The 114,774-nt window shown below is 66.1% G+C and carries 108 protein-coding genes and 7 tRNA genes (2 of these 115 only partly in view); 77 read left to right on the top strand and 38 right to left on the bottom strand.

All coding sequences use genetic code 11. From position 1 onward, the window contains the following. From CKJ82_RS01120 to CKJ82_RS01100, 5 genes are all read right to left on the bottom strand, one after another. A protein-coding gene (locus tag CKJ82_RS01120; protein WP_095536686.1) for a metal-dependent transcriptional regulator crosses the window boundary here: on the bottom strand, window positions 1-201 show its 5' end (the start). 492 nt of this gene lie to the left of the window's left edge; the window shows 201 of its 693 coding nt (coding positions 1-201); it begins with the start codon at window positions 199-201; its stop codon lies beyond the left edge, outside the window. 94 nt (window positions 202-295) lie between these two features. After that, window positions 296-1,288 (bottom strand): sigma-70 family RNA polymerase sigma factor, encoded by a 993-nt coding sequence (locus tag CKJ82_RS01115; protein ID WP_095278973.1) that lies wholly within the window; start codon window positions 1,286-1,288, stop codon window positions 296-298. A 187-nt stretch (window positions 1,289-1,475) separates the two neighbouring features. After that, window positions 1,476-1,910, bottom strand: a complete 435-nt coding sequence (gene dtd / locus CKJ82_RS01110) for a D-aminoacyl-tRNA deacylase (RefSeq protein ID WP_095536685.1) — start codon at window positions 1,908-1,910, stop codon at window positions 1,476-1,478. Then, window positions 1,910-3,457: a DUF7782 domain-containing protein gene (locus CKJ82_RS01105; RefSeq protein ID WP_095536684.1), complete on the bottom strand. Its 1,548-nt coding sequence runs from the start codon at window positions 3,455-3,457 to the stop codon at window positions 1,910-1,912. Before CKJ82_RS01105 ends, dtd begins: the two co-directional genes overlap by 1 nt. Window positions 3,458-3,460: 3 nt before the next feature. Next, a complete protein-coding gene (locus CKJ82_RS01100) occupies window positions 3,461-3,967 on the bottom strand; it encodes a DUF3099 domain-containing protein (RefSeq protein WP_095534729.1) in 507 nt (168 codons plus the stop codon). Window positions 3,968-4,017: 50 nt separating this feature from the next. Here CKJ82_RS01100 and CKJ82_RS01095 point away from each other — a divergent pair, with 50 nt between their 5' ends. From CKJ82_RS01095 to CKJ82_RS01085, 3 genes are read left to right on the top strand one after another with little or no spacing between them, the layout of a single operon-like run. Then, window positions 4,018-4,272, top strand: a complete 255-nt coding sequence (locus CKJ82_RS01095; RefSeq protein WP_095278982.1) for a DUF3039 domain-containing protein — start codon at window positions 4,018-4,020, stop codon at window positions 4,270-4,272. Beyond that, a complete protein-coding gene (locus CKJ82_RS01090; protein ID WP_095534728.1) occupies window positions 4,269-6,044 on the top strand; it encodes a DEAD/DEAH box helicase in 1,776 nt (591 codons plus the stop codon). The genes CKJ82_RS01095 and CKJ82_RS01090 overlap by 4 nt, the downstream gene beginning before the upstream one ends. Window positions 6,045-6,098: 54 nt before the next feature. Continuing rightward, window positions 6,099-6,623: a DUF4190 domain-containing protein gene (locus tag CKJ82_RS01085; RefSeq protein ID WP_095534727.1), complete on the top strand. Its 525-nt coding sequence runs from the start codon at window positions 6,099-6,101 to the stop codon at window positions 6,621-6,623. A 67-nt stretch (window positions 6,624-6,690) separates the two neighbouring features. Here the strand turns inward: CKJ82_RS01085 and CKJ82_RS01080 are convergent, their stop codons facing one another. Beyond that, a complete protein-coding gene (locus CKJ82_RS01080) occupies window positions 6,691-8,277 on the bottom strand; it encodes an RNA polymerase sigma factor (protein WP_095536683.1) in 1,587 nt (528 codons plus the stop codon). Between the two features lie 214 nt (window positions 8,278-8,491). Then, the gene (ppgK, locus tag CKJ82_RS01075; protein WP_095536682.1) at window positions 8,492-9,259 is read right to left on the bottom strand and encodes a polyphosphate--glucose phosphotransferase; all 768 of its coding nucleotides are present in this window, start codon (window positions 9,257-9,259) and stop codon (window positions 8,492-8,494) included. Between the two features lie 80 nt (window positions 9,260-9,339). Between ppgK and CKJ82_RS01070 the strand changes: the two genes are divergently transcribed. Both CKJ82_RS01070 and CKJ82_RS01065 read left to right on the top strand, forming a co-directional pair. Further along, window positions 9,340-10,221: an inositol monophosphatase family protein gene (locus CKJ82_RS01070; protein WP_095536681.1), complete on the top strand. Its 882-nt coding sequence runs from the start codon at window positions 9,340-9,342 to the stop codon at window positions 10,219-10,221. 151 nt (window positions 10,222-10,372) lie between these two features. Further along, complete coding sequence (locus CKJ82_RS01065) at window positions 10,373-10,669, top strand: DUF4193 domain-containing protein (protein WP_095278964.1); 297 nt, start codon at window positions 10,373-10,375, stop codon at window positions 10,667-10,669. 3 nt (window positions 10,670-10,672) lie between these two features. Here CKJ82_RS01065 and CKJ82_RS01060 read toward each other — a convergent pair whose 3' ends face one another. Further along, window positions 10,673-11,212: a DUF3093 domain-containing protein gene (locus CKJ82_RS01060; RefSeq protein WP_095278963.1), complete on the bottom strand. Its 540-nt coding sequence runs from the start codon at window positions 11,210-11,212 to the stop codon at window positions 10,673-10,675. Window positions 11,213-11,295: 83 nt separating this feature from the next. Between CKJ82_RS01060 and dut the strand changes: the two genes are divergently transcribed. The 4 genes from dut to dxs all read left to right on the top strand — a co-directional run bounded on the left by dut (window position 11,296) and on the right by dxs (window position 16,106). Beyond that, window positions 11,296-11,778: a dUTP diphosphatase gene (gene dut / locus CKJ82_RS01055; RefSeq protein ID WP_095536680.1), complete on the top strand. Its 483-nt coding sequence runs from the start codon at window positions 11,296-11,298 to the stop codon at window positions 11,776-11,778. Between the two features lie 137 nt (window positions 11,779-11,915). Beyond that, on the top strand, window positions 11,916-12,836 hold the full coding sequence (locus CKJ82_RS01050; RefSeq protein ID WP_095536679.1) for a DUF3710 domain-containing protein: 921 nt from the start codon (window positions 11,916-11,918) through the stop codon (window positions 12,834-12,836). Between the two features lie 9 nt (window positions 12,837-12,845). Next, window positions 12,846-14,102 (top strand): class I SAM-dependent RNA methyltransferase, encoded by a 1,257-nt coding sequence (locus CKJ82_RS01045; protein WP_095536678.1) that lies wholly within the window; start codon window positions 12,846-12,848, stop codon window positions 14,100-14,102. Window positions 14,103-14,183: 81 nt separating this feature from the next. Further along, window positions 14,184-16,106, top strand: a complete 1,923-nt coding sequence (dxs, locus tag CKJ82_RS01040; protein WP_095536677.1) for a 1-deoxy-D-xylulose-5-phosphate synthase — start codon at window positions 14,184-14,186, stop codon at window positions 16,104-16,106. A gap of 6 nt (window positions 16,107-16,112) precedes the next feature. On the opposite strand, the gene CKJ82_RS01035 is transcribed toward dxs, so the two are convergent. Next, window positions 16,113-17,315 carry an HRDC domain-containing protein gene (locus CKJ82_RS01035; RefSeq protein ID WP_240510634.1) on the bottom strand — a complete coding sequence of 401 codons (1,203 nt, stop codon included), beginning with the start codon at window positions 17,313-17,315 and terminating at the stop codon, window positions 16,113-16,115. A gap of 8 nt (window positions 17,316-17,323) precedes the next feature. Then, entirely contained in the window at window positions 17,324-17,959 is a 636-nt protein-coding gene (locus CKJ82_RS01030) for a DUF3000 domain-containing protein (protein WP_095536676.1), read from the bottom strand. Between the two features lie 141 nt (window positions 17,960-18,100). On the opposite strand from CKJ82_RS01030, the gene hemQ reads away from it, so the two are divergent. Continuing rightward, window positions 18,101-18,802, top strand: a complete 702-nt coding sequence (hemQ, locus tag CKJ82_RS01025; RefSeq protein WP_095278957.1) for a hydrogen peroxide-dependent heme synthase — start codon at window positions 18,101-18,103, stop codon at window positions 18,800-18,802. A 63-nt stretch (window positions 18,803-18,865) separates the two neighbouring features. On the opposite strand, the gene msrB is transcribed toward hemQ, so the two are convergent. The 9 genes from msrB to CKJ82_RS00980 form a co-directional block, all read right to left on the bottom strand. Continuing rightward, a complete protein-coding gene (gene msrB, locus CKJ82_RS01020; RefSeq protein ID WP_095536675.1) occupies window positions 18,866-19,282 on the bottom strand; it encodes a peptide-methionine (R)-S-oxide reductase MsrB in 417 nt (138 codons plus the stop codon). Continuing rightward, entirely contained in the window at window positions 19,275-20,609 is a 1,335-nt protein-coding gene (locus tag CKJ82_RS01015; protein ID WP_240510633.1) for a glycosyltransferase family 87 protein, read from the bottom strand. Before CKJ82_RS01015 ends, msrB begins: the two co-directional genes overlap by 8 nt. Window positions 20,610-20,659: 50 nt before the next feature. Continuing rightward, on the bottom strand, window positions 20,660-21,391 hold the full coding sequence (locus CKJ82_RS01010; protein ID WP_095536674.1) for a pyrimidine reductase family protein: 732 nt from the start codon (window positions 21,389-21,391) through the stop codon (window positions 20,660-20,662). A gap of 68 nt (window positions 21,392-21,459) precedes the next feature. After that, window positions 21,460-21,535 (bottom strand) — tRNA-Gly (locus tag CKJ82_RS01005). Window positions 21,536-21,579: 44 nt separating this feature from the next. After that, window positions 21,580-21,651, bottom strand: a tRNA-Val gene (locus CKJ82_RS01000). A 15-nt stretch (window positions 21,652-21,666) separates the two neighbouring features. After that, window positions 21,667-21,740: transfer RNA gene (locus CKJ82_RS00995), tRNA-Cys, on the bottom strand. Window positions 21,741-21,772: 32 nt separating this feature from the next. Then, window positions 21,773-21,848, bottom strand: a tRNA-Gly gene (locus CKJ82_RS00990). Window positions 21,849-21,892: 44 nt separating this feature from the next. Continuing rightward, a tRNA-Val gene (locus CKJ82_RS00985) sits at window positions 21,893-21,964 on the bottom strand. A 16-nt stretch (window positions 21,965-21,980) separates the two neighbouring features. Next, window positions 21,981-22,056: transfer RNA gene (locus CKJ82_RS00980), tRNA-Gly, on the bottom strand. A 284-nt stretch (window positions 22,057-22,340) separates the two neighbouring features. Between CKJ82_RS00980 and CKJ82_RS00975 the strand changes: the two genes are divergently transcribed. From CKJ82_RS00975 to CKJ82_RS00870, 22 genes are all read left to right on the top strand, one after another. Beyond that, window positions 22,341-22,412 (top strand) — tRNA-Val (locus CKJ82_RS00975). Between the two features lie 262 nt (window positions 22,413-22,674). Then, window positions 22,675-23,250 carry a copper resistance CopC family protein gene (locus CKJ82_RS00970; protein WP_095536673.1) on the top strand — a complete coding sequence of 192 codons (576 nt, stop codon included), beginning with the start codon at window positions 22,675-22,677 and terminating at the stop codon, window positions 23,248-23,250. Window positions 23,251-23,260: 10 nt separating this feature from the next. Beyond that, the gene (locus CKJ82_RS00965; protein ID WP_095536672.1) at window positions 23,261-23,887 is read left to right on the top strand and encodes a copper chaperone PCu(A)C; all 627 of its coding nucleotides are present in this window, start codon (window positions 23,261-23,263) and stop codon (window positions 23,885-23,887) included. A gap of 22 nt (window positions 23,888-23,909) precedes the next feature. Then, window positions 23,910-25,094: a Dyp-type peroxidase gene (locus CKJ82_RS00960; RefSeq protein WP_095536671.1), complete on the top strand. Its 1,185-nt coding sequence runs from the start codon at window positions 23,910-23,912 to the stop codon at window positions 25,092-25,094. A 166-nt stretch (window positions 25,095-25,260) separates the two neighbouring features. After that, window positions 25,261-27,351, top strand: a complete 2,091-nt coding sequence (thrS, locus tag CKJ82_RS00955) for a threonine--tRNA ligase (RefSeq protein ID WP_095536670.1) — start codon at window positions 25,261-25,263, stop codon at window positions 27,349-27,351. Next, the gene (locus CKJ82_RS00950; RefSeq protein ID WP_240510632.1) at window positions 27,332-27,967 is read left to right on the top strand and encodes an ATP adenylyltransferase; all 636 of its coding nucleotides are present in this window, start codon (window positions 27,332-27,334) and stop codon (window positions 27,965-27,967) included. The genes thrS and CKJ82_RS00950 overlap by 20 nt, the downstream gene beginning before the upstream one ends. Then, window positions 27,945-28,580, top strand: a complete 636-nt coding sequence (gene pgsA / locus CKJ82_RS00945) for a phosphatidylinositol phosphate synthase (protein WP_095276271.1) — start codon at window positions 27,945-27,947, stop codon at window positions 28,578-28,580. Before CKJ82_RS00950 ends, pgsA begins: the two co-directional genes overlap by 23 nt. Next, entirely contained in the window at window positions 28,581-29,537 is a 957-nt protein-coding gene (locus CKJ82_RS11890) for a phosphatidylinositol mannoside acyltransferase (RefSeq protein WP_095276274.1), read from the top strand. A 12-nt stretch (window positions 29,538-29,549) separates the two neighbouring features. Beyond that, window positions 29,550-30,662, top strand: coding sequence for a glycosyltransferase family 4 protein (locus CKJ82_RS11885; RefSeq protein ID WP_276291360.1), 1,113 nt, complete (start codon window positions 29,550-29,552; stop codon window positions 30,660-30,662). Further along, a complete protein-coding gene (locus CKJ82_RS00930) occupies window positions 30,659-31,162 on the top strand; it encodes a hypothetical protein (RefSeq protein WP_095536668.1) in 504 nt (167 codons plus the stop codon). Before CKJ82_RS11885 ends, CKJ82_RS00930 begins: the two co-directional genes overlap by 4 nt. 11 nt (window positions 31,163-31,173) lie before the next feature. Further along, window positions 31,174-32,079 carry an acyl-CoA thioesterase gene (locus CKJ82_RS00925; protein ID WP_095536667.1) on the top strand — a complete coding sequence of 302 codons (906 nt, stop codon included), beginning with the start codon at window positions 31,174-31,176 and terminating at the stop codon, window positions 32,077-32,079. Between the two features lie 88 nt (window positions 32,080-32,167). Beyond that, window positions 32,168-32,920: a YebC/PmpR family DNA-binding transcriptional regulator gene (locus tag CKJ82_RS00920; RefSeq protein ID WP_095276283.1), complete on the top strand. Its 753-nt coding sequence runs from the start codon at window positions 32,168-32,170 to the stop codon at window positions 32,918-32,920. A gap of 123 nt (window positions 32,921-33,043) precedes the next feature. Continuing rightward, window positions 33,044-33,601 carry a crossover junction endodeoxyribonuclease RuvC gene (gene ruvC, locus CKJ82_RS00915; RefSeq protein WP_095536666.1) on the top strand — a complete coding sequence of 186 codons (558 nt, stop codon included), beginning with the start codon at window positions 33,044-33,046 and terminating at the stop codon, window positions 33,599-33,601. Beyond that, window positions 33,598-34,197 (top strand): Holliday junction branch migration protein RuvA, encoded by a 600-nt coding sequence (ruvA, locus tag CKJ82_RS00910; protein WP_095536665.1) that lies wholly within the window; start codon window positions 33,598-33,600, stop codon window positions 34,195-34,197. The genes ruvC and ruvA overlap by 4 nt, the downstream gene beginning before the upstream one ends. Before the next feature lie 7 nt (window positions 34,198-34,204). Then, on the top strand, window positions 34,205-35,281 hold the full coding sequence (gene ruvB, locus CKJ82_RS00905; protein ID WP_095536664.1) for a Holliday junction branch migration DNA helicase RuvB: 1,077 nt from the start codon (window positions 34,205-34,207) through the stop codon (window positions 35,279-35,281). 31 nt (window positions 35,282-35,312) lie between these two features. Then, window positions 35,313-35,609, top strand: a complete 297-nt coding sequence (yajC, locus tag CKJ82_RS00900) for a preprotein translocase subunit YajC (protein WP_095536663.1) — start codon at window positions 35,313-35,315, stop codon at window positions 35,607-35,609. A 165-nt stretch (window positions 35,610-35,774) separates the two neighbouring features. Further along, window positions 35,775-37,667 (top strand): protein translocase subunit SecD, encoded by a 1,893-nt coding sequence (secD, locus tag CKJ82_RS00895; RefSeq protein WP_233125451.1) that lies wholly within the window; start codon window positions 35,775-35,777, stop codon window positions 37,665-37,667. A 2-nt stretch (window positions 37,668-37,669) separates the two neighbouring features. Continuing rightward, window positions 37,670-38,887, top strand: coding sequence for a protein translocase subunit SecF (gene secF, locus CKJ82_RS00890; protein WP_095536661.1), 1,218 nt, complete (start codon window positions 37,670-37,672; stop codon window positions 38,885-38,887). 76 nt (window positions 38,888-38,963) lie between these two features. Further along, entirely contained in the window at window positions 38,964-40,598 is a 1,635-nt protein-coding gene (locus CKJ82_RS00885) for an ABC transporter substrate-binding protein (RefSeq protein ID WP_240510631.1), read from the top strand. Window positions 40,599-40,656: 58 nt separating this feature from the next. Further along, on the top strand, window positions 40,657-41,214 hold the full coding sequence (locus CKJ82_RS00880; protein ID WP_240510630.1) for an adenine phosphoribosyltransferase: 558 nt from the start codon (window positions 40,657-40,659) through the stop codon (window positions 41,212-41,214). A gap of 76 nt (window positions 41,215-41,290) precedes the next feature. Continuing rightward, window positions 41,291-43,570: a RelA/SpoT family protein gene (locus CKJ82_RS00875; RefSeq protein ID WP_095536658.1), complete on the top strand. Its 2,280-nt coding sequence runs from the start codon at window positions 41,291-41,293 to the stop codon at window positions 43,568-43,570. Between the two features lie 162 nt (window positions 43,571-43,732). Beyond that, window positions 43,733-45,874: a 5'-nucleotidase C-terminal domain-containing protein gene (locus CKJ82_RS00870; RefSeq protein ID WP_095536657.1), complete on the top strand. Its 2,142-nt coding sequence runs from the start codon at window positions 43,733-43,735 to the stop codon at window positions 45,872-45,874. A gap of 377 nt (window positions 45,875-46,251) precedes the next feature. Here the strand turns inward: CKJ82_RS00870 and CKJ82_RS00865 are convergent, their stop codons facing one another. Then, a complete protein-coding gene (locus CKJ82_RS00865) occupies window positions 46,252-46,620 on the bottom strand; it encodes a hypothetical protein (RefSeq protein ID WP_095536656.1) in 369 nt (122 codons plus the stop codon). A 212-nt stretch (window positions 46,621-46,832) separates the two neighbouring features. Next, window positions 46,833-47,801, bottom strand: a complete 969-nt coding sequence (locus CKJ82_RS00860) for a peptidylprolyl isomerase (RefSeq protein ID WP_095536655.1) — start codon at window positions 47,799-47,801, stop codon at window positions 46,833-46,835. A 146-nt stretch (window positions 47,802-47,947) separates the two neighbouring features. On the opposite strand from CKJ82_RS00860, the gene tpx reads away from it, so the two are divergent. From tpx to hisS, 3 genes are all read left to right on the top strand, one after another. Then, on the top strand, window positions 47,948-48,445 hold the full coding sequence (gene tpx / locus CKJ82_RS00855; protein ID WP_095536654.1) for a thiol peroxidase: 498 nt from the start codon (window positions 47,948-47,950) through the stop codon (window positions 48,443-48,445). Between the two features lie 67 nt (window positions 48,446-48,512). Then, window positions 48,513-49,193 (top strand): MBL fold metallo-hydrolase, encoded by a 681-nt coding sequence (locus tag CKJ82_RS00850; RefSeq protein WP_095536653.1) that lies wholly within the window; start codon window positions 48,513-48,515, stop codon window positions 49,191-49,193. Window positions 49,194-49,204: 11 nt separating this feature from the next. Further along, complete coding sequence (gene hisS, locus CKJ82_RS00845) at window positions 49,205-50,488, top strand: histidine--tRNA ligase (RefSeq protein WP_095536652.1); 1,284 nt, start codon at window positions 49,205-49,207, stop codon at window positions 50,486-50,488. Here the strand turns inward: hisS and CKJ82_RS00840 are convergent. Genes CKJ82_RS00840 through ypfJ form a run of 5 tightly spaced genes read right to left on the bottom strand, consistent with a single transcriptional unit; the run spans window position 50,485 to window position 55,480 of the window. Continuing rightward, window positions 50,485-51,882 carry an L-serine ammonia-lyase gene (locus tag CKJ82_RS00840; protein WP_095536651.1) on the bottom strand — a complete coding sequence of 466 codons (1,398 nt, stop codon included), beginning with the start codon at window positions 51,880-51,882 and terminating at the stop codon, window positions 50,485-50,487. The genes hisS and CKJ82_RS00840 overlap by 4 nt on opposite strands. Window positions 51,883-51,908: 26 nt before the next feature. Beyond that, complete coding sequence (locus CKJ82_RS00835; protein WP_095536650.1) at window positions 51,909-52,571, bottom strand: FMN reductase; 663 nt, start codon at window positions 52,569-52,571, stop codon at window positions 51,909-51,911. Window positions 52,572-52,605: 34 nt separating this feature from the next. Continuing rightward, window positions 52,606-53,748 (bottom strand): LLM class flavin-dependent oxidoreductase, encoded by a 1,143-nt coding sequence (locus CKJ82_RS00830; RefSeq protein ID WP_095536649.1) that lies wholly within the window; start codon window positions 53,746-53,748, stop codon window positions 52,606-52,608. Between the two features lie 31 nt (window positions 53,749-53,779). After that, complete coding sequence (locus tag CKJ82_RS00825; RefSeq protein ID WP_095536648.1) at window positions 53,780-54,508, bottom strand: CBS domain-containing protein; 729 nt, start codon at window positions 54,506-54,508, stop codon at window positions 53,780-53,782. Between the two features lie 51 nt (window positions 54,509-54,559). Next, window positions 54,560-55,480: a KPN_02809 family neutral zinc metallopeptidase gene (gene ypfJ, locus CKJ82_RS00820; RefSeq protein WP_095536838.1), complete on the bottom strand. Its 921-nt coding sequence runs from the start codon at window positions 55,478-55,480 to the stop codon at window positions 54,560-54,562. Between the two features lie 160 nt (window positions 55,481-55,640). On the opposite strand from ypfJ, the gene aspS reads away from it, so the two are divergent. The 16 genes from aspS (at window position 55,641) to CKJ82_RS00740 (ending at window position 73,033) form a co-directional block, all read left to right on the top strand. Further along, entirely contained in the window at window positions 55,641-57,431 is a 1,791-nt protein-coding gene (gene aspS, locus CKJ82_RS00815) for an aspartate--tRNA ligase (RefSeq protein ID WP_095276754.1), read from the top strand. Window positions 57,432-57,534: 103 nt separating this feature from the next. Then, window positions 57,535-58,794: a protein kinase family protein gene (locus CKJ82_RS00810; protein ID WP_095536647.1), complete on the top strand. Its 1,260-nt coding sequence runs from the start codon at window positions 57,535-57,537 to the stop codon at window positions 58,792-58,794. Between the two features lie 11 nt (window positions 58,795-58,805). Further along, a complete protein-coding gene (locus CKJ82_RS00805; RefSeq protein ID WP_095536646.1) occupies window positions 58,806-60,209 on the top strand; it encodes a replication-associated recombination protein A in 1,404 nt (467 codons plus the stop codon). A 97-nt stretch (window positions 60,210-60,306) separates the two neighbouring features. Then, window positions 60,307-62,976 carry an alanine--tRNA ligase gene (alaS, locus tag CKJ82_RS00800; RefSeq protein ID WP_095536645.1) on the top strand — a complete coding sequence of 890 codons (2,670 nt, stop codon included), beginning with the start codon at window positions 60,307-60,309 and terminating at the stop codon, window positions 62,974-62,976. A gap of 162 nt (window positions 62,977-63,138) precedes the next feature. Further along, the gene (gene ruvX, locus CKJ82_RS00795; protein WP_095536644.1) at window positions 63,139-63,636 is read left to right on the top strand and encodes a Holliday junction resolvase RuvX; all 498 of its coding nucleotides are present in this window, start codon (window positions 63,139-63,141) and stop codon (window positions 63,634-63,636) included. Continuing rightward, window positions 63,633-64,784 (top strand): endolytic transglycosylase MltG, encoded by a 1,152-nt coding sequence (mltG, locus tag CKJ82_RS00790; protein WP_095276351.1) that lies wholly within the window; start codon window positions 63,633-63,635, stop codon window positions 64,782-64,784. The genes ruvX and mltG overlap by 4 nt, the downstream gene beginning before the upstream one ends. Window positions 64,785-64,796: 12 nt before the next feature. Then, window positions 64,797-65,651: a shikimate dehydrogenase gene (locus tag CKJ82_RS00785; protein WP_095536643.1), complete on the top strand. Its 855-nt coding sequence runs from the start codon at window positions 64,797-64,799 to the stop codon at window positions 65,649-65,651. 61 nt (window positions 65,652-65,712) lie between these two features. Next, the gene (locus tag CKJ82_RS00780) at window positions 65,713-66,186 is read left to right on the top strand and encodes a prepilin peptidase (protein ID WP_095536837.1); all 474 of its coding nucleotides are present in this window, start codon (window positions 65,713-65,715) and stop codon (window positions 66,184-66,186) included. Window positions 66,187-66,198: 12 nt separating this feature from the next. After that, a complete protein-coding gene (gene aroC, locus CKJ82_RS00775) occupies window positions 66,199-67,464 on the top strand; it encodes a chorismate synthase (RefSeq protein ID WP_095536642.1) in 1,266 nt (421 codons plus the stop codon). Beyond that, entirely contained in the window at window positions 67,451-68,065 is a 615-nt protein-coding gene (locus CKJ82_RS00770) for a shikimate kinase (RefSeq protein ID WP_095536641.1), read from the top strand. The genes aroC and CKJ82_RS00770 overlap by 14 nt, the downstream gene beginning before the upstream one ends. Before the next feature lie 90 nt (window positions 68,066-68,155). Then, entirely contained in the window at window positions 68,156-69,232 is a 1,077-nt protein-coding gene (gene aroB, locus CKJ82_RS00765; protein ID WP_095536640.1) for a 3-dehydroquinate synthase, read from the top strand. A 2-nt stretch (window positions 69,233-69,234) separates the two neighbouring features. Further along, window positions 69,235-69,672 carry a type II 3-dehydroquinate dehydratase gene (gene aroQ / locus CKJ82_RS00760; RefSeq protein ID WP_095536639.1) on the top strand — a complete coding sequence of 146 codons (438 nt, stop codon included), beginning with the start codon at window positions 69,235-69,237 and terminating at the stop codon, window positions 69,670-69,672. Between the two features lie 34 nt (window positions 69,673-69,706). Continuing rightward, window positions 69,707-70,798 (top strand): aminopeptidase P family protein, encoded by a 1,092-nt coding sequence (locus CKJ82_RS00755; protein WP_095536638.1) that lies wholly within the window; start codon window positions 69,707-69,709, stop codon window positions 70,796-70,798. Between the two features lie 84 nt (window positions 70,799-70,882). Beyond that, on the top strand, window positions 70,883-71,446 hold the full coding sequence (efp, locus tag CKJ82_RS00750) for an elongation factor P (RefSeq protein WP_095276375.1): 564 nt from the start codon (window positions 70,883-70,885) through the stop codon (window positions 71,444-71,446). Continuing rightward, window positions 71,446-72,075: a transcription antitermination factor NusB gene (gene nusB / locus CKJ82_RS00745; protein ID WP_095536637.1), complete on the top strand. Its 630-nt coding sequence runs from the start codon at window positions 71,446-71,448 to the stop codon at window positions 72,073-72,075. The genes efp and nusB overlap by 1 nt, the downstream gene beginning before the upstream one ends. Window positions 72,076-72,190: 115 nt before the next feature. Further along, window positions 72,191-73,033 carry a PPK2 family polyphosphate kinase gene (locus CKJ82_RS00740; protein WP_095536636.1) on the top strand — a complete coding sequence of 281 codons (843 nt, stop codon included), beginning with the start codon at window positions 72,191-72,193 and terminating at the stop codon, window positions 73,031-73,033. Here the strand turns inward: CKJ82_RS00740 and CKJ82_RS00735 are convergent. From CKJ82_RS00735 to CKJ82_RS00725, 3 genes are read right to left on the bottom strand one after another with little or no spacing between them, the layout of a single operon-like run. Next, window positions 73,030-73,488 carry a YbjN domain-containing protein gene (locus CKJ82_RS00735; RefSeq protein WP_095536635.1) on the bottom strand — a complete coding sequence of 153 codons (459 nt, stop codon included), beginning with the start codon at window positions 73,486-73,488 and terminating at the stop codon, window positions 73,030-73,032. The two genes, CKJ82_RS00740 and CKJ82_RS00735, sit on opposite strands and share 4 nt — an antisense overlap. Then, window positions 73,478-74,029: a type III secretion system chaperone family protein gene (locus CKJ82_RS00730; protein ID WP_233125449.1), complete on the bottom strand. Its 552-nt coding sequence runs from the start codon at window positions 74,027-74,029 to the stop codon at window positions 73,478-73,480. The genes CKJ82_RS00735 and CKJ82_RS00730 overlap by 11 nt, the downstream gene beginning before the upstream one ends. A 24-nt stretch (window positions 74,030-74,053) precedes the next feature. Beyond that, entirely contained in the window at window positions 74,054-75,388 is a 1,335-nt protein-coding gene (locus CKJ82_RS00725) for a TIGR01777 family oxidoreductase (RefSeq protein WP_095536634.1), read from the bottom strand. 171 nt (window positions 75,389-75,559) lie between these two features. On the opposite strand from CKJ82_RS00725, the gene pyrR reads away from it, so the two are divergent. From pyrR to secG, 25 genes are all read left to right on the top strand, one after another. After that, window positions 75,560-76,168 (top strand): bifunctional pyr operon transcriptional regulator/uracil phosphoribosyltransferase PyrR, encoded by a 609-nt coding sequence (pyrR, locus tag CKJ82_RS00720; protein WP_095536633.1) that lies wholly within the window; start codon window positions 75,560-75,562, stop codon window positions 76,166-76,168. 1 nt (window position 76,169) lies between these two features. Continuing rightward, a complete protein-coding gene (locus CKJ82_RS00715; protein WP_095536632.1) occupies window positions 76,170-77,090 on the top strand; it encodes an aspartate carbamoyltransferase catalytic subunit in 921 nt (306 codons plus the stop codon). Next, window positions 77,091-78,407, top strand: a complete 1,317-nt coding sequence (locus CKJ82_RS00710; protein ID WP_095536631.1) for a dihydroorotase — start codon at window positions 77,091-77,093, stop codon at window positions 78,405-78,407. A gap of 9 nt (window positions 78,408-78,416) precedes the next feature. Then, a complete protein-coding gene (carA, locus tag CKJ82_RS00705; protein ID WP_095536630.1) occupies window positions 78,417-79,610 on the top strand; it encodes a glutamine-hydrolyzing carbamoyl-phosphate synthase small subunit in 1,194 nt (397 codons plus the stop codon). 33 nt (window positions 79,611-79,643) lie between these two features. Further along, entirely contained in the window at window positions 79,644-83,000 is a 3,357-nt protein-coding gene (gene carB, locus CKJ82_RS00700) for a carbamoyl-phosphate synthase large subunit (protein ID WP_095536629.1), read from the top strand. Then, entirely contained in the window at window positions 82,990-83,823 is an 834-nt protein-coding gene (gene pyrF / locus CKJ82_RS00695) for an orotidine-5'-phosphate decarboxylase (RefSeq protein ID WP_095536628.1), read from the top strand. Before carB ends, pyrF begins: the two co-directional genes overlap by 11 nt. A gap of 302 nt (window positions 83,824-84,125) precedes the next feature. Continuing rightward, the gene (mihF, locus tag CKJ82_RS00690; protein WP_095276401.1) at window positions 84,126-84,449 is read left to right on the top strand and encodes an integration host factor, actinobacterial type; all 324 of its coding nucleotides are present in this window, start codon (window positions 84,126-84,128) and stop codon (window positions 84,447-84,449) included. A gap of 2 nt (window positions 84,450-84,451) precedes the next feature. After that, complete coding sequence (gene gmk / locus CKJ82_RS00685) at window positions 84,452-85,045, top strand: guanylate kinase (protein WP_095276404.1); 594 nt, start codon at window positions 84,452-84,454, stop codon at window positions 85,043-85,045. Window positions 85,046-85,061: 16 nt separating this feature from the next. After that, complete coding sequence (gene rpoZ, locus CKJ82_RS00680) at window positions 85,062-85,361, top strand: DNA-directed RNA polymerase subunit omega (RefSeq protein WP_144717015.1); 300 nt, start codon at window positions 85,062-85,064, stop codon at window positions 85,359-85,361. Window positions 85,362-85,461: 100 nt separating this feature from the next. Continuing rightward, complete coding sequence (gene coaBC, locus CKJ82_RS00675; protein ID WP_095536626.1) at window positions 85,462-86,688, top strand: bifunctional phosphopantothenoylcysteine decarboxylase/phosphopantothenate--cysteine ligase CoaBC; 1,227 nt, start codon at window positions 85,462-85,464, stop codon at window positions 86,686-86,688. A 141-nt stretch (window positions 86,689-86,829) separates the two neighbouring features. Next, on the top strand, window positions 86,830-88,044 hold the full coding sequence (metK, locus tag CKJ82_RS00670; RefSeq protein WP_415528340.1) for a methionine adenosyltransferase: 1,215 nt from the start codon (window positions 86,830-86,832) through the stop codon (window positions 88,042-88,044). Window positions 88,045-88,063: 19 nt separating this feature from the next. After that, complete coding sequence (locus CKJ82_RS00665) at window positions 88,064-90,073, top strand: primosomal protein N' (RefSeq protein ID WP_095536624.1); 2,010 nt, start codon at window positions 88,064-88,066, stop codon at window positions 90,071-90,073. A 107-nt stretch (window positions 90,074-90,180) separates the two neighbouring features. Further along, the gene (fmt, locus tag CKJ82_RS00660; RefSeq protein WP_095536623.1) at window positions 90,181-91,113 is read left to right on the top strand and encodes a methionyl-tRNA formyltransferase; all 933 of its coding nucleotides are present in this window, start codon (window positions 90,181-90,183) and stop codon (window positions 91,111-91,113) included. Further along, window positions 91,110-92,615 carry an RsmB/NOP family class I SAM-dependent RNA methyltransferase gene (locus CKJ82_RS00655; protein WP_095536622.1) on the top strand — a complete coding sequence of 502 codons (1,506 nt, stop codon included), beginning with the start codon at window positions 91,110-91,112 and terminating at the stop codon, window positions 92,613-92,615. The genes fmt and CKJ82_RS00655 overlap by 4 nt, the downstream gene beginning before the upstream one ends. A gap of 10 nt (window positions 92,616-92,625) precedes the next feature. Next, window positions 92,626-93,303: a ribulose-phosphate 3-epimerase gene (gene rpe / locus CKJ82_RS00650; RefSeq protein ID WP_095536621.1), complete on the top strand. Its 678-nt coding sequence runs from the start codon at window positions 92,626-92,628 to the stop codon at window positions 93,301-93,303. A gap of 125 nt (window positions 93,304-93,428) precedes the next feature. Then, the gene (gene ribH / locus CKJ82_RS00645; RefSeq protein WP_095536620.1) at window positions 93,429-93,914 is read left to right on the top strand and encodes a 6,7-dimethyl-8-ribityllumazine synthase; all 486 of its coding nucleotides are present in this window, start codon (window positions 93,429-93,431) and stop codon (window positions 93,912-93,914) included. Between the two features lie 78 nt (window positions 93,915-93,992). After that, window positions 93,993-94,526, top strand: a complete 534-nt coding sequence (locus CKJ82_RS00640) for a PH domain-containing protein (RefSeq protein ID WP_095536619.1) — start codon at window positions 93,993-93,995, stop codon at window positions 94,524-94,526. 36 nt (window positions 94,527-94,562) lie between these two features. Then, window positions 94,563-96,635, top strand: a complete 2,073-nt coding sequence (gene uvrC / locus CKJ82_RS00635) for an excinuclease ABC subunit UvrC (protein WP_095536618.1) — start codon at window positions 94,563-94,565, stop codon at window positions 96,633-96,635. A gap of 65 nt (window positions 96,636-96,700) precedes the next feature. Beyond that, on the top strand, window positions 96,701-97,582 hold the full coding sequence (gene rapZ, locus CKJ82_RS00630) for an RNase adapter RapZ (RefSeq protein WP_095276437.1): 882 nt from the start codon (window positions 96,701-96,703) through the stop codon (window positions 97,580-97,582). Window positions 97,583-97,676: 94 nt separating this feature from the next. Next, entirely contained in the window at window positions 97,677-98,651 is a 975-nt protein-coding gene (locus CKJ82_RS00625; protein WP_095536617.1) for a gluconeogenesis factor YvcK family protein, read from the top strand. Window positions 98,652-98,729: 78 nt separating this feature from the next. Next, window positions 98,730-99,740 carry a DNA-binding protein WhiA gene (gene whiA, locus CKJ82_RS00620; RefSeq protein WP_095536616.1) on the top strand — a complete coding sequence of 337 codons (1,011 nt, stop codon included), beginning with the start codon at window positions 98,730-98,732 and terminating at the stop codon, window positions 99,738-99,740. Between the two features lie 446 nt (window positions 99,741-100,186). Beyond that, window positions 100,187-101,197 (top strand): type I glyceraldehyde-3-phosphate dehydrogenase, encoded by a 1,011-nt coding sequence (gene gap, locus CKJ82_RS00615; RefSeq protein ID WP_095276446.1) that lies wholly within the window; start codon window positions 100,187-100,189, stop codon window positions 101,195-101,197. A 106-nt stretch (window positions 101,198-101,303) separates the two neighbouring features. Next, entirely contained in the window at window positions 101,304-102,521 is a 1,218-nt protein-coding gene (locus CKJ82_RS00610; RefSeq protein ID WP_095536615.1) for a phosphoglycerate kinase, read from the top strand. A gap of 26 nt (window positions 102,522-102,547) precedes the next feature. Next, window positions 102,548-103,330: a triose-phosphate isomerase gene (gene tpiA / locus CKJ82_RS00605; protein WP_095276452.1), complete on the top strand. Its 783-nt coding sequence runs from the start codon at window positions 102,548-102,550 to the stop codon at window positions 103,328-103,330. A gap of 105 nt (window positions 103,331-103,435) precedes the next feature. After that, a complete protein-coding gene (secG, locus tag CKJ82_RS00600) occupies window positions 103,436-103,672 on the top strand; it encodes a preprotein translocase subunit SecG (protein WP_095276455.1) in 237 nt (78 codons plus the stop codon). A 92-nt stretch (window positions 103,673-103,764) separates the two neighbouring features. Here the strand turns inward: secG and pgl are convergent, their stop codons facing one another. The 5 genes from pgl to tkt form a co-directional block, all read right to left on the bottom strand. Further along, on the bottom strand, window positions 103,765-104,499 hold the full coding sequence (gene pgl, locus CKJ82_RS00595; protein WP_233125448.1) for a 6-phosphogluconolactonase: 735 nt from the start codon (window positions 104,497-104,499) through the stop codon (window positions 103,765-103,767). Between the two features lie 22 nt (window positions 104,500-104,521). Then, a complete protein-coding gene (locus tag CKJ82_RS00590) occupies window positions 104,522-105,478 on the bottom strand; it encodes a glucose-6-phosphate dehydrogenase assembly protein OpcA (RefSeq protein WP_095276461.1) in 957 nt (318 codons plus the stop codon). Between the two features lie 16 nt (window positions 105,479-105,494). Beyond that, on the bottom strand, window positions 105,495-107,042 hold the full coding sequence (gene zwf / locus CKJ82_RS00585) for a glucose-6-phosphate dehydrogenase (RefSeq protein ID WP_095545763.1): 1,548 nt from the start codon (window positions 107,040-107,042) through the stop codon (window positions 105,495-105,497). 53 nt (window positions 107,043-107,095) lie between these two features. After that, window positions 107,096-108,187, bottom strand: coding sequence for a transaldolase (tal, locus tag CKJ82_RS00580; protein ID WP_095536836.1), 1,092 nt, complete (start codon window positions 108,185-108,187; stop codon window positions 107,096-107,098). 108 nt (window positions 108,188-108,295) lie between these two features. Beyond that, window positions 108,296-110,377: a transketolase gene (gene tkt / locus CKJ82_RS00575; RefSeq protein ID WP_095536613.1), complete on the bottom strand. Its 2,082-nt coding sequence runs from the start codon at window positions 110,375-110,377 to the stop codon at window positions 108,296-108,298. Between the two features lie 236 nt (window positions 110,378-110,613). On the opposite strand from tkt, the gene CKJ82_RS00570 reads away from it, so the two are divergent. Further along, window positions 110,614-111,645 carry a heme o synthase gene (locus tag CKJ82_RS00570; RefSeq protein WP_369801164.1) on the top strand — a complete coding sequence of 344 codons (1,032 nt, stop codon included), beginning with the start codon at window positions 110,614-110,616 and terminating at the stop codon, window positions 111,643-111,645. Here CKJ82_RS00570 and CKJ82_RS00565 read toward each other — a convergent pair. The 4 genes from CKJ82_RS00565 to CKJ82_RS00550 all read right to left on the bottom strand — a co-directional run. Then, window positions 111,642-112,601 (bottom strand): zinc-binding dehydrogenase, encoded by a 960-nt coding sequence (locus CKJ82_RS00565; protein WP_095536611.1) that lies wholly within the window; start codon window positions 112,599-112,601, stop codon window positions 111,642-111,644. The genes CKJ82_RS00570 and CKJ82_RS00565 overlap by 4 nt on opposite strands. 40 nt (window positions 112,602-112,641) lie before the next feature. Beyond that, window positions 112,642-113,505, bottom strand: coding sequence for a COX15/CtaA family protein (locus tag CKJ82_RS00560; RefSeq protein ID WP_095536835.1), 864 nt, complete (start codon window positions 113,503-113,505; stop codon window positions 112,642-112,644). Between the two features lie 281 nt (window positions 113,506-113,786). Beyond that, complete coding sequence (locus tag CKJ82_RS00555) at window positions 113,787-114,488, bottom strand: ABC transporter permease (RefSeq protein ID WP_233126977.1); 702 nt, start codon at window positions 114,486-114,488, stop codon at window positions 113,787-113,789. Between the two features lie 151 nt (window positions 114,489-114,639). After that, window positions 114,640-114,774 carry the 3' end of an ABC transporter ATP-binding protein gene (locus tag CKJ82_RS00550; protein ID WP_240510571.1) on the bottom strand. It continues 810 nt past the right edge of the window, so 135 of the gene's 945 nt are visible here — the last part of the coding sequence; its start codon lies off the right edge, out of view; the stop codon is at window positions 114,640-114,642.

Raw genomic sequence — 114,774 nt, 5'->3', positions numbered from 1 at the left:
CGCCGGGGTAAGCGCGAGGGAGCGGTCCGGCTGGACCACGAGCAGGCCGTCGCGCTCCATGCGCGAGACCGTTTGCGAGACGGTCGGGCCGGATTGCTCAAGGCGCTCCGCGATGCGCGCGCGCAGGGGCGTGATGCCTTCTTCCTCTAGCTCGTACACAGTTCTCAAGTACATCTCGGTCGTGTCGACGAGATCACGCATGCTGCCTCTCCCTCTGAGTCACTCTGTGCAGACGGTCTGCGCGAGTCATTTCGCGCACAGACCATCCAAGCCCTGCAAGTGTACGCGCGGTGCCCTAGGCGTAGTCGCGCAGCCGGTCGGCGCGGTCGCCGACGCGCAACTTGGCCATAACCTCGCGCTCAATTTGGCGCACGCGCTCGCGCGACAGGCCGAACTGGCGGCCAATCTGGTCCAAGGTGCGCGGCACGCCGTCGGTCAGGCCGTAGCGCAGGCGAATCACGTCCTGTTCGCGTTCCTCCAGGCCTGCGATGATGTCCTCGATGTCGTCGTGGCGCAGGGTCGAGACCACAGCGTCTTCGGCGTCCGTCGCCTCAGCGTCCTCGATGAAGTCACCGAGCGGCGCCTCCTCGTCCGCGCCGACAGGCATATCCAGGCTCACCGGGTCGCGCGACTGGCGCAGCAGCATCTCAATCTTGGACTCCTCGATGCCGGACTCCTCGGAGAGCTCCTCATTCGTAGGTTCGCGGCCCAGGGACTGGTACATCTCGCGGCGGATGCGCGAGAGCTTATTCACCTGCTCCACCAAGTGGACTGGTAGGCGAATCGTGCGCGACTGGTCCGCCATCCCGCGTGTGATGGCCTGGCGGATCCACCAGGTGGCGTAGGTGGAGAACTTGAACCCCTTGGCGTAGTCGAACTTTTCCATGGCACGGATCAGCCCGAGGTTGCCTTCCTGGATCAGGTCCAGCAGCGGCATTCCGCGCCCCGTATACCGTTTTGCCAGCGAGACCACGAGGCGCAGGTTGGCTTCCAGCAGGTGTGAGCGCGCTTTGCGCCCTTCCTTGGCCAGGATCTTCATGTCACGCTTCTTGGCGCGGGTGAGCGTGACCTCCGGGTCGTCCAGCAGGTGCTGGGCGTAAAGGCCTACCTCGATCTGCTGGGCCAGCTCGACCTCTTCCTCAGCGTTCAACAGGGCCGTTTTGCCGATACCGTTGAGGTACACGCGCACGAGGTCCGCCGACGGATTGTCATTGGTCTGATTTCGGCGGCTACCGCGGTCAACGTTTTCTTCGTTGCCCGCATCACGAGCGTGGTCCGGCTGAGTCATGAAGAGCTGCCTCCTTGAAAGGGGTTCGAACCGTAAGTTCAGTCTTATAGATCAAACGGAGCAACGCTCCCGATTGTTCCGGCTGAGCGTAAATATTATGCAACGCGCGTCTGCCTCGCTCGACTCTCAGCATCACTCCAGGAACTTCTTCCCTAGAACGTGGGTAGCGGCCAGGTTTCGCCCCGTGTCACGCCTCGACGAGGACCGTGAACGGCCCGCTGTTGACGCTCGCCACGTCCATCATCGCGCCGAACCGGCCCTCTTCGACCGTGATGCCGCGGCCGCGGAGCTCCTCTGCGATCTTGGCAATTACCGGTGCAGCTACCTCGCCCGGCGCCGCATCCGCCCACGACGGCCTGCGTCCCTTCGCTGTACGCCCCATGAGGGTGAACTGGCTGACCAGGAGGACGGGCGCGCCGGCGTCCTGGGCGGAGCGCTCGCCGTCGAGAATGCGCAGCTCCGCGATCTTGCGGGCCATCTTCTCCCACGCGTCCTCCGCGTCGTCGCGGCCCACGCCGACGAGGGCGAGGATGCCGCCGGTTTCGGGGCAGTCGATCGCCCCGACGACCTCCCCGTCGACGGTGACAGAAGCACTCTCCACTCGCGTCAGTACAGCTTTCATCAGGACTCCTTCGCAATAATCTCAGCGGGCAGGACGAGGCCGTGGCGCACACAATCCACCACAATCGCCGCTGCGTTGTTCTCAAGGCGTGTGTGTTCCGCCGGGTCATCGACGCCTTGCGACGCCACCAGCAACCCCACCACCTCGCGCAGGGGCAACCCCTGTGGGTGGAGGCCAGAGAGAATCGAGACGACACCGTCGTCGACCTCGTGGGTAAAGCGCGGTCCGTCAGTACGCGAAACCCTCGTGACTCGCTGCGCAAAGCCCATCCCGGCCTCGGCGTCGGCGACGCTCACCCTCTCCAGCGCCACGCCTGGGCGCACCATGTACGCGGCATCCAGGATGTCGTCGGTGCCCCTGCCGCGCAGCCATTCGGCCCTGGTGAAATACTCGTCCACCTCCGGCCCGAGGGGATCCGTGAACGGGTGCGAGAGGTCTTCGGCGGTAATCTCGGTGGGGTTATCGCCGATCTCGCGGAGGAAGATCCACCCGAACCCGATGGCCTCGACGTCGTTGTCGCGGAAGTGCGCAAGCCATCGCTCGGTGCGCTCGACGGCCTCTGGGGAGCGGACGTCGACCGATTCATCAGCAAGCCAGGTAGACACGTACTGGCCCGGGTCGACAACATCGCGTTCCAGGACCCAGGCGCTCACACCGCGGGAGGGCAGCCACGAAGCAACGCGCGAGCGCCAGCTCTCGCCGGTGCGGTGGACCCACGCACCGAGGATGCACGCGGTCGCGCCCTCCGCCAGGTGTGCGGGGGCCTGGCCGACAACGAGCTCGGTTGCCCCGTCGAGCGACAACCCCGAATCGCGGTACACGTGGCCCACCTCGGGCAGTCCCACCACGAACGGCGGGTTCGCTACGATCCGGTCGAAGTGCTCGTCGGCAACCGGCTCGAACCACGGGCCCTGGCGCAGCTCGACGTTGTCTATCCGGTTCGCAGCGAGCGTCGCGCGAGCAAGCTCCAGGGCGCGCGGGTGCACATCCGTCGCCACCACGCGCTGCGCAACCCCTGCCTGCGCCACCGCCTGCACCCCCGAGCCGCAACCGAGGTCCAGTACCGTGCCAACCGGCGTCTCCGGCGAGGCGCTGAGCAGCGAGAGCGACGCCGACCCAACGCCCAGGACGTGGTCGGGCCCCGGTACGTGCGCGGTCATCGACGCATCCAGGTCCGACACGATCAGTCGGTCCTGCCCCGCGAGGACGTGGGGGCGCAGGTCGAGGGCCACGGCGAACCGGTCGTTGGCGGCGGGGCGGATCACGGTGGCGTCGAGAAGCATGCGCACGAGGTCAGGTGTAAGGAGCTCGTCGAGCTGGGCTTGCGACGCCGGCTCGCGCACCAAGAAGAAACGGATCAGGCGCGACAGCGGCGAAGCATCACAGGCGGCGAGCACGACGCCTGGCTCGCCACGGTAGAGCGCCGCAGTCGCGTGGGGACCGAGGTGCTCGGCGATGCCGTCGGCGGTAAAACCGGACGACGCGAGGGCGTCGGCAAGCGCGCGCACGGCGCTGGGAAGAGACTCGGGGAGCGGTTCGAGAGGCATTGGCTACTCCTTGCTGGCGTCGGGATCGGACTCGATGATAGCGGGGGAGCGGTCGGCGCCAGAGCGCGATTGGCCCGCCTCCAACTGCGCTCGGGCCTGCGCAGCGAGCCGGGCCTCCTCGCGGGCGAGCGCAGGCTTGTACACGTTTTTGTCCCGCTTATCGCGCGCCTCGCCCTGGCCGTTGGCAATCATGACGGAGATCCAGGGCACCGGGATCGAAATGGAGAAGAAAAGGGCGGCGAACCACCAATGGCCCAGCACCGCGCACAGGACGGAGATGGCGATCAGTGGCACGCGCGCACCCTGCCACAACAGATACTGCTTTTCGCGGCTCTGCAGATCCTGCTCGTGGGTCCGCGTTGCGTCGGTGATGAGCGCGCGCCGGGAGCGCCTCGGGCGGAGCCGGCGGCGGCGGGGCTGCTCCTCGTCCGGCTGGGCGTCGATCGTGTGCGGGTGCGGACCGGGCACGCCCGACTCGGGTTGGTGGAAGGTGTGGTCAGATCCGCTCATAACGCAAAGGGTAGCGGGGCATTGCAAATTCCGACCCACTTTGGGGCATGATGGAAGGCGTGAATACGACGACGAAGACTCTTGAGCGCCCCGACCTCCGGGAGGACACCTCGTCAACCACGGAGGACGGCAAGGAAAAGTTTTTCCACTACGTGCGGAAGGACCAAATCGTGGATTCCGCGATCTCTGGGAAGCAGGTTGTCGCGCTCTGCGGAAAGAAGTTCTCTGTAAAGAAGCAGGCCAAGCCGGGGTCCCCGGTCTGTGCCGATTGCCAGCGGATTTATGAGGGGCTGCGCCGCAAGTGACAGCGTCGACACCAGGGCCTCAGCTCCGTAAATGGCAGCAAGAGGCCCTTGATTCGTTTCTGCGTACAAAACCGCGCGACTTCATGGCCGTGGCAACGCCGGGCGCGGGAAAGACGACGTTCGCGCTGACGCTGGCGAGCACCCTTCTGGCCGACCGCACGGTGCAGCGGCTCATTGTGGTTGTGCCGACGGAGCACCTGAAGCACCAGTGGTCGGAGTCGGCCAAACGCTTCGGGTTGTCGCTGGACCCCAACTTCACCAACTCGTCCGCGGTGAACCCCTCCTACGACGGCATCGTGGTCACCTACGCGCAGGTCGGCATGCACCCGTTCAAGCACCACGCAGTCGCGTCGGCGCGGCGCAGCTTGGTCATCCTGGACGAGATCCACCACGCCGGCGACTCGAAGAGCTGGGGCGACGGCGTCTATGAGGCGTACAACGACGTAGAGCACCGACTCGCGCTCACCGGTACGCCGTTCCGCTCCGACGACTCGCAGATCCCGTTCGTGCGCTACAACGAGGACGGCGAGGGACACCTCGTCTCCGAGGCCGATTACACCTACGGCTACTCGCACGCGCTCAAGGACGGTGTGGTGCGCCCCGTTGTGTTCCTCGCCTACAGCGGGGAGACAGAATGGCGGGATTCCGCGGGCGAGGAATACTCAGCCCGCCTCGGTGAACCGCTCAACGCGGAGCAAACGGCACGCGCGTGGAAGACAGCACTGGACCCGAAGGGGGATTGGATCCGGCTCGTGTTGCAGGCCGCGCACACGCGCCTGACCAAGATCCGCGCCAACATGCCGGACGCGGGCGGGCTGGTCATCGCCACGAACAAAACCACGGCGCGCGCCTACGCCAAGATGCTCGAGGGGATCTCCAGCACGCCGGTCACGGTGGTGCTTTCCGACGAGCCCGGGTCCTCCGACCGCATCGAGGAGTTTTCGGCGTCCCGCGACGAGTGGATGGTGGCGGTGCGAATGGTTTCCGAGGGCGTCGACGTCCCGCGCCTCTCCGTCGGCGTGTATGCCACCTCCGCATCGACGCCACTGTTCTTTGCCCAGGCAATCGGCCGTTTCGTGCGCTCTCGCATGCCCGGCGAGTCCGCGTCCGTGTTCCTGCCGTCCGTGCCCGTGCTGTTGGGGCTGGCGGAGAACATGGAGGAGGAGCGTGACCACGTCCTGGGCAAGCCGCACCGCGAGCAGGGCTGGTCCGACGAGCTCATTGAGCAAGCCAACCGCCAGGAGAACGAGCCCGACGAGGGCCCGAGCTACGAGTCCATCGGTGCGTCCGCCGAGCTGGATTCGCTGATTTTCGACGGCTCCACCTACGGCACCGCGACCGCAGCTGGTTCCGCCGAGGAACAGGACTTCCTTGGGCTCCCGGGACTGCTGGACGCCGAACAGGTCAAGACCCTGCTGCGCAAGCGGCAGAGCGACCAGCTGGACGCCCGCGAGGCGGAGGAGAAGGCGCGGAAGGCCGCGGAGCGCGAAGCCGCAGAACGGGCGAAAACGCTGGGCGAGCCGGTCGCTGCTGGGCCCGGCGCCGCACCGTCCAAGTCTGGCTCCACCGGCGGCGGGGGCGAGACCGCTGCAGATGAGATCCCCAGGCTGCGCAAGGAGTTGAACACGCGCGTCTCCATCGTCGCGGGGAAGACGGGACGACCGCACGGCGCGATCCACACGGAAGCGAGAAAAGCGTGCGGCGGGCCGCCGACCGCACTGTGCAACGCCGAGCAGCTGCAGCAACGCATTGATTACTTGCGTGGCTGGTAGCGCAAAAGACCGGTAGTGTGGGCGAGTGCACGGCGATGAGTGAAGGAGACGACCATGACAGATCGTTATAACCCGAACCAGCACCCGAACCAGGAAGGTCCGTACAACCACCCCGAGGGGTTCTCGGACTACGGGCAGCACCCGCAGCCAGGTCAGCCACAGCCGGGCCAGCAATGGCAGTACGGCGGCGGTGCCGCCTACGGTGGCGCGTACCCGCAGGGCGAGCCGTATAGGGTACAGAAAAATAACGGCATGGCGATTGCTGCCTTGATCGTGGGTATCCTCGCCATGCTTGCAATCATTACGATCGTCGGCGGGGTGTTCCTCGGTGTTATCGCGATCATCCTCGGCATTTTGGGGATCCGGAGCGCGAAGAAGATCGCCGGTCCGGGCGCGCGGAAGGGGATGGCCATCGCCGGCATCGTCCTCGGCACGATCGCCTCGCTGCTCAGCGTGGTGTTTTTGCTCGTCGGTGTCGGACTCGTTTCCACCTTCGTCGGGGAGTGCGACCACTTGGTGGATGATACGGCCGCTTACGAAAAGTGCGTGGAAGGTGTCGCGGAGCGCGAGTTTGGCTAATTCAGCCGTACATAAAGCGGTGCCCGCCCGGAATTTTCCGGGCGGGCACCGCTTTATCCGCGAAAGGCTAGTCCAGGTAGTCGCGCAGCACCTGGGAACGCGACGGGTGGCGCAGCTTGGACATTGTCTTCGATTCGATCTGGCGGATGCGCTCGCGGGTCACGCCGTAGACCTGGCCGATTTCGTCTAAAGTCCGCGGCATGCCGTCGGTAAGCCCGAAGCGCAGGCGTACCACGCCAGCTTCGCGCTCGGAGAGCGTGTGCAGCACGTCCTGGAGCTGGTCCTGCAGGAGGGTGAAGGACACGGCGTCGACGGCGACGACCGCCTCGGAATCCTCGATGAAGTCACCGAGCTGGCTATCGCCCTCGTCGCCAATCGTCTGGTCCAGGGAGATCGGCTCGCGCGCGTACTGCTGGATCTCCATCACCTTTTCCTCGGTGATGTCCATCTCCTTCGCCAGCTCGAGCGGGGTGGGCTCGCGGCCCAGGTCCTGCAGCAGCTCGCGCTGGATACGCCCGAGCTTGTTGATGACCTCCACCATGTGCACCGGGATACGAATGGTGCGGGCCTGGTCCGCCATCGCGCGGGTGATCGCCTGGCGGATCCACCACGTAGCGTACGTGGAGAACTTGTAGCCCTTGGAGTAGTCGAACTTCTCCACTGCACGGATCAAGCCGAGGTTGCCTTCCTGGATGAGGTCCAGGAACGCCATGCCGCGGCCGGTGTAGCGCTTGGCCAGCGAGACCACGAGGCGGAGGTTTGCCTCCAACAGGTGGTTCTTTGCCTTGCGGCCGTCGCGGGCCACCGCGCGAAGGTCGCGCTTGACCGCAGGCGTGAGCTTGGCATCCTTGTCGCCCTCAGCGGCGGCGCGCGCCATCTCGTCCAGGCGGTACTGGGCGTACAGGCCGGCCTCGATGCGCTTGGCCAAGGAGACCTCTTGCTCCGCGTCCAGCAGCGCGACCTTGCCGATCTGCTTGAGGTACGCGCGGACGGAGTCGGCGGACGCGGTCAGCTGCGCGTCCTTGCGCGCCTGACGCAGCGCCGCAGACTCCTCGATGTCCCAGACGGACGAAGAGTCTTCTTCCTCGTCGTCCGAGTCGTCGTCTTCGTCATCTTCGATGTCGTCGCCGTCCAGGTCGTCCTCGTCGATGTCCTCGGCGAGCTCGTCATCAAAGTCGGCGTCCTCGTCCGCGAGGTCGGGATCGTAATCTTCGTCGTCGCGGTCATCGACGGTATCGGCATCGTCGACAAGCGCATCGGTGCGCAGCTCGTCCTCGTCCACGCCCTCGGCGCCTGCGTGCGCAGCGGTCGCCTTCTTGGCCGCTGACTTCTTGGTGGTCTTCTTCGCAGTCTTGCGGGCCGTCTTCTTGGCCGTCTTCTTGGTGGCCTTCTTCCGAGCGGATTTCTTCGCCGTCTTCTTCGTGGCCTTCTTCCGAGCGGTCTTCTTTGCAGCCTTCTTGGCCGTCTTCTTCGCCGCCGGAGTTGCCGCGGCGTCGTTTGCACCGTTGCCTGCGCCACCGTCGGAGGATGCCTGTGCTGCATTCTCCACGGTGTTATTGCCTGATGCTTCGCTGGCTACCACGTACGCCCTTTCGCCGATTCGGTTTCTTCCACTGCGCGCAACCCTGCTTCCTGCGAGAATATCCGTATGCATATCCTGCCGGATTGCGCAATGGTTCCAATTCTAGAACGCCAATCCTAACAGGCCGCGCGCTGAATCTATTCCAGCACTCGCCATCGTGCCGCATCTTTCGCGCGCCTTGCGTGTCACGGAGCCGGAAAGGTGCGTCCCACGAGGGCAGGAGTGGTTGCTGTCCGGTGCCCACCGTACATGAGTCATGGATCTGTGGTTGGGCCGGACCAATCAATTACGGCGCAACGTGCTCGTTCGCCGCCATCGCCGCGCCGACAATGCCTGCTCGGTTGCGCAGACGCGCGGCGACCACCGGCACGTCCACCGTCAGGTTCGGGACCCACTTGTCCGCCTTACGGGAGATGCCGCCGCCGACCACAAACGCGGACGGGCTGAACAAGCGCTGGTACTCGTGCAGGACGGCGTCGACCCGCTTGGACCACTTCTTGTAGCTCAGTTCCTCGCGGTCCTTGGCGGCGGAGGAGGCGACATGCTCTGCTTCCTCTCCAGAGATGACCAGGTGGCCGAGCTCCGTGTTGGGGAAAAGGGTGCCGTCCATGAAGAAGGCGGACCCGATCCCGGTGCCGAAAGTCAGGAAGATGACGGCGCCCTCGCGGGCCTCGGGCTCCCCGAATGCGACTTCGGCGAGACCGGCGGCGTCGGCGTCGTTAAGCACCGCGATGTCCTCCGTGCCCAGGGCTGCGGAGAAGAGCTCGTGGACGTTAGTGCCAATCCAAGCTTCGTCGATATTGGCGGCGCTGCACGCGACCTGGTTACGGATAACGGACGGCAGGGTGATGCCGATCGGCCCATGCCAGTCGTGCGCGCGCACGATTTCCGCGACGGTGTCGGCCACGGCCTGGGGCGTCGCGGGCTTGGGCGTGGCAATCTTGACACGCTCGCCGACAAACTCGCCGGTATCCATGTCAACGATGGCACCTTTGATGCCCGAGCCGCCGACGTCCACGCCGAATCCGAGATGAGTTGCAGTCGTATCGCTCATACGGCACAGCTTACAAACGCGCGGCATAAATGGGGCGGTGCGAGTCGCGCTTCCGGGAAAGTCGGTGCACGATGGGGACTATGAGCACACAGACTTCTCCCGATGGCACCGCCAACACTCCCACCCCAGCTGAGATGCGAGACCTGTGCGTTGAGCTCGTGCAGGACGCGGCAGGGTTCGTGGCCAAGCAGCGCGACTTTCTGACCAGGCACGGCTCCGTGGAAATGGTTGCGCAGACTAAGACGTCCGAGGTTGACCCGGTCACGGCCGTGGATAAGGGGTGCGAGGAGCGCGTCGTGGGCAAGCTCTCGGAGTTGCGTCACGGCGACGGCGTCATCGGCGAGGAAGGCGCGTCGAAGCCGAGCGAGACTGGCGTCGAGTGGGTGATCGACCCCATCGACGGCACCGTGAATTTTATTTACGGGCTGCCCGCCTACGCGGTCTCCGTCGGCGTCGCTGTGCACGGCGAGCTCGTCGCTGGCGCGGTCGCTGATGTCGCCCGCGGCATTACCTACTTCGCCGCCCGCGGGCACGGGGCCTTCGTGCTTAGCGACGCCACCGCCCATCCCCTGCACGCATCCCGGGCCTCCCGTCCCGCCACCGCTCTGGTGGAGACCGGCTTCTCCTACGACTCCGGATGGCGCGGCCAGCAGGCGCAGATCCTGACCACGCTCCTGCCGCAGGTGCGCGACATCCGCCGCATGGGCTCGGCGGCGTTGGACCTCTGCCGCGTTGCTGAGGGGAGCGCGGACGCCTACTACGAGCACGGCACGCACCCCTGGGATTACGCTGCCGGCGCGGTGATTGCCGCCGAGGCGGGAGCGGTGGTGCACCACCCGGGCTTGCGCGATCGCGGCGGTGACGGCGCATTGATGTACGCCTGCGCTCCGGGGCTCGCGGAATCGTTCCCGCGGCTGTTGGAGAAGGCGGGGGCGATGCGCGTCTTGGGAGCCGGAGCTTAGCAGCATCGCCCCTGGTCGGGGGCGAAAGTGACAGATCGAGCCATTTGCTTTAGTATTCCGCTCAAACGCGTCCTGGCAGGACCTGGCAGGACGCTCAAAACAGAGCACCGCACCTTTTTACTTTTTACGTTGAGCTGGAGGGAAGAACGCCATGGCTACGGATTATGATGCGCCGCGTCGCCGACTCGAGGACGACGAGATTGAGACCGACTCGCTCGAAGGCCTGAAGGCCGCAGAAGTAGCCGGCAGCAGCATGGACGACGACGGCGAGATCGTCGAGCCAGTGGAAATCCCCGCGCAGGACCTGTCCGGTGAGGAGCTTAACGTAGAGGTCAAGCCCCGCCAGGACGACGAGTTCACCTGCGCCTCCTGCTTCCTGGTGCAAAAGAAGAAGCGCCTGGCGTACACGGCCGATGACGGCTCGAAGTACTGCCTGGACTGCGAGTAAGCCTTACGCAGCCCCGTCGGCAGGGGCTTTCTCGGGGACGAAGGCGGCGAGCAACGCCTCGGGGTGCTTCGAGGAGATGAGCCAGTAGGGGGTTGGGTCCTCTGGGTCGTTCAACACGATGAGCGCGTGCTCGGGGACCCACGCGTGGGAGACGAGGTACGCCGCCGGGTCGAGCTGGCGGCCGAGCGCGTTCTGCCGCGCGGAGCGGGGGACAACCATTGCACGATCAACTGCGTCCGCGGGCAGGTTCGCCTCGCCGACGCGGAGCCAGCGCGAGCCGTCCGGGTCGCGCTCGACGGACACCGTGGTGTTGGACAGCCACGTGAGGAACCACGCGACGAGCGCGCCGATGACTACCAGCGGCACGATGAACCACCAGACGTTGCGGTTCAGCGCAAACTGGGCGGCAAGGAGTAACGTCAGGCCGATTCCGGCCGCCCACCAGTACCACGGCACCCACTGTCGTTCGCGGTAGAGCACCTCGGGCGCTGCGGCGCCGGTGGCGTGGGCAGTTGCATCGTTGGAGCGCGAGGTTTCAGACACGAATGCAACTTTAGTTCAGGGGATGGGTGACCTGTCCAATTCGCCGCATTGGCGTGTGCAGGCCGTACCGTAAGGTGGGCACCATGAGCGAGAACAACGAAAACACACAACTGGCTGGCGCGGTCCAGCTGCCCCCGATCCCGCTGAAACGGCTGGATAAGGAGCTGCCGCTTCCCAAACGCGCGCATACTGGGGATGCCGGCGCGGACCTGTACTCCGCCGAGACAATCACCCTGGAACCGGGACAGCGCGCACTCGTGGGCACGGGCGTGGCCCTCGCCCTGCCGCTCGGCACGGTGGGGCTCATCCACCCGCGCTCCGGGCTCGCTGCGAAGCACGGCTTAAGCATTGTGAATACGCCGGGGACTGTCGACGCCCAATACCGCGGTGAGCTCAAAGTGTGTCTGGTGAACACGGACCGCTCGGAGCCATTTACCGTCGAGCGTGGGATGCGCATTGCCCAACTCGTCGTCCAGCGCGTGGAGCTGGTTGACTTCGTTGAGGTCGATGCGCTCGACGAAACGGTACGCGGCGAGGGCGGTTACGGCTCGACCGGGACGAAATAGCACCACCCGTTGAAGGCCCCACCACCGCGCGCGCTTGAGGCGCGGCGCGCTATGGTCAAAGGGCACGACGTTACGACGCGAAACCAACGCGAAAATTTCGCAGCAACGCCCAACCGGGCGCGAGGAGGACAGAAACTATGGCACTGTGGCCGTTTGGCAAGAAGAAGAACCGCAACAAGGCCGACAACGACGCGGCTGCCCAGCAGGTCCCCGAGCACACCGAGTCTGCCGAGCCCACCGATACTCCGGACGCCGCAGCAGCACAGGCAGAAGCAGCTGCGCCCGAAGCATCGGAGTCTGCGGTGGCGGCGGCACCCGCGGTGCAGGACGGCGGCCAGGCGGCTGGCACCGCACCGCTGACGGACTACGACCCGATCAACGGCAGCACCGGCCCCTTCGACGGCGACTCCGTCAACATCGAGGACTTTGATTTCTCTGACTTCTCCAGCGCCACGCTGAACCTGCACTCCATGCGCATCCCATTCCCGAAGGAGGCGCAGGTGCAGGTGGAGATGGGTGAGCAGGGGCCGAAGATGGTCCACATTGTCACCCGTTACGGTCGCGTCACTCCGGTTGCCTTCGCGGCTCCGCGCAGCGGTGGTCTCTGGGATGACTCCGCCGAGGAGATTGCCGAGGGCATGCGCAACGAGGGCATGCCGGTCACCTTCGAGCAGGGGCCGTGGGGCAAAGAGATCGTTGGTCAGGGCACGAATGGTGTGATCCGCATCATCGGTGTGGAGGGTCCGCGTTGGCTCTACCGCGTCACCCTCGCCGCGCCGCAGGGCCGTGAGGACGACTTGGCAAAGCTGGGTCGCGAGATCGTAGCGCGATCCTTTGTGTACCGCGGCAACGACCCGGTCCTGGCCGGGAGCTCCCTCGATGTGATCCTGCCGAAGAAGATCGCAGAGCAGGTGCAGCAGGCGGTGCAGCAGCGTGCTCAGCAGGGCCAGAGCGCCGCTGCGGGCCAGAGTGCTCCGCAGAGTGGCAACCCGAACCTGCTCAGCGACGCGCTCAAGCAGATCATCGACCAGAACAACCAGTTCAACAAGGATAAGTAGTTTCCACGCATGGCAGACTCGGGAACCGGGGCACTTGAGGTAGGCGAGACCCTCGAGGTCTCCGTCCGCGCAATGGCGCACGGAGGGGAGGGAATCGCCGACGCGCCCGACGGACGTGTGGTGTTCGTCCGCGGCGCAATCCCCGGTGACCGCGTCGAAGCCCGGCCCACCAAGGTGAAAAAGCGGTGGGCGCGCGCAGACCTCGTCGAGGTCCTCGAGCCATCCCCGCAGCGCACCCGCCAGGTGTGCCAGGCTGCGGCGCACGGGGCCGGATGTTGCGACTTCGGTTTCGTGACAGCTCCCGCGCAGCGCGAGCTGAAGCGTGAGGTGCTCGTCGGCCAGCTGCGTACCCTGGCGAAGCGATCCGGGGTGCTCGACGGGTTCCAAGCCGACAGTGATCTTCAGGAAACCGCGCTCGCGCCCGACCACGGCTGGCGCACCCGCGCCCGGCTGGGCGTGGATAGCGAGGGCCGCGCCGGCCTGCGCAAGCTGCGTTCCACCGAGCTGGTAACCGAGTTCCCCTGTGCCCAGATGGTGCCCGGCCTGCTCGACGGCCTCGTCGGCCCCGGCGGTCGCCGCTTCACTCCGGGAGCCGAGGTCATCGCGGTGATCGATTCCACTGGAGCCCGGCACGTCGTGGAGACGGCAAAGGTGCAGCGCGGGCGCCGCGCGGAGACAATCGACACTGTCATCGAAGGCACCGGGATGGTCACCGAGCGTGTCGACGACCGCGAGTTCACCTTCCCAGCCACCGCCTTTTGGCAGGCGCACACCGCGGTACCGCAGGCGTACGCCGACATCGTTGCGCAGTGGGGCGAGGCTGCCAACGCTCCCGGTGCTGTTGGCTGGGATCTCTATGGCGGCGTCGGCATGTTCGCGCCCGCGATCAGTCGCGCGCTGGGTGGGGGCCGCGTCGAGACCGTGGACTACTCGCCGGCGGCGACCGGGACGCCGCAGCCGGGGCTTGCGGACCTGGATGTGCGGGTGCGGAATGCTCGGGTGGAGGTGAGCGTCGATAAGCTGCCCAGCCCAGCGCTCGTAGTGCTCGACCCGCCGCGATCCGGCGCGGGAGCCGAGGTCGTCGGCGCGGTGGCTCAGGCCGCGCCACCACGTGTCATCCACATCGGCTGCGATCCCGCAACACTCGCGCGCGATTTGGGCACCTGGGGCGAGCACGGGTACCGCGTCGAGCGCATGATGCTTATCGACGCCTTCCCGCTCACCCACCACTTCGAAACCGTCGTCCTCCTGACGCCCCGGGCGTGAGCGCTGTAAGGATAGGGCAGCGTGGCGGCACGGTGTAACATGGCGGGGAATACCGGCGAGACGAAGGAGAGCTTGACAACAGTGGGAATGCTCGAGGGAATCACATCGCCAACCGACGTGAAAAAGCTGTCGGTGGAGGAACTTGACGCGCTCGCGGAGGAGATCCGTGAGCTGCTGATTGCTAAGGTCTCCGCCACCGGCGGGCACCTCGGGCCGAACCTCGGTGTTGTCGAGCTCACGCTGGCGCTGCACTCTGTGTTCAACTCGCCGCAGGACCCGATCATTTTTGATACCTCGCACCAGTCCTACGTGCACAAGATTCTTACCGGCCGCGCCGACAAGTTTGACACGCTGCGTAAGCGAGGCGGGCTCTCCGGATACACCGACCGTGCTGAGTCGGAGCACGACTGGACGGAATCCTCGCACGCCAGCGCGTCGCTGTCCTACGCGGACGGGCTGTCCAAGGCCAAGGAGCTCAGCGGCCACGGCGACGACAAGGTGGTCGCCGTCGTGGGCGACGGCGCGCTCACCGGCGGCATGTGCTGGGAGGCGCTGAACAACATCGCGGCGGGCAACCGCAACGTGGTCATCGTGGTCAATGACAACGGGCGGTCCTACTCGCCAACCATCGGCGGCTTTGCAAACAACCTGTCCAAACTGCGCGACCAGCTCGTAGCGCTGCGGATGCAGCCGGGCTATGACGAAGTCATGGAGTCCGGCAAGAAGACCTTGAAGTCTATGGGCTGGGTCGGGGAGCGGACGTTCGAAGCGCTCCACGCGCTCAAGGCAGGCGTGAAGTACCAGGTGCTGCCCACGGAGATGTTCCCGGACCTGGGCATGAAGTACGTCGGCCCGGTGGAAGGACATGACCTCAAGGCGCTGCTCAGCGCGTTCCACTACGCGCAGCGCTACGATGGCCCCCTGATCGTTCACGTGGTGACGGAGAAGGGCCACGGCTTCGCCCCGGCCGTGAACAACGAGGCGGACCAGATGCACTCCACCGGCGTGATTGATCCGGTCACAGGCGAGTCGCTGGCCAAGTCCGCCCCCGGCTGGACCTCCGTGTTTACCAAGGAACTGCTGCGTGCCGGCCACGAGCGCGACGACGTCGTGGCCATCACGGCGGCGATGGCCGGGCCGACCGGCCTGCAGCCGTTCGCCGAGGAGTTCCCGGATCGCTTCTTCGACGTGGGCATCGCGGAACAGCACGCGATCACCTCCGCCGCCGGTCTCGCGCTCGGTGGGATGCACCCGGTGGTGGCCGTCTATTCCACCTTCCTCAACCGCGCCTTTGACCAGCTGTTGATGGACGCCGGCCTGCTGCACCTCCCCATCACGGTGGTCCTCGACCGCGCCGGCGTGACCGGCTCGGACGGTGCGAGCCACAACGGGGTGTGGGACTTCTCGGTGGCGTCGATAGTCCCGGGCATCCGCATCGCCGCGCCGCGCGACCCGGCACGGCTGCGCGAAGAATTCCACGAAGCGCTCGGCGTTGACGACGGCCCTACCGTCGTCCGCTTCCCGAAGGGCAAGGTCGGCGCTGACATCGAGGCGAAGGAGCGCCGCGGTACGGTCGATGTGCTGCGCACCACGCTTGACCGCGACGACGACTCCGTCCTCAACGTCCTCCTCGTCGCTGTCGGCACGTTCGCGGGCCCGGCGCTCGAGGTCGCTGACGCCCTCGCCAGTGACGGCATCAGCGTCACGGTCGTGGACCCGCGCTGGGTAGTTCCGGTCGCGCCAGAGCTCATCGATATGTCCGCCTCGGCGGACCTGGTGGTGGTGTACGAGGACGGGGTGATGCGCGGCGGCGTGGGTTCTGCCGTCGCGGAGGCGCTCCACGCCGCGGAGATTGATACGCCGCTGCGCCAGCTGGCATTCCCGTCCGTGTACCCCAAGCACGCGTCGCGTGATGAGGTACTGGCGGAGTACCGCCTGGATGCGGAGTCTGCGACCGAGCAAGTGCGCACATGGGCGCTTGACCTCGCAGACCGGGAGAACTAGCCGCTCCTACTCGTCGGCGGCGGAAAGCCCCGCGGCCGCGATGATCGGCGCGACGAGCTCGCACTGCCAGGGCCGCGCGCCGAGCTCACTGAGCTCCTGCTGAGCGCGCCGCACATCCCAAGGGTGCAGCGAGTGCGACGCCTTCCACACCGCTGCGCGCAGCAGCTTCGTGGTGGCGATCGTGCTCGCCTCCATGTTTAGCGCGTCGGCGAGGTCCGCTACCTCGTCCCGGGCCTCCTCGAGCGCCTCGCTGAGCGCAGGGTACTCGCGGCGCATGGTCGATTTGGAGGGGACGTCCGTCGGCGCTGACTTCGGGCGGGTCGGCCACGTTGAGCGGTCCTGCTCGCGCGCCTCCGCCATCACGTCCAGGCAGGCAGCGGCGAGGTCTTTGCGTCGACGGGGGAACCCCGGGACGGCCATGACGTCGCGGATGGTGGTCGGCTGGGCGAGTGCGATGTCGACAAGCACGCGGTTCTGCAGAATGTTGGACGGAGAGCGGTCGGAGCGCTTCGCCTGTGCCTCACGCGCAGTCCACAGCGCCCTGGCAAGCTGCATGCTGAGCGCGCTGCTGATCCGCGAGGCTCCTTTCAGGTCGCGCCAGGAGCCCGTGCCAGTGCGGGGCGAGGAGGAGGTGTCCAGGATGTACGCAAACTCTTGCTCCGCAAACTCGAGCTTGCCGGTTTGCGCGAGCTCCTCGGCGAGCCCGTCGGCCAAATCGGTGAGGTAGGCCACGTCGAGCGCCGCGTAGTCCTGCCACTCTCGGGGCAGCGGTACCTTGGACCAGTCTTCGCGCCCGTGGCCCTTCTCCAGCACCACGCCGCAGATGCGCTCGACCATGTTGGCCAGGTTGGGGCGCTGATAGCCGGCGATGCGTGCGGCGACCTCTGTGTCAAACAGGCTGCCGGCGCGCAGGCCCAGCTCGGACAGGCAGGGCAAGTCACTCGCAGCGGCGTGGAGGATCCACGTCTCACCGTTCAGCACCGGTGAGAGGGCGCGGGTGGCGTCGTCGCGGTGCCCCTCGGGCGCAATGAGAAACGTGCCGGCGTCTTCGCGCTGCACCTGGATAAGGAATGCTCGGTCGCCGTAGCGAAACGTCGAGGCCCGCTCGGTGTCGACGGCGAACGGCCCGCGGCCTGCCGCCAGCGCCTCGGCCGCCTCCTGGAAGCCGGTGGGCGTATCGACGAGCCTGTAATTCACCTTTTCACACACGGGGCGAACTACTTGCGTGCACCCAGCGCGGTGACACCCTCCGGCGGCAGGCCCGCGACGTGCGCGAGCACCTTGGCAAACGCCTCGACGTGGCCCGAGAGGTCGATGCCCTCGGCGGTCCAGGAGGCGCGCATCTCCAGCTGGTAGGCGCGCGGCGGGCCGCCGATCTCGCCAAAGCGGACGGAGGCCGTGGAGGTGACGGTGCCTCCGAGGTTGGTGTAGCCCGCGCCGGCTTCGGCGAGCGACTCGTTGAGCCACTGCCACGCGACGTCCGGAAGCAGCGGGTCGGACGCGACCGCGTCGTCCATGTCGGCCTGGATGTAGGCCACGAGGCGCATGGACCCCTCCCACGCCTCCTCGGCGTCCGGGGAGTGCAGCAGGATGAGGCGGCCGAACGCGTCGCCCTCGCTGTCTGTGGGGACGGTGCCGGCCTCGTCGCCGGAGCGGTCGACCTCAAGCCCGACGGCGTGGCTGTATGGCGCGGGCCGCTGGGGTGGTCGGATGGTGCCGAGGGTGACTTCCGGCCGCAGCTTCGCAGCGTGCATAGACTCCACCGCAGCAGAGAAATCTGCGGGCAGGGAGGCGGTGTCGCTGTGCGGGGCGGGTGTGCCGTCGCCCGTGTTGGAGGAGTTGTCCGAATTCATCACAGGGTTCAACGTAGCTACCGTAGCGGCCCGCGGGTGGGAGGCGCGCCGAACGCCGGGGCGCGTGCCGACGGCGCGTAGACTGTCCCTACGACTTTCGGTTGATCCGGCCCGCCCGGGCCGAAGAAAGGATACAAACCTATGGCCAAGCTTGATTTCGACGCACTGAACTCCGTTCAGCGCTACCTCCAGTTTGCGGTGTTCCGCGCCATCCCCGGTGCTCTCGGCTCCGAGCGCGAGGAGCTGACCGCGGAAGCGAAGCGCTTCTTTGCGGACCTTGAGGCGGAAGGCAAGGTTGTCGTACGCGGGATCTACGACAACACGGGCATCCGCGCCGACGCCGACTTCATGATCTGGTGGCACGCCGAGGAGTTTGAGTACCTGCAGAAGGCGCTGGCAGATTTCCGACGCACCACCGCCCTCGGCCAGCTGCTCGAGGTCTCGTGGCTGGGCAACGGCCTGCACCGCCCGGCTGAATTCAACAAATCCCACCTGCCCAGCTTCATCATGGGCGAGGAGGCAGAGGCCTGGATCACCGTGTATCCGTTCGTGCGCTCCTACGACTGGTACATCATGGACCCGCAGGAGCGCCGCCGCATCCTGGCCAACCACGGCAAAGCCGCGCGCGACTTCGCCGATGTCCGCGCGAACACGGTTGAGGCGTTCACGCTGGGTGACTACGAGTGGATGCTCGCGTTCGAGGCGCCCAGCCTGGAGCGCATCGAGGACCTCATGCACAAGATGCGCTACACCGAGGCGCGCCTTCACGTGCGCGAGGAGATCCCGTTCCAGACGGGTCGCCGCGTCGCGGACATTGGCGAGATCATCAAGATTCTGCCCTAAGCAGAGCACGCTTGTCGACGCCCCGTTGCAGACGCCGCGGTCCACGTGGCGTCGAGAAGCGTTTTACTTGCGCTCGTCGAGCGTCATCGAGATGGAGTTGATGCAGTAGCGCAGGTCGGTGGGGGTGTCAAAGCCTTCGCCGGCGAAGATGTGGCCGAGGTGGGACTCGCAGTTGGCGCAGAGCACCTCGGTGCGGACCATGCCGTGCGAGCGGTCCTCGCGCTCGATGATCGCATCACCCGCGAGCGGGCTGAAGAACGCCGGCCAGCCGCAGTGCGCGTCGAACTTCTCGGTGGAGCGGAACAGCTCCGCGCCACAGGCACGGCAACGGTAGACGCCCTCGGTGGTGGTGTTGGTGTACTCGCCGACGCCCGCGGGCTCGGTGCCGGCCTGGCGCAGGACGTAGAACTCCTCGGGGGAGAGTTTTGCCTTCCAATCGTCCTCAGTGAAAGCGCTGTAATCGTTGCTGTTTTCAGTCATGCTGTGCCTCCTGTGCCTCCTGTGCCTCCGGTGTCTTGCCCGGCTTGTGTAGCTCCTGTGCCGGTGCTGCTGGCAGACTACGCGTTAGCACTGAGATTACCCAAGCGGCGATTGCCACGATGAAGATTGCCCAACCCGCGGTGGGCAGGAATGTGTTGAGCCACCGGCCGGCCGGCCCGATGACGGTGCTGTTGAACTGGAGCGGGCTGACGCACAGAAGCAGGCCCGCCCACGGCGCGGCGATGTGGAACGGGCTGGCGCGGTGCAGCACCGTAAACGCGGCGGGGAAGAGCATCATTGAGTAGTACGCCTGGCCGAGCGAGCTGAGCAGGCACACCCCGGCGAGGAGCACGGCGGTGGAACACGTGAGCCAGAGCCATTCGTCGCTAAAACGCCAGCGCGCAAGGCCCAGAACTCCGGCCGCGACGGCCGCGCCGAGCACGACGAAGAGGAGACCGTGCGCCCAGGCGGGCATGCCGAAGTAAACGGCGAAGCCCGCGAGCGAGGAGTTTGCGTAGTCGCGCGTGATGCCTAGGTACGGCACGAGCTTGGTCAGATAGTCGCTGGCGCCTGGAGTAAGCGGCCAGGCCACCAAATTCAGGAGGGCTGGCACCGCGATTCCTGCGGCCACGGCCCCGAAACGCAGCTGCATGAGCGGCAGGACGAGAAGCGGGGCGAACATCGGCTTGATCAGGATGGCCAGGCCGAGGACAACCCCGGCGACGAGGAAGCGGCGGGCGCGGTAGCTGGCCAGGAACGCGGTGAGCGCCAACAGGAGGATGCCGTTGATGTTGGAAAAGACCAGCGTGTTGGTCACCGACTCCGTCGCAAACGCCGCCGCGAGCGCGACGGGGAACACGGGTCCGGTGAGCCGGCCACCCGCAAGACGGGTGCACCAGGCGAGCGCACCGATGATCGCGAGCGCGTTGGCCAGAATGAACCAGGGGCGCACGGTGTCTGGCGAGTCCGCCAATCCGAGCGGGGAGAGCAGGAGCGTCGCGCCAGGGTTGTACAGGTAATGCGGGTCCACGTAGTGGTAGACCTCGTTGTAGACCGGGACCCGCTGGATGAAGCGGTGCGTTGCCGCCCACACGGTGGTGAAGTCGTCGGTGGGTGAGCCCTCGCGGGCGAGCACGACAAGCCGGTGCACGATGAGCAGGATGGCCAGCGGCCACGCGGCGGCCGTTACAGCGCGGGCGGCGGGGGAGTGAAGGACCCCGGTGCTCCTGCACGGCACGGCTTCCGCGGTTGGGCGCGGCGCGGGCGAGGTCCACAGCGCGTTGATCCGCTGCTGCCAGCTGTGTGAGGGGTGAAGCTTGGTAGTCACGCGATTTACCGTACCGAACCGGGTGCGCGTTTCCGGTACCGCCGTTGCGGCTATTGGTCAGTGCGACGGTAGCGGCAAAAAATGACGGAATCGTCGCTCGCGTGCACGTCTTCCAGGGCGAGACGCACCTTGTAGTTGCCGCCGGCGCTGAAGAGCGTGGTTTCGACGTTGCCGTGGACGAGCGGGTCGATGGTGAGGTGGAGGACGTCGCCGAGGCCGGCCCCGAGGAGGGTTCCGTACAGCCCCGGTCCGCCCTCGCAGGTGATGCGGTTGAATCCGTGGGTGTGGAGGGCGTCGATGATGGCGTGTGCGGAGCCGTCGCCGGTGGAGATGAGCTGCGCGTTGGCGTCGAGAAGCTTCTGGCGCGCGCTGGCGAGGCCTGGATCGTCGAGGGAGGCCTGCGGCGCGAGGAAAACCGGCGGCACTTCGGTGTCGGTGAATAGCTGCGAGGACGGGTCAAAGTCGAAGGATTTTGTGAGCACCGCGATAGGTGGGACGGGGGCTTGGCCGCGGGCGACCCGCTTGTCTTGCTCGGACTCGCTGCACTTGGCGCCGGAGTAGGTTTCGGCGCGGGCCGTGCCGGCGCCGACGAGGACGACGTCGGACCATGCGCGGACCGTGGTGAGGAGGGCCGCATCGATGTCGTTACCGAGCGATTCGGAGGTGCCTTCGACGGCGGCGGCGCCGGACAGTGACATTACTGCGATCAGCCTCAGCTCGCGCTCGGCGGGTGGGAGCGTGGGGCCTAGCAGGTCGGCGGTGGTGAACGGTGTCTGCTTCATGCATGCCAGCATAAAGAAGCAGGGGCACATGCAAAAACACCGCCGGGGAAGAACCCGACGGTGTTGCGTGGAGCGGATGACGAGACTCGAACTCGCGACCCTCACCTTGGCAAGGTGATGCGCTACCAACTGCGCTACATCCGCGGGGCAAGCGTGAGCTTGCCACAAGCCTTCTTGCGAAGACTTTGTGCGCGATACTGGGATCGAACCAGTGACCCCTACCGTGTCGAGGTAGTGCTCTACCGCTGAGCTAATCGCGCGGGCTGTTTCCAGCTTGGAGGTGGATACGGGAATCGAACCCGTGTACACGGTTTTGCAGACCGTTGCCTAACCACTCGACCAATCCACCGTGGAGCTTCCTCCAAAGTACCCGTATGTACTTGGAGCGGATGACGAGACTCGAACTCGCGACCCTCACCTTGGCAAGGTGATGCGCTACCAACTGCGCTACATCCGCATGGCAAACATGAGCTTGCCCCGAGTCTTGCTATGAAGACTCTGTGCGCGATACTGGGATCGAACCAGTGACCCCTACCGTGTCGAGGTAGTGCTCTACCGCTGAGCTAATCGCGCTCATCCCTTACGGGATTGGAGCGGATGACGAGACTCGAACTCGCGACCCTCACCTTGGCAAGGTGATGCGCTACCAACTGCGCTACATCCGCACGCACCTTATTGCCTGTCAACATCGTGACCAGCACTGCGTGGTGCGAGATAAAACATTAACCGGTTGGCAATCATAGTCCAAATCGTGAGGTCATGCCCCGATTTCCGATGTCGCTGAGTCGATCTCTGAGTTACATCGTTGTCGTTTGACGTGCCCGCCCCTTCGCTTATCGACGCTACCGCTATCCCCACACTTCCGTGAGGGGGATAGGCGTGCTGAAGTGTGTTGTGTCCTGCGGATTCGTGGAATCGCGGGGTGGCGTTGTAAAGTATCAACTCGTTCGGTCCTATGGCTCAGTGGAAGAGCGTTCCGTTCACACCGGAAAGGTCGCTGGTTCGATCCCAGCTAGGACCACAGATTGCGCCCCGGCGAGATGTTTTCTCGCCGGGGCTTTCGCGTCGCCTCGACTTGTGGAAATCGACGAGGGCAAGTGCGCCGCATCTGCGCTCGGCTTCGGTCTGCCGCTGCTGGCGCTGTGGATCCTTAGCCCCGCATTGGGGTATATCAACCGAAAGTTGGGGTGCCGGGAACTCTAGTGCAGCACTGTGCGACTACTCTCCCAAGAATGTAAACAACCCGTTACGTTCACGTGACGTTGAAAAGGAGAGCTCAATTTATGCAACGCACCATTGCAGCCACCGCCGCTGTCATCGGAACGCTGGCGCTCGCAGCGCCAACCGCCTATGCGCATGACTCTGTGATCAGCGGCACTCCAGACAACGAGTCCACGGTCCAAGCGTTCCCCGACACCATCTCGCTGGAGTTCTCGGGGCAGCCGCAGGAGGGCTTCAACACCGTTGCGCTTTCCCGCGCGTCGGATGGCGAGGTGCTTTTTACCGGCGAGCCGGAAATCGACGGCCGCGTTGTCACCATCGACGTCCCCGACGAGGTTGAATCCAACGCCGAGCCGGGGGAGTACACGGTCGGCTACCAGATCATTTCCTCCGATGGTCACTCGACGAAGGGGATGTCCAGCTTCACTTTCGAGCCGGGCGCGTCCGACGCCGCAGACAACGCCGACAACACCGAAGCCGCCGACGAAGAGGGCGGCAATTCGGGCCTGCTGACCATTCTGGGCATCCTGCTTGGCGTGCTCGTCTGCGCTGGTGCCGCCGTCGCCGCGCTGGCGAAGTCCCGGAAGTTCCGTGCGTTGAATGATGACGGCGCGGCGTCGACAAGCGAAAAGCGATAAGGAGCAGACCATGAAGTTCACTCGCACAACGGTGACCGCGCTTGTCGCGGCGACCGCCCTCGGAGTTGCGGGCTGCAGCCCCTCAAACCAGGAGGAGACGACGCGGCCAAGCACAACTGCGGCGTCGAGCGCGGCGACGGAGCCGAGCGTGGCTGATGACGCCGAGGCGCAACTGCAGGGCGCGGGCGACATCAAGCTCGAGGACGCCACGGTGCGCGCGAAGGCGGCGGCCGATAGCGCCGAGGGCTCGGACATGACCGCGGTCTTCGGCACCATCCACAACACCTCGGACCACGACATCACCATCACCGGGTTCTCCACTTCGCTGGGGGAGGCGGACTACCAGATCCATGAGACCGTCGACGGGACGATGCAGCAGAAGGAGGGCGGCATCACCATTCCGGCCGGCGGGTCCGACGAGCTCGCGCCCGGCGGCGATCACCTCATGATCATGGGCTATGCGCCCGAGATCGCTGCAGGTGACACCGTGGACGTGTTCTTTGAAACGTCCGACGCGGAGGGCGGCGAGCAGGGCTTCGTTGTCCAAGGCGTGGCCGTGCGCTCCATGCTGCCCGGTGGTGAGGAGTACGGCGACGGCGGCGAGATGACCGCCCACGAGCACGCGGACAGTCACTAGGCAAGAAGGGGCAGGCACGACGATGGAGGTTTCGCGGCGCGGGTTGTTGGTGGCTGGTGCGGGAGGGGTCGGTGTGGCGTCGATAGGCATGCTCTCCTCCTGCGCCGAACAACCGGGCGCCGCGCCGCAGGAGCCCCCGCTGCGCAGCGCCTCCATTGCCTTCGACGGCGCGCACCAGGCAGGCGTGCAACAGCCCGCGCAGGCGAGCCTGAACCTCATCGGTTTCCGCTTGAACCAAGGCGTGGACGCAAAGGCAATCGTGCGGCTCATGCGCCTGTGGACGGAGGACGCGCGGCGGCTGACCGCGGGGCAAAACCCGCTGGGAAGCCTCGAGCCGGAGCTCACCACGTGGCCGGCGAACCTCACCATCACCTGCGGGTTTGGTCCGCGGATCTTCCAGGTCGCGGCGCCGCATGTCGCGCCCGCATGGCTTCACGGCATCCCCGCGCTGTCTCGCGATCAGCTCGACCCACAGTGGGGGCAGACTGATCTGGTGCTCCAGATCTGCTGCGACGACCCGGTGATGGGCGCGTGGGCTATGCGGCACATGACGCGCGCCGGCGTAGACTACGTGCGTACCGCCTGGGTGCAGCAAGGGTTTGTCAACGCGCACGGGGCAACGCCGGAAGGCGAGACCCCGCGCAACCTCTTCGGCCAGGTCGACGGCACCGTGAACCCGCGCACCGACGAGGATTTCGCGCAGCAGGTGTGGATCAACGAAGGCCCGCTGGCGGGTGGGACCTCGCTGGTGGTGCGCAGGATTGCGATGCACCTTGACACCTGGGAGCTGCTGGACCGCCGCTCTCGCGAAGAGGTCGTCGGCCGCACTTTAGCCACTGGTGCTCCGTTGACCGGCGGCGACGAGTTCACCGAGCCCGACCTTCAGGCCCGAGACGCCTACGGGCTGCCGGTGATCGACCCGAACTCGCACATGGCCCGCGCCCGCGCCACCGGCGCCAAGATTCTGCGCCGCCCATACAATTACTGCCTGCCGCCGGAGCCGGGTGCGACCGAGCTTTCCAACGTCGGCCTTATCTTCATGGCCTACCAGCAGGACCCGGACGCGAGCTTCACCCCGCTGCTCACTCACCTCGATGAGGCGGACCGCCTCAACGAGTGGATCACCCACATCGGCTCTGCCGTCTATTACATCCCGCGCGGCACGGCGGCGGGCGAGTACTGGGGCCAGGGCCTGCTCCAGGACTAGTTTGCTTATCGACGCCCACTCGCACCCCACCCACCCAGTCCAACCAACCCCGGCGGGGTAGTATTACCAACGATGTGCCGGGCCCGCTGTGCCCGGCGCAGGACGGAACGAACACGTGGGGTGCGTCCAGGTATGGCGGACCCCTTTGACGCGCAAAGGAGCGCCAATGGCCACCGATGTAACCGACGTAGCCGATGAGGCCGATGAGAATGTACAGGTAGAGTTCGCCCCCTTCGAGGTCCCCGCTGGGACCCCGGTCGGTGCCGCAATGCGCGAGCTAGACCTGCCCAACAAGGGCGACAACGCCATCGTTGTTGTCCAGGACGAGGCGGGGGAGCTCAAGGACCTCTCGCACGTTCCGTCCGAAACCGCCACTTTCACGCCGGTCCCTGCCAACACGGAGCTCGGCCGCTCTGTCATCCGCCACTCGTGCGCGCACGTACTCGCGCAGGCCGTGCAGGCGGAGTTTCCGGGCACCAAGCTGGGCATCGGTCCGGCGATCAACGACGGCTTCTACTACGACTTCGACCTTGCCGAGCCCTTTACGCCGGAGGACCTGAAGAAGCTGGAAAAGCGGATGAAGAAGATCATCAAGCAGGGCCAGAAGTTTGTCCGCGGGGTGTACGAGTCCACTGACGTGGCGTCGGAAAAGCTCGCGAACGAGCCCTACAAGCTCGAGCTGATCCAGGACAAGGGCAACGTTGACCCGGATTCGGACGAGGCGACCGAGGTCGGGGCGGGCGAGCTGACGCACTACGACAACGTCAACCCGCGCACGGGCGACGTCGAGTGGTTTGACCTCTGCCGCGGCCCGCACGTGCCCACCACCAAGTACATCCCGGCCTTCGCGCTCACCCGCTCGTCTGCGGCGTACTGGCGCGGCGACCAGAAGAACGCTGGCCTGCAGCGTGTCTACGGTACCGCCTGGGAGTCCAAGGAGAAGCTCGCCGAGTACATGACCATGCTGGAGGAGGCGGAGAAACGTGATCACCGCCGCCTGGGCAACGAGATGGACCTGTTCTCCTTCCCCGACGAGGTCGGCTCCGGCCTGCCGGTGTTCCACCCGGACGGCGGCATCGTCCGCATGGTGATGGAAGAGCACTCGCGCCAGCGCCACCTGAAGGCCGGTTACTCCTTTGTAAACACCCCGCACGTGACCAAGGGCGACTTGTTCAAGAAGTCGGGCCACCTGGACTGGTATGCGGACGGCATGTTCCCGCCGATGCAGCTCGACGGCGAAGTCGACGAGGATGGCAATGTGACCAAGCAGGCCGTTGACTACTACGTCAAGCCGATGAACTGCCCGATGCACAACCTGATCTTCGACTCCCGCGGCCGTTCCTACCGCGAGCTGCCGCTGCGCCTGTTCGAGTTCGGCACCGTCTACCGCTACGAGAAGTCCGGCGTGGTCCACGGCCTGACCCGTGCGCGCGGCTTCACGCAGGATGACGCCCACATCTACTGCACCGAGGACCAGCTGGAAGAGGAGCTGACCAGCGTCCTGGAGTTCATTATCTCGCTGCTCAAGGACTACGGCCTTGATGACTTCTACCTGGAGTTGTCCACCAAGGACCCGGAGAAGTACATCGGCGACGACGACATCTGGGATCGCTCCACCAACATCCTGCGCTCCGTGGCGGAGAAGTCTGGCCTGGAGCTCGTCCCGGACCCGGCGGGCGCGGCCTTCTACGGCCCGAAGATCTCCGTGCAGGCGCGCGACGCCATCGGCCGCACCTGGCAGATGTCCACCGTGCAGCTGGACTTCAACCTGCCGGAGCGCTTCAACCTGGAGTACACGGGCCCGGACGGCGCTAAGACCCGCCCGGTGATGATCCACCGCGCGCTCTTCGGCTCCATCGAGCGCTTCTTCGGCGTGCTGCTCGAGCACTACGCCGGTGCGTTCCCCGCCTGGCTCGCACCGCACCAGGTGGTGGGCATTCCCGTGGCCGACGAGTTTGCGGACCACCTCGAGGGCATCGTGAGCAAGCTGCGCGAGTCCGGGATCCGGGCTGAGGTCGACCACTCCGACGACCGCATGCAGAAGAAGATCCGCACCCACACCACCGGAAAGGTGCCCTTCATGCTGCTCGCTGGCGCACGGGACGTGGAGGCCGGCGCGGTCAGCTTCCGCTTCCTGGACGGCACCCAGGTCAACGGCGTGCCGGTGGACGAGGCCGTCGAGCTGATTACCAACTGGGTTGCTGAGAAGCTCAATGCGCAGCCGAGCGAGGAAGCCATTGCAGCGCGCCGAGGGTAGGGACGACGTGGCGTCGGCAAGCTCGAGCCCGCGCGACTACGTGGACTCGGGAGCCGGCGACGCGGACCGGCTGCAGCGACTTTGGGCCCCGTACCGGTCCAACTACATTGCAGCGATGCCGGAGCGCAGCGCGGACCCCTTCGTGGAGATCCCGAAGGGGAGCGACGAGGACGGGCTGATCATCGCACGTGGTGAAACCGTCTACGCGCTGCTCAACCTCTACCCCTATAACGCGGGCCACCTGATGGTGGTGCCGTACCGCAAGGTTGCGGCGCTTGAGGCGCTGACCGACGCGGAAACTGCGGAGCTCATGGTGTTTGCCAAGCGCGCCATCCGCACGCTCAAGTCTGTGTCCAACCCGGAGTCCATCAACGTGGGCCTGAACTTGGGCAAGGCGGCGGGCGGATCGGTGAGCGATCACCTGCACCTGCACGTGGTTCCGCGGTGGGCGGGAGACTCGAACTTTATGACTGTGATCGGCGGGACGAAGGTGCTGCCGCAGCTGCTGCGCGAGACGCGCGCAGTCCTCGCGGACGCCTGGGTGGCGCTCGAGCGCGACACCGACTCCGCCGAGGCGCCGGAAGGAGGCGACGATGCTGAGCGTCCACGGGCGTAAACCCGCTGCCGTGGTGGTCAAACCGGTTGCCAAGGCGCTGCTCAAGGTCGGGATGACCCCAAACGTCACTACTCTTGTGGGCACCGCGGCGACCGTGCTCGCCTCCGTTGTGCTCATCCCCACCGGCCACCTCGTTTGGGCTGCGTTGCTGTCTATCTTCTTCGCCGCGTTCGACATGGTCGACGGCACGATGGCGCGACTGCGCGGCGGGGGCACTGCGTTCGGGGCGACGCTGGACGCCAGCTGCGACCGCATCACGGACGGTGCGCTCTTCGCCGCCATCGCCATGTGGCTCATCTACGTGGACAACGCGCAGCCGTACAATGTGGCCGTCTGCCTTGCCGTGCTGGTGCTCTCGCAGGTGATTAGTTACGTCAAGGCGCGCGGAGAGGCCGGCGGGCTGCGCATCGTCGGTGGGCTCATCGAGCGCCCCGAACGGCTCATCATCGCCCTGGCGGGGCTTTTCCTCGAGGGCTTCGGCGTGCACCACGCCATCGAGGTGTCGCTGTGGGTCCTCCTCGTCGGCTCCGTATTCACGGTGGGCCAGCGCCTGCTGTACGCGGCGCGCGACCCCAAGTCCGACGGCAAGCTGGCACCACCCGCGGGGGCGTAGATGGCAGTACTCGACCCGGTGACGGCGGGGTACCTCGCCGGTTGGAAGCTCGTGGGACGGCTGCCCGAATCCGTCACTGGCCGGGTGTTCGCGCGGGGCGCCGATTGGGCGTCCGGCAACGGGGCGGGGCCGGAGATGCTCCGCCGCAACCTCACCCGCGTCGTCGGCCCCGAGCGCGTGACGCGCGAGCTCGTACGCGATGCGATGCGTTCCTACGCGCGCTATTGGCACGGGGCGTTCCGCTTGCCGCAGCTCGCCGGACAGCCCGGGCTGCTCGCCGAGCTCGATGCAGGCGTGCAGGGGCGGGCGCTTATCGACGCTTCTCTGGACAAGGGCCACGGCTTGATCCTCACCCTGCCCCACGCCGGGAACTGGGACATGGCCGGCATGTGGTTAGCGCAGCGCTACGGGGGATTCACGACTGTCGCTGAACGGGTCAAGCCGGAGGCCTTGTTTGATGCGTTCGTGGACTTTCGGGAGCAGCTCGGCTTTGAGGTCCTCCCGCTCACCGGCGGGCAGCGCCCTCCATTTGCACGGCTGAAAGAGGTCCTCCGCGGGAACGGGATCGTCTGCCTCATGGGCGAGCGCGACCTTACCGGGAAGGGGATCGCAGTTGACTTTTTCGGCGAGGAAACCACCATCCCTGCGGGGCCGGCGAAGCTCGCTCAGGAGACGGGGGCAGCGCTGTGTGTCGCCCACTCGTGGTTCGAGCGAGACCTGACGCTGCCGCGATGGGGGTTCAGCGTCACCGGTATTGAGGTGCCGGAGGCGACGCCGGGCGCCGGCCAGGAGGGGCTCGCGGTCACCGCGCAGCGGGTCGCGGACGTATTCGCCGCGAACATCGCTCAGCACCCACGGGATTGGCATGCGCTGCAGCCCATTTGGCCCGCGGATGCGGCGTGGCGCAAGCAGGCACACCCGCGGCGGGAGCCTATTGCACAGGGCGGGGAGGCGTAAGTGCGCATTGGCATGGTTTGCCCGTATTCCTTTGACAAGCCCGGCGGGGTGCAGTCGCACGTGCTCGATCTCGCGCGCGTCTTCCGCGCCCGCGGGCACGACGTGCGGGTGCTGGGGCCGGCGTCGGCGAGCACTCCACTGCCAACATGGGTGAGGCGCGGCGGGCTTGCGGTACCCCTGCGCTACAACGGTTCGGTGGCGCGCATCGCCTTCGGGCCGCAGGTGAGCCGAGTGACCCGAGAATTCCTGCGGAACGGCAACTTCGACGTCCTGCACGTGCACGAACCGAACTCTCCCAGCTACTCCATGGTGGCGACCCGACTGGCGCGGGGGCCAATTGTTGCGACCTACCACGCGTCCGCCCGGAGCTCCTACGCGCTCCGGTTCGCGCTGCCCATGCTGCGCGGAAATTTGGAGAAGATCCGCGGCGGGATCGCGGTGAGCGAGCTTGCGAGGCGCTGGCAGGTGGAGCAAGTGGGGACGGACCCGATTGTCATCCCGAACGGGGTGGATACGGCGCTGTTCCGTGGAGCGCGAGAATCGGCGGACAGGTGGAAGGCCAACGCCCACACGGACGCGGTGGAAATCGTGTTTCTGGGCAGGCTGGATGAACCGAGGAAGGGGTTGGGGACCTTTTTGGGTGGTGTGGAAAAGCTTGGTCTTCCGGTACGGGTGACGGTGATGGGTGCGGGGCACCACCGGCCGGTGCCGGGGGTGCGGTTCGTCGGCGCGGTGAGCGACGCGGAAAAGGCGGCGATCCTCGGGCGTGCGGACATTTTCGTCGCGCCAAACACGGGCGGGGAGTCCTTCGGCATCGTGCTGGTGGAGGCAATGGCCGCCGGCTGCGCCGTGGTGGCGAGTGACTTGGAGGCATTCGCGCGCGTGTGCGGCGCTGATACTGCGCAGCCCGCCGGGGTGCTGTTTCCCGTCGGCGACGAGGACGCGCTCGCAGACTGCCTTCGCGCGCTCGTTACAAACCCGCAGCTGCGCAGGCAGTTGGTTGCTCGCGGCATGCAGCGAGCCCGCGAGTACGACTGGGCTACCGTGGCCGATCGGATCATGGCGGTCTACGAGACGGTGGCGCCGGTCGGGCCCGGGGCGGCAGAGAAGGTGTCGGTGCGATGACCTGGCTAGCAGTGTGCGCTGCGGTGGCGGTCACCGCGTTCCTTGCCTGGGCGTACTTCACGGCGCAGCGGCTTGACCGGTTGCACATGAGGGTGGACCGCTCCCGTGACGCGTTGCAGGCGGCGCTCGACCGGCGGTGCGCTGTCGTCGCGGCGACACTGCCCGCGCTGCGCGATCAGGCGCGGGTAACGGAGGAAGCGCGGCTGGACCCACGAGACATTGCGCACCGTCTCCGGCGGGAGGACGCACTGTCCGCGGCGCTCACGCGCGTGCAGGAGCACGAGAGCGCGGGGAGCGCACCGGAGGTTGCACACTCCCTCCGTGACGCGGAGACCCGCGTCTTCCTCGCGCTGCGTTTTTACAACGAGGCGGTGTCAGACACGCGGGCGTTGCGGCTGCGTCCACTTGTGCGCGCGCTGCACCTCGGCGGTACCGCGGCACTGCCGGAATACGCAACGATGACCGAGCTGGAGGGCCCCGCCCCCGCGCGAAATGCGTAAGGTCGTGTCACATGAGCGCTACACTTTCGAACCTTTCGGAGTCCCCGACCTACATCCAGCGCATCCTGGATCTTGAGCGATGTGACGGAAACGAGCCAGACACCTTCCGCGGTGCGGCAATGCACTCGGACCATTTCGTCCGCACGTTTGGAGGACACGTCGCTGGTCAAGCGCTCGTGGCCGCCACGCGCACAGTGGAGGGTAAAAAGGTCCACTCGCTGCACGGATACTTCCTGCGCCCCGGGGACGCGAACGCGGAAACCGAGTATCGCGTCGGCCGCCCGCGCGACGGCCGCAGTTTTGCCACCCGCACCGTCGAGGCACTCCAGGGCGGGGAAGTGCTCTTCTCCATGCAAGCCAGCTTCCACCGCGCCGGCGATGAAGGCCCGGAGCACTCCGACGAGATGCGCGCGGTTCCCGCGCCGGACGAGCTGCCCGCCGAGACGAAAGCGCCCAACCTTGGGCCAGGGTCGCGCCACGACCTCAACGAGTGGGACATCCGCGTGGTGCCGCCGGAGATGTACTCGCCGAACCAATACACCACGAGCCAACAGGTGGTGTGGTTCCGATCGACGAGGAGGTTGCCGGACGAGGACACGTTCCACGCGTGCACGCTGACCTATATGTCAGACATGACGCTGCTGCACTCGGCACTCGCCGCGCACCCCGGCCACCAAGTCCAGCTGGCCTCGCTGGACCACGCGGTGTGGTTCCTGCGTCCGTTCCGGGCCGACGAGTGGCTGCTCTACGACCAAATCTCGCCGTCTGCGCACGCCGGCCGGGCTTTGACCCACGGCCGCATCTTCGACCAGCAGGGGCGCCTGGTCGCCGTGGTGGTGCAGGAGGGGCTGACGCGCAACCTTCGCGAGGGCGCCCACGCCGTGCCCGAGCGGGATCCTCGCCCGGAACCAATGTAGCGCCCCAAGCAGGCCCCCGGAACGGGGTGAGCGGGGGACACGTATACTTAGCCAAGTTCATCTACTCGCGACGAAAAAGGGGTGCCAGATGTCGGGCCACTCAAAGTGGGCTACTACCAAGCACAAGAAGGCTGCGAACGACGCGAAGCGTTCCAAGCTGTGGGCGAAGTTGATCAAGGACATCGAGGTGGCCGCTCGTACGGGCGGCGGCGATCCTGCAGGCAACCCAACGCTCGATGACATGATCAAGAAGGCCAAGAAGGCCTCGGTGCCGGGCGACAACATCGAGCGCGCCCGCAAGCGCGGCTCCGGCGAGGAAGCTGGCGGCGCGAACTGGGAGTCTGTGATGTACGAGGGCTACGGCCCGAACGGCATCGCGCTGCTCATCGAGTGCTTGACCGACAACCGCAACCGCGCGGCTACTGAGGTCCGTACCGCGATGACCAAGAACGGCGGCAACATGGGCGATTCCGGCTCCGTTGCTTACATGTTCAAGCGCACCGGCATCGTCACTATGAAGAAGGGCGAGCTGACCGAGGACGACGTGCTCATGGCTGTGCTCGACGCTGGCGCCGAGGAAGTCAACGACCTGGGCGAGGAGTTCGAGGTCGTCTGCGAACCCTCCGATACGCAGGCCGTGCGCGACGCGCTCAAGGCTGAGGGCATCGAGGTCGAGGGCGCGGATCAGGACTTCCGCGCAGACATCGAGGTCGACGCCGACGTCGCCGCCGCGAAGAAGACGCTCAACCTCATCGATGCGCTCGAGGATTCGGACGACGTGCAGAACGTGTACACCAACATGAACATCTCCGACGAGGTCGCCGCCCAGCTGGACGACTAGCCTCCGCAGCGCAGCCCCGCCGCGCGCCCGACTCGTACGGGTGCCCGGCGGGGCTTTCGCGCTTATCGACGCCCTGTGGTAGAACATTTGTGTTAGATGGTTCATTGCTCGTGGGAGGTTGGAATGCAGCTCGAGGGGCTCCGCGTCATGGGGATTGACCCAGGCCTGACCCGGTGCGGCCTTTCCGTGGTGCAGGCCGGGCGAGGTCGCCAGATCTTTCCCATCTCGGTAGGAGTGGTGCGCACCCCGTCCGACGCGGACCTCTCCGAGCGCCTGCTGCGCCTGTCGCGCGCGGTCTCGGAATGGATGGACGAGTACCGCCCAGACGTGATCGCCATGGAACGTATTTTTGAGCGCGGCAACGTCTCCACCGTCATGCACACCGCCCACGCTGTCGGTGTCCTCGTCCTCGCGGCGGCCGAGCGTGGCATCGCGGTGCATATGTACACCCCGTCCGAGGTGAAGAAGGCCATTTCCGGCAACGGACGCGCGGACAAAAAGCAAATGACGGTAATGATTACCCGTATCCTTGGGCTTTCGGAGCCGCCGAAGCCCGCGGACGCGGCGGACGCGCTGGCCATCGCGGTGTGCCACTGCTGGCGGGCCCCGCTGCTCGCACGGAGCGCGCACGCTGAGCGGCTGGCCCAGGCGCAGCGCACAAGGACAAAGGAGAAGACATGATTGATTCCCTCAACGGCGAGGTCATCTCGATCGGGTTGGACCACGCGGTCATCGAGTGCGCCGGCGTCGGCTACCGCTTCTTGGCAAGCCCACCCACGCTGGCCGCGCTGACCCGTGGTGAGCAGCGCCGCGTGCTCACCTCCATGGTGGTCAAAGACGACGGCGTGACGCTCTATGGCTTCGCTGACGACGATGCGCGCGAGATGTTCCACCGCATGCAAAGCGTCACGGGCCTGGGGCCCAAGCTGGCGCTCGCCGCGCTTTCCGTCTTTAGCCCCGCTGAGTTGGCCACCCACATCGCGGAGCAAAACGCCAAGCGCATCCAAACGATTCCCGGTGTGGGCAAGAAGATGGCGGACCGCATCGTGCTCGAGCTCAAGGACAAGGTTGCCACCCTGGCTGCTCCCGAGCAGGAGGCACGCGCCCCCGCCGCCACAACCTCGTTCGCCATGGAGCAGGTCGTCGAGGCGCTCGTCGGACTCGGCTTCCCGGAGCGCAGCGCCCGCCCGGTCGTCGACGCGATCGCGGCAGAGCAGCCGGACGCGGCCAGCTCCGCGCTCCTGCGCGCCGCCCTGACCCAGCTGGGCAAGAAGTGAGGCCCAAATGTCGGATGTAGAAAAGACTGAATTTTCCCTCCCGGACGGCATGGCGCGCCCGGGCAATTCGCTTATCGACGCCACTTCGCAACCCGAAGAGCGTGACGCCGAAAAGTCGTTGCGCCCGAAATCCATCAGCGAGTTCATCGGCCAACCGAAGGTCCGTGAGCAGCTGGGCCTGGTCCTCGCTGGGGCACGCAGCAGGGACGTCACCCCGGACCACATTCTGCTGTCCGGCCCGCCGGGCCTGGGGAAGACGACGATGGCCATGATCATCGCGCAGGAACTGGGGACCTCCCTGCGCATGACCTCAGGCCCGGCACTGGAGCGCGCGGGCGACCTGGCGGCGATGCTGTCCAACCTCATGGAGGGCGACGTCCTCTTCATTGATGAGATCCACCGGATCGCCCGCCCGGCCGAGGAGATGCTCTATATGGCGATGGAGGATTTCCGGATTGACGTGATCGTCGGCAAGGGCCCCGGCGCCACGTCGATCCCCCTGGAGATCCCGCCGTTTACCCTCGTCGGCGCGACGACTCGCGCCGGAATGCTCACCGGACCGCTGCGCGACCGCTTCGGGTTTACCGCGCAAATGGAGTTCTACGACGCCGAGGACCTGACCAAGGTGGTCACCCGCGCGGCCTCCATTTTGGGAGTGAGCATCGACGAGGACGCGGCGGTGGAGATTGCCTCGCGCTCGCGCGGCACGCCGCGTATTGCCAACCGCCTCCTGCGGCGCGTGCGGGACTGGGCCGATGTGAACGGCGACGGCCACGTGGACCTCGCGGCCGCGCAGGCGGCGCTGGCGGTGTTTGACGTGGACGAGCGTGGCCTTGACCGCCTCGACCGTGCCGTGCTGGACTCGCTCATCCGTGGACACGGCGGTGGGCCGGTGGGCGTGAACACCTTGGCCATCGCGGTCGGCGAGGAGCCATCGACCGTCGAGGAGGTCTGCGAGCCATACCTCGTGCGCGCTGGGTTGATGGCGCGGACGGGCCGCGGCCGCGTCGCCACGGCGGCGGCTTGGCAGCACCTGGGCATCACGCCGCCTCCGGAAGCGCCGGGCCAGCTCAACCTCTCGTAGGCACACCTGCGGCCTATGAAACAATGGGCGCATGGAAATTGTTTACATCCTCATCGTCCTGGCCATCTTCTTGCTCCCGTCGCTGCTGATGATGCGCAGCCAGAAGAAGCGTCAACGCCAGATGCAGGAGATGCAACGCTCGATTGCTCCCGGCGACCGGATTATCAACGTCGCCGGTTTCCACTGCACCGTGGTGGAGAACAACGGCGAGACGCTGCGGGTGGAGCTGGCCCCGAACGTCGTGGCCACGATGGAAACCGCGGGCGTGATGAAGCGCGTGGATCCGCAGGGTTCCACCCAGGCAGACGTGCCGGCCGACACCGAGTAGCCAGCGCACCTGGCACCCAGCCCGACGCCTCCCGGATGCCGGGGGAGGGGTCGGGCACCAATTTTTTGCCCCAATGCCGTAGCATAATCCGTTGTGCAAGTGCCGGACACCCGTCTCGGGTGCCCTGGGCAGCAAAGATCAAAGAACAACAGAGGAGTCAGCTCAGTGTCCTCAAACACTCGGCGTTCCGGCGAATTGAGATCAAAACGTACGTGGCCAGGCAAAGCCCTGGCGCTGTTTTTGCTCATCGTCATCGGCGTGTACGCATTAGTCTTCTTTACCGGCGACAAGTCGGCATCGCCGAAGCTCGGCATTGACCTGCAGGGCGGTACCCGAGTCACCCTCGTTCCGCAGGGTGAGGAGCCAACGCGCGAGCAGCTTAACGACGCCCGCCGTATCCTGGAGAACCGCGTCAACGGCATGGGCGTCTCCGGCGCGACCGTCGTGGTGGACGGCAACACGATCGTCATCACCGCCGCCGGCGACGACACCTCCGAGGTCCGCAACATCGGCCAGACCTCCCAGCTGCTGTTCCGCCCGGTGGAGGAGATGCCCTCCCCGGATGCCGCCGCAATTGGCCCGGCAGTGTTGGACATGGCAAACGAGTGGGTCAAGTACGGCGTGATGACGAAGGAAGAGGCGCAAGGGCTCCTCGACCAGTCGATGGGCGGCCAGGACGGCCAGCCGAACCCGAATACGCCGAAGATCGAAGCCGATCCGCTGCCCGAGCCCGAGGGGCCGGTTGAAGCGGCCGACCGCCGCTCCGAGGTGACGGAGATGCTCCGCGAGTCCCGCCAGTCCGACGACCCGACGAAGCAGTTCGCGTCCTTCATCCTCCTGTCGCAGAAGTGCGCCACCCAGGAAGTCGACCCGCTCGCGGGTACCGACGCAGAGGATCGCCCCCTGGTCGCCTGCGATTCCTCGACGCGCCAGCCGCTGCTCCTCGGCGAGGTACCGCTGCTGGAGGGCGTGACCGAGGAAGACGGTCCGCGCCTGACCGGCGAGCAGATCGACACCGCCCGCCCGATTACCGGCGGCTACAACCCGCAGAGCTCGCAGATGGAGATCAGCTTTGCGTTTAGCCAGAACGGCGACGTCAATGGCTCTTCCACCTGGGCTGCACTGACCAGCGAGATGATTGGCAAGCAGATCGCCATCACCCTGGACTCCCAGGTCATCTCCGCACCGCAGATCCAGGGCGCGACCCCGGTCGGCTCCGCCACCGCCATCACCGGCGACTTCACGCAGGAAGAGGCCGAGGGGCTGGCCAACAACCTCCGCTACGGTGCGCTGCCGCTGTCCTTTGCCGGTGAAAACGGCGAGCCGGGCGGCACCGCGCTGACCGTCCCGCCGTCACTCGGCCTGGCCTCGCTCAAGGCGGGCCTGTACGCCGGCCTGGTTGGCTTGGCACTGGTCGCCCTGTTCGTGTTCGCGTACTACCGCCTGTACGGCTTGATTTCGCTGGCCACCCTGGCGGTCTCCGGCGTCCTGGTCTACGGGTCCCTGGTGCTGCTCGGTCGCTGGATCGGCTACTCGCTGGACCTGTCCGGCATCGCCGGTCTGATCATCGGTATCGGTACGACGGCCGACTCCTTCGTGGTGATCTACGAGCGCATCAAGGATGAGGTCCGCAAGGGCAAGACGTTCCGCTCCGCCACAGCGTCCGGCTGGGACCGCGCGAAGGAGACCGTGGTGACCGGCAACATGGTCACGCTCATCGGCGCGGTGATCATCTACTTCCTGGCTGTGGGCGACGTGAAGGGCTTCGCGTTCACCATGGGTCTGACCACGGTGTTCGACCTCCTCGTCACCTTCCTGGTCACCGCGCCGCTGCTCATCCTGGCGTCCCGCAGTAAGTTCTGGGGCAGGCCGTCCGTCAGCGGTATGTCCAAGGCGTTTGCCACTGCGAACAGGAAGAAGGACACTGACACAGACAAGGACACTGACACAGCTCGGACCAAGGCCGCCGAATCGACTGGGTCGACGGTGGTGGAGGTCGGCGGGGGAAGCGTCGATAAGCAACTGGCCCCCACTCGCGACGACTCTGAGGAGAAGTAACCATGACGAGTTCTATTGCGAACACTGCGCCCGCGGCTCAGATGGACCGGCGCGAGCGGCTGCACACCGAGGACGGCGCCATCGACTTCGTCGGACGCCGGAAGCTCTGGTACTCCATCACCCTCGGCCTGCTGGTCGTCGCCGTCGTGGCGATGCTGGCACGTGGGTTCAACCTGGGTATCGACTTTGAGGGCGGCACGAAGATGTCCATGCCCGCTGGCGACCTCGTCGCCGAGGAAGTCGAGGACACGTTTGTTGACGCTACCGGGGTCACCCCTGAGCTGACGCAGATCGTCGGCGCCGGCGACGCGCGCACCCTGGAGATCAATTCCGAGCACCTGAGCCAGGAGCAGATCGACCAGGCTCGCCAGGCGATCTTTGAGCAGTACCAGCCGAAGGACGAGAAGGGCGAGGTCACCGCCAATGCGATCGGTGACTCCACCGTCTCCGAGTCGTGGGGCGACACCATTACCAAGCGCATGCTGCTGGCGATGCTCGTGTTCGTTATCGCCGCGGCCGTGTACGTGGCCGTGCGCCTGCAGCGCGAGATGGCGGTCGCCGCGCTCGCCGCGCTCGTGGTCGACGCCATCCTGATCATGGGCTTCTACGCACTGTTCGGTCTCGAGGTCACGCCGGCGATGATCATCGGCCTGCTCACGGTGCTCACCTTCTCGCTTTACGACACGGTGATCGTGTTTGACAAGGTCAAGGAGAACACCTCGGGCATCCTGGATTCGCGCAGGTCCACCTACGCGGAGCAAGCGAACCTGGCGATCAACCAGACCGTGATGCGTTCCATCTCCACCACCGTGATTTCCGCGCTGCCGATCATCGCGCTGATGGTCGTGGCCGTGTGGATGCTCGGCGTGGGCACCCTGCGCGATCTTGCGCTCATCCAGCTCATCGGTGTGGTTGAAGGCGTGTTCTCGTCGCTGTTCCTGGCGACCTCGCTGCTGGTGACCTTCATTGAGCGCCGGAAGAAGTTCCGCGACCACAACGCGGCGGTGCAGGCGTTCCGCAACGGTGACACCGCCGAGCACGGTGAAGGTGCTGAGGGCGCTGAGGGCCTTGAGGGCACTGTGGCGGAGCATGGGAAGCGCACCGTCGGCTCCATTTCCCAGCGCACCTCCGGCGAAGCTGACGCCGCTGGCAAGGGGACCGGGGCGGACTCGTTCGGCGACACGCCGGGCGGGGCTGCGACCTGGAGGCCGGGGCGCTAGACAGAAGGAGAGTCACGCAGTGCCACAGCACGGGAGAACACACCGAAAAACAGACGGAACACGGCGCGGACATCAGGTGGGCCGAGGCGCGGTGGCGTCGCTGAGCGCAGCTTGCCTGTTGGCGGGGACGCTCACGGCGTGTAGCGGCGGTGATGAGGACCTGAACGGGAAGCTCGACGAGCAGCATTTCGGATACCAGGTGTCCGGTCCGCTCCTCACCAGCAACGCCGGCAGCCTCGAAGGCACGTCCACGCAGGCGCACCGCCTGTCTGGCCGTCTGTACCCGGGCGTGTTCGTGCCGGGGCCGGGCGGGGAGATGATCCCGAACACGGACCTGATCAGTGCGCAGCCCCTCCCAGGCCCGCAGCGCCGCGTAACCTACACCATCTCGGACAACGCCGTCTTCTCCGACGGAACGCCGGTGACGTGCACCGACTACCTGCTCGCGTTTACGGCGGGACAGCACCCTGAGATCTTCGGGTCGCACCTTCCGCTTTTCGACGACACAGAGTCCCTCGACTGCTCCCCGGGCAGTAAGACCTTCACCGTGGTGTTCAAGGAGGGCCGCGGGGACCGGTGGCAGGACCTCTTCGGCGCCGGCACCGTGCTGCCCGCGCACGCTGTAGCGCGGAAAGCGGGGAAGAGCGTCGAGGAGCTCAACGCTGCGCTGCAATCCGAGGATCCCGCACAGCTCGCCCCGATTGCGCAGATCTGGCACCACGGGTTCGACTTTGCGCAATTCGATCCGGAACTTCAGGTTTCTTTTGGCCCGTACGTGATTGAGAGTTTCGGCACCCAGGGCGAAGTGAACCTGGTTGCCAACGAGCACTATTACGGTGACCGGCCGGCGATCGATCACCTCGTCATCTGGCCGGGCACCGCGGACAGCGGCGAGCTGTACCGCGGCGGCGGGCTGAAGGTCGCGGACCTGGACGACCCGAACCCGGCGTGGTTTGACGTGAACGCCGAAGATAACCAGGTAGACATCTCTACAGTGGTCGGGCAGCTCTCCGAGATGCTCACGTTCCCTGAGACCGGGGTTTGGGCCATTCCGGAGAACCGGCAAGCGCTGTCGCGGTGCCTTGACCCTCGCGGCGTGGCGGTCGTTTCGAGCGAGCACGCCGGCGTGCAGGTTCCGCCCGCCCCGGTCCACGTGCTGCAGCAAGACGATCCGCTCACCTCCCGCGTGGAGGACGTGGCGGCGCCGTTCATGGACGTCAATATCGACGAAGCGAGCGTTTTGAGCGGGATGGAAGTGCGCGTGGCGTACCCGTACCCGAATGCCCGCCAGGCCGCGATGGTCGAGGCAATGCGCCGCAGTTGCGAGCCCGCCGGCGTGAGCATCGTGGACGTGACGGGGGAGGGCAAGACGCTGGCGGATCTGCCACACCTTGCCACCGACGAACAGGGTATGCAGTTTGTCACCGACGGCGAGGTCGACGCGCTGCTGCGCCCGGTCGACCCGATGAAGGAGTACCCGGCGGCAGCGAACCAGGGCAACCAGGTGGGCAACCTGCGCGCCCAGGAGCACGCGCTGTGGGAGCAGTTGCCTTCGGTGCCGCTGGCCGCGCAGCCCCGCACGTTCGCCGTGAACCGCGGTGTGGGCAACGTCGTGCCGTACACCGGTTTGGCGGGAATCGGCTGGAACATGGACCGGTGGCGCATCATGCCGCAGGATGCAATACCATCGTCATCTGGTGGGCAGCAATAGTTCCCGCTGCCAGAATTCACTCCGTACCAACACTCTGAAAACGAGGATGCCCCGGCCCATGGCTAAGACAGACAACAAGTATTCGTCCGCGCAGGAAGCGCTCGCTGACAAGGTACGCCGCGTACCCGACTTTCCAACCGAGGGCGTGTTGTTCGAGGACCTCACGCCGGTGCTTGCCGACGCCGACGCGCTCAACGCCGTCATCCGCGAAATGGCTGAGGCCAGCAAGCAGCTCGGCGGCGACATCATCGGCGGCCTGGATGCCCGCGGCTTCCTCCTTGGCTCCGCTGTCGCCTTCGACATGGGCGTTGGCATCCTGGCCATCCGCAAGCAGGGCAAGCTGCCACCGCCGGTGATCACCCAGGAGTACCAGACCGAGTACAGCACGGCGGCGCTCGAGATCCCCGAAGACGGCATGCAGCTTGAGGGGAAGCGCGTCGTACTTGTCGACGATGTCCTCGCCACCGGTGGCACGCTCGTGGCCGCCACCAACCTCATTGAGCGCGCAGGCGGCAAAGTCGTCGGCTACGTGGTCGTGCTCGAAGTGGACGGGCTCGGCGGCCGCGAGCGCCTTGGCGACGCCCCGTTGGTGGTTTTGGACGACGGAGGGCGCTGAAGCGACTAGAATCAGACGCTTACACTGAGTTTCGTCTCGGTGTGCAGTCTGGTTCAGAGTCTGGCGGGAGGCCCCGGTGTCGCACGAGAAAACTTCTAAGCGCTCAGGTCAAACGGTGCGTAGCGTCTCCGCGCGGCTGGCGCGCTCGCTCACGGGCGGCGGGCGCCCGAAGATTAACCCGGTCCTGGACCCGCTGCTGTCTATTCACCGGAAGTACCACCCGAAGGCCAGCGTCGAGCTGCTCAACCGCGCCTATGGGACCGCTGAGCGCTTGCATGAGGGCGTGTTCCGCAAATCCGGCGACCCCTACATCACCCACCCCCTCGCTGTGGCGACGATCTGCTCCGAGATCGGCATGGACACCACCACCGTGGTCGCGGCGCTGCTGCACGATACGGTGGAGGACACCGACTACGCCCTGGACGACCTGACGGCTGATTTCGGTCCGGAGGTGGCCCGCCTGGTAGACGGGGTAACCAAGCTGGACAAGGTGGAGCTGGGCAAGGCCGCAGAAGCGGAGACGATACGGAAGATGATCGTCGCCATGGCGAAGGACCCGCGCGTGCTGGTGATTAAGGTGGCGGACCGCCTGCACAATATGCGCACGATGCGCTTCCTCCCACCTGAGAAGCAGGCGAAGAAGGCGAAGGAGACGCTCGACGTCATCGCGCCGTTGGCACACCGCCTCGGCATGGCGTCGGTGAAGTGGGAGCTGGAGGACCTGGCCTTTGCAATCCTGTACCCGAAGAAGTACGAGGAGATCGTACGCCTCGTGGCGGATCGGGCCCCCTCGCGTGACCGGGCGCTTCAAGAGCTCACGGAACAGATCCAGTCTGAGCTGAAGGCGAACGGTATCGAGGCCGAGGTGATGGGGCGCCCGAAGCACTACTGGTCCATCTACCAGAAGATGGTGGTGCGGGGACACGAGTTCAACGAGATCTTCGACCTGGTGGGCATCCGCGTCCTGGTGGATACGGTGCACGATTGCTATGCCGCGGTCGGCGTCGTCCACGCCCTGTACTCGGCCATGCCCGGACGGTTCAAGGACTATATCTCCAACCCACGTTTCGGCGTCTACCAGTCGCTGCATACTACGGTGATGACGGACACGGGCCGCCCGCTCGAGGTGCAGGTGCGCACCCACGATATGCACTACAACGCCGAGTACGGGGTTGCGGCGCACTGGCGCTACAAGGAGACGAAGGGCTCCCACAAGGGCAACCAGAACGAAGTGGATGAGATGGCGTGGATGCGCCAGCTTCTGGACTGGCAGAAGGAAGCGGCTGACCCGGACGAGTTCCTTGATTCGCTGCGCTACGACCTGACCAGCCAGCAGCTCTTCGCGTTCACCCCGAAGGGCGACGTGGTGAACTTGCCAGCGGGGTCCACCCCGGTCGACTTCGCCTACGCCGTGCACACGGAGGTGGGGCACCGGTGCATTGGTGCGAAGGTCAACGGCAAACTCGTGGCCTTGGAGACCAAACTGGAATCCGGCGACCGGGTGGAGATCTTTACCTCCAAGGACCAAAACGCCGGCCCGAGCCGGGACTGGCAGGACTTCGTGGTCTCGCCGCGAGCGAAGACGAAGATCCGCCAGTGGTTTGCCAAGGAGCGCCGCGAGGAGCACCTGGAGGCGGGGCGCGACGCGCTGGCCGCGGAGGTGCAGCGCGGAGGGCTGCCCATGTACCGCCTGTTCACGGCGGAGTCGATGCGCAGGGTGGCCAAGCAGCTGCACTACCCGGATGTGGACGCCCTGTATACCGCGATCGGAGCCGGTCACGTCTCCGCGCAGCACGTGGGCAAAATGTTCGTCGACCTGTTTGGCAACGAGGAGGACGCGGTCGATGCGCTCGCGGACCGCGCCCCGATGTCGGAACTGGTGCGGCGGGATCCGCGCGAGTCCGCCAGCGGTATCCTCGTGCAGGGGAGCCCAGACGTCATGGCGAAGTTGGCCAAGTGTTGTCAACCGGTGCCAGGTGATGAGATCTTCGGCTTTGTCACCCGCGGCGGGGGAGTCTCGGTCCACCGCACCGACTGCACCAATGCGGCCAAGTTGCGTGAGGAGCCGGAGCGGCTTATCGACGTCGCGTGGTCCACAAAATCCACGGCAGGCGGTGCCTCGCTGGCCACCCTCCAGGTCGAGGCACTGGACCGCCACGGGCTGCTCGCAGAGCTCACCGGCGTCATGACGGACCAGAACCTCCCGATCTTGGCGCTGTCTTCCCAGGCTTCGGACGACCGGATCGCTAACGTACGGTTCACCATCGAGGTGTCCGACACGAAGCAGCTGGGCGCGCTGATGAATCAGTTGCGGAACGTGGAGGGCGTCTACGACATCTACAGGGTGACGTCGTAAAGCGCGCTCTGCGTGCCGAAGTTGAACAGCGGGTGAATTCTTGGCGACGTCCGCCTTGAATCTCAAGGCCGACCTGTCACAGTACGTACGTTGTGCTGCGAGCGAGCTGATCTCGCGCTAGAAAACAGTGAGACCCCTATTTCACACGCAGAGGAGTTCCAAGTGTTTTCTTTCCGTCGCGCCGGCGCGCTGATCGCCGCAACTACGTCGACCGCGCTGGTGGTCACCGCTGTCCCGGCTTTTGCCGCGGACGATGAGAAGGTGCAGATTAGCATCGCTAACTTCACCGACTTCCACGGCCGCCTCGAGGCGAACCTGTCCACGGACAAGGAAACAGGCGAGGTCACCCCGAAGAAGGGCGACGAGATGGGTGCCGCAAACATCGCCGGCATCATCAACTACCTGCGAGACAAGAACGCCAACACCATCGTCACCAGCTCGGGAGACAACCAGGGCGGCTCGGCGTTCATCTCCGCGATCTCGGACGACAAATACACCATGGACTTTGTCAAGGCCGTTGGCACCGTGGGCTCCGCTGCTGGCAACCACGAGTTTGATAAGGGCTACAAGGACCTGATTGACCGCATCAATCCGGGCACCGGTGGCATCCAGCTCGGCGCGAACGTGTTCAAGGAGGACGGCTCCCGCGACCTGGAGGCCTCGAAGATCGTCGAGATTGACGGCGTGAAGGTTGCGCTGGTGGGCACCACCTCCAACCTGACCAAGAGCAAGTCCAGCCCGGACAATGTCGCCGGCCTGAACTTCACCGACTCCTCCAAGCAGGTGAATAAGGAAGCGAAGAAGCTGAAGGATGAGAAGAAGGCCGACGTGGTCGTCGCCCTCATCCACGACCCGGTTGAGACCGGCGCGCCGAAGCTGGACCCGGAGTATGTCGACTTCATGTTCGGCGGCGACAGCCACGTGAACGTGGTCAACGCCGATGCCCCGGTGCCGAACGCACAGTCCTGGGAGTACGGCAAGGTCGTGACGGACCTGGACTTCACCTACAACAAGACCACCGGGGAGATCGAGGCACCGGCGTTCGAGCAGTACGACGCCGAGTCCCTGGTCACCCTGGACATCACCCCGGACGCCGAGGTGCAGAAGATCGTCGACGAGGCGAAGGCGGAAGCCGGCAAGCTCGGCGAGGAGGTCGTGGCCAACGTCCAGGACACCTACCTGCGTGGCTCCAACCCCGGAGAGAACACCGGCTCGAACCGTGGTACCGAGTCCACCGCGAACAACATGCTCGCTGAGTCCGCGCTGTACGCGATGGACAAGTCGCTCGAAGAGCACATCGACCTGGGCATCATGAACGCTGGCGGCGTCCGCGCGGACCTCGAGGCCGGCGACGTGACCTACCAGGAGGCCTTCCAGGTCCAGCCGTTTGGCAACGACATCTCGGTGGCAACCTTGTCCGGCAAGGCCATCAAGGACGCCCTCGAGCGTCAGTGGCAGAGCAAGGAGGACGCCGAGAAGTCCGGCCGCCCACGCCTGGACATGGGCCTGTCCAACAACGTCGCCTACACCTACAACCCGGAGGCTGAGACCGGTGAGCGCATCACCTCCGTAACCATTGACGGTCAGCCGCTCGAGGACGACAAGGACTACCGCATTGCAGGTTCCTCCTTCCTGTTCGCTGGCGGCGACAACTTTGTGAACCCGGACGACGTCCGCGACCTGCTCAACGTTGGCTACAACGACCTGCAGGCGTTCGTTGACTACCTGAAGTCCGACGAAGTTGGCGTGCGCAAGGGCCAGAAGGACGTCGGCGTGGTCCTGCCGGAGGAGCTGAAGGCAGGCACCACCGCCTCCATCAAGCTCTCCTCTCTCAACTACTCGTCCGAGGGGGAGCCGATGGCAAAGCAGGCCACCGTCACGCTTGGCGACGCCACCGCGACCGCCGACATCGACGCCTCCACCACCAAGGCGGACAACGGCCTGGGTGAGCAGGGCCGCGCGACTGTGGACATCGCCATCCCGGCCGAGGCCGCAGGCGAGCAGACGCTGACCATCACCACCGACGCTGGCACCGAGCTGACGGTTCCGGTTACCGTCGCGGCCGCTGACCCGAAGCCGTCCGAGGAGCCGGCGCCGAGCGAGAAGCCTGCGCCGTCCGAGGAGCCCAAGCCGTCCGAGGAGCCGACGCCGGGCGACGAGCAGGGTGCGCAGGACGGCAGCACCGCAAACCTGGGCACCATCATGGGCGCCGTTGCAGGTGTGCTCGCCCTCCTCGGCCTGCTGGCCGTCGTCTTCGCAGGTCCGATCGACCAGGTGCTTGGCCCGATCGCAAAGCTTTCCTAGCAGCCTCCCCGTAGGGGACCCAACCTGCCGCAGCGGCGCCGTCCTTCTCTCGATGTTCTGAGAGGGGCGGCGCTTTCGGAGGATGGTACGCTCAGTCCCAGAAGAACGCTCGATCCTGGGGCGGCAGCAGCGATGCGCTGGGCCTCCAACAGGCTCTACCACCCAATCAGCGCCTACTTGACGAGATTGGGTTGACGAAGATGCGAGAATCGCGACGTCTTCGTCACCCGATTCTCGTCAAGTTGGCCAAACCCGCTCATGACGCCGAGCGAGGCACTCGTTGAGTCGGCGGGCAGGGCAGAGCATCGCAAGCAAAAAGCCCGGCCGCAGGGGCCGGGCTGTGCTCACGCGCCCAAGGGTGCGCGGTGACTCCGCAATTACGCGCGCAGGTACTTGTCCAGGAACGCGAACAGGGTGCCCAGAGCGCCGATGACGGCGGTGAACACTGCGATCCAGTCGCGGATCTCGGACGGGGACATGTCCTTGACGGAGGAACCCTCGTCCTTCTTGTTGTTGTCGCCGGTCTTGACCTTCGGGCCGTTGGACGGCTTGGAGGTCGTGGTCGGCTTCGACTCGGTGGTCTTGGTCGGCTCGGCCTTGGTGGTTTCGGTCGGCTCAGCCTTGGCGGTCGCCGTCGGGGTGGTGGTGCGGGTGGTGACCGTGGTGTCAGCGGTAGCTGCAACTGCGCCGGTGGACATGACAGCTGCTGCGGTTGCGGCGGCGAGGAGGCCCTTGCGGAACTGCATCTGATTCCCTATCTTTCGGAGATCTTCGATTGAACGTTGATTACCTTAGCCAGACACCAAAGGGTACGCAACAGTTTTCCCGGCATTTCTTCAATGTTCTCGCAACGCAAGATGAACTTTAAATGAACTGCTCACGTGCGTTTTGTGTCATGTCGGGTGCGCTCAAGAGTGTCTGGCGGCACGAGCAACGATACCAGAAGGTATCGCGCGCGCTACTTGACAGTAGCGGAATTGATTTTGACCTCTTCGGCGGGCGCGCCGTCGTGGCCACCGTCCTCAGTACCCTTCTCGGCGATCGCGTCGAGGGTGTCAAGGCCCTCCTGGTTGATCTGGCCAAAGTAGGTGTACATCGGAGGCAGGATGGAATCGCCGTAGTTGAGGAAGAACTGCGAACCGTTCGTGCCCACGCCAGCGTTGGCCATCGCGATGGAGCCGCGCGGGTAACGCTTCTGATCCTGCTGTAGCGCCATGGACTTGTACTGTTCCTTCTCCTCGTCGGAGACGCCTTCGGGGATCTGGAGTTGGGATTCGTCGACGGACTCGAGGGCCTCGTCGGTGGGGAACTCATTGGCAAATTGGAAGCCAGGTCCGCCCGAGCCGGTGCCGGACGGGTCGCCGCACTGGAGGACCTTGAGGCCTTCGTTGGTGGTCAGGCGGTGGCACACACTGCCGTCGAAGTACTTTTCCGAGGCCAGGTGCTCGATGGCGTTGACGGTACAGGGCGAGACGCTGCGGTCCAGCTCCATGCCGATCGGGCCTGCGCTGGTGTCCAGCTCGACGTTGACCTTGCCCTCCGTGGAGACGTTGTCGGTCTTCGGCTTGCCAGCCTCTGCCTCACCTTCGCCAGCCTGTGGGCTGTCGTTGTACGAGCAGGACACGGTCGCGGGCAGCGCCGTCGCGCGCTCGGTGGCAACCGCTTCGAACTGGTTGGGGTCGATGCTGGGCTCGGTCTCGGAGGACTCGGCGGCTTCCGAGGAAGCGGTGGCGTCCTGGGCCGTGACGTCCTCGCTTCCGTCATTCTGCGTCGCGGCGAAGTAGATGCCGCCGCCGACCACGGCAATCACCACTGCGGACAGCGCCGCCACGGTGAGCGGCTTGGACTTCTCCTTGCGGTCGCGGGAATCAAGCTCGCGCTTGAGGTGGGTGAGGGCTTCTTCGCCCCGTTTTTGGTTGTCGGCCACCTGAGATACCTCACTTGTGTGTTGCGTAGCGTCGCTAAGCGCTGGTGCGCTCGGCAGGTGAATTTCGGGGCTTAAGCCTAGCAGTGCTTGGGCCGCCGCTTGATCAACCCTTGCGAGGCCTGACTCGCGTCCATAGAATCGCGCCCATGGCTACCGTTACTTTTGAAGGCAATGAGACCACTACTTCCGGCGAGCTGCCCAAGGTCGGCGACGCGCTGCCCAACGCAACGCTCGTCGCGGGCGACCTGAGCGAGAAGTCCCTGGCGGACTACTCGGGCAAGCGCCTCGTCCTGAACATCTTCCCGTCCCTGGACACCGGCGTGTGCGCGAACTCCGTGCGCAAGTTCAACGAGCTCGCCGCGTCCCTGGACAACACCGAGGTCCTGTGCATCTCCAAGGACCTGCCGTTCGCGCAGCAGCGTTTCTGTGCCGCCGAGGGCATCGAGAGCGTCGAGGCGCTGTCCGCGTTCCGTTCCTCCTTCGCCGATGATTTCGGCCTGACCCTCGAGGGCTCCCCGCTCAAGGGCCTGTGCGCTCGCGCCGTCGTGGTGACGGACGCTGACCACAAGGTCATCCACACCGAGCTCGTCTCCGAGATCACCACCGAGCCGGACTACCTGGCAGCAGAGGACGCGCTGAAGTAAGCAAGTCTGCTCCCCGCGCGCGGGCGTTTCCGGCCACTGGGTCGGGCGCCCGCTTTATTATTGCCGTATGAAGCTTTCAGGTTTTGCCGCAGGCCCGTTCCAAACCAACTGCTACGTGCTCCTTTCGGAGGAGTCACGCGAAGCGGTGGTGATCGACCCCGGAATGGGCGCCTACGAGCCCGTCACTGAGTTTCTCACCCGCGAGCAGGCGACGCTTGCCGCCGTGGTGTGCACCCACGGCCACCTTGACCACACGCGGGACGCCGCCCGTTTCGATGTCCCGGTGTACATCCACCCAGACGACGAGTTCATGCTCGACGGCGGCCTCGGCCTGCCGGACTCGACCCGCCAGCTCTTCGACGCAACGTCGATGCAACCCCCGCGCGAGGTGCGATCGCTTCTCGACGCCCACTCGCTCACCCTCGCCGACACCACCTTTACCGTCCGACACGCCCCCGGGCACTCGCCGGGATCTGTGCTGCTCGTGGAAGACGCAGCGGAGGAAAAGACGGAAACGGCGGGGGAGACCGGCCCGCTGGTCTTCTCCGGCGACGTCCTGTTCCGCGGCGCGATCGGCCGCACGGACTTCGAGCACTCGGACCCCGCCGCGATGCGCGCGTCGCTCCGCGGCCCCGTGTGGGACCTCGACGACGCTTGCGTCGTGCTGCCCGGCCACGGGCCGACCACCGTGATGGGGCAGGAGCGCGCGACCAACCCGTTCCTGCTGCAGGCCAACCCGGACCGCTAAACTTTGAACCCGTGAGTGAATCGAAGAAGACCGAGAAGTTCCAGCCGCTGTCCGCCCCGAAGGGCCTGCCCGATTACGTGCCGCCGCAGTCGGCGACATTCCACCGCGTCCGCGACGAGTTCGCGCGGCAGGCTCACCTGGCCGGGTACCAGCACGTTGAGCTGCCGGTCTTCGAGGACACCACGCTGTTCGCCCGCGGCGTTGGCGAGTCCACAGACGTGGTGTCCAAGGAGATGTACACCTTTACGGACCGTGGCGACCGCTCGGTCACGCTGCGCCCGGAGGGCACCGCGGGCGTGATGCGCGCCGTCATCGAGCACAACCTGGATCGCGGGTACCTGCCGGTCAAGCTGAACTACTACGGCCCGTTCTTCCGCTACGAGCGCCCGCAGGCCGGCCGTTACCGCCAGCTCCAGCAGGTCGGCGTGGAGGCGATCGGTGTGGACGACCCCCTGCTGGATGCGGAGGTCATCGCGCTCGCGGACCGCTGCTTCCGGTCCATCGGTTTGACCGGGTTCCGTCTAGAGCTGACCAGCCTGGGCGACCGCAACTGCCGCCCCGAATACCGCCAGAAGCTACAGGACTTCCTGTTCTCCCTTCCGCTGGACGAGGAGACCCGCCACCGCGCTGAGATCAACCCGCTGCGCGTGCTTGACGACAAGCGCGAGAAGGTCCGCGAAATGACCGCGGACGCCCCGCTCATGCTCGACTACCTCGATGACGACTGCCGCAAGCACTTCGACCAGGTGCGCGCCTCCCTCGACGAGATGGGCGTGGAGTACGTGGTGAACCCGCGCATGGTCCGCGGCTTGGACTACTACACCAAGACCTGCTTCGAGTTCGTCCACGACGGCCTCGGCGCGCAGTCCGGCATCGGTGGCGGCGGCCGCTACGACGGGCTCATGGCGCAGATCGGTGGCCAGGACCTCTCCGGCATCGGCTTCGGCCTCGGCGTGGACCGCGCCGTGCTCGCGCTCGAGGCGGAGGGCGTCACTCTCGACGGGGTGGATCGCCGCGTCGACGTGTTCGGTGTCGGCATCGGCGAGGCCGCGCAGGCGCGCATGGCAGTGCTTATCGACGCCCTCCGCGCCGCCGGTGTCTCCGCCGACATGGCCTACGGCGGCCGCGGGCTCAAGGGCGCCATGAAGGGTGCCGACCGCGCCGGTGCCAAGTACGCGCTCGTTCTCGGCGACTGCGAGCTAGAGGCCGGCGAGATCGCGATCAAGGACCTTGCCGCGCACAGCCAGGAGACCGTGGCGCTCAGCGCCGAGGCGGTCATCGCGCAGCTGCGCTAGCACTCAGTGATGTTGACTGGCAGCCCGAGCTGGACTGCCAGGCCGCCCATCGAGGTCTCCTTGTACTTGGTCATCATGTCGCGGCCGGTCGTCGCCATGGTCTCGACGACGTCGTCGAGGGTGACGATGTTGGTGCCGTCGCCAAGCTTGGCCAGCCGGGCTGCGTTAATCGCCTTGACCCCGCCGATGGCGTTGCGCTCGATGCACGGGACCTGCACCAGGCCGCCGACCGGGTCGCACGTGAGGCCGAGGTTGTGCTCGAGCGCGATCTCGGCCGCGTTCTCAATCTGCGCCGGCGTACCGCCAAGGACCGCGCACATGCCGGCGGCGGCCATCGCGGAGGCTGAGCCGACCTCGCCCTGACAGCCGACCTCGGCGCCGGAGATCGACGCGTTTGTCTTGATGATGATGCCCACCGCACCAGCGGTGAGCAGGAAGTTTCGCGCTTGCTCCTGGGTGAACGCGCCGTCGGTGAAATCGCGGCAGTAGTGCATCACCGCGGGGATGATGCCGGCGGCACCGTTCGTGGGCGCGGTGACGACCTGGCCGTGGGCGGCGTTTTCCTCATTCACAGCAAGCGCGTAGAGGTTGACCCACTCCATGGCGTCGAGGCCGCGGGCAGTGGATTCCTCGTACTCCGCGGTGAGCAGGCGGTGGAGGCGGTGGGCGCGGCGCTTCACGCCGAGGCCGCCAGGCAGGGTGCCCTCGGTCTTCAACCCGTGGGCGACGCATTCCTGCATGACGTCCCAGACGGCGTCGAGGTGGGCGTCGAGAAGCGCTTTGCCATGCAGCGCCTCTTCGTTGGCGCGGACGAGCTCAGCGATGGACAGGCCGCTTTCTTCACAGAGTGCGACGAGGGTCTTCGCGTCATTGAACTCGTACGGCGCGGGCTCGTTGTCGCGGACGGTGGCCACACCGGCTTCGTTGCGGTGCTCCTCCATGCCGGTGCGGTCCAAGATGAAGCCGCCGCCGACGGAGTAGTACTCCTTGCGGGTGGCGATGCGGTTGCCGTCGGCGTCCCAGGCGTCAAAGATGAGGCAGTTCGGGTGCTGCGAGACCGGAGTGGGGTTAAACGTTACCTCGTACTCGACCTCGCCGGCAGGGCCCGAGATCATACCGCGTTCGGGCACCGGGTCGCCGGGTTTCGGGGCGATGTCGGCCGACGTGGTCGTGGGGGTGTAGCCAACCAGGCCGAGCAGCGTTGCGCGGTCGGTGCCGTGGCCCACGCCAGTGGCGGCGAGGGAGCCGCGCAGTTCCACGCGGACGAATGCGGGCAGCACGCCGAGTTGTTCGACGAACGCGAGGGATGCGCGCATCGGGCCCACCGTGTGCGAAGACGACGGACCGATACCGATGCTGAAAAGGTCAACGACGCTAACAGTATTGTGGGGCATGCGCGCGATGATACCGCATCGTGGGATTAGCTCCGCGTCCCCGTGTGGCCTTCCAACAGCTGGGAAAACGGGACGAAATCTTCGGCAGGGTCCGTGCCGGTGCGGCGAGTGACGCCCTCCGGCGGGCCGCTCAATCCTTCGACCGCGCCGCTGGTGGTGACGATGCGCGCTGCGAGCTCGCTGGCAGCGCGGCTGATCCGCCGCTGGAACGAGGCGCCGTTGGCATCACCGAAGTCAGCAGTGGCGGCGAAGAGTGAGGTGGGGACCACCGTCGCGTGCAGGTACGTGAGCAGCGGGCGGAGCGCGTATTCGGTGACGAGGGAATGGCGCTCAGAGCCTGCTGTCGCGGCGACGATGGTGGGCATGTCGGTCAACGCGTTGGGGTCCAGGGCGTCGAAGAACATCTTGAACAGGCCGCTGTAGCTGCCCTGAAAAACCGGGGAGACCGCGACGAGGGCGTCGGCGGCGGACATGTCTCGTTTGACCTGATCAAGCCTGGGGGAGGGCATCCCGGTGAGCATGAGCTGTGTGAGCTCGGTGGCGTACTCGCGGACCTCGATCGTGGTGATCTCGAGGTCTTCGCCACGCCCGCCGACGGCGGAGCGTACTGCCGCCGCGATCTCATCCGCCACCTGTCTCGTGGTGGACGGCTGCGACAGACCCGCGGTGACTACCATGAGCTGCTTCATGCTGTGGTGGGTGCTCCTTTGCTATATCGCCCGACTATTTGTGCTCGGATTGCTCCTGTGCTTCTCCGGGTGAAACGCGAAAGTGCGCCAGATTCTTCCCATCGCGCTTTGCACGTGCGAGGGATGCAAACGTGGGCGGGTCGCTCGGAACGTGGCCCGGGCGGCGCGCTTCCATCCGTCTGCGCAGCTCAGGGACCACTTCCGTGCCGAGGTGCTCGATCTGGTGGAGGACCACCTCGAGTGGGAGCCCGGCGTGGTCAATGAGGAACAGCTGGCGCTGGTAGTCCCCGACCCAGTCAGCGAACTGCATTGTGCGCTCGATGACCATCTCGGGAGTGCCGACGGTCAGCGGGGTGATGTCGGTGAACTCTTCCAGCGAGGGCCCGTGGCCGTAGACGGGCGCGTTGTCAAAGTATGGGCGGAACTCGCGTTTCGCCTGTTCCTCAGAATCCGCGATGTACACCTGGCCACCGAGCCCGACGATGGCCTGATCCGCCGCGCCGTGCCCGTACGCGGCGAAGCGCCGACGGTAGATGCCCACCATCTTCGCGGTGTGCTCCTTGTTCCAAAAAATATTGTTGTGGAAGAACCCGTCGCCGTAGTACGCCGCCTGCTCGGCGATCTGCGGCGAGCGGATGGACCCGTGCCACACGAATGGCGGCACGCCCTCAAGCGGCGCGGGCGTGGTGGTAAACCCGTGCAACGGGGTGCGGAACGTGCCCTCCCAGTTGACGTTCTGCTCGCGCCACAGCCTGCGCAGGAGGTGGTAGTGCTCCACCGCGAGCGGGATGCCCTTGCGGATGTCCTTGCCAAACCAGGGGTAGACGGGGCCGGTGTTACCGCGCCCGAGCATGAGGTCCATGCGGCCATCCACCAGGTTCTGCAGGAAGGAGTAGTCCTCGGAGAGCCTGACCGGGTCCGTGGTGGTGATCAGCGTGGTTGCCGTGGAGAGCAGGATGCGGGAGGTCTTCGCACCAATGTAAGCCAGGTGAGTCGTTGGGGAGGAAGGGACGAACGGCGGGTTGTGGTGCTGGCCTGTGGCGAAGACATCGAGCCCGACCTTCTCAGCCTTCAGCGCGATCTGCGTCATCGCGTCGATCCGCTGCTTCTCGGTCGGGGTCGTGCCGTTGGTGGGGTCGGTGGTGACGTCGCCGATGGTAAAGACGCCGAACTGCATCCGTGGGTGTCCTTTCCGTTGATCGTCGCGGTTAGCGGGCCGCCAGCAGGGCAGGAATGTCGGTGGCCACCAGTACCGCAAAGGGGCGCTGGCTGGGTGAGCCGGACTCGGTGATGATGGCCAGGCGGGGGAGCGCGCCGCTGTCCAGCGGCGTGGTCAGCGCATCAACGGCTACTGCGGCGGTGACGGAGCGCGGCAGGAAGACCGGCTGGTCGTGCCGCCCCGACAGATCGAGCACTTCCTTGACCGTGGTCGGGGTGAGGTGGTTGTTTGCGTCCAGTTCGCCCGCCAGCCAGCGAGCCAGCGCGTTGGTGGTGAGCAACCCGACGCAGGTGCCGGCGTCGTAGACGGGGAACTGCCTGTGGCCGGTCTCCCGCAGCGCGCGCAGTGGCTCCCGGATGTCGTCGTCCGGGGCGAACGTAATCACGGCTTGCGTCTGGACCACTTCGAGGGCCAGCGCCGGGGTGAGCAGCGCGTCGCGCAAACGCTCAATCTCTTCCACCGTCTCCTGCAGCGGCTCTGCAATGGGGCGCAGGTCGCGGTACTCGCCGTGTGAGATCGCGTTGCGCAGCTCCGCGTACTCCACAAGCAGGTCAGCTTGGTCGCGGCTCACCACGCCCTTCTTCGCCGCCTGCCTGGTCATCCACTTGAAGGAGTCCGACTTTTTTGCTCCTAACTCCTCGCGCAGGAAGCCTTCAATGGCGTTGAACGCGGCCATAAACGGCACCGCTCGGTTCTGGGGGGATGACGTTTCGCTCATGCCCACGAGGGTAGCGGTGGTGGCACGTGGGCGTCGATAAGCGATGTGGCTCTAGGCGTCCTGGTAGACGCCGCGGTTGAGCGTGTCGCAGGCGGACATCTGGCCGGTGGTGTAGCCGGACTTGAAGGCCTCGGCGCGCTGCTCGGAGGAGCCGTGGGTCCAGGAATCCGGATCCACATCGCCGCCGGACTTGCGCTGGATGCTGTCGTCGCCGATCGCCTGCGCGGTCTGAATTGCCTGGTTGAGCTGCTCGTCCGTAATCGGCTCGAGCGCCGCGTCCGGCCCCTCGGAGGCGTGCTTGGCCCAGATGCCGGCGTAGCAATCGGCCTGGAGCTCGATGGCCACGGCGGCGGAGTCCTCGCCAGGGTTCTTGTAATCGCTCAGGCCCAGCGTGCCCTCGAGGTTCTGAATGTGGTGGCCCATCTCGTGCGCGGTGACGTACTCCTGGGAAAGCGCGCCGTCGGAACCGCCTAGCTGGCCGAGCTGCTCAAAGAAGGACACGTCGAGGTACGCGGTGGTGTCGTTCGGACAGTAGAACGGGCCGGTATCGGCCGTTGCGTACCCGCAGCCAGTGCTGACATCGCTGCGGAACAGGTTGATGTCAGCGGGGGTGTACTCAATGTTCGCCTGTGCTGGCAGGACTTCGGCCCACACCTGGTCGACCGAGCGGGCGGTGGCCTCCGCGCGGCAGTCGTCGTACTCGTTCGCCGCGCCCGGGGCATCGCAGTGGCTCAGGTCGTAGTCGCCCTGGGCACCGGGGCTTTGCTGGGACTGGCCCTGCGGGTCCGAAGAGCCGCCGGTGAGCCCGCCCAGGCCGCCGTTGAGGAAGAACACAATAGCCAGGAGAATGATCGTGCCGATACCGCCGCCGCCCACCGCGATGGGGATGCCGCCGCCTCCGGCCCGGCCGCTGCCGGAACTCGTCTGCGCGCGGCGGCCTTGGCCCTGACCAAAATCATTCTTAAACGTCATGCTGCAAATCTTGCCAAAAAACCGCGTGCAGCGCTGCATCCCCGCGCCTGTGCCGTGCAGAGAAGAAGCGAAACGGGGCGCTTCAACGCTTGACGACGCCTACGGGTAGAGTTTTTGGCGTTCAAGTTTTGCCCTCACGTGGAAGGACGTGGAAGAGACCGTGCTGCGCACTCACCTTGCGGGTGATCTCCGCAAAGAACTCGATGGACAGACCGTTACGCTCACCGGTTGGGTGGGCCGACGCCGCGACCACGGCGGCGTGATCTTCATCGACCTGCGCGACCGTTCCGGCCTGGCGCAGGTTGTGTTCCGCGAATCCGAGGTGGCGGAGGCCGCGCACGACCTGCGCAGCGAGTACGTCATCCAGGTCACCGGCGTGGTTGAACCGCGCCCGGAGGGCTCGCAGAACCCGAACCTGGCCTCCGGCGAGATTGAGGTCAACGTCTCCGAGCTCACCGTGCTGAACAAGGCGGCCGCGCTGCCGTTCCAGATCGAGGACGCCTCCTCCAGCGAAGTCGGCGAGGAGACCCGTCTGAAGTACCGCTACCTGGACCTGCGCCGCGAGCGTCAGGCGAACGCGCTGCGCCTGCGCGCGAAGGCGAACCAGGCCGCCCGCCGCGTGCTGGATGAAAACGGCTTCACCGAAATCGAGACGCCGACGCTGACCCGCTCCACCCCGGAGGGCGCCCGCGACTTCCTCGTCCCGGCCCGCCTCCGCCCGGGCAGCTGGTACGCGCTGCCGCAGTCCCCGCAGCTGTTCAAGCAGCTGCTCATGGTCGCCGGCATGGAGCGCTACTACCAGATCGCGCGGTGCTACCGCGACGAGGACTTCCGCGCCGACCGCCAGCCGGAGTTCACCCAGCTGGACGTCGAGGCGAGCTTCGTGGACCAGGACGACGTCATCGCCCTGGCCGAGCAGATCGTCACGGAACTGTGGAAGCTGATCGGCTACGAGATCACCACCCCGATCCCGCGCATGACCTACAAGGACGCGATGGAGAAGTACGGCTCGGACAAGCCGGACCTGCGCTTTGACATCCAGCTGCAGGACTGCACCGAGTTTTTCAAGGACACCACCTTCCGCGTCTTCAACGCTGAGTACGTCGGCGCAGTCGTGATGGACGGCGGCGCCTCCCAGCCGCGTCGCCAGCTCGATGCGTGGCAGGACTGGGCCAAGCAGCGCGGCGCCAAGGGCCTGGCCTACATCCTCGTGCAGGAGGACGGCTCCCTGGGCGGCCCGGTGGCCAAGAACATTACGGACGAGGAGAAGGCCGGCATTGCCGATCACGTCGGTGCGAAGCCGGGCGACTGCATCTTCTTCGCTGCGGGCGAAACCAAGGCCTCCCGCGCGCTCCTCGGCGCTGCCCGTGGCGAGATTGCGAAGAAGCTCGACCTGATCAAGGACGGCGACTGGGCGTTCACCTGGGTCGTCGACGCGCCGCTGTTCGAGCCGTCTGCGGACGCCACCGCGTCCGGCGACGTCGCCCTCGGCCACTCGAAGTGGACCGCCGTCCACCACGCGTTCACCTCGCCGAAGCCGGAGTACTTGGACAACTTTGATAAGAATCCGGGCGAGGCACTGGCGTACGCCTACGACATCGTCTGCAACGGCAACGAGATCGGCGGCGGCTCGATCCGTATTCACCAGCGCGACGTGCAGGAGCGCGTCTTCGACGTCATGGGCATCAGCGAGGAAGAGGCCCGCGAGAAGTTCGGCTTCCTGCTCGACGCGTTCGCGTTCGGTGCACCCCCGCACGGCGGCATCGCCTTCGGCTGGGACCGCATCGTATCCCTGCTCGGCGGCTTCGATTCCATCCGCGACGTCATCGCGTTCCCGAAGTCCGGCGGCGGCGTCGACCCGCTGACCGACGCGCCCGCCCCGATTACCAAGGAGCAGCGCAAGGAGTCCGGCGTGGACTTCAAGCCGAAGGCCGACGAGAAGGCCGAGTAAGAGCCAATTCGGTTCCACGGCCCCGGGAATGGCGGAAACGTCGCGCCCGGGGCCACTGGTATGTCACACTGAGAACCGAGTAACCCGCAAGGAGAGGTTCAGCATGGACCAAGAGCAGATCATCGCCGAGGCGGAGGAGATTCTCACTCGGCGCTACGGCGGCACCCAGACGCTCGGCGAGGTACAGCGTCTGGGTGGCTCCGGCGTTGCCAGTGTGTTCCGTGCCCGCGTGTCCAACAACCCGTTCCTGCAGCACCGGACCGTTGTGGTGAAGTACTCGCCAGAGACCGGCAACGTGCTGGAGGACGCTGCCTTTTTGCGGGAAGTGGTTGCCTACCAGTTCACGACGTCGTTAAGCGAAGATGTCCGGCCAGGCCCGGTCCTTCTTGGCTACGACATTGACCAGCGCATCGTCATTATTTCCGATTCGGGCGAAGGCGACACCCTGGCCACGCTGCTGGACAGCGCGGATGAGGAGCAGCACGTGCAGCTGCTGCGCAACCTCGGCACTGCGCTGGGGCGGATGCACGTCGGCTCGGCCGGCCGCGAGGACGCGTTCGACGTACTGTTCGCACAAGCGGCCCGCCAGCGCAGCGGAGCGGATACGATGCAGCACCTGCGCGAGCGCCTGCTTGCGCACCGCTTCGACTTTGGCCTGGACATGCTCGAACGCAGCGGGCTCGACGTGCCGACGGAGGTTCGGCTGACCGCCGCCAACGTGCGCAAGCGCCTGTTCAAAGGGGGCTCGCGGGCGTTTACTCCCTTTGACCTGTCGCCCGACAACATCATCTACGCGGACCGCACGCAGTTCCTGGACTACGAGTGGGCGGGTTTCCGCGACGTCTCCTTCGACGTGGCGTTCGTGGTCGCCGGGTTCCCGCTCTACGTCTCCGCGTGGGGCTACAGTGACGTGGCCATCGAGGCGTTCATCAGCGCGTGGGTGCAGGAGGTCCGCGGGATCTGGCCCGCATTCCTGCACGAGGACACGCTCCACGCCCGGATCACCGGCGCCATGGTCGCGTGGGCGCTGTCCAGCCTCTCCGTGATGGGGCAGTTCACCGTCGCCGAGCTTGCGGCCAGTGATGCCGAGCTCGCGCAAGAGCTTATCGACGCCGGCGTCGCACCCCACAGCGAACGGCTCACCGCGCAGGGCGAAGCGGCGAGCGGCGCGGAGACGCTACACGGCGGCTCGGACATCCTCCGCCCGCAGAGCCAGGGACCGTTCACCGAGGAGGAGCAGCTCGTGCGCCGCGACCTGCAGGAGACGTTCGAGGCGCTCGCCGCGTTTGCCGGCACCGGGCGCGACACGGCGTACCTCGTGATCGCTGACTTTGCCCGCACCGTGGCGAAGCGGTTTGCGTAGGCGGGGTGGCAATGGCACAAGAAGATTTGTTTGGCGGCGGGCTCGGCGGGCCAACTCCCGGCCCCGGTGACCCCGGTGACCCCGGTGACCCCGGTGGCCCCGCGGCAGGTCTGCGCGGCGCGAGCTTCTTCGAGGCGGGGCAAACCGCCCCGCTGGCTGCGCGGATGCGCCCGCGCTCGCTTGATGAGATCGCGGGGCAGGCGCATTTGCTCAGCGAGGGGAAGCCGTTGCGCCGCCTCGTCGAGGGCTCGGGGGCTGCCTCCGTCATCCTGTACGGGCCGCCCGGAACGGGCAAGACGACGATCGCGTCGCTGATCGCGCAGTCGATGGAGCAGAATTTCGTCGGCCTTTCTGCCCTGTCCAGCGGCGTGAAAGAGGTGCGCCAGGTCATTGACCAAGCGCGGCGCGACCTCATCCGGGGCGAGAAGACGGTGCTGTTTATTGACGAGGTCCACCGCTTCTCCAAAACCCAGCAGGACGCGCTGCTGGGGGCGGTGGAGAACCGCACGGTCCTGCTGGTTGCAGCGACGACGGAGAACCCCTCGTTCAGCGTCGTCGCCCCGCTGCTGTCCCGTTCGTTGCTGCTCAAGCTGGAGTCGCTCTCTCGCGAGGACCTGCGCAAGGTGATTGAGAACGCGGTCGTGGCACAGCGCGGGCTCGCCGGCACGGTGGAGCTTGCGGACGACGCGCGCGAGCAGCTGATCACACTGGCCGGCGGCGACGCGCGGCGCGCGCTGACCTACCTGGAGGCGGCGGCCGAGGCGGTGCCCGCCGGCGGGACGATCACGGTGGATACGCTGCGCGACAACGTGAACCGCGCGGTGGTGCGCTACGACCGGGACGGCGACCAGCACTACGACGTCGTCTCCGCGTTTATTAAATCGATCCGCGGCTCCGACGTGGACGCCGCGCTGCACTACCTGGCGCGGATGATCGAGGCGGGCGAGGACCCCCGCTTCATCGCCCGACGCCTGGTCATCCACGCGTCCGAGGACATCGGGATGGCGGATCCGACCGCGCTGCAGACGGCCATCGCCGCGGCCAACGCGGTGCAGTTCATCGGGATGCCGGAGGGCCGGCTCCCGCTCGCGCAGGCGACGATTCACCTAGCCACCGCGCCGAAGTCGCCGTCGGTCATCCAGGGGATCACCCGCGCGCAGCAGGACGTCGCCGCCGGCAACATCGGCGCGGTGCCCCCGCACCTGCGCGACGGCCACTACGAGGGCGCGAAGGCGATGGGCAACGCTGTCGGCTACAAGTACCCGCACGATGACCCCCGCGGCGTGGTCACGCAGCAGTACCTCCCGGACGAGCTGCTCGGCGCGGAGTACTACACGCCGACCGATCACGGCGCGGAGAAGCGGATCCGCGATTTCCTCGGTCGGCTGCGCCGCGTGATTCGGGGAAAGGACTAAGCGCGGGGCATTGCTTATCGACGCGCACTGTCTCCGGATTCACACGCCGGGGTAGAGTAGTGCGGGACAAATACGAGCTTTGAAAGGACATCACCTCGTGCAGACACATGAGATCCGTGAGCGGTTTACCAACCACTTTGTTCAGGCCGGGCACACGCCCGTGCCGAGCGCTTCGCTGATCCTGGACGACCCGCAGCTGCTCTTTGTCAACGCCGGCATGGTGCCTTTCAAGCCGTACTTCCTGGGCCAGCAGAACCCGCCGTTTGAAAACGGCCTTGCCACCTCGATTCAGAAGTGCGTGCGCACGCTGGATATTGAAGAGGTGGGCGTGACCACCCGCCACAACACCTTCTTCCAGATGGCTGGCAACTTCTCCTTTGGCCAGTACTTCAAGGAAGGTGCGATTACTCACGCGTGGACGCTGTTGACCAACTCGGCTGAGGACGGTGGCTTCGGACTGGACCCGGAGCGCCTGTGGGTCACCGTCTACCTGGACGACGACGAGGCCCTGGAAATCTGGCGCGACAAGATTGGCGTGCCGGAGTCGCGCATTCAGCGCATGGGGATGGAGGACAACTTCTGGTCCATGGGCGTGCCCGGCCCGTGCGGTCCGTGCTCCGAGATTTACTACGACCGTGGCCCTGAGTACGGCAAGGAGGGCGGCCCGGAGGCGGACGACTCCCGCTACATGGAGATCTGGAACCTGGTGTTCATGGAATCCATCCGCGGCGAAGGCGACAAGAAGGGCGGCTTCGACCTGCTTGGCGAGCTGCCGAAGAAGAACATCGATACCGGCCTGGGCATCGAGCGCGTCGCGTGCCTCCTCCAGGGCGTTGACAACGTGTACGAGACCGACCTGCTGCGGCCGGTGATCGACGAGGCCGTCAGGCTCACCGGCACCCAGTACGACGCAGGGAAGCACGAGGATGATGTGCGCTTCCGCGTCATTGCGGACCACTCCCGCACCGGCATGATGATCATCCTGGACGGCGTGACCCCGTCCAACGAGGGCCGCGGCTACATCCTGCGCCGCCTGCTGCGCCGCATCGTCCGCTCCGCCCGCCTGCTTGGCGCCGAGGGAAAGGTGCTTGAGGTCTTCATGAACACGATCATGGACACAATGACTCCCTCGTTCCCGGAGATCGCGGACAACCGCGAGCGCATCTTGCGCGTCGCTGTGGCCGAGGAGCGCGCCTTCCTGAAGACGCTCGCCTCCGGCACCAGCCGCTTCGACGAGGCTGCGTCCGCGCTGCGCGAGTCCGGTGCCACGACGCTGCCGGGTGAGCAGGCCTTCGAGCTGCACGACACCTACGGGTTCCCGATCGACCTGACGCTGGAGATGGCGCGCGAGGCTGGCCTCGACGTGGACATGGCGGCGTTCGACGCGGCGATGCAGGAGCAGCGTGCGCGCGCGAAGGCGGACAATAAGGCGAAGAAGCAGGGCAACATCGACGAGTCGCTCTACCGCGAGTGGGTTGACGCGCACCCCACCGAGTTCGTGGGCTACGGCGAGCTGTCGCACGAGGGCAAGGTGCTCGGCCTCGTGCGCGACGGCGCGAAGGTGAACGAGGCGACGGCCGGCGACGAGGTCGAGGTCATCCTCGATGTCACCCCGATGTACGCCGAGGCCGGCGGCCAGATGGCAGACCGCGGCCGCATCGTGGTGGGCGACACCGTACTCAACGTCAACGACGTGCAGAAGGTGGGCAAGAAGCTCTGGGTGCACAAGGCCACCGTGGAGCACGGCGGGCTGGACCTCGGCCAGACCGTGACGGCGGAGGTGGACGAGGCCTGGCGCCACGGCGCGCGCCAGGCACACACCGCAACGCACCTAATCCACGCTGCGCTGCGCCAGGTGCTTGGGCCCACCGCGGTCCAGGCCGGCTCGCTGAACAAGCCGGGCTACCTGCGCTTCGACTTCAACTACACCGACCAGCTCACCGACGCCCAGCTCAAAGAGATCGCCACCGTGACCAACCAGGCGGTCGACGCGGACTTTGCCGTCAACACCATCGAGACCTCCCTGGACAAGGCCAAGGAAATGGGCGCGATGGCGCTGTTCGGCGAGAACTACGGCGACCAGGTGCGTGTGGTGGAGATCGGCGGCCCGTTCTCCATCGAGCTGTGCGGCGGCACGCACGTCGCACACTCCTCGCAGATCGGCCCGGTCGCCGTGCTGGGCGAGTCCTCCGTCGGCTCCGGCGCGCGGCGTATCGAGGCCTATTCGGGCATGCACTCCTTCGATTACTTCTCCAAGGAGGCGGCCCTTGCTTCCGGCATCGCCGCGGAGCTGAAGACCCCGACCGACCAGCTGCCCGACCGCATCGCGCAGCTCACCGAGCGTCTCCGCGCCGCGGAGAAGGAGATCGAGGCGCTGCACCGCCAGCAGTTGCTCGCGCAGACGGCGGGCCTGGCAAAGAACGCGGAGCACGTCGGTGCGTTCAAGCTCGTCGCCGTCCACCTTCCGGACGGAGTGTCCGGCGGCGATCTTCGCACCATCGCCCAGGACGTCCGAGGCAAGCTCGGCACCGAGCCTTCCGTGGTGGCCCTGGCGTCCAACGACGGCGGCAAGGTCCCGTTCGCCGTGGCCGCAAACAAGGAGGCCGTCGCCGCCGGCGTGAAGTCTGGGGACCTGGTCAAGCTGGTCGGCGGCTACATTGACGGTAAGGGTGGCGGCAAGCCGGACCTGGCACAGGGCTCCGGCAGCAATCCGGACGGCATTACGGCTGGCCTGGCCGCGCTGCGCGAGGAGCTCGCCGGCAAGTAAGCTGCAAATGTAACAAATTGGTCAAGGGACACGCCGTCGGCGTGTCCTGGCCTTTTGTGCGTAGACGGTATTTTGGCTGTGAGCGCCGTACGCGGTTTGACGCTAGCGTCGATAAGCGATTGCTCGTACGCATGAGCCCCGACCTGTAGATCGGAGAAACTTTTGAAGGTTGAGCCTGACACACCGGGCGTCGAAGACCCCGGCCCGGGGCGCAGACTCGGTATCGATGTGGGCACGGTCCGCATCGGTGTCGCGGCGTCGGACCGCGACGCGAAGTTGGCCATGCCGGTGGAGACCGTCAAGCGCGTCACCGGGTTCAAGGACCGGGACGGCGAGGACATCGAGCGGTTGCTCGAGCTTATCGACGCCTACGGGGCCGTCGAAGTCGTCGTCGGACTTCCCCGCGACCTCAAAGGAAACGGCTCGAAAAGCGTGAAGCACGCCAAGGAGATCGCTTTCCGTATCCGGCGGCGCAACGGCGACGTGGCCGTACGGATGGCGGACGAGCGGCTGACGACTGTCGCGGCGACGCACGCGATGCGGGCCTCCGGCCGCAGTGAAAAGGATCAGCGCGCCGTGATCGACCAAGCGGCGGCAGTGGAAATCTTGCAAACGTGGCTTGATGGCCGGCACAACTACCTCAAGGAGAACGAATCGTGACTTCCCGAAACAACGCCCAGCGGCGGACGCGAGGGATCGCGGTCCTCGTCGCCTCAATCCTGCTGATCATCGGCCTGATTGCGTGGATCGCCGTTGCGCACCAAACCGCCTCGCCGGATGACTTTAAGGGCGAGGGCAACGGCGAGGAGCAGGTCGTGGAAATCCCCGAGGGCTCGAATATCTCCGCGCTCGGCCCCGAGCTTGAGGAGCGCGGCATCGTCGGCTCCAACAAGGCGTTCCAGGCCGCGGCTGCGAGCGACCCAGACTCCGACAATATCCAGCCGGGCTTCTACCGCCTGGAAAAGGAAATGAGCGCGGAGAGCGCCGTGTCTGCGCTGCTGGACCCGAACAAGAAGGTCACCCCGCTCCAGGTCTACGGCGGCGCGACGCTCATGGACATCAACGTGGTCGGTGGGCAGAAGCGCGAAGGCATCCTCACCATGATTCAGAACGTGACGTGCGGCAGCGAGATGGCGCAGGGCTGCGTGGACGTCGAGCGCCTCAACCACGTGGCGTCCGATGCGGACGCGGCGAGCCTGGGCGTGCCGGAGTGGGCCGTCGAGACGGTGGACGCGCGGAAGGGCGACGCGAAGCGCCTGGAGGGCCTGATCGCACCGGGCGAGTACATCATCGACCCGGGTGCAACGGCGGAGCAGATCCTCACGGACCTGATTACCCGTTCCGCTGAGGTGTACAACTCCACCGACATCGCGTCCCGTTCTGAAAACGTGGGCCTCAGCCCGTACGAGCTGCTGGTTGCCGCCTCGCTGGTTGAACGCGAAGCGCCGGCAGGCGAGTTTGACAAGGTCGCCCGAGTGATCCTGAACCGCCTCAACGAGCCGATGCGCCTGGAGTTTGACTCCACCGTGAACTACGGCCTGCCCAACGTCGAGGTCGCGACCACGGACGAGGACCGCCAGCGCGTCACCCCGTGGAACACCTACGCCATGGACGGGCTGCCGCAGACCCCGATCGCCTCGCCGTCCGTCGAAGCCCTCGACGCGATGGAGCACCCCGCCGACGGCAATTGGCTGTTCTTCGTCACCGTGGACAAGGACGGCACGACCGTGTTCAACGACACCTTCGAGCAGCACCAGGAAGACACGCGCCGCGCGATCGACTCCGGCGTGCTTGACTCCCAGCGGTAGGGGCGAACCAGCATGACGCAGCCACCCACGCACCGCGCGGCGGTCCTCGGCAGCCCAATCGAACACTCGTTGTCGCCCGTGCTCCACACCGCTGGGTACCGGGCTGCGGGCCTCGACGGCTGGGTGTACGAGCGCATCGAGTGCACCGCAGAGACGCTGCCGGCGATTGTGGGTGGGGCCGATCCCACATACCGCGGGTTCTCCGTCACCATGCCCGCCAAGTTTGCGGCCCTGGAGTTTGCTGCCACGGCGTCAGAGCGGGCCACCGCGATCGGCTCCGCGAACACGCTCGTGCGTACCGACGACGGCTGGTACGCCGACAACACCGATTGCGAGGGAATTGCCGCGGCGCTCTCCGCGCTGCTCGGCGCGGCGACGCCGCGCACCGCCTTGGTCATCGGCGCCGGCGGCACGGCGCGCCCGGCGCTGTGGGCGCTGCGCCACGCGGGTGTAGCGCGCATCGACGTGGTGAACCGCTCCGACCGATCGGGCGAGATCGCCTCGCTGGTGGAAGGCGTGGACTTCCAATTCCACGGCTACACCGGCGACCTCGAAGCACTTGCAGTTCGCGCCGACGTCATTGTCTCCACCGTCCCGGCTGCTGCGGTCGCGCCCTACGACGTGCAGCTTGGCCACGCGCCGGTGCTCGACGTGATCTATAACCCGTGGCCGACGCCGCTGGCAGTGCGAGCCGCCGCGAACGGGTACCCGACGGTCGGCGGGCTCACCATGCTCGCCGGGCAGTCGTACTCGCAGTTCGAACAGTTCACCGGCGTTGCGGCGCCCCGCGACGCCATGCGTGATGCACTGATGCGCCACTGGGACGAGCCGGCCAGTGGTGCCGGGGAAGCGGGGGCATCGCGCTAGCACAGCGCCCGCACAGCGCTCGCTCTGCGGCGCGCGGGGCGGCGGCCTAGACTTTCACCCCATGGGGATTGGGGGAGCGCTCTTCAGCGCGGAATTCGCATTATTTGGGCCAGCCGGCGTCACCTGGCTGGCGCTGTGCACGTTCGTCGGGTGGAGCGTGGCGCTCGCGCGCATTGACGCGAGGCACTCACGTTTGCCCAATGGGCTGACGGCCCCGCCCGCGCTCGTTGCCCTGGCAGCCTGCGTCGCCTCGCCGTACCTCGCGTGGGGCCTTGCGTGGCCTGCCGCCTATCTCGCTGGCCCCGGCATGGGCGGCGGTGATGTAAAGCTTGCCGTCCCGCTCGGAGTGCTTCTCGCCGCGCTTGGAGGTCCGTTCGCGGTGCTCGCCGCGGTAGGGCTCGCGGGACTGCTCACGGTTGTGCGCGGGTGGATGGCAGGGCGAGCGGCACTGCCGCACGGCCCCCAGATGCTGGCAGCGGCGTGGACCGTTGGAACATTTGTTGGGCTAAAGAGCTCGATCGCGGCGGCGTTGTGAGACAATGCCTTCATGCTTCGTTGGACTACCGCTGGGGAATCCCATGGACAAGCGCTGATCGCGCTCATTGAAAATATGCCCGCCGGAGTGCCGGTGACCCAGGAGGAGATCGGGCACCACCTCGCCCGCCGGCGGCTGGGATACGGCCGTGGCGCGCGCATGAAGTTTGAAGCGGACGAGCTGACGCTGCTCACAGGCATTTTGCACGGCAGAACGCTCGGCAGCCCAATCGCAATTCAAATTGGCAATTCCGAGTGGGCGAAGTGGACGACGATCATGTCGCCGCACCCACTGGACATGGAAGACGATGAGGTGGCAAAGGCGATGTCGTCCGGGCGCGGGGCGCGCCTGACTCGCCCGCGCCCGGGCCACGCAGACTTTGCCGGCATGCTCAAGTATGGGTTCGATTCCGCTCGGCCGGTCCTGGAGCGCTCCTCCGCCCGCGAGACCGCGGCACGCGTCGCTGCGGCGACTGTCGCGCGCTCGCTGCTGCGCGAAACGTTGGGCGTCGAAGTGTTCTCGCACGTGATCTCGATCGGCGAGTCTGCGCCGTACGCAGGCCCCGCGCCCACGTACGCGGACATTGATGCGATTGATGCGTCCCCGGTGCGCGCGTACTCCAAGGAGGCCGAAGAGGACATGGTGTCCTGCATCGAGGCGGCCAAGAAGTCCGGCGACACCCTAGGTGGCATCGTCGAGGTCATCGTGGATGGACTGCCCATCGGGCTCGGGTCCCACATTTCTGGTGACCACCGCCTGGACTCGCAGCTCGCTGCCGCGCTCATGGGGATCCAGTCGGTCAAGGGCGTGGAGATTGGCGACGGCTTCGAGGAAGCCCGTCGTCGCGGCTCCGAGGCCCACGACGAAATGGTGCGCGACGAGGACGGCGTGCACCGTCTGACCAACCGCGCGGGCGGCTTGGAGGGCGGCATGACCAATGGCGAGCAGCTGCGCGTGCGTGCGGCGATGAAGCCGATCTCCACCGTCCCCCGAGCCCTGCAGACGGTCGACATGTCTACGGGCGAGGCCGCGACGGGCATTCACCAGCGCTCCGACGTGTGCGCCGTCCCCGCCGGCGGCGTGGTCGCCGAGGCCATGGTGGCGCTCGTGCTTGCGCGCGCGGTGCTGGAAAAGTTCGGCGGCGACAGCCTTGAGGAGACGAAGCGCAACATCGACGCGTACAACGAAGACGTGCGCCGCCGCCTCAATTTTGCAGACGGCGCGGTGCATGAGGCGGCAGGAGAGAAGAAGGAAGGCAACGCCAATGACGTTCACTGAGTCAGCGCAGGAGCGCGACGAAGCGACCACCCCCGAGCTGGATACCTCGCCGGATTCCCAGCCCACTGCGCAGGCCTCCGTCGTTGCGTCCGTCCCCAGGATCGTGCTGGTCGGCCCGCCGGGCGCCGGAAAATCGACGATCGGGCGCCGGATTGCCAGCGCCCTGAACCTGCCGATCGTGGACTCTGATCTGCTCATCGAGCAATCCGAGGGCAAAGCCTGCGGGGAAATCTTCTCCGAGGTCGGTGAGGAGCGCTTCCGTGAGATCGAGGCAGGGTGCGTTGCACGCGCTCTCGCGACCGGCGGCGTAGTGAGCCTGGGCGGAGGGGCAATCCTCACCGCCTCGACGCGCCAGCTGCTGCAGCGCCACACGGTGGTGTGGATCGACGTGAGTGCGGAGGAGGGCATCCGCAGGACCGCGAACGAGACGTCGCGTCCAGTCCTCAACGCGGATGACCCAGCGCAGCACTACCGCGACCTCCTGGCTACCCGCGAGCCGTTCTACCGCGAGGTTGCGGACTACCGCGTTCGCACGGACCAGCGCCCCCCACAGCGTGTGGTCGCGGAGATTCTGGGGATCATCGAGTCCTCGGAGGAGTAGGCGCGGACAAGCGCGTGCCGGAGCAGGCGCACGAGGGCATTCTGGGGAAGAATCGGACCACACTCGCACCCGTCCACAAAGGAGCACACTATGGCACACGTCGAGGTCACCGGACCTTCGCCGTACACCATCCACATCGCGCACCGCATTACTGATCAGGTCGCGCCTCGCGCCAAAGAGATTGGGGCGCGCAAGGTGGCGATCGTGCACCAGGCTGCGCTCAAGGCGGTGGCGCGTGGCATCGCGGGCGACCTCGAGGCCGTGGGCGTTCAGCCGGTGATGGCGGAGATCCCGGACGCGGAGGCGGGCAAGTCCCTGGACACGGCAAGCACGCTGTGGGACCTCCTGGGTACGAGCGGCTTCTCGCGCCAGGATGCGGTGATCGGCCTCGGCGGCGGCGCGGCAACAGACATTGCGGGTTTCGTCGCCGCGACGTGGATGCGCGGCATCAAGGTCATCCAGGTTCCGACCACGCTGCTCGCGATGGTGGACGCCGCTGTGGGCGGCAAGACCGGCATGAACACCGAGGTAGGGAAGAATCTGGTCGGCGCGTTCCATGAGCCGGACTCCGTGTTCATTGACCTCGAGCGGATCTTTACGCTGCCGGAGGAGGAGATCGTGTCCGGCTCCGCCGAGTTGGTCAAGACCGGTTTTATCGCGGACCCGAAGATCCTCGACCTCTACCGCGACGGCAGCGCCCGCGGTGAGTGGAATTGGGAGGAGCTGGTGCGCCGCTCCGTCGCCGTCAAGGCGGCCGTGGTCAGCCGCGACCTCACCGAATCCGGGCTGCGCGAAATCCTCAACTACGGGCACACGCTCGGCCACGCTATCGAGCGTCGCGAGCAATACACCTGGCGCCACGGCAACGCGGTCGGTGTCGGCATGATGTTTGCGGCGCACCTCGCGCACGAGCGCGGGCTTATCGACGCCACCCTGCTGGACCTCCACCGCGAGATCCTCACCCTTGTCGGCCTGCCCACTTCGTACGAACCGGGCGCCTTCGACGAGCTATACGAGGCGATGACGCACGACAAGAAGAACCGCGACGGCCGCATCCGCTTCGTGGTGCTCAACGCCCTCGGCTCGTGCACGCGGCTCGAGGATGCAACCGTCGAGGAGATGCGCGCGGCGTACGACGCAATTTCCCAACCCACCCAGGAGGCGTAACTGTGAAAATTCTTGTGCTCAATGGCCCGAACCTCAACCGGCTCGGCAAGCGGCAGCCGGAGGTGTACGGGAGTGAGACGCTGGGGGACGTCGAGAAGCGGCTGCACGACCGCGCAGCCGAGCTCGGCGTGGAGGTCGAGGTGCGCCAGACCAACCAGGAGGGCGAGATGCTGGACTGGGTCCACGAGGCTGCAGACCACCGCTGGCCCGTGATCATCAACCCGGGCGGGTGGACGCACACCTCGGTGGCGCTGCGCGATGCGCTCGTGGAGCTGACGGACCATCGCGGGTTCATTGAGTTGCACATTTCCAACGTGCACGCGAGGGAGGAGTTCCGCCACCACTCGTACCTGTCGCCGATCGCGCGCGGTGTAATCGCAGGGCTTGGCACGCAGGGCTACCTGCTCGCCCTCGAATATTTTGCCAACAACGTAGAGTAGAACTTTCACGTACAACTTGCGTCAGGAGGAAAGAATGTCACTGGCAGATACTCGTTTTGAAACCCGGCGCCGCAAGCTGGCCTCGAGCCTGGCGGCGCAGCGGATCGACGACATGTTGCTGACCCACCTGATCCACGTGCGCTACTTCTCCGGCTTTACCGGCTCCAACGGCGCCCTGCTGGTGTCCAAGGACCGTACCGCGAAGGTGGCGACAGATGGCCGCTACGCCACGCAGATTTCGGAAGAGGTCCCGGACGTCCCGGCAACGATCACCCGCAAGGTGGCCATCGAGCTGCTGGCGGGAGTGGTGGACGGCCACCGCGTGGGCTTCGAGGCCGACTACGTAAGCGTCTCCGAGCTGGAAGCGCTGCGCAACGCCTGCCCGGAGGGCGTTACGCTGGTGCCCGTCAGTGGCGCGGTCGAGGAGATCCGCCTGCTCAAGGACCAGCTCGAGCTGACCAGACTCGAGGAGGCGGCCGATTTGGCCACGCAGGCGCTCGAGCAGCTTATCGACGCCGGCGAGCTCGCCCCCGGGCGCTCCGAACGCGACGTCGCCGCGGACCTGGAATACCGCATGCGCAAACTTGGCGCGGAGCGCCCCAGCTTTGACACCATCGTCGCCTCCGGGCCGAACTCTGCCAAGCCGCACCACGGCGCCGGCGAGCGGACGCTGGAAACGGGCGACCTGGTCACCATTGATTACGGCATGTTCCGACTCGGCTTCAACTCCGACATGACGCGCACGTTCGCGCTGGGGGAGCCGAACGATTTCCTGCGCGAGATCTACGAGGTCACCCTGCAGTCCCAGCTCGCCGGCGTTCGCGCGGCGGTACCGGGGGCGAAGCTGGTCGACGTGGATGCCGCCTGCCGCGACGTGATCGAGGCCGCCGGGTACGGCGAATACTTTGTCCACTCCACCGGGCACGGCGTGGGCCTGGACGTCCACGAGGCACCGTACGCAGCGAAGACCGGCAAGGGTACGCTGCAGGAAGGGATGACGTTGACCATTGAGCCGGGTATTTATGTCCCGGGGCGCGGCGGCGTGAGGATCGAGGATACCCTGTTCATTACCTCCGGCGCGCCGAAGGTGATCACGAAGTTCCCCAAGGACTTGACAGTGCTGTAGCATTGTTGTGTTTGCACACTGTTGAACGCACTGTCTCAACATCGTTGAGCCACGCTTTGTGGCATGCCAGAAGAAAGGTTTCACGTGGCAACTACCGCCGATTTCAAGAACGGCCTCGTGCTCAAGAACGAGGGCAAGCTCCAGCAGATCATTGAGTTCCAGCACGTCAAGCCGGGTAAGGGCCCCGCATTCGTGCGCACGAAGCTCAAGGACGTTGTCACCGGCAAGACCGTTGACAAGACCTGGAATGCCGGTGTGAAGGTCGAGACCGCGACCGTGGACCGCCGCGACATGACTTACCTGTACAACGACGGCACGAGCTACGTCGTCATGGACGACAAGACCTTCGAGCAGTTCGAGCTGCCCGCTGACAAGTTCGGCGACGCGGCACGCTTCCTGCTGGAGAACATGCGCGTGCAGGTTTCTTTCCACGAGGGTGAGGCGCTGTTCGCCGAGCTGCCGATCTCCGTCGACCTCAAGGTCGAGCACACCGAGCCGGGCCTGCAGGGCGACCGCTCCTCCGGCGGCACCAAGCCGGCGACGCTGGAGACCGGTGCTGAGATCCAGGTTCCGCTGTTCCTGGAGACCGGCAACGTGGTCAAGGTGGACACCCGCACGGGTGAGTACCTCTCTCGCGTGAGCAACTAATGCCTGACTACAAACGCCACGGGGCGCGCTACCGCGCCCGCCGCCGCGCGGTGGACATCCTCTTTGAGGCCGAAACGCGCGACGTGGATCCGGTGGAAATTGTAGAAGACCGGGCGGAGCTGTCCCGAAACCCACAGAACTCGGTGGCGCCGGTGGCGGACTACACCCGCCAGATCATCTCCGGAGCCGCCGAGCAGCTCGACGACCTGGACGATGCCATTGAGCGCTACCTGGTGGATGACTGGGAGCTGTTCCGCTTGCCAGCCGTGGATCGGCAGATCCTCCGCGTCTGTGCGTGGGAGATCATGTACAACGAGGACGTTGACGCGCCGATTTCCATTAAGGAAGGCGTGGAGATGGCGGCGGAGTACTCCGGTGCGGCGGCGTCGCCGTACATCAACGTCGTGCTCGACGGTATCGCGCAGCGCGGCGCCCCGGAGGCACCGTTCGCCGACGACACTGAGGATGCTGTGGGCGCTGAGGGCGCCGAGGGTACCGAGGAAGCTGGTGTCGGCGAGCAGGAGGCAACGTCTGCCGATGATGCGCAGCGCGCCGTCACCGCTGTCGTCGCCGGCGCCGCGGTCCCGCCCGAATCGCGCTCCGCTGTCGCCGAGAAGCTGGAAAACTAGGCAGCAACGAGAAGAACGTGAAAGAACGTGAAGGTGTTCGCCGAAAGGCGGGCACCTTTCGCTGTATCCTGCGTTGACAGATACAGCACCGTAGGGGAGCAACACAGGAGGAACCATGTCCAAGGTGACGATCGAAGACGCGAAGTCGTTCATGGTCGGGCCCAACTTTCAACTCGACGATGTCGACCCGGCCGCCACCCCCGGCGTGTCCGACGTGGACGACGCGTTCAACGCGTACGACGACGAGCTGAGCGAGCTCCACAAGCTGCTCTTTGCCAACGGCCGCGCGGGAAACGAGGACGCCGGTTCGGTCCTCTTGGTGTTGCAAGGAATGGACACGTCCGGCAAGGGCGGCCTCATCCGGCACGTGGTGGGGCAGACAATGGATCCCCAGGGCGTCCACATTCAGGCGTTTGGCAAGCCGACCGAGGAGGAGGCAGAGCACGACTTCCTCTGGCGTTTCTACCCGCACCTGCCCGAGCCGGGCGGGGTCAGCGTTTTCGACCGTTCACACTACGAGGACGTGCTGGTGCAGCGCGTGAAGCAGATGGCGCCGCCGGAGGAAATCGAGCGCCGCTACGGCGCGATCGTGGACTTTGAAAAGGAGGCGGCCGCCCGCGGCACCAAGATCATCAAGGTGATGCCGCACATTTCCCGCGATTTTCAGGCGGAAAACTTGAAAGACCGCATCGAGCGGGCGGACAAGCACTGGAAGTACAACCCGGGCGATATTGATGACCGCAGATTGTGGTCGCAGTACATGGCCGCCTACCAAATCGCGCTGACCAGGACCTCGACGGATGAGGCCCCCTGGTACTGCATCCCCTCCGACAACAAGAAGTATTGCCGTGCCGTGGTCAAAACCTTGCTTGTCGACGCCCTCGCGTCCCTCGACCTCACGTGGCCGGAAGCCACCTTTGACAAGGACGAGGAACTCAAACGCCTCGCCGAGTCCTAGTCGCGGTTCTCGCGGGCCTGCGTCATTTCGTCGACAAGCGCGCGCATGGCGTCCTGGGCCTGCAAGACGCCGTCGATACTCAGCTTGAGCGCGCTTTGCAGCTGTTCGTCGGTCATGCCGGCTGCGACCTGGGTCTCCGATTCGGTGCGCACGATGAGCGTGTCGGCCTTGTTGACCACGAGCGCGCGTGCGTCGAGGAAGGTCGAGTTCACCTGGTTCGCGGCGAGATAAACCGTGGGGTCGGGGCTGTCCGCCGGGGTCTCGGTCGACGCATCCGCGCGGATGATCGCCACGGAGTCCAGCAGGACGAAGAGGACGTTGAACCCGTTGAGGTTGGCCACCGCGGCGCGGCCGCTGGCGTCGGGTTCGATCGTGACACCGTGCGCGCTCATCGCATCGGCGATGCGATCAATGGTTACGAGCGAGGTGTAGGTTTGTGTGTCTTTAGTGCTCATTGTGCGGGTCCTCCCATGTAACCAGGGTCGGGAACGAGGTGGCCAGGAAATCGAACGCCTGCAGCACGACGTCGATGGAGCTCATGATGAACGCGCCGAGCTGGTTGTGCGACGCGCCGTGGGTAATGTCCATCGAGCGCACCGCGCTGATCGCAATGTGGTCCTCGCCCTGCTCGAAGAAGCGGAGCGTGGGGGCGAAGTGGGTCTGGTTGTGCTCGTTGGTGGCGAGCAGGATGTGGGAGGCCATGTCCTTGGGGATCTCGCCGCGCCACAGGGATTCGAACACCAGGTGATCCTGGTCGATCGCCACGACGATCGCGGCGTTGACGAATCCGGACAGCAGGGTGCCGTTTTCTACGCGGTACTCCAGGTTTTCCGCCTTGAAGATCTCCTCCACCGCTTCAATGGTCACGGGGTGCAGCTGGTTGGCGGGGTCCGCCTGCGCGTCGGCGTTGACCTTGGCAACGGTGTCTTCGTCCGGCGTGGGCGGGATCGTCGCCTCTCCGCCGGTCTGGTCGGGTGCGTGTTCGTTGTTAGTCACACGCACGACTGTACCTGGTAGCGCCTACGCCTCGAGGAGGTCCTCGCGTCCCAGCTCGTGGTCCAGCGCGGAGCGCAGCGTGGGGTAGCGCTGCACCCAGCCGCGCTGGCGAGCGACCGCCGCGTCCACCCGTTGGTCCGCGAGCGCAAGCTCGGCGGCTCCCTCCGCACCGAGCAGCAGTTTTGGCCCGAAGGTCGGGATGGGCAGGACGTCCGGGCGTCGGAGGACCTCCGCGAGGGTGGCGGACATCTCCGCGTTCGTGACGGGCTGCGCGGCCGTCGCGTTCACCGGACCAGACACGGTGTGATCCAGGAGCGCGCGAACGTAGGTGTCCGTGAGGTCGTCGAGGCTCACCCAGGACATCCAGAAATCGCCGCTGCCAAATCGGGCGCCGAGCCCCGCCGAAACGCTCGCCTTGAGCACGGGAAGGAGTCCGCCAGCCCCAGACAGTGCGAGACCGGTGCGGATCTGCACAGTGCGCAGCCCCTCTACGCGGGCCGCCTCTTCCCACGCCTGGCAGACCTCGGCGAGGAAGCCGGCGCCAACGGGGGCGTCCTCGGCGTGAGGGGAGCCGCCCGCCTCGGTGCCGTAGTACCCGACGGCGGAGGCGGAGATGAACGTGCGCACGCCCGGCTCCGCGGCGAGTGCGGCGAGCTTCCGCGTCGGCGCGACGCGCGAGTCCCAGATCCGGCGCTTCTTCGCATCGGTGAAGCGGCCCATGATCGATTCGCCTGCCGGGTGGATCACCGCGTCTATCCCCTCGAGCAGGTCGGGGTGCGGGTTGTCCGGGTCCCACTGGCGCTCGCCGGGGCCGGCGGTGTGGCGGACCAGCGGGATGACGGTGTGGCCCAGGGTGGTCAACTGCGCGCGGAGGTGGGTACCCACCAGCCCGCTCGAGCCGGTGAGGGCGATGACGAGGGGCGTCGAAGCAGGCAGTGATTGCGCGAAGGCGATGTCGCCGACCAGCTGCCGCTGGCGGTAGGCAAACGCCGGGGTGAGCAGCGGGGCGGGGGTGGGGGTAGACACGGCGTCGAGAAGCACTGTGCTGCCAGCGTCCTCGACTGAGTCCCGGAACGTGTGACGGTGGCGCCATTTGGTCAGTGCGCGCACCGACTGGTTGGTGGCGACATCCTCAAACGAGCGGGCGAACTCGTACCCGGCGCGCTGGTGCTGCGCCACCCACCGCTGGCCTGCGGGGAGGGCAAAGACGGTGGTTCCGGAGCGAAGCGATGCGGCCTCGGACGCCACTGTCATGGGCAGAAACGGCGGGGTGAGCCGGGTGACCGCCCCCGGGCGCGCGTGCCAATTCCACACCTCGAGGCGGGGTGCGGGGACGGTGTGCTCTGCGGTGATTCCCATGGTCGCTGCTCCGTGCCTGTGTGTGCGGATCTGGTGCTAGACTGAGTGTCAGTCTCCACCCTAGGCGCTGACGCGCCCAGGGGTATTTGAGAAGACGGCACATTGTGAATATTGCATGCACCAGACAAGCATCCTTTAAATTCCGCACTGTGAGGCGGGGAAGGAGGCATGATGAGTGAAGACAACCGCGCGACCGTAGAGCTGCTGACTGCAGACGACGTCGCGCGCACAATCGCACGCATCGCGCACCAGATCATTGAAAAGACGGCGCTGGATTCGGCGCTGAAGTCAGAGGCGAGCGACGCACCGGCGTCGCCAGTATTGCTCCTTGGCATCCCCTCCGGGGGCGTGCCGTTGGCGCAGCGGATCGCCGCGTCCGTCGAGGAGTTCTCCGGCGTGGAGGTCCCCGTTGGCAGCCTCGACGTGACCCTGTACAGGGACGACCTGCGCGACAAGCCGCACCGCGCGCTGCGCCCCACAAGCATCCCCGCGCCGCTTGACGGCGCGACGGTGATCCTCGTGGACGACGTCCTCTATTCCGGTCGCACCATCCGGGCAGCGCTCGACTCGCTGCGCGACATCGGCCGCCCGGCCGCGATCCAGCTCGCGGTGCTGGTGGACCGCGGGCACAGGCAGCTGCCCATCCGCGCCGACTACGTGGGCAAGAACATCCCGACCGCGCTCACGGAGGACGTGACCGTCACGCTCACGCCGATTGATGCCCGCGACGCGGTCACGCTGAGCCGGACCGCACCGGCCGCCGAAGGAGAGGCGAAGTAGCATGAAACACCTCGTTGACATCGCGGATCTCACCCGCGACGACGCCATCGCGATCATGGATGAGGCCGACCGCTTCAAGGAAGCCCTGGACGGCCGCGACATCAAGAAGTTGCCCACGCTCCGTGGGCGCACCATCTTCACCCTCTTCTACGAGAACTCCACCCGCACGCGCTCCTCGTTCGAGACCGCGGGCAAATGGATGAGCGCGGACGTGATCAACATTTCCGCTTCCAGCTCCTCGGTGAAGAAGGGCGAATCCCTCAAAGATACGGCGCTCACGGTGCAGTCGGTCGGCGCCGATGCCATCATCATGCGACACTCCGCATCCGGTGCCGCGAAGCTGCTCACGAAGTGGCTGCCGGAGACCAGCATCATTAACGCCGGCGACGGCAAACACCAGCACCCGACCCAGGCCCTGCTGGACGCGGTGACCATGCGCCAGCGCATCGGCGAGATCGCCGGGCGCAAGGTGGTCATCGTGGGCGACATCGTGCACTCGCGCGTGGTCCGCTCCAACGTTGACCTGCTCACGCTGCTCGGCGCGGAGGTCGTGCTGGTCGCGCCGCCAACCCTGCTGCCCACCGGGGTCGAGCACTGGCCAGCGCGCGTGGCTTACGACTTGGACGCGGAGATTGCGGACGCGGACGTGGTGATGATGCTCCGCGTGCAGGCCGAGCGCATGCACGGCGGCTTCTTCCCCTCGCACCGCGAGTACGCCTCGCTGTACGGGCTGAGCGCGGCTCGCGCGGACCGCATGAAGGACGGCGCGATCATCATGCACCCGGGCCCGATGTTGCGCGGAATGGAAATCAATTTTGCTGTTGCGGAGCGCCAGAACACGGCGGTGTTGCAGCAGGTAACCAACGGTGTCTACACGCGCATGGCCGTGCTGTTTACGCTGCTTGCGGGAGAGGAAAAGTAAATGGCAAAGATTCTGCTGAAGAACGTGCGCCCGTACGGCGAGGACGAGGTGCAGGTGCTTATCGACGGCGGCGTGATCACCGCCATCGGCACCGAACTCGACGTCAACGACGCCGAGAGCGTCAAGGACGCCGAGGTCATCGACGCGCAGGGGAAGGTGCTGCTGCCGGGCCTGGTGGACATGCACGTCCACTTGCGCGAGCCGGGCCGCGAGGACACCGAGACCATCGCCACCGGCTCTGACGCCGCCGCGAAGGGTGGGTTCACCGCCGTTTTCACCATGGCGAACACTAGCCCGGTGATTGATCAGCCGTTTTTGGCTGACGCCGTGTGGGAAAAGGGCCAGGCCTACGGGAAGTGCGACGTGTACCCTGTTGGCGCGATCACGCAGGGGCTTCAAGGTGAGCAGCTCAGCGAGATCGGCCTGATGAGCCGCGGCCACGTGCGGATGTTTTCCGACGACGGAAAGTGCGTCAACAACCCGCAGGTGATGCGCCGCGCGGTGGAGTACGCGAAGGCGTACGACGTCCTGCTGGCTCAGCACGCCGAGGACCACCGCATGACCGCGGACTCGGTCGCGCACGAGGGCGAGGTGGCCGCACGACTCGGGTTGGGCGGCTGGCCGCGCGTCGCCGAGGAATCGGTGGTGGCACGCGACGTGATCATGACGCGCGACTACGGCGGGCGCCTGCACATCTGCCACGCCTCGACCGAGGGCACCGTGGAACTGCTGCGGTGGGCGAAGTCCCAGGGCATTGCGGTAAGCGCCGAGGTTACCCCGCACCACCTGCTCCTCACGGACGAGAAGCTGGAAACCTACGACGGCGTCTTCCGCGTCAACCCGCCGCTTCGCGAGTCCCGCGACACGGTCGCGCTGCGCGACGCGCTGCTCGACGGCACCGTGGACGTCGTAGCCACTGACCACGCGCCGCACGGCTCCGAGGACAAGTGCGTGGAGTTCGAACACGCGAAGCCGGGCATGCTCGGGCTGGAGACCTCGCTAGCCATCATTGCCAAGGTCTTCGTCGAATCCGGGCTGGCAGATTGGCGCTTTGTGGCCAAGGTAATGAGCGAGCGCCCCGCGGAGATCCTGCGCCTGGCCGACCAGGGCCGGCCGATTGCGGAGGGCGAGCCCGCCAACCTGGTGCTCGTGGACCCGGGTGCCGCGTGGACCGTACACGGCGAGGAGCTCCGCTCGAAGGCCTCGAACACACCCTACGAGGGCACCGAGTTTTCCACTAGCGTGGCACTGACGCTGCTGCGCGGCGAGGTGACCTACCGCGCCACCCCAAGCGACACCACAACCAGCACGAAGTAAGGAACCACCATGACTGAATCTCGAATCCCTGCGGCACTCGTGCTCGGAGACGGCAACGTCTACCGCGGAACCGCTTTTGGCGCCGTCTCGGCTGATTGCGACTCGCAGGACTCCGCGACGAGCGAGCCGGTGTACGGCGAAGCCGTCTTCACCACTGGCATGAGCGGCTACCAGGAGACGATGACGGACCCGTCCTACCACCGCCAGATCGTCGTGATGACGGCACCGCAGATTGGCAATACCGGCTGGAACGACGAGGACAATGAGTCCCGCGGCAACCGCATCTGGGTCGCCGGCCTGATCATCCGCGACCTGTCCAAGCGGGTCTCCAGCTGGCGCGCGGAGCGTTCGCTGGAAGAGGAGATGCGCAACCAGGGCATCGTGGGCATCAGCGGCATTGACACCCGCTCCGTGGTGCGCCACCTGCGCAATTTCGGTTCCATTCCGGCTGGCATTTTTGTGGGGGAGGACGCCGCACAGAGCGTCGATAAGCTTGTGGCGCTGGTGAACGAGCAGCCGAGCATGGCTGGAGCCGACTTGTCCGCCGAGGTCAGCGCGGACGAGCCGTATACGGTCAAGGCGCAAGGGGAGAAGCGCTTCACCGTCGTGGCGTACGACATGGGCGTGAAGACGGCGACCCCGAACCACCTGGCCAAGCGCGGGGTGGAGACAATCGTCGTGCCTGCGAACACTCCCTTTGAGGAGATCACTCAGTACAACCCGGACGGCGTATTCATCTCCAACGGTCCGGGCGACCCGGCGACCGCCGATGAGATGGTGGACATCACCCGCAAGGTCCTCGAACAGAAGCTGCCGCTGTTTGGCATCTGCTTTGGCAACCAGATCCTCGGCCGCGCGCTGGGGCTGGAGACCTTCAAGATGAAGTTCGGCCACCGCGGCATCAACGTGCCGGTGAAGAACCACCTGACCGGCAAGATCGACATCACCTCGCAGAACCACGGCTTCGCGCTGAAGGCGCCGGACGGCGTTGGCGTGGGCGAGAAGTTCGACACCGACTTCGGCCCGGCCGTGGTGTCGCACACCTGCCTGAACGACGACACCGTGGAGGGCGTCGCGCTGGAAAACGGCATGGCGTACTCGGTGCAGTTCCACCCGGAGTCTGCCGCCGGACCGCACGACGCGAACCCGCTGTTTGATCAGTTCATCGAGCTCATGCAGCAGCACAGCCCGAACGCACAGTAACCAGGAACCAGGAAACACAAGGGAGAATTCACGATGAAACGCAACGACATCAACCACGTCCTGGTTATCGGTTCCGGGCCAATCGTCATCGGTCAAGCCTGCGAGTTTGACTACTCGGGTACCCAGGCGTGCCGCGTGCTCAAGGAGGAGGGTCTGCGCGTGACCCTCATCAACTCCAACCCGGCCACCATCATGACCGACCCGGAGTTCGCCGACCACACCTACGTCGAGCCGATCGAGCCCGAATACATTGACAAGATCCTCGCCCGCGAGGCCGAGCAGGGCAACCCGGTGGACGCCATCCTGGCAACCCTCGGCGGCCAGACCGCCCTCAACGCTGCGATCCAGCTGGACCGCCAGGGCATCCTGGCCAAGCACGGCGTGGAGCTCATCGGCGCAAATATTGACGCCATCGAGCGCGGCGAAGACCGCCAGAAGTTCAAGGACATCGTTGCCAAAATCGGCGGCGAGTCTGCGCGCTCCCGAGTCTGCTTCAACATGGACGAGGTCCACGAGACCGTCGCCGAGCTGGGACTGCCCGTCGTCGTGCGCCCGTCCTTCACCATGGGTGGACTCGGCTCCGGCCTGGCGTTTTCCATGGAGGACCTGGACCGCATCGCCGGTGGCGGCCTAGAGGCCAGCCCGGAGGCCAACGTGCTCATCGAGGAATCCATCCTCGGCTGGAAGGAGTACGAGCTGGAGCTCATGCGCGACGGCGACGACAACGTCGTGGTCATCGCGTCCATTGAAAACGTTGACGCGCTCGGCGTGCACACCGGCGATTCCGTGACCGTGGCGCCCGCGCTGACGCTCACCGACCGCGAGTACCAGACCATGCGCAACCAGGGCATCGCGATCATCCGCGAGGTCGGCGTGGACACCGGCGGCTGCAATATTCAGTTCGCGGTCAACCCGGATGACGGCCGCATCATCACCATCGAGATGAACCCCCGCGTCTCGCGCTCGTCCGCGCTGGCGTCGAAAGCCACTGGCTTCCCGATTGCAAAGATCGCCTCGCTGCTGGCCATCGGCTATACCCTCGACGAGATCACCAACGACATCACCGGCGAGACCCCGGCGGCGTTCGAGCCGACTCTGGACTACGTCATTGCCAAGATGCCGCGCTTTGCGTTTGAGAAGTTCCCGGGCAGCGACGACACCCTCGGCACCTCCATGAAGGCGGTCGGCGAGGCCATGGGCATTGGCCGCAACTACATTCAGAGCCTGAACAAGGTCATGCGCTCGATGGAAGACAAGCCGAACGGTTTCTGGACCAGGCCCGACGAGTACTTCGCGGAAGGCCGCGAGCAGGACCTCAACGCCGTGCTGGATGACCTGAAGACGCCGACGGACAAGCGCATGTACGACGTCGAGCTGGCACTGCGCCTCGGCGCGTCGATCGAACTCGTCCACGAGGCCAGCGGTATCGACCCCTGGTTCCTCGCCGAGCTGCAGGCGCTCGTGGACTTCAGAAGCACGCTTGCCGACGCCCCCGTGCTCGACGCCGACCTCCTCCGCGAGGCCAAGACGTACGGGTTATCCGACGCCCAGATCGCCGCGCTGCGCCCGGAGCTGGCCGGCGAGGACGGCGTGCGCTCCCTGCGCTGGTCGCTGGGCATCCACCCCGTGTTCAAGACGGTGGACACTTGCGCGGGTGAGTTCGAGGCGCAGACGCCTTACCACTACTCGGCCTACGAGATGGACCCGAACGCGGAGTCCGAGGTCGCCGAGACCGGCCGCGAGAAGGTCATCATCCTCGGCTCCGGCCCGAACCGCATCGGCCAGGGCATCGAGTTCGACTACTCCTGCGTGCACGCGGCCCTTGAGCTGTCGCGCATTGGCTACGAGACGGTAATGGTCAACTGCAACCCGGAGACCGTCTCCACCGACTACGACACCGCAGACCGCCTCTACTTCGAGCCGCTGACGTTCGAGGACGTCATGGAAATCTACCGCGCCGAGCAGGCGTCCGGCACGGTGGCTGGTGTGATTGTCCAGCTTGGTGGCCAGACCCCGCTGGGCCTGGCGCAGCGACTTGCGGATGCCGGCGTGCCCGTCGTGGGCACCAGCCCGGAAGCCATCGACCTGGCGGAGGACCGCGGCGAGTTCGGCGACGTGCTCACCGCAGCGAACCTGCCGGCACCGGCCTACGGCACGGCCACGTCCTTCGATGAGGCCCGCGAGGTGGCCAACGGCATTGGCTACCCGGTGCTCGTGCGCCCCTCCTACGTGCTGGGCGGCCGCGGCATGGAGATCGTTTACGACGAGGCGAGCCTGCACGACTACATTGAGCGCGCCACCGAGCTGACGCCGGACCACCCGGTGCTAGTGGACCGCTTCCTGGACTCCGCGATCGAGATCGACGTGGACGTGCTGTGCGACGGCGACGAGGTCTACCTCGGCGGCGTCATGGAGCACATCGAGGAGGCGGGCATCCACTCCGGCGACTCCGGTTGCGCGCTGCCGCCGATGACACTCGGCCCGGACGACATTGCCAAGGTGCGCCGCTCCGCGGAGGCGCTGGCGCACGGGATCGGCGTCAAGGGCCTGATGAACGTGCAGTTCGCGCTGAAGGACGACATCCTCTACGTCATCGAGGCAAACCCGCGCGCCTCGCGCACCGTCCCGTTCGTGTCGAAGGCGACGGGCGTGCACCTGGCCAAGGCCGCGTCGCGCATCATGATGGGCGCCTCCATCGCGCAGCTGCGCGAGGAGGGCCTGATCCCGTCGGACTACGACGGCGGCTCCCTCCCGCTGGAGCACCCGATCGCGGTGAAGGAGGCGGTCCTCCCGTTCACGCGCTTCCGTCGCCCAGACGGCTCGCTGCTGGATACCATCCTTGGCCCGGAGATGAAGTCCACGGGCGAGGTGATGGGCCTTGCCCCGTCCTTCGGCGTGGCGTACGCGAAGGCGGAGACAGCAGCGTTTGGCGCCTTGCCCACCGAGGGGACTGTCTTCGTCTCGGTGGCCAACCGCGACAAGCGCACCCTCATCTTCCCGATCCAGCGCCTGTACACCATGGGCTTCAAGGTGGTGGCTACGGCCGGCACCGCCCAGATGCTGCGCCGCAACGGCATCGAGTGCGAGGTCGCCCAGAAGGCCTCCGAGGTGCGCGAGGGCGGCGAGGGGACCTCGATTGTGGACCGCATTAACGACGGCGAGATCGACCTGATCCTCAACACCCCGGCCGGTTCCTCCGGCGCCCGCCACGACGGGTACGACATCCGCGCGGCGGCCGTCGTCGCTGGCGTGCCGATCATGACCACGGTGCAGGGCGTGACCGCGGCCGTGCAGGGCATCGAGGCGATCCGGGACAACGAGATCACCGTGATGAGCCTGCAGGAGCTCGAGCACGCAGCCAAGGAAGAGGCGAGCGCCGATGCCGAGTAGCGCCCCGCAGCCCGGGTTCGGCGGACGTCTCGTCGCCGCGGGCGAGCGCCACGGTCGGCTGTGCGTCGGCATCGACCCGCACGCCGCGCTGCTTAAGCAGTGGGGCCTCCCAGATTCCGTCGACGGCTTGCGCCGCTTCGCGGAGATCTGCGTCGAGGCGTTCGCCGGGTACGTCGCCCTGGTGAAGCCGCAGGTCGCGTTCTTTGAGCGCTTCGGTGCGCGTGGCTTTGCGGTCCTGGAGGAGACGCTGGCGTCGCTGCGCGAGCGCGGCACCCTCTCGGTGGCAGACGCGAAGCGCGGCGACATCGGCTCGACCATGGCCGGCTACGCGGCCGCCTGGCTGGAGCCGGGCGCTCCGCTGGAGGCCGACGCGGTCACGCTGACGCCATACCTCGGCGTCGGCTCGCTGGAGCCCGCCATCGAGTTGGCCGGCGAGCACGGCAAGGGCGTGTTCATCATGGCCGCGAACTCAAACCCGGAGGCGGAGGCGTTCCAGAGCTCGCTTATCGACGACCGCACGATCTCCCAGTACATGGTCGACGGGTGCGCGGCGTACAACAGCGATTCCGACTCCGGAATCGGTCACGTCGGTCACGTTGGGGTCGTGGTGGGCGCGACCGTCGGCAAGCCGCCCCTGCTCGATCACCTCAACGCGCCGGTGCTCATGCCCGGGGTGGGCGCGCAGGGCGCCACGATGGATGACGTGGCGCGCATCGCCGGCGCGCAGGCTCGGCTGGTGTTTCCGAACGTCTCGCGGTCCGTGCTCAGCGCTGGCCCTGACGTGGGGAAACTTCGTGACCGGGCCGGTGAGCTGGCAAAATAGGAGCTTTGCCGGGGTCGTTTGCGCTTCTGGGCAAAAACCCTGGTAGTTTAGTTCCGTCAACGCGTTGACGTGGTTAAATCGTTTGACGCATCGGGCCGCGGTTGCGGTGCGGTGGCCGGGGCACGCTCCCCGGCGCGCGTCGGCGCGGAGGATCTGACCCAGTGCTACACTTAGCCAGAACTGAGAGTTGCACGGATGGCATTCGGGCTGTTGAACGGCCGTGTGGATTCGTGTGGTGGTCTCGGCTTGACGGCTTCGGTAGAACTGGACCGATACGTACTACTACACACATGGAGGAACCAGTGGCACTTCCACAGTTGACTGATGAGCAGCGTAAGGCAGCACTTGCAAAGGCAGCCGAGGCACGTAAGCAGCGCGCAGAGCTGAAGGCTTCGCTGAAGCGCGGCGACACCGACCTCAAGGACGTGCTGGACAAGGCTGAGTCCGACGAGATCATTGGTAAGACCAAGGTCTCCGCACTGCTCGAGGCCATGCCGAAGGTGGGCAAGGTCAAGGCCCGCGAGATCATGGAAGAGCTGGAAATCGCACAGACCCGCCGTCTGCGCGGCCTGGGTGAGCGTCAGCGTCGCGCCCTGCTGGAGCGTTTCGGCTTCTCCGAGGACTAGAGATGGCTGAGACAGCGCCGCGTGGGAGCCTGGTCGTCCTGGCCGGGCCCTCCGCTGTAGGGAAATCGACAGTGGTGCGGCGGCTTGTCAGCGACGTCCCGGATCTTTACTTCTCCGTCTCCATGACCACCAGGGCACCCCGCCCTGGCGAGGTCGACGGGGAGGACTACTTCTTCGTCAGCGCTGATGAATTCCAGCGCCGGATTGACGCGGGGGAGATGCTGGAGTGGGCCGACATTCACGGCGGTCTGCAGCGTTCCGGCACCCCGTCCGGTCCGGTCCGTGAGGCCCTCTCGGCCGGTCGCCCCGTGCTCGTGGAGGTTGACCTCGCCGGGGCTCGCAACATCAAGCAGTTGATGCCGGAGGCAAGAACGGTGTTCCTTGCCCCGCCGTCGTGGGAGATTCTGGTGCAGCGCCTGTCCGGGCGTGGCACCGAGACCGAGGACGTGATTCAGCGTCGTCTCACCACGGCTCGTGAAGAGCTCAACGCTCAGGATGAGTTTGATAGCGTTGTGGTCAACGATGACGTGGATTCGGCCGTCGCGGCAATTGCCAGCATCCTGATGAACACATCGAACAACAACACAAGCGAGTAGGTTTTTAGTGAGCAACATTACTGAGGAACCGTCGCAGGCAGCCCCGGAAGCTACCGAGGACAAGTCCTACGACGCACCCGAAGGCATTACTGCGCCTCCGATTGATGAGCTGCTGACCAAGGTGTCGTCCAAGTACGCACTGGTTATCTTCGCCGCGAAGCGCGCACGCCAGATCAACAGCTTCTACCAGGATTCCGAGGACGGCGTATTTGAGTTCGTCGGCCCGCTGGTCACCCCGGAAGCGGGGGAGAAGCCGCTGTCCATCGCGCTGCGTGAGATCCAGGCTGGTCTCCTCGAGCACGAAGAGGGCCAGTAACGCCTCGGCGGCACCGCGTCGCCTGAGACATCGAATCGGCACCACCGAGTAAGCCTGCATTGGGCTTGCGGGTGGTGCCGTTTGCGTAGACTAGGCCACCATGAGTCAACGCAACGTAGTCGTCGGCGTCGCCGGCGGTATCGCCGCATACAAAGCCTGCCACCTGATCAGAGACTTCAAAGAGGCGGGGGATGACGTCCGCGTGGTCCCGACCGCCAACGCGCTCAAATTCGTCGGCGCCGCCACGTTCGAGGCGCTGTCCGGACACCCGGTGGACACCGGTGTTTTCGAGCGTGTCGATGAGGTGCAGCACGTTCGCATTGGTCAGGAGGCTGACCTGATTGTGGTGGCCCCGGCGACGGCGGACGTGATCGCGCGCATTGCAGGGGGGCGCGCAGACGACCTCCTGACCGCGACGGTGCTCGTGGCCACGTGCCCCGTCGTCGTGGCACCGGCGATGCACACGGAGATGTGGCACAACGCTGCCACGCAAGCGAACGTGGCCACGCTACGCAGCCGCGGGGTGACGGTCTTGGAGCCCGCGCACGGGCGGCTGACCGGGAAGGACTCTGGCCCCGGCCGGTTGCTCGAGCCGCAGGCGATTGCGGAGCTCGCGCGCACGGTCGCCACGACCGGGCCGCTGGGCCGCCCGCTGGAGGGCAAGCGCGTGCTGGTCAGCGCCGGGAGCACGCAGGAAAACATCGACCCGGTCCGGTACGTGGGCAATCGGTCCTCCGGGCGCCAGGGCTTTGCGCTGGCCGATATTGCCGCGCACAAGGGGGCGCAGGTCACTGTGGTTGCGGGAAACACGGAGGCGCTGGAGACCCCGGCTGGTGCAGACGTGGTACGGGTGACCTCGACCCGCGACATGGAGCGCGAGATGCGCTCGCGTGCTCCCGAGGCGGATGTGGTGATCATGGCCGCCGCCGTGGCGGACTATCGCCCGGCGCACGAGGCGACCTCGAAGCTGAAGAAGGGACAGGCGGATGCGTCGCTAGAGCGCATCGAGCTGGTAGAAAACCCGGACATTCTGCGTGGGCTCGTTGACATGCGTGACAACGGGGAGACGACGGCGGCGATTATGGGGTTCGCGGCTGAGACAGATAACGCGCTGGAGTATGGCAAGGCAAAGCTGGCACGCAAGGGTGCGGACCTCCTGATGGTCAACGACGTCTCGGGCGGCAAGGTGTTTGGGCAAGCCCGGAACTCGGGGTGGTTGCTGTCGCGCGACGGCGGGGTCGCCACGATTGAGGACGGCACCAAGCACGAGGTCGCGGCGCAGATCTGGAGCGCGATTGAGGCCGCGGGGCACGACACGGAAGCATAACGTTGCCAATTTAGACAGCTTGGTCTATCGTGGTGTTCGTTCGCGTGGGGCGAGGTGGCGTCGATAAGCGTTCGCCCCGCTCGCGCTTCGCCCGCACGGCGATGAGATACGAAACAGTGCTGCACCGAAAGCGAGACCATTTTGTCTACTGATCCTTACTACCGTTTGTTCACCAGCGAGTCGGTGACCGAGGGCCACCCCGATAAGATCTGCGATGCCATCTCGGATGCCATCCTGGATGACATGCTCGCGCAGGATCCGGCAGCGCGCGTGGCTGTAGAGACCCTGGTCACCACCGGACAGGTGCACGTGGTCGGCGAGGTCAACACGACGGCGTACTCCAACATTGCGAAGATCGTGCGCGACAAGCTGGTCGGCATCGGCTTTACGTCGTCCGAGGTGGGGTTCGACGGGCGTACGTGCGGCGTCAATATCGCGATCGGTGACCAGTCGCTGGAGATTTCGGAGGGCGTGTCGACCTCGCAGGAGGTCCGCGAGCAGTCCTCCGCGGAGGCGGACGATCAGGCCGGTGCCGGCGACCAGGGCCTCATGTTTGGGTACGCCACGAATGAAACGCCGGAGTATATGCCGCTTCCCATTTCCACCGCGCACCGCCTGTCGCGCAGGCTCACGGAGGTGCGCAAGCTGGGCAAAGTGGTGGGCCTGCGTCCCGACGGCAAGACCCAGGTCACCTTCGCCTACGACGGCAACACCCCCGTCGCGCTGGACACCGTGGTGATTTCCACGCAGCACGACCCGGACTTCACCGGCGATGCGCTGCGCAACGCTCTGCGTACCGAGGTGCTCGAGTGGGTAGTCAAGGACGCCGGTCTGGAGCAGTACTACACGCCGGACACGAAGCTGCTGGTGAACCCGTCCGGTTCGTTTGTGCTCGGCGGCCCGATGGGGGACGCCGGGCTGACCGGCCGCAAGATCATCGTGGACACCTACGGCGGCATGGCCCGCCACGGCGGCGGCGCGTTCTCGGGCAAGGACCCCTCAAAGGTGGACCGCTCGGCCGCGTACGCAATGCGCTGGGTGGCCAAGAACATCGTCGCCGCGGGCCTGGCAGAGCGCGTCGAGGTCCAGGTGGCGTACGCCATTGGTCGCGCCACCCCGGTGGGCCTGTACGTGGAGACCTTCGGCACCGCCGCCGAGGGCCAGACGGATGCCACGATCCAGCAGGCCGTGGAGAAGGTCTTTGATCTCCGACCTGCCGCGATCATCCGCGAGCTTGACCTGCTGCGCCCGATCTACGCCCAAACCGCAGCGTACGGGCACTTCGGCCGCACCGATGTGGAGCTGCCGTGGGAGCAGTTGAACAAGGCGGAGGAGCTCAAGGCCGCCGCCAGCTAGTGCGCTAAACTCGGGCACCATGTCGTCGTCGCCCGCAACCCAGTACCCCGTCGCGCGGGTGCTGCCGATGTTGGGCCTGGCGCAGCTGGACCGCCCCTTCGACTACCTGGTCACGGAGGGCGACTCCGAGGCCGCGCAGCCCGGGGTGCGGGTGCGGATCCGCTTTGCGGGCCGACTGGTGGACGCGATTGTGCTCGAGCGCACTGCGGTCTCCTCGCACGAGGGGAACCTTCGCTTCATCGAGCGCGTCATCTCGCCGGAGGTCGTCGCGCCAGAGCAGTTGCGCTTGCTTATCGACGCCCTCGCGCAGCGCTACGCCGGCGTCCGCTCCGACATCTACCGCTCCGCCATCCCGGCGCGCCACGCCAAAGCCGAGGAGACCGATACGTCGACGCCCTGGGACGAGCTGGGGGAGGCGACCGAGCCAGACCTCTCTGCGTGGAGCTCCTATCAATATGGGGAGAGCTTTGTCGACGCAGTCCTGGACGGGAAACTCGCACGCGCCGCCTGGCAGGTCGTGCCTGGCGAGGACTGGGCCGCGACAGTGGGGGCGCTCGCCGCGAAGGTCGCGCTCAGCGGGGGCGGCGCGCTCGTCGTCGTGCCCGACCAGCGCGACGTGGACCGGTGCGAAGCAGCGCTGCGCGAGCACGTTTCGGCGCGCCAGGTGACCACGCTCACCGCGAAGCAGGGGCCGCAGGCACGGTACTCGCGCTACCTCTCGATCTTGCACGGCCAGGGCCGGATCGTGGTGGGGACCCGCTCGGCGGCGTTTGCCCCCGTGCGCAACTTGCGGTTGATAGTGCTCATGCACGATGGGGACGAGAGCCTGGTCGACCCCCGCGCGCCCTACGCTCACGCACGCGAAGTACTCACCACCCGCTCGGCGCAGGAGCAGGTGCCGCTGATCATCGGCGGGCATGCGCGGACCGCGGAAACGCAGCTGTTTGTGGAGCGCGGTTGGATGCACGAGCTGCTCGCCCCGCGGGCGGTGCTCCGGCAGGTCAGCCCACGCATCCACGCGGCGGGGGACTCGGACGCCGCTATGGAGCGGGACCCCCGGGCGCGGCAGGCAAGGATGCCGTCGGCGGCCTTCATGGCCGCGCGCGCTGCGCTGCGCCGCGGGACGCCGGTGCTCTTCCAGGTCCCGCGCACCGGCTACATCCAGTCCCTGGCCTGCGGGCAGTGCCGCGCGCCGGCGCGCTGCAGGTGGTGCAACGGCCCGCTCGGCCTGCCCGCCGGCGGCGAGGCGTCGGCGCCGACGTGTCGGTGGTGCGGCCGCATGGACCCGGCGCACGTGTGTCCGGAGTGCGGGTCGAAACGGGTGCGCGCGATGGTGCTGGGCACCGAGCGCACGGCAGAGGAGCTTGGCAGGGCGTTCGCGCAGTTCCGGGTGCGCACATCGTGGGGCGACAAGGTCCTGGATGCCGTGCCTGCGGAGCCGGCGATCATTGTGGCCACCCCGGGGGCTGAGCCGGTTGCGGAAGGAGGCTACGGCGCGGCCGTGCTGCTGGACGTGTGGGCGCTGCTGCAGCGGCCGGACCTGCGGGCGGTGGAGGACACGTACGCCAAGTGGGCGGCCGCTGCCGCGCTCGTGCAGCCGCACGCCGACGGCGGCGAGGTTGTCGTGGTCGCGGAGCCGTCGCTCCCGGTCGTGCAGCATCTCATCCGGTGGGACGCCCGCGGGCACGCGGCACTCGAGCTGGCGCAGCGGCGGGACGCCCGCTTCCCGCCCGCGGTGCACATCGCTGTGGTGGACGCGCCGCGCAAGGCGTTGGACGACTTCTTTGGCAACGTGGAGTTGCCGGACCACGCGGAGGTGCTCGGTCCGGTCGACCTCCCGCCGGGAATCGACGTCCCGGGTGAATGGGACCGGGGCGAGTACGGCCCGGCCCAGCGGATGCTCGTGCGCTCACCGCTCCATGGCCGCGCCGCGCTTGGTACGGCGCTCCGCACCGGACTGATCAACCGGGCGGCGCGGCGGCAGACCCTTCCCCTGCGCGTTCAGGTCAACCCGATAGACGTGGGTTAGGCGCCGCGGTGGAGCAGTAGACTGGGCGGGCAAACGCTGCCTGCGGCGCACGAGTGGTGCGGGGCGGTGACGTCGATAAGCCCGGGCGACCGGGGGAGGAGAAGGATATGCGGCTAGTGTTCGCCGGCACCCCGGAACCAGCGGTGGTGGCGTTGCAGCGACTCATTGATTCACAGCACGAGGTCGTGGCGGTGCTCACTCGGCCCGACGCGCGGCGTGGGCGCGGCCGTACGCTGCACCCCTCGCCGGTCAAGGCGCTCGCGGTCGAGCACGGCATCGAGGTCCTGGCACCGGAGAGCTTGCGCGAAAACGAGGAGATTCGGGACCGACTCACGGCGCTGGCACCGGACGCAATCCCGGTGGTGGCGTACGGCAATCTCATCCCCGAGGACATGCTGGGCATACCAAGGCACGGGTGGGTCAACCTGCACTTTTCGCTCCTGCCACGGTGGCGCGGCGCGGCGCCGGTCCAGTCCGCGATCCTCGCGGGTGATACGGAGACGGGCGCGAGCACCTTCCGCATCGACAAAGGTTTGGACACCGGCGAGGTCCTCGGCACCATCTCCGAGACCATCAGCGCGGAGGACACCGCTGACGATCTGCTCACGCGCCTGGCCTACGCCGGCGCGGACCTCCTCGTGGACACCATGACGGGGCTCGAAAATGGCACGGTCACACCCACGCCGCAATCGGGGGAGGCCACCTACGCGCCCAAGATCGTGCCCGCAGACGCCCGCGTGGACTGGTCCGCACCCGCCGCCGACATCGACCGCGCCGTGCGCGCACACACCCCGGGACCCGGCGCGTGGACGACAGTGGGCGACGACCGTTACAAGCTGGGCCCCGTCGCGCTTACCGGCGAAGACACGCTCGCGCCCGGCGCGGTGCGAGTGGAAAAAAACCGGGTTGTCGTGGGCACTGCGACGCAGGACGTGGTGCTGGGCATGATCCAGCCGCCGGGAAAGAAGCGGATGAACGCCGCCGACTGGGGCCGCGGCCTGCAGCCGGCGCAGATTGAGCAGGGAGTGGTGTTCGCATGAGCGGAGGATTCCGATCCCGCTCGGCAGGGCGGCGCAGCCAGGAGACAGCGCGCAACCAGGAGCCCGAGCGCAAGGGGCAGAAAAACGGCCGCGGTGACCGCCGCGGCCAGGCGAGCCGGCGTGGTGGCGCCAACAAGCGGGGTCCTGCTACGCGCACCGGAGACGCGGCGCGAGAGGCGGCCTTTGACGTGCTGCTCCGTGTGAGCGAGGAAGGCGCGTACGCGAACCTGGCGCTGCCGGCGCTGCTGCGGGAGCGCAAGATCTCCGGGCGCGACGCGGCGTTTGCCACCGAGCTGACGTACGGTGCGCTGCGCACGCAGGGCGTGCTGGACGCGGTGATCGCGGAGAACTCCTCGCGTGAGTTGGACCGGATCGACCCGCGGGTGCTGGCGGCGCTTCGCCTGGGCACCTACCAGCTGCTCTACACCCGTGTGTCCTCGCACGCGGCGGTGGACACGTCGGTGCGGCTGGTCGAGGCCGCCGGCCAAGGCAAAGCGAAGGGCTTTGCCAATGGCATCCTGCGCACGATCGACCGCTCCACGCCACAGCAGTGGTTTGACCGGCTCACGCCCTCCGGCGCGCTGGAGGCGGCGGCGTTCCGCCACGCGCACCCGGCCTGGATCGCACGCTCCTTCTTCGCCGCGCTCGGGCTCGACAGCGAATCCTCGCCCGACCAGCTGGCCGAGCTGGAGCGCGCCCTCGAGTCGGATTCGGCTCGCCCCACTGTGCACCTGGTCGCCCGGCCCGGCGAGCTCTCTGCCGAGGAGCTGGCACTGAGCATCGGTGGGGAGGAAGGGACTTACTCCCCGTACGCGGTGTACCTCGATGAGGGCGATCCCGGTCAGCTCGAGCCAGTTCGTGAGCGGCTCGCCGCCGTGCAGGACGAGGGCTCGCAGCTCATCGCACGGGCCGTCGCCGAGGTACCCGTCGAGGGAGATCAAGGCAAATGGCTTGACTTGTGCGCGGGGCCCGGCGGCAAGGCGGCGCTGATGGGCGCGCTCGCGCGCATTGACGGCGCGTCGGTCGACGCCGTGGAGAGCAGCGCGCACCGCGCCGAGCTCGTCCGCAAGGCAACCGACGGTCTCCCGGTCCGCGTTCACACCGCGGACGGCCGCGATCCTGGTCTCGCACCGGGCTACGACCGAGTGCTTGTCGACGCCCCCTGCTCCGGTCTTGGCGCGCTGCGCCGTCGCCCGGAGGCGCGCTGGACCAAGTCCGAGCGAGACATCGCCGAGCTGACCACCCTGCAGTCCGAGCTTCTTGCCTCCGCGATTCGCCTGGCGCGCCCCGGCGGCGTCATCGTGTACTCCACTTGCTCGCCGGACCTGCGGGAGACGCGCGGTGTGGTCGACGCGGCGCTGGGTGACGGCGGGGTTGAGGAACTCGACGCCGCCGAGTTCGCCTGCGGCATGGAGCACACAGGCGAATTTCCGAGCGTGCAGATGTGGCCACACCGGCACGGCACCGACGCGATGTTCTTCGCGGTCCTACGCAAGAAGTAGGCTTGGCGGCATGATCTACATCGCTCCCTCCATCCTGGCCGCCGACTACGCCAATCTTGGCGCGGACGTGCGGAAAGTCCCCTCGGCAGACCTGCTCCACGTGGACATCATGGACGGTCATTTCGTGCCCAACCTCTCGTTCGGGCCGGACGTGACTAAAGCCGTCGACGGTGTCACCGACCAGTTCCTGGACATGCACCTGATGATCGAGGAGCCGGAGCGGTGGTTCGCCACCTATGTCGAGGCGGGCGGCGACCGGCTGATTTTTCACGTGGAGGCGACCAGGGACCACGTTGCCGCGGCGCGCCAGTGCCGTGAGCTCGGCGTCCAGGCTGGCTTTGCCATCAAGCCTGGCACCCCAATCGAGCCGTACCTCGACTCGGTGTCGGAGTTTGATCAGGTCATGGTGATGAGCGTGGAGCCCGGCTTTGGCGGGCAGAAGTTTATGCCCGAGGTGTTGCGCAAGGTGATGACGTTGCGCGACCACATTGCCGCGGAGGGCTTGGACACCATCATCGGCATCGACGGCGGGATCGGCAACGCGACCATCGCCCAAGCCGCGGAGGCTGGCGTCGACGCGTTCGTCGCGGGCTCCGCCGTGTTCGGCGCCGACGACCCTGCGCAGGCGGTAGAGCGACTGCGCGAACTGGCACAGGAGGCGGCCAGCGGTCCCGGTTCCGTGAGTTGACACGTATCCTGAACCCTGTCAGTCTGTCGCAAAACCCATCTCATCCCAGGGCGCGCGCGTTGCGACGGGCGCCGGCCCGGGACCTACGCCTCGCGCAGTACGCGCGTTGAAGGAGTGTTGTACGCATGACCGCTTCCGGTGCGCCGGAGGACTATTCCCCGAACTCTGAGGGGTACACCCTCGCCATTGTGGCGACTCGCTGGAACGCACGCATTGTGGACATGATGCGCGAGCGCGCTCGGGATACCGCGCGCGAGCTCGGGGCGAAGGCAGATGAGTACCTCGTGGATGGCGCGATGGAGCTCCCCGTGGTGACCCAGGCGTGCGCGCGCCGCTACGACGCGGTGGTCGCCCTCGGGTGCGTGATCCGCGGCGAGACGGCCCACTTCGAGGTCGTGTGCGACTCCGTAACCAGCGGCCTGACCAGGGTGTCGCTGGACGAGGGCACTCCGGTGGGCAACGGTGTGCTCACCGTCGAGGACGAGGACCAGGCCTACGAGCGCTCTGGCGGCGAGGACGCGAAGGAAGACAGGGGAGCGTTGGCCGTACGAGCCGCGCTCAGCGCCGCAGTCGAGCTGGGCAAAGTACGGGCGCTGCACGAGCGGGACTAGTATCCGAAGGGACCCGTAGCAGGTTCCTGGTACCCCAACGCAGCACACCTATAGACGAGGCAGGAAAGGGAGAAGCGAGTGTCGGAGGATACGACCCAATCGAGGAAGCTCAGCGACGAAGAACTCGCGTACCTCAACGCTCTCGACCCCCACGCGGTGACGTCGTCCAAGCCGTGGGAATTCACGGCGAAGTCGCCGTTTCTCAGGCGTGTGGCCATCGTCTGGATCATTGTGGTGATGGCTGTACACATCTTTATGTCGGCCGTCGTGGACGTGAAGTTCACCGGGGTGGCCATCACCGGCGTGGACAAGTTCGCGTTCATCGGCGTCGGACTCATCATCTCCGCCTTGTCCTGGTACTTCCTGACCCGCCCTCGCGTTCGCGCTAATGAAGACGGCGTGGAGGTCTCCAACATCATCGGGACGAGGTTCTACCCCTGGCTCGTGGTCTACGGACTCTCGTTCCCCAAGGGTGCCCGCATGGCGCGCCTTGAACTCCCGGACTTTGAGTACGTCCCGCTGTGGGCCATCCAATCCGGAGACAAGGAGCGCGCGTTGCGCACCGTTGGCCAATTCCGAGAGCTTGAAGCGAAGTACATGCCGCAGGATTAACCTCCTGTCGCCGATGTGTGAAGGAGGAGCGCCCACGTGGCGAACCCGAAGGACTACCGCCCGGCCCCAGGGACCATTCCGACGGAGCCGGGAGTGTATAAGTTCCGCGACGCGAATGGTCGTGTCGTGTACGTGGGCAAGGCTAAAAGCCTTCGCGCAAGGCTGAACAACTACTTCCAGCCGCCCGAGCACCTGCACCCGCGCACCAGGCAGATGGTGTTCACCGCGGCCTCGGTGGAGTGGACCGTGGTGGCCAGCGAGGTGGAGGCGCTCCAGCTCGAGTACACGTGGATCAAGAGGTTCGATCCTTGGTTCAACGTGATGTATCGGGATGATAAGACGTACCCGATGCTCGCCGTGAGCGTGCGAGAGCGGTACCCGCGAGCCTTCTTCTATCGCGGGCCCAAGCGGAAGGGGGTGCGCTATTTCGGCCCGTATTCCCACGCGTGGGCAGTGCGCGAAACGCTTGACCTGCTCACCCGGGTGTTTCCCATCCGCACCTGTTCCAACGGCGTGTATAACCGCCACGAAACGTTGGGGCGCCCCTGCCTGCTTGGGTACATCGACAAGTGCGCCGCGCCGTGCGTGGGCCGGGTCGACGAGTCGGAATACGAAGACATCGTTGCTGGCTTTATGGGGTTTATGTCCGGCAACACGGACAAGGTCGTGCGCGATATGACTGCGCAGATGGAGTCCGCCGCGGAGCACCTCGAGTTTGAGAAGGCCGCGCGGCTTCGCGACGACCTCGGCGCCGTCAAAAAGGTCATGGAGCGCCAAACGGTCGTGCTCAGCCCCGATACGGATGCGGACATCATCGCCTTCGATACGGACGAATTGGAAGCCGCGGTGCAGATCTTCAATGTCCGCGGCGGCCGCATCCGCTCGCAGCGCGGCTGGGTGGTGGAGAAGTCTGGCGACGAGCCCGGCTCCGCGGAGCGCCTCGACGGGGATGGGCCAGATCCTGCGCTGCCCGTGCTCGTGCAGAACTTCCTCGTGCAGTACTACTCCGACGCGGTGGAGCGCCAAAAGCAGGAACAGGCGGAGGACGCCCGTCGGGCCGCGGAGACCATCAAACGCCGCGGCGTGGACCAGGAATCGCACGCGGAGGTGCGCTCGCCAGTTCCGGTGCCCAAGGAGATCCTCGTGTGCGCGATGCCGGACGAGGAAGAGGAAGTCACGAAGCTGCTCGAGGGCCTGCGCGGCGCACAGGTGAACATCCGCGTCCCGCAGCGCGGTGACAAGGCGGCCCTGATGGAGACCGTGCGCAAGAACGCCGCCGATGCGCTGCACCAGCACAAGCTGAAGCGGGTCGGCGACCTCACCGCCCGTTCCCAGGCGCTCCAGGACATCCAGGACGCGCTTGGCATGGAGGAGGCGCCGCTTCGGATGGAGTGCACGGATATTTCGCACATCCAGGGCACCGACGTGGTGGCTTCGCTCGTCGTGTTTGAGGATGGCCTGCCCAAGAAGCAAGATTATCGACGCTACCGCATCAAGGAAGCCGCCGGCGACGGTCACTCCAACGACGTCGGCTCGATCGCCGAGGTGACCAGCCGCCGCTTCAAGCGCTACAACGAGGACAAGCTGGCCAACCCGGACGAGGAGTCTGCCGCAGTGATGTTCGCGGAGGAAGCCTCCGAGGTGGAAACGACCAATAACAAGCGGTTCGCGTATCCGCCACAGCTGTTCATCGTTGATGGCGGCAAGCCCCAGGTCGATGCCGCGCAGGCAATTTTCGACGAGCTTGGCGTGGTCGATGTCCAACTCATCGGCCTGGCCAAGCGCCTCGAGGAAATCTGGGTCCCGGACGATGACGAGCCGGTGATCCTGCCGCGCAACTCGGAGGGCATGTATCTCCTCCAGCAGATCCGCGACGAGGCCCACCGCTTTGCCATCACGTACCACCGCCAGCAGCGCTCCAAGCGCATGCGTTCCTCCGCCCTGGACGCGATCCCTGGCCTCGGGCCCTCCCGACGGTCGGAGCTGGTCAAGCACTTTGGCAGCGTGAAGAAGATGAAAGCGGCGTCCGTTGAGCAGATCGAAGAGGTCAACGGCGTTGGGCCGAAGCTGGCCGCGACGATTTACGAGCACCTGCACAAGGGAGAATGAGCCCTCGCTGCAAGTTCCTCCGCAGACTGGGACAGGCGCGGTCCGAGTTCCGTTAGGATGGCCGTATGACTCAGCACCAGGACCAACCGCTCCACCCGGTCATCATTACCGGCTTGTCCGGCGGCGGGCTTTCCACCGCTGCGAAGATTTTTGAGGACAAGGGCTACTTCGTGTCTCAGAACCTGCCCCCGCAGCTGATTCTGGAGCTGGTGGGCATGTCGACCGCGAAGGATTCCCCGGTGTCGCGTCTCGCCGTGGTGACGGACGTGCGCGCGAGGAAGTTCAACGGGTCGTTGATGAATACGATCTCGGAGATCAAGAAGCTCGGGTTCGCCCCGTTCATCCTGTACCTCGAGGCGCGTGATGACGTGCTGATCCGCAGGTTCGACTCGGTGCGGCGCACCCACCCGCTCCAGGACGGGGACACGTTGCAGCACGGCATCGAGCGTGAGCGCGAGGCGCTCGAGCCGGTGCGCGACATCGCCGACGTGATCATTGACACGACGAACCAATCGGTGCACGACCTGCGGCGTTCGATTGAGGCGTCGATAGGCGAGCTTGCGACTGGGAAGCAGCACGTCACGCTGGAATCCTTTGGGTTCAAACACGGCTCGCCGCGCGACGCGGACATCGTGCTCGACGTGCGCTTCCTCCCGAACCCTTACTGGGTGCCGGAGCTACGCGAGTTCCGTGGCGTGGACAAGCCGGTGTCGGACTACGTGCTGAGCCGGGAGGACGCGGAACCGTTCATCGACAACTTTGTGCGACTGCTCAGTAGCACGCTCGAGGGCTACCAGCACGAGGGCAAGGACTTCATCACCGTCGGGGTGGGGTGCACGGGCGGGCACCACCGGTCCGTCGCGGTCGCAGAGGAAATCGGCCGGCGGCTGCAGCAGAAGCCACGCCTGGAAGTCAACGTCTTACACCGCGACCTCTGCAGAAACTAGCGCTGCAGCGCAATCACACTGGGTGGGCGGGTCAGAGGGCCCGCCACCTTGCCGTATCCAATTCTTCATAGCTTCCCGTTGAAAGGAGACCGCGATGAGCTCGAGCGAACGCCTTGCGTTCACCTGCCTGGGTGGCGGTCATGGTCTGTACCAAACACTGCTGGCTGCGCGGCGTGCGCAAGCGACGGACGTTAACGCCGTCGTGACCGTCGCCGACGACGGTGGCTCCTCCGGTCGCTTGCGCCGTGAATTCCCCATCATCCCGCCCGGGGACCTGCGCATGGCCACGGCCGCGCTCACTGCGGACGATGAGGACGGGGAGCTGTGGCGCGAGGCGCTGCAGCACCGCTTCGGGGGAAACGGTGTGATGGCGGGACACCCGCTAGGAAACCTCATGCTGGTGAGCCTCGTGGAGCGCTTCGGCGACATGCAGACCGCGCTGGACATTGTGGGGAAGTGGACGCGGTCCGCGGGCCGAGTGATCCCGATGTGCTCACAGCCGTTGGACATCGAGGCGGATGTCTCCGGGCTTGATGATGACCCCCGCGTTCTCCGCTCCGTGCGTGGTCAGGCGGCGGTGGCGTCCACCTCTGGTGCTGTCCGGCGGGTTCGCTTGCTGCCCGAGCAGCCCGCTGCTTCCGCGGAAGCCGTGGCGGCGATTCGGGATGCGGACATCGTCACCATCGGGCCAGGCTCCTGGTTTTCGTCCGTGCTCCCGCACCTCCTGGTTCCGGAGATCGTCGCTGCGCTGAACCAGACGGACGCCATGGTCGTGGTGATGCTCAACCTCCTGCCACAGGCCGGGGAGACCCCGGGCTTTAGCACGGAGCGCCACATCCACGTCCTGAGCCAACACGCGCCGGAGCTGCAGGTCGACTACCTCCTCGCGGACAACCACATCAGCCCATCCGAGGGGGAGCGCACGCATCTCCAGCGCGCCGCGGAACGGCTCGGTGCAAAAATCGCGTTCCGTGATGTCCACCAGCCCGTGCCGGAGGGCAAGCAGGCCGAGAAGCACGACCCGGACAAGTTGGCAACGGCAATTTTGGAGTTGTACCGGGCACGCTAGAATCAGGCGTCGGTACACCTGGCCCCGGTGCGAAGCGAGAGGCCTGCGAGACATCAACTGCGAAGGGAAAGGACCACGGTGGCGCTGACCGCGAAAGTCAAAGATGAGCTGCTGAGCGTACGCGCCACCCAGGCAAGCGCGCAGATTGCGGAAGCAACGGCGATGATCCGGTACGCCGGAACGTACGAGCAGACGCCACACGGTACGGTCCTGCGCGTTGAACTTGCCGAGCACCCCGTCGCCGAGCGACTGCAGCAGTTGCTTGACGCGACTACCGGTGTCGCGACCACGCTCGAGGTCATCGCCCCCGGCTCCGCGAGCAAGGAACGCAAGTGCGTGGTGACCGTTTCCGAGGGGTTGCGCGAGGTCGTACGGAAGCTCCGCTTGATCACGGCCTCCGGGCATCCCGTGGAAGGGATGCCGCACACCATCATCTCCGGCCCGATCGCGGATGTGGAGGCTGCTTGGCGCGGGGCGTTCCTTGCCCGCGGCTCGCTCACTGAGCCAGGGCGCACCGCGGCGCTCGAGGTGGCGTGCCCTGAGGAAACTGCCGCCTTGGCACTCGTCGGGTTGGGGCACCGGCTTGACGTGGCGACGCGGACGAAAGAAACGCGTGGCATCGAGCGAGTCTTCGTCCGCGACGGGGAGACGATCGCCATCCTGCTGAGCAGGATGGGCGCACCGCTCGCGCGCCTGGAGTGGGACGAAAAGCGCAAGCGGAAGCAGCTGCGCGCGCGATCGGGGCAGCGGCTGGCAACGTTCGACGACGCGAACACGCGCAGGTCCGCACAGGCGGCGGCCGCGGCCGCGCGCCGCGTGGAGCGCGCGATGGAGATCCTGGGCGACAACGTGCCCGAGCACCTCGCGGAGGCGGGGTATCTTCGTGTGGAGCACCGCCACGCCTCGCTCGAGGAGCTGGGCAAGCTCGCGGATCCGCAGATGACCAAGGACGCCGTCGCAGGTCGCATCCGCCGCCTGCTCTCCCTCGCTGACAAGGAAGCGAAAGAGCTGGGAATCCCGAACACGCAGGCCGCGGTTGAGCAGGCCGAGCGCGGCGCGGCGGACGACGACGTCTCGAACGCGAAGTAAAACGACATCACAACTCGCGCACTCGTCTATTTCCGGGGGGTGTGAGATATGCCATACCCAAAAGTTGTTTCAGTATCACCTTTCTAGAGTTCGATGGGTGGAGTGGGAGCGGTCGCGTTTGCCGTGCTGAAGGCGTGTAGCTGGCAAGGGGAGGGGGCGGTCAGAATGTCAACCGGGCGCAAAACCCACACCGGTATTGGGGAAGTTACCCCCGGATTTTCGTCCGATTGTGTCCGGTTGTTGTGGGGTTGACGAGAAGCGGAAAGGCCGATGCACGGTTGTTGGTCCGTCGCTACACTGGATTTCGACAGGCCAGGAAGTGAGCCAGTGGACGGCATCGGCGCAGGTGAAGCGTCCCGCCGAACGAGGTTCCGCTTCTCAGACCTGACCGTATGAGGTGCGCTGCATCTCAACCGACACGACTCAACAAGAGGAGTAATTTTACAGTGACTACTCGTATTGGCATCAATGGCTTCGGTCGCATCGGCCGCTCTGCATTCCGCATCATCCAGGACAAGTTCCAGGGCGAGCTCGAGGTTGTCAAGATCAACGATCTGACTGACAATGAGACCCTCGCTCACCTGATGAAGTACGACACCGCTTACGGCCAGTTCGGCCACGATGTTGAGTTCGATGAGAACTCCATTACCGTCGACGGTCGTCGCATCGAGGTCTCTGCTGAGAAGGACCCGGCCAACCTGGCTTGGGGCGAGGCTGGCGTCGACATCGTGCTCGAGTGCACCGGCGTCTTCCGCTCCGGCGACACCGCAAAGGCTCACATCGACGCTGGCGCGAAAAAGGTCATCATCTCCGCTCCGGGCAAGAACGTCGACGGCACCTACGTGTGGGGCGTGAACAGCGACTCCTACACCAACGACCAGACCGTCATCTCCGCCGCTTCCTGCACCACCAACTCCCTGGCTCCGCTGGCCAAGGTGCTGGACGAGGAGTTCGGCATCAAGTCTGGCCTGATGACCACCGTTCACTCCTACACCGGCGACCAGCGCCTGCAGGACGCACCGCACAAGGACCTGCGTCGCGCCCGCGCTGCAGCTCAGAACATCGTTCCGACCACCACCGGCGCTGCAAAGGCAGTCGCCCTGGTGCTCCCGAACCTCGAGGGCAAGCTCGACGGCTTCGCAATGCGCGTGCCCACCATCACCGGCTCCGCAACCGACCTGACCGTCCAGCTGAACAAGGACGTCACCGCTGAGGAGGTCAACGCTGCAGTGAAGAAGGCCACCGAGGACGAGGTTCTCGGCACCGCAATGCAGTACTCCGAGGAGCCGCTGGTTTCCTCCGACATTATCGGCAACACCCACGGCGCTATCTTCGACGCTGGTATGACCCGCGTCATCGACGGCAACCTGGTGAAGGTCATCTCTTGGTACGACAACGAGTGGTCCTACACCTCTCAGTTCGTGCGCATGACCAAGCACGTCGCTGACAACCTGTAAAACTAGGTACAGCGGATGAGCCCGGTGTGTGCGCATGCGCATGCACCGGGCTTTTTCAGCACCCGAGAGACCCCTTAACAAACACGACATACTCAAGGAGACAACAATGGCAACGCAGACGCTCAAGCAGCTTCTCGACGAAGGCGTGGAAGGCCGCCACGTTCTGGTCCGCTCCGACTTCAACGTCCCGCTCGACGAGGACGGCAACATTACTGACCCGGGCCGCATCGACGCGTCCCTTCCCACCCTGAAGGCGCTGCTTGACGGCGGCGCCAAGGTGATCGCCATGGCCCACCTCGGCCGCCCGAAGGGCGAGGTCAACCCGAAGTTCTCGCTGAAGCCCGTCGCTGAAGCGCTGTCCGAGCGCCTCGGTCAGTTCGTTGCTCTCGCCGGCGACGTCTCCGGCGAAGATGCGCACGAGCGCGCCAACGGCCTGACCGACGGCGAGATCCTCCTGCTGGAGAACGTACGCTTCGACCCGCGCGAAACCTCCAAGGACGAGAACGAGCGCGGCGAGTTCGCGGCCGAGCTCGCAGCGCTGGCCGCCGACAACGGCGCCTTCGTGTCCGACGGCTTCGGTGTCGTCCACCGCGCCCAGGCGTCGGTCTATGACGTCGCACAGAAGCTCCCCGCATACGCCGGCTACCTGGTGGAGAAGGAAGTGTCCACGCTGTCCTCCGTCAAGGATGACCCGGCCCACCCCTACGTGGTTGTCCTCGGCGGTTCCAAGGTCTCCGACAAGCTCGGCGTCATCGAGGCGCTCGCAGCGAAGGCAGACAAGGTCGTTATCGGTGGCGGCATGTGCTACACCTTCCTCGCAGCGCAGGGCCACAACGTCCAGGCGTCGCTGCTGCAGGAAGACATGATCGACACCTGCAAGGAGCTCATCGAGCGCTACGGCGACAAGCTCCTCCTGCCGGTCGACCTCTCCGCCGCTGAGAAGTTTGACAAGGACGCAGAGACGAAGATCGTGGACCTGGACGGCATCCCGGAGGGCTGGATGTCCCTGGACATCGGCCCGGAGACCGCGAAGAAGTACGCCGCCGCCATTGAGGACTCCAAGACCGTGTTCTGGAACGGCCCGATGGGCGTCTTCGAGTTCCCGAAGTTCTCCGCCGGCACCAAGGCCGTCGCAGAGGCGATGATTGCTGCGACCAAGAACAACGACTCCTTCACCGTGGTCGGCGGCGGCGACTCCGCAGCGTCCGTGCGCACCCTCGGCCTGGATGAGGCGGGCTTCTCCCACATCTCCACCGGCGGCGGCGCTTCCCTCGAGCTCATTGAGGGGAAGGAACTGCCGGGCGTCGCAGTCCTGTCCAAGTAACCTAGCCGAAACGATAGGAGAAATCCATGGCACGTAAACCACTCATCGCAGGCAACTGGAAGATGAACCTCGATCACCTCGAGGCGATCTCCAGCGCTCAGAAGCTCGCCTTCGCGTTCCCCAAGGACGGCTACGAGCTTGTCGACGTCGCTTTGACCGTTCCGTTTACTGACCTGCGTTCCATCCAGACCCTCGTTGAAGGCGATAAGCTGCAGATCACCTACGGTGCGCAGGATGTTTCCGCCAACGACAACGGCGCCTACACCGGCGAGATCTCCGCCACCATGCTGGAGAAGCTCGGCTGCACCTGGGTTGTCGTCGGACACTCCGAGCGCCGCCAGTACCACAACGAGTCGGACGAGCTCGTTGCCGCGAAGGCGAAGAAGGCCCTCGACCACGGCATGTCGCCGATCGTCTGCGTCGGCGAGCCCCTCGAGGTCCGTGAGGAAGGCAAGCACGTCAGCTTCGTTGAGGAACAGACCCGCGCCTCCCTGGCCGGCTTGAACACCGAGGAACTTTCGCGCACCGTCATCGCCTACGAGCCCGTGTGGGCCATCGGCACCGGCAAGGTCGCGTCCGCCGAGGACGCGCAGGAAGTGTGCCACGCCATCCGCGAGCTCGTGCGCGAGCTTGCGGATGACGCCACCGCCGACGGCATCCGCATCCTCTACGGCGGTTCCGTCAAGGCCAACACCGTCGCCGAGATCGTCGGGCAGGCTGATGTCGACGGCGGTCTGGTCGGCGGTGCTTCGCTCAACGGCGAGGACTTTGCCAAGCTGGCCGCTGCGGCAGCAAACTCGGTCCAGTAGGCGCCGTGCGGCAGACCGCATGGTCGCTGCACGGGGCAAGTTCCCCATGGTGTACGATTTAGCAAGTTCACCAACATCCCATTTGAAAGTGGAGGATCGTCCCGCATGACGTTGGCTTTGGAGATCGTGCTCGTAATCGCGTCGGTGCTTGCGACCGTGTTCGTCCTGCTCCACAAGGGCAAGGGCGGCGGCCTGTCCAGCCTCTTCGGTGGTGGCGTGCAGTCCAACCTGTCCGGTTCCACCATCGTGGAGAAGAACCTGGACCGCTACACCATCATCATCTCGCTGATCTGGGTGGCGTGCATCATCGCGCTCAACCTGATCCAGACCTACTCGGCGTAGCGCGCACAAGCCCGTAGCAATACGGCACAGACCTCGGGCCCCTTCCGGCAAACAATGCTGGGAGGGGCCCGTGGCGTCGGTAAGCGCTCTGCTTAAAGCATCGAGGCGGCGTCGTCGGAGACAAAGAGCACCGTCTCCGCGCGGCCCTGCGCGCCGGCGGCCGGCCACTCCTCGGCCGGCGCACCGTGCGCGACGTGGGACGCGGCCTCCGCCTTCTCCGCTCCAGCAACGAGCAACCACACTCGCTCGGCGCTGCGCACTGCCGGCAATGTCAGTGTCGCGCGCTCGGCCGGCGGCTTGGGCGAATCGGTGACGGCGAGTGTGGTGCGCGTGTCCTCGCGCACGGCGTCGGTGTGGGGGAAGAGCGAATTGATGTGGCCCTCGCCGCCCATGCCGAGGAGGTGGAGATCGAACCCTCGCGGGGCGTGCTGGGCCACCGTTGACGCGTACTCGCGCACCTGGTCCGACATGTCCCCGCCGTCCAGGCCCCAGCCGTGGATACGCTCGGCGGAGACGTTCACCTTGCTCAGCAGCGCGGCGCGGGCCTGTCCCTCGTTGGAGTCGGGGTGCGTGGCGGGGACGTTGCGTTCGTCGCCGAAGAAGAACTCGACGCGGTTGAAGTCGATGTCCTTCAGCGTTGCCATGGCGCTGAGCAGCTCGATGCCTGCGGTACCGCCGGTCAGGACGACGCGCGCCACACCGTCGCCGTGGATCCCGCCGGCGGGGTCAGCCTGAATACCCCGCAGCAGGTCGGCGAACTGCTCCGCTGCCGCGGCAACCAGGGCACGACGGTCGGTGAACTGGGAAACGGTCACGTGTGCTGGCACAATCGGCCTCCTTCTGATGTGGTTACTGCTCTGTTGCGCGAGTCACGCCGGACAGCCCCCGGAGGGCGCGCGCGTAGGTGACATCGTTGTCCAGGTGGCGCAGCTCCTCGGCGAGGCACTCCGCGTCGGTCCGCGCACTCAGCGCCACGTAGGAGTCGGGGCTTCCCGGCACGGTGATGCGGGCCGTGTTGTCGTCGACGACCTCGACCGTCACGTCGCCCCCGCCACAATGCAGCGTGAGCCGCGTGATGGGCGCGCCGTGCACTGCGGAGTCGTTCGTGGAGTCGCTGGTGGAGTCGCCGGTACCGCGCGTCACGTCGACGTTGAGGCACGCGGCGAGCCAGCCGGCGGCGATGTCCACGGAAGGATCGTCAGCAGGACCGTCAATGTGGACGGATTTCACCGGGTCGTCGTGGTAGCGGTCCAGCGCGGAAGCGACGGCCCCGCGCCACGGGGTGATGCGGGACCACGCGAGGTCGGAGTCGCCGGGCTGGTAGCCGTCCGTGCGGGCGCGGAGTTGGTCCCCGGAGGCGTCGGAGTGGGCGTTGGTGATGCGGCGCTGCGCGATACTGCCCAGCTCCGCCTCCTTCGGGCGGGACGGTGCCTCGTTTGGCCACCAGGCCACAATCGGCGTGTCCGGCAGCAGCAGCGGGGTGACCACGGCGCCGAGGTGGTGCGTGAGGTCACCGAAGAGGCGCATGACGACCATTTCAGACGCGCCCGAATGCGCGGCCACGATGAGATCGGCGTTCATGCTGGTGGGCGCGGTTTCGTCGCCAAGCAAAAGCACGAGCACGCGGGCGGGGTGCTCGCGGGTCGCGGCGCGCACCGTCTCAAGGATCTTGTCGGAATCCTCGGTGTCGCGCGCGGCGACGAGGAGGGTGAGCACGCGGCCCGAGGACAGCGAGAAGTTTTCTTGCGCTTGGATCAGCGCGTTCGCGATCTGGCTGGTGGTGGTGTCCGGGAGTGAGATGATCACAGCCGCAAATCCTTTCTTAGGGGCGCCGCCAGACGCGGCCGTCCTTTTCCAACATGTGGTTCGCCGACGCCGGACCCCAGGTGCCGGCCTCGTATTCGTCGGGGCGGCCTTGCTGGGCCCAAAAGTTGAGGATCGGGTCGAGGATCTCCCAGCTCCGCTCCACCTCGGCGTTGGTGGGGAAGAGGCTCGATTCATCCAGCAGCGCGTCCAGGATGAGTCGCTCGTAGGCTTCGGGCGACTGCTCGGTGAACGCCTCCGAGTACGCGAAGTCCATGTTGACGTCACGGACTTCCAGGCCCACGCCCGGCACCTTCGAGCCGAAGCGCATGAGCACGCCCTCGTCCGGCTGGATGCGGATCACCACGGCGTTGTTGGTGAGCAAGTTCGTCTGGTCCGGGTAGAAGGGCTGGTACGGCGGTCGCTTGAACACCAACGCAATCTCGGTCACGCGTCGGCCGAGACGCTTGCCAGTGCGCAGGTAGAACGGCACGCCGGCCCAGCGGCGCGAATTGATCTCCAGGGTGCAGGCCGCGAACGTCTCGGTCTCGGAGTCCGGGTCGAAGCCTTCCTCGTCGCGCAGTCCCACGACCGGTACGGAGCCCTGCAGCCCGGCGGTGTACTGGCCGCGGGCGGTCGTCTCCTCGAACGGTCCGGTGGGCGAGGTCGCGCGCAGCACCTTAAGCTTCTCCGAGCGCAGCTGGTGCGGGGAGAAAGACGTCGGCTCCTCCATCGCAACGAGCGCGAGGAGCTGGATGAGGTGGTTTTGGATCACGTCGCGCGCCGCGCCGATGCCGTCGTAGTACCCGGCGCGGCCGCCCAGCCCGATGTCCTCGGCCATGGTGATCTGGACGTGGTCGATGTAGTGCGAGTTCCAGATCGGCTCAAACATCTGGTTGGAAAAGCGCAGCGCCATGATGTTCTGCACCGTTTCCTTGCCCAGGTAGTGGTCGATGCGGAACACGGCGTGCTCGGGGAAGACGGTGTTGACCACCTTGTTCAGTTCCTTCGCCGAGGCGAGGTCGTGACCGAACGGCTTCTCAATGATCACGCGGCGCCACTGCCCGTCTCCGGGGTGGGCCATGCCGCAGCGGTCCAGCTGGTGGACCACGTTGGCAAAGAACTCCGGCGGCACGGACAGGTAGTACGCCCAATTTCCGGCAGTGCCCTGGCTCCGGTCCATCTCCGCGAGGACGGTGGCGAGCCGATCGAACGCGGTGTCGTCGTCAAATGCCCCGGAGACGAAGTGGATCCCTTCCGCCAGGCGGTTCCAGACGTTGGTGTTGAACTTGGTTCGCGAGCGCGCCTCGACCGCCTCGCGGACGTAGTCCTCGAAGTCCTGCTTACTCCAGTCGCGCCGACCGAACCCGACGAGGGCGAATCCGGCCGGCAGGAGGCCGCGGCTTGCAAGATCGTAGACGGCGGGAAGGAGCTTCTTCCTGGCCAGGTCACCGGTGACCCCGAAAATCACCAGGCCAGATGGTCCGGCAATACGGGGCAGCCGCTTATCGACGGCCGACCGCAGCGGATTCCCCCGCTGTACCTGCGCGTCTCTCTCTTCGATCACCTTTGTTGCGTCTCCTTTTGCGTACCGCTTCCGGAACAATGAACCCTTAGAGGTTAGCTGTTGAGCTTCGTTTCAGTGGAGTCGAGCAGGTCCTGCCACGCGGTGACGAACTTCTCCACGCCCTCGCGCTCCAGCACCGCGATGACATCGTCCATGTCGATGCCGACCTTCTCCAGGCCGTCGAAGACCTGCTTCGCCGCCTCGTCGCCGTGCGTCAGGGTGTCGCCCTTGAGCTCGTCCATATCGTTGACGGCATCAATCGTGCCCATCGGCATAGTGTTGACCGTGTCCGGGCCGGCGAGCTCGACTACGTACATGTTCTTGGGGTACTCGGGGTTCTTCACACCGGTCGACGCCCACAGCGGGCGCTGCTTGTTTGCCCGCGGCGGGAGCTCGTCCAGGTCGTTGAAGGAGTCGAGGAAGAGGCGGTAGGCCAGGCGGGCGTTGGCGATGCCCGCCTTACCGCGCAGCGCGAGGGCCTCGTCGGTACCGATGGTCTCCAGGCGCTTATCCACCTCGACGTCCATGCGGGAGACGAAGAAGGACGCGACGGAGTGGATGTGCTCCACGTCGTGCCCGTTCTTAGCGGCCAGCTTGATGCCCTCCTTGTAGGCGTCGATGACCTGCTTGTAGCGGTCGACGGAGAAAATCAGAGTGACGTTGACGCTGATGCCCTCGGACAGGGCCGTCGTGATTGCCGGCAGCGACTCGTCGGTGGCCGGGATCTTGATCATGGCGTTGCGGCGGCCGACCTGCTTCCACAGCTCGCGCGCTTGCGCAATGGTCTTCGCCTCGTCGTGGGCGTAGCGAGGGTCGACCTCGATGGACACGCGGCCGTCTCGGCCGTTGGTGTCCTGGTAGATGGGGTCAATAACGTCGCAGGCCTGCTGGACGTCCGCGATGCTCATACGGTACACGGCCTCCTCGGCGGAGACACCCTCCTTGCGCAGCTCCTCGAGCTGGCGGTCATAGTCGCCGCCGGCGGAGATTGCCGCGGAGAAGATCGCCGGGTTCGTAGTGATCCCGAGGATGTTTCGCTCAAGGAGGAACGTCTCGAAGTTCCCCTGACCGTTGAGAAGGTCGCGGGAGAGATCATCCAGCCAGACGGAAGTGCCGATGTCATAAATGCGGTTGGTTGCAACCATGTTGTCGTGTGCCACGGTGCGGTCCTTTCTCCAGGGCGCCAGGTCGTCAGATATGACTGCGACCTGGCGTAACGGATGTGTGCGATGTGGGTGGGTAAAGAGGTAGAGCTACTGTGCAGACTTCGCGGACTCGATCGACTCGCGGGCCGCGCGCAGCACGTGCTCGGTGGTGAAGCCGAAGCGCTCGAAGAGTTCCGCGCCCGGTGCGGAGGCGCCAAAGTGCTCGAGGGACACGTTGCGGCCGTGGTCGCCCGTGAAGCGGTGCCACGGCATCGCGGTACCGGCCTCGACGGACACGCGTGCCTTGACCTCCTTGGGCAGGACCTGCTGCTGGTACTCCTCGGTCTGCTCGAGGAACCAGTCGATGGACGGCATGGACACCACGCGGGCGGCGACGCCATCCTCGGCCAGCAGCTTGGCTGCCTCGACGGCGTACTGCACCTCCGAGCCGGAGGCGATGAGGATGACGTCGGGGGTCGGCGCGGTGGCGTCGACAAGCACATAGCCGCCCTTGGCCACGCCCTCGAACGCCTTCTCCTTCGTGCCCTCGAGCACCGGGAGGTTCTGGCGCGACAAGGCGAGTGCCTTCGGTTGCTCGCGGCCTTCCAGCGCGGCGATCCACGCAGCCGAGGTCTCGTTGGCATCCGCCGGGCGGATGACGGCGAGGTCCGGGATAGCGCGCAGTGCGGTGAGCGTCTCTACCGGCTGGTGGGTCGGGCCGTCCTCGCCGAGGCCGATGGAGTCGTGGGTGAACACGTAGTAGCCGTCGATGCCGGACAGGGCGGCCACGCGGATGGCGGGGTAGAGGTACTCGGAGAAGATCAGGAAGGTACCGCCGTAGACACGGGTGCCGCCGTGCAGGGCGATGCCGTTCATGATGGCGCCCATCGCGTGCTCGCGGATGCCAAAGTGGAGGTTGCGTCCGTACGGCTCGGCAGTGAACTTGTTCGTGGTGATCGCCTCGGGGCCGAAGGACGGCGCGCCCTTGATCAGCGTGTTGTTGGAACCGGCCAGGTCAGCGGAGCCGCCCCACAGCTCCGGGAGCGCGGCCGCAGCGGCCTGGATCGCCGCCTCGGACGCCTTGCGGGTAGCCAGGCCCTTGGCGTCGGGCTCCCAGGTGGGGAACTCGGCCTTCCAGTTCTCCGGCAGCTCGCGCGAGGAGAGACGGTCAAACAGTGCCTTGTGCTCAGGGTTGCGAGCAGCCCAGTCATCAAAGCCCTGCTGCCACTCCTTGCGCACTGCGGCGGAGCGCTCAGCGAGCGCGCGGGTGTGGGCGATCACGTCCTCTTCCTCGGGGAAGTCGACGTCGGTGTCAAAGTCGAGCTCTTCCTTGACCAGCTTGATCTCCTCGGACCCGAGCGCGGCACCGTGAGCGGCGCCGGTGTTTTGCAGATTCGGGGCCGGGAAGCCGATCACCGTCTTGAGGCGGATGATGGTCGGCTTCGCGGTTTCCGCCTTAGCCTCTTCGACGGCGCGCTCAATTGCTGCGACGTCCTCTCCGGACCCTACGGTGAGGGTTTGCCAACCGTAGGCCTCGTAGCGGGCGAGCACATCCTCGGTGAACGCGATCTGGGTGTCGTCCTCGATGGAGATGCGGTTGTCATCCCAGAAAAGGATGAGGTTGCCCAGCTGCTGCGTGCCCGCGAGCGAGGACGCCTCGGAGGTCACGCCCTCCTGCAGGCAGCCGTCGCCGGCCACGACGTAGATGAAGTGGTCGAACGGGCTCTGGCCGGCCGGGGCCTCGGGATCGAACAGCCCGCGCTCGCGGCGCGCGGCCATCGCCATACCCACAGCGGAAGCGAGGCCCTGGCCCAGCGGGCCAGTGGTGATCTCTACGTGCTTGGTGTGGTTGTACTCCGGGTGGCCGGGAGTCTTGGAGCCCCAGGTGCGCAGCTGCTTCAGATCATCCAGCTCCAGGCCGAAGCCGCCGAGATAGAGCTGCACGTACTGGGTCAGTGAGGAGTGGCCGTTTGACAGGACAAAGCGGTCGCGACCGACCCAGTGCGGGTCGGTGGGATCCAGGCGCATGACGCGCTGGAAGAGCGTGTAGGCCAACGGAGCAAGCGACATAGCGGTGCCGGGGTGGCCCGATCCGCAGCGCTCAACAGCATCCGCAGCGAGGATTCTGGCGGTGTCCACCGCGCGCGTATCAGTCTGCGTCCAGTCGTCCGGGTAGTTCCGGACGGTCATAGCTTGAAGTTCCGGGGGCAGCGTCGACTGTGTCACAGTTTCCTCATTCATTGGATTGGCATTACGTCTCGGCTCCGGCGATGGGCCGGGCACCCGCCTTAGTGTAGTCGCCAGGCGGTGCGCCGTGTGCGGGCAGTGTATTTTGAGTCACCGCGGTGAGCGTCGACCAATCCGCCCACACCGGCCGCAAGGAGAGCGTGTCCGATTGGGCGCAGTGCAAGGTTAGGGCTAACATCATCCAAAGGAATGATACGGGTGGCAAAACCGCAGGACGCTTGCGAGCGTATCCCAACACGGCCACCCACGAAGCAGTTGCGCCGACGGCGGCGCGAACAACACGCTATAAGGAGAAGTTTTTGGAGACCGTGAAGGCGTATTTCGCGTTGACGAAGCCGAGGGTCATTGAACTTCTCTTGGTAGCCGCCATCCCCGCGATGCTGCAGGCAGATCGCGGCACCGTCCACGTGTGGCTGATCCTGGCGACCCTGCTCGGTGGATGGATGGGCGCGGGCGCTGCCAACGCCTTCAATATGGTCGCTGACTACGACATTGACCAGAAGATGGGTCGTACACGCGCGCGCCCGCTCGTGCGCGCCAAGGTGACCAAACACCGCGCTGCGGTATTCGCCTGGGTCTTGCTCATCGTCAGCGTGCTCTGGCTCGGGCTCGTGTGCGGGTCGTGGTTGGCAGCGCTGTTCATCATCTTCACCAACTTCTTCTATATCTTCGTCTACACGAAATGGCTGAAGCGTAAGACCTGGCAGAACGTCATCTGGGGTGGCGCTGCGGGCTGCATGCCGGTCCTCGTCGGCTGGGCCGCGATTCGGGACAACGTGCACGACGGTTCACCGGACCGCTGGTGGCAGGCGATCGTCATGTTCCTCATCATCTTCTTCTGGACCCCGCCGCACACCTGGGCGCTGGCCATGAAGTACAAGGACGACTACGCCCGCGCAGAAGTCCCGATGCTGCCGGTCATCGCGTCCCCGCAGGAGACGACGCGCCAGATCGTCATCTACTCCTGGTGGACGGTCATCGTCTCCCTCGCGCTCGTCCCGGCGACGTCCTGGATCTACCTCGTCGTGGCGGTGGCGTCCGGCGCCGCGTTCCTCGTCATGGCCACGCGCCTGCACAACGGCGTGCGCCGCGGCGAGAACGTCAAGCCGCTCAAGCTGTTCATCCTGTCCAACAATTACCTCGCCGCGCTCTTCCTCGGCCTCTCTGTGGACGCCGTGCTCGGCCTGCCGACGATCGGCGGCCTCTTCTAAGCGCGCAGCAGCACACTCCCAACGCGCTGGGCATCCGCGAGCGCCTCGTGCGCGGCGTCCGCCTCGGCGAGCGAGAACACCCCGCCGATAGGGAAGCGCAGCGTCGCATCCTCGACGGCACGCGTGACCGCTTGGGACCGCAAGCGAAACTCGTCCGCAGTGCGCGTGTACCAGTCCAACGAAGGGGCGGTAAGGAACAGCCCCCCATGCTCGTCGAGTTCGTTCAGGAGCGCGTCTGCGCTCCTCCCCGCCGCGAGCTCCGAGCCGCCGACGGCGCAGATCAGGCCAAGCGGTCGGCAGGCCTGCAGCGCCAGGTCGAAGGGGTGGAGCGCCTCGGGCAGAGGCGGTTGTGACGCCTCGATAACGACGTCGACGCCGCTGCCGCTGTTGGCCTCGCAAATACGTTGCGCCGCGTCAGGGAAGTAGCGGAAGACGCCGGTCGCGCCGGCGTCGTACGCGATTTCCTCCTCGTGGGCCGTTGAGACCACTGAAAACACCGTGCCGCCCAATCCCGCTGCCAGCTGGGTCACGGCGAGGCCGAGCTCGCCGCCTCCGCCGGTGACCACCATGGTGTCGCCGTCCGCGGTGTCGCGGACGGCGTGCAGGAGTGCGTGCGCCAGTATGCCGGGAGCGAGCATGCACGCGGCGACCTCATCGTCGATGGATTCCGGGACGGCGGCGATCCGGTCCCGGTGGACGACAGCCTGCTCCGCGTACGCGCCCTGCGCGTCGCAGAAGGCGACGAGCGTGCCAGCGGCGATCTCACCGACAGGGTCGTGGGCCACGCGCCCGCATCCTGCGGCGCCGGGGATGCCGGTCCCGGGGGCGGGAGTGGGGTCGCGTTGGACGTGGGCGTAGGTGACGTCGATAAGCACTTGCTCGGGTGTGGGAACTGGGGGATCGACGCGAGTGAAACGGAACGGCCCGCCGGGGGAATCGCTGATAATGGCGTGCATAGCCAAAGCGTACCCCGGCGGGCGCGGTGTGCGTGGGAGGTTAGACGAGTGTGGGGAGACGGCGCGAACTGTGCGCCCACAGGAAGGCGGTAAACGCGACGACGGTGGACGACATTGCGATGTGCGCCGGGATGGTCCAGCGCGGGACGCCGAGCCTGAACTGGATGACGCCGATCGCCCACTGGATCAGGATGAGCACGATGAGGACGAGGGCGGTGCGCATCGCGTCGCTCGGCGCCTTGTGGCGGCGCAGCATGTACACGGCGACCAGCGTGGCAATGAGGTAGAGGTACAGGCAGATTGCGTGGACGTACGCAAGGACCCTGGTGTCCATCTCGAGGCGGCCTTCCAAACCGGCGGTGGCGTCGCCAGCGTGCGGACCGGAACCGGTGACCATGGTGCCCGTCACCAGGACGAATACTAGCGCGATGGCGGCGATGATCGCCCAGGTCACGGCGGCCTTGGGGACGCGCCTCGTCGGGGCGACATCATCCGGCTCCGCAATGCGCATGTAGAGCACGGCGGCGACGGCGACCAGCACCATTGAGGGCAGGAAGTGCACGGCGACGGCCCACCACTTCAGGTCTAGGAGGACGGAGATGCCGCCGATGACGGCCTGCAGGACGACGCCGCCGAGTGAGACGGCTGCGAGCGACTTGATACCGGAGCGACGTCCCGCGCGGACGACCGCGACGAGGACGGCGATGGATGCTGCGGCGACGACGAAGGTGAGCGTGCGGTTGCCAAACTCGATGAGCTGGTGGATCCACGGCGCCGAACCCGCGACGGGGACGAGCGAGCCCTCGTGGCACATCGGCCAGGTATCGCAACCCAGGCCTGAGCCGGTGACGCGGACGAGCGAACCAGTAACGGTGATGCCGCCCTGGCACAGCAACAGGATCATGGCCAGAACGCGCTGCACCTTGAGCGACGCCCCCTTTGGTGCATCCTTGGCCTGTGCCGCATCGGTGGCATTGTGGCCGGCATTGTGGCTGGAGTTGTGCTCAGTCTGGGGAGACCCCAACTGCGGAGAAGACACGAGACGCGCTCCCTTTCACGTGTGCAGTTTTGCAGTGCAACTTTAGTTTGAGAAATGACTGCTTCAGCTTAACGCATGACGCCCCAAACTCCGAGATCCGATTGGGCGTGGAGCAAGTTGAGCTCCGCAGGGGTGCGCCACAGGAGCTACCCCTCGAAGCGGAACCAACGGGCCGCGGCCGCCATGGCCGCCCCAGCCCAACACACGAGCGACAGCCACGCCTGCCAGTGGAAAGACAGCTCGAGCGCCTTGGTCAGGGCGCCAGCCAGCGCCACCGTGGGGACCGCGTTCCACCAGCCGGCGTCCCCGACGTCACCGCTGTACTGCACCCACCCGAGCACTCCCATGAGGACGAGCCAAATGAGGTTTGCCAGAGCAAGGACCAGCTCGGAGCTGAGCGTGCCTCCCATGAACAGTCCCATTGCTGTGAACGCGGCGACGCCGACCAGCAGGGTGATCAGGCCGCACAGGGCGCCGAGCGCACTGACGCGCCACCCCAGGGCAACGGCGAGCGCGCCCAGGACGACGATCTGTACCGCAACGGTGGCCAGGACGCCGATGATCTTTCCAGCGATGATGGTCCACGGCGGCACCCCGGAGGCGCCGGTTCGCTTCAGCGCACCGTAGCGGCGGTCAAACGCGAGGGCGATGGCCTGGCCAGTAAAGCCCGCGCTCGTGGTGGCCACGGCGAAGACCATCGGCACCAGCTGGTGGAAGTCGGTATCGCCGAAGACCGGGACGATTGCTGCCGCCACGAGCAGCGCCGCGGGGATGACCAGGTTGAGCAGCAGCTGCTCGCCGTGGCGCAGCATGAGCTTCGCCTCAATCCGTCCTTGGGCGAGCGCCATCGCGGCCACGGAGGCGCGCTGCGGGCGGGGAGCAAACGTGCCCGGTGCGAGCTTGGGATTGGGGGCTGGACCGTCCTGGGATCGGTGCAGCTGTGCATCATGGGCTGTCGTCATGGTGTACCTCCTTCAAGTATTCAAGCAACGGTCTGCGCTAGCTGCGCAGCTCTCGGCCGGTGATGTCGAGGAAGACGTCCTCAAGGTTTCGGTGCGACACGCTAAGTTCGCGCAGTAGGACATCTTGCTGGGCCGCGGCGTGCGCGATGGCCTCAACCAGCTGGGGGCTGCC

The sequence above is a fragment of the Corynebacterium gottingense genome (assembly GCF_002285125.1).
Taxonomy (GTDB): Bacteria; Actinomycetota; Actinomycetes; order Mycobacteriales; family Mycobacteriaceae; genus Corynebacterium; species Corynebacterium gottingense.
Note: the sequence above shows the minus strand (reverse complement) of the source record. Positions and strands in the feature narration are given on the sequence as shown.

Coding starts and splice junctions, on each gene's coding strand:
- CKJ82_RS01115 (WP_095278973.1), bottom strand. CDS start 1,288: ATGACTCAGCCGGACCACGCTCGTGATGCGGGCAACGAAGAAAACGTT.
- dtd (WP_095536685.1), bottom strand. CDS start 1,910: ATGAAAGCTGTACTGACGCGAGTGGAGAGTGCTTCTGTCACCGTCGAC.
- CKJ82_RS01105 (WP_095536684.1), bottom strand. CDS start 3,457: ATGCCTCTCGAACCGCTCCCCGAGTCTCTTCCCAGCGCCGTGCGCGCG.
- CKJ82_RS01100 (WP_095534729.1), bottom strand. CDS start 3,967: ATGAGCGGATCTGACCACACCTTCCACCAACCCGAGTCGGGCGTGCCC.
- CKJ82_RS01095 (WP_095278982.1), top strand. CDS start 4,018: ATGGAAGGCGTGAATACGACGACGAAGACTCTTGAGCGCCCCGACCTC.
- CKJ82_RS01085 (WP_095534727.1), top strand. CDS start 6,099: ATGACAGATCGTTATAACCCGAACCAGCACCCGAACCAGGAAGGTCCG.
- CKJ82_RS01080 (WP_095536683.1), bottom strand. CDS start 8,277: ATGCATACGGATATTCTCGCAGGAAGCAGGGTTGCGCGCAGTGGAAGA.
- ppgK (WP_095536682.1), bottom strand. CDS start 9,259: ATGAGCGATACGACTGCAACTCATCTCGGATTCGGCGTGGACGTCGGC.
- CKJ82_RS01070 (WP_095536681.1), top strand. CDS start 9,340: ATGAGCACACAGACTTCTCCCGATGGCACCGCCAACACTCCCACCCCA.
- CKJ82_RS01065 (WP_095278964.1), top strand. CDS start 10,373: ATGGCTACGGATTATGATGCGCCGCGTCGCCGACTCGAGGACGACGAG.
- dut (WP_095536680.1), top strand. CDS start 11,296: ATGAGCGAGAACAACGAAAACACACAACTGGCTGGCGCGGTCCAGCTG.
- CKJ82_RS01050 (WP_095536679.1), top strand. CDS start 11,916: ATGGCACTGTGGCCGTTTGGCAAGAAGAAGAACCGCAACAAGGCCGAC.
- CKJ82_RS01045 (WP_095536678.1), top strand. CDS start 12,846: ATGGCAGACTCGGGAACCGGGGCACTTGAGGTAGGCGAGACCCTCGAG.
- CKJ82_RS01030 (WP_095536676.1), bottom strand. CDS start 17,959: ATGAATTCGGACAACTCCTCCAACACGGGCGACGGCACACCCGCCCCG.
- hemQ (WP_095278957.1), top strand. CDS start 18,101: ATGGCCAAGCTTGATTTCGACGCACTGAACTCCGTTCAGCGCTACCTC.
- msrB (WP_095536675.1), bottom strand. CDS start 19,282: ATGACTGAAAACAGCAACGATTACAGCGCTTTCACTGAGGACGATTGG.
- CKJ82_RS01010 (WP_095536674.1), bottom strand. CDS start 21,391: ATGAAGCAGACACCGTTCACCACCGCCGACCTGCTAGGCCCCACGCTC.
- CKJ82_RS00970 (WP_095536673.1), top strand. CDS start 22,675: ATGCAACGCACCATTGCAGCCACCGCCGCTGTCATCGGAACGCTGGCG.
- CKJ82_RS00965 (WP_095536672.1), top strand. CDS start 23,261: ATGAAGTTCACTCGCACAACGGTGACCGCGCTTGTCGCGGCGACCGCC.
- CKJ82_RS00960 (WP_095536671.1), top strand. CDS start 23,910: ATGGAGGTTTCGCGGCGCGGGTTGTTGGTGGCTGGTGCGGGAGGGGTC.
- thrS (WP_095536670.1), top strand. CDS start 25,261: ATGGCCACCGATGTAACCGACGTAGCCGATGAGGCCGATGAGAATGTA.
- pgsA (WP_095276271.1), top strand. CDS start 27,945: ATGCTGAGCGTCCACGGGCGTAAACCCGCTGCCGTGGTGGTCAAACCG.
- CKJ82_RS11890 (WP_095276274.1), top strand. CDS start 28,581: ATGGCAGTACTCGACCCGGTGACGGCGGGGTACCTCGCCGGTTGGAAG.
- CKJ82_RS11885 (WP_276291360.1), top strand. CDS start 29,550: ATGGTTTGCCCGTATTCCTTTGACAAGCCCGGCGGGGTGCAGTCGCAC.
- CKJ82_RS00930 (WP_095536668.1), top strand. CDS start 30,659: ATGACCTGGCTAGCAGTGTGCGCTGCGGTGGCGGTCACCGCGTTCCTT.
- CKJ82_RS00925 (WP_095536667.1), top strand. CDS start 31,174: ATGAGCGCTACACTTTCGAACCTTTCGGAGTCCCCGACCTACATCCAG.
- CKJ82_RS00920 (WP_095276283.1), top strand. CDS start 32,168: ATGTCGGGCCACTCAAAGTGGGCTACTACCAAGCACAAGAAGGCTGCG.
- ruvC (WP_095536666.1), top strand. CDS start 33,044: ATGCAGCTCGAGGGGCTCCGCGTCATGGGGATTGACCCAGGCCTGACC.
- ruvA (WP_095536665.1), top strand. CDS start 33,598: ATGATTGATTCCCTCAACGGCGAGGTCATCTCGATCGGGTTGGACCAC.
- ruvB (WP_095536664.1), top strand. CDS start 34,205: ATGTCGGATGTAGAAAAGACTGAATTTTCCCTCCCGGACGGCATGGCG.
- yajC (WP_095536663.1), top strand. CDS start 35,313: ATGGAAATTGTTTACATCCTCATCGTCCTGGCCATCTTCTTGCTCCCG.
- secF (WP_095536661.1), top strand. CDS start 37,670: ATGACGAGTTCTATTGCGAACACTGCGCCCGCGGCTCAGATGGACCGG.
- CKJ82_RS00880 (WP_240510630.1), top strand. CDS start 40,657: ATGGCTAAGACAGACAACAAGTATTCGTCCGCGCAGGAAGCGCTCGCT.
- CKJ82_RS00865 (WP_095536656.1), bottom strand. CDS start 46,620: ATGCAGTTCCGCAAGGGCCTCCTCGCCGCCGCAACCGCAGCAGCTGTC.
- tpx (WP_095536654.1), top strand. CDS start 47,948: ATGGCTACCGTTACTTTTGAAGGCAATGAGACCACTACTTCCGGCGAG.
- CKJ82_RS00850 (WP_095536653.1), top strand. CDS start 48,513: ATGAAGCTTTCAGGTTTTGCCGCAGGCCCGTTCCAAACCAACTGCTAC.
- CKJ82_RS00840 (WP_095536651.1), bottom strand. CDS start 51,882: ATGCCCCACAATACTGTTAGCGTCGTTGACCTTTTCAGCATCGGTATC.
- CKJ82_RS00835 (WP_095536650.1), bottom strand. CDS start 52,571: ATGAAGCAGCTCATGGTAGTCACCGCGGGTCTGTCGCAGCCGTCCACC.
- CKJ82_RS00830 (WP_095536649.1), bottom strand. CDS start 53,748: ATGCAGTTCGGCGTCTTTACCATCGGCGACGTCACCACCGACCCCACC.
- CKJ82_RS00825 (WP_095536648.1), bottom strand. CDS start 54,508: ATGAGCGAAACGTCATCCCCCCAGAACCGAGCGGTGCCGTTTATGGCC.
- ypfJ (WP_095536838.1), bottom strand. CDS start 55,480: ATGACGTTTAAGAATGATTTTGGTCAGGGCCAAGGCCGCCGCGCGCAG.
- CKJ82_RS00810 (WP_095536647.1), top strand. CDS start 57,535: ATGGACCAAGAGCAGATCATCGCCGAGGCGGAGGAGATTCTCACTCGG.
- CKJ82_RS00805 (WP_095536646.1), top strand. CDS start 58,806: ATGGCACAAGAAGATTTGTTTGGCGGCGGGCTCGGCGGGCCAACTCCC.
- CKJ82_RS00785 (WP_095536643.1), top strand. CDS start 64,797: ATGACGCAGCCACCCACGCACCGCGCGGCGGTCCTCGGCAGCCCAATC.
- CKJ82_RS00780 (WP_095536837.1), top strand. CDS start 65,713: ATGGGGATTGGGGGAGCGCTCTTCAGCGCGGAATTCGCATTATTTGGG.
- aroC (WP_095536642.1), top strand. CDS start 66,199: ATGCTTCGTTGGACTACCGCTGGGGAATCCCATGGACAAGCGCTGATC.
- CKJ82_RS00770 (WP_095536641.1), top strand. CDS start 67,451: ATGACGTTCACTGAGTCAGCGCAGGAGCGCGACGAAGCGACCACCCCC.
- aroB (WP_095536640.1), top strand. CDS start 68,156: ATGGCACACGTCGAGGTCACCGGACCTTCGCCGTACACCATCCACATC.
- CKJ82_RS00755 (WP_095536638.1), top strand. CDS start 69,707: ATGTCACTGGCAGATACTCGTTTTGAAACCCGGCGCCGCAAGCTGGCC.
- nusB (WP_095536637.1), top strand. CDS start 71,446: ATGCCTGACTACAAACGCCACGGGGCGCGCTACCGCGCCCGCCGCCGC.
- CKJ82_RS00740 (WP_095536636.1), top strand. CDS start 72,191: ATGTCCAAGGTGACGATCGAAGACGCGAAGTCGTTCATGGTCGGGCCC.
- CKJ82_RS00735 (WP_095536635.1), bottom strand. CDS start 73,488: ATGAGCACTAAAGACACACAAACCTACACCTCGCTCGTAACCATTGAT.
- CKJ82_RS00725 (WP_095536634.1), bottom strand. CDS start 75,388: ATGGGAATCACCGCAGAGCACACCGTCCCCGCACCCCGCCTCGAGGTG.
- pyrR (WP_095536633.1), top strand. CDS start 75,560: ATGAGTGAAGACAACCGCGCGACCGTAGAGCTGCTGACTGCAGACGAC.
- CKJ82_RS00715 (WP_095536632.1), top strand. CDS start 76,170: ATGAAACACCTCGTTGACATCGCGGATCTCACCCGCGACGACGCCATC.
- CKJ82_RS00710 (WP_095536631.1), top strand. CDS start 77,091: ATGGCAAAGATTCTGCTGAAGAACGTGCGCCCGTACGGCGAGGACGAG.
- carA (WP_095536630.1), top strand. CDS start 78,417: ATGACTGAATCTCGAATCCCTGCGGCACTCGTGCTCGGAGACGGCAAC.
- carB (WP_095536629.1), top strand. CDS start 79,644: ATGAAACGCAACGACATCAACCACGTCCTGGTTATCGGTTCCGGGCCA.
- pyrF (WP_095536628.1), top strand. CDS start 82,990: ATGCCGAGTAGCGCCCCGCAGCCCGGGTTCGGCGGACGTCTCGTCGCC.
- gmk (WP_095276404.1), top strand. CDS start 84,452: ATGGCTGAGACAGCGCCGCGTGGGAGCCTGGTCGTCCTGGCCGGGCCC.
- coaBC (WP_095536626.1), top strand. CDS start 85,462: ATGAGTCAACGCAACGTAGTCGTCGGCGTCGCCGGCGGTATCGCCGCA.
- CKJ82_RS00665 (WP_095536624.1), top strand. CDS start 88,064: ATGTCGTCGTCGCCCGCAACCCAGTACCCCGTCGCGCGGGTGCTGCCG.
- fmt (WP_095536623.1), top strand. CDS start 90,181: ATGCGGCTAGTGTTCGCCGGCACCCCGGAACCAGCGGTGGTGGCGTTG.
- CKJ82_RS00655 (WP_095536622.1), top strand. CDS start 91,110: ATGAGCGGAGGATTCCGATCCCGCTCGGCAGGGCGGCGCAGCCAGGAG.
- rpe (WP_095536621.1), top strand. CDS start 92,626: ATGATCTACATCGCTCCCTCCATCCTGGCCGCCGACTACGCCAATCTT.
- ribH (WP_095536620.1), top strand. CDS start 93,429: ATGACCGCTTCCGGTGCGCCGGAGGACTATTCCCCGAACTCTGAGGGG.
- rapZ (WP_095276437.1), top strand. CDS start 96,701: ATGACTCAGCACCAGGACCAACCGCTCCACCCGGTCATCATTACCGGC.
- CKJ82_RS00625 (WP_095536617.1), top strand. CDS start 97,677: ATGAGCTCGAGCGAACGCCTTGCGTTCACCTGCCTGGGTGGCGGTCAT.
- CKJ82_RS00610 (WP_095536615.1), top strand. CDS start 101,304: ATGGCAACGCAGACGCTCAAGCAGCTTCTCGACGAAGGCGTGGAAGGC.
- tpiA (WP_095276452.1), top strand. CDS start 102,548: ATGGCACGTAAACCACTCATCGCAGGCAACTGGAAGATGAACCTCGAT.
- secG (WP_095276455.1), top strand. CDS start 103,436: ATGACGTTGGCTTTGGAGATCGTGCTCGTAATCGCGTCGGTGCTTGCG.
- tal (WP_095536836.1), bottom strand. CDS start 108,187: ATGGTTGCAACCAACCGCATTTATGACATCGGCACTTCCGTCTGGCTG.
- tkt (WP_095536613.1), bottom strand. CDS start 110,377: ATGACCGTCCGGAACTACCCGGACGACTGGACGCAGACTGATACGCGC.
- CKJ82_RS00565 (WP_095536611.1), bottom strand. CDS start 112,601: ATGCACGCCATTATCAGCGATTCCCCCGGCGGGCCGTTCCGTTTCACT.
- CKJ82_RS00560 (WP_095536835.1), bottom strand. CDS start 113,505: ATGATCCTGTTGCTGTGCCAGGGCGGCATCACCGTTACTGGTTCGCTC.
- CKJ82_RS00555 (WP_233126977.1), bottom strand. CDS start 114,488: ATGGCGCTCGCCCAAGGACGGATTGAGGCGAAGCTCATGCTGCGCCAC.